A 115343-nucleotide genomic window follows, 5' to 3' on the forward strand; every position below is an offset into this window, starting at 1 on the left:
AGTCCATGAACTCCACCTGTAATTAGTGCTGTTTTACCTGTTAAATCAAAAAGGTTAATTGACATAATTTTATTTTTTATTAATTATCTTAAATCTGTTATTTTTGCTACATCCATATCGTTGTAATTTTTGCTCCTGCTTGTCCAAGACCTTTGGCCATTGCCATTCCAAGTCCATGAACTCCACCTGTAATTAGTGCTGTTTTACCTGTTAAATCAAAAAGGTTAATTGACATAATTTTATTTTTTATTAATTATCTTAAATCTGTTATTTTTGCTACATCCATATCGTTGTAATCCAAGTTTTCTCCTGCCATACCCCAAATAAAAGTATAGTTTGAAGTTCCTGATCCTGAGTGAATTGACCAAGGTGGTGAGATTACTGCCTGATCATTGTTCATCCAAATATGACGTGTTTCTTGTGGTTCTCCCATAAAATGACAAACCGCTTGATTTTCTGGAATATCCATATAAAAATAGATTTCCATTCTACGATCGTGCACGTGTGCTGGCATGGTGTTCCAAACACTACCTGTTTTTAGTTCGGTCATCCCCATTTGTAACTGACAAGTTGTTACAATACCTCCAATAATCATTTGGTTTACAGTACGGTGATTTGCAGTTTCTAAAGAACCCAATTCAATTTTATTAGCTTCTGCCTTGCTTACTTTTTTTGTAGGAAAGTTTTTATGTGCTGGCGCAGCATTTAAATAAAATTTTGCTGGATTTTTAGCATCGTTACTTTTAAAAACAACTTGTTTATTACCACTTCCAATGTACAAAGCATCTTTTAAGCCTAACTCGTAAACTTCGCCTTCTACTTCAACAGTTCCGTTTCCTCCAACATTGATAATTCCAATTTCTCTTCTTTCTAAAAAATATTCAGCTTTTAAAGGATCAATAGTTTCTAGCGTTAAAGGCTCTAATGGCACTGCCGACCCAGCAATATACCTGTCGTAATGTGAATAAGTAAGGTTAATTTTACCTACTTCCATTAAGTTGTCAATTAAAAATTCGTCTCTTAATTGCTGTGTGTCGTATAATTTTACAGCTTTTGGACTTGATGCGTAGCGTGATTCGTATGTTGTTGACATAATGTTGTTTTAATATGTAATCGATTACACAAAAGTAATATAAAAAATTTAAATGTCAAGTATTTTTAAATTAAAAACATTTTTTAGGTTAAGTATTAGATTGTTAGTAGGCTCTTTAAATTGTTTTATGAATTAACAATTTAGATGCATTATTTGATCTTTAATTCAAATAATATTACAGTTTCAATGGTAAAAAAATATTTAAAAAGAAGAGAAAATAATTGATATTATTAATGATTTAGGTAGCGTCCTACTTTTTTTGTAAATAAAACGGTAATGTATTTGTAGCAGTTAGCCTAAAATGTTACTCAATAAAAGCCAATCCGTGAGGTGACTTACCTGTTCCAATTGTGCTTACAAGTTCTAATAATTTCATGTCTATAACTTCAATTTTATTGGCATTGGAATTTGAAATAAAAGCATATAATCCATTGGGGTGGTTTAAAATATTGACTGGGTGAGGTGTGTGGTAAAGTATTTTTTCAACAAGGGTATTTTTTCCGGGTAATTTTATTTTTTTGATTTCTTTTTTTGAATGACTGTTAAAAACAGAAATATTTCCATCATTGGCATTTACTACTAAACAATAATTTCCATCAATAGAAAATTTTAAAATTAAAGGTTCATTACCTGTGTTTAAAGTATTAGTTATTTTGTAAGTATTTGTATTTATGATTGTTATGGTGTTTGTTTTGGCGTTTGTTACCCAAGCTTCAGAACCATCTTTGGTAATATCAATACCTTTAGTTCCTTTGCCACAAGGAATAATTTCAATCAATTTATCCAATTCTAAATCAATAACGCTTACAGATCCTGCATAAGAGTTGGTAATAAATGCAATTGGTTTATATGGATGGATTGCTAAAAGATGGCTTCCGTGTTGTTGAATCAAAATCTTTTTTTCAACAATACCAGTTTCTATATTTACTACCAAAAAAAAATTTCCTTCATCAGTTACTAAACCAACTTTATTTGTTGACGGAATAGCTACAACTCCATGCGGACTTAAACGGCTCTCTAGGTATATTGTTTTTTCAACTTTATTAGTTTTGGTATTGATAACAGTTACGCTATTTCCTTTAAGGGTTTTAGTGCCATAATTTGTTAAAACAACCCTGTTTTGGCTTGGTAGTGAAGCTATATCGTGCATACCAGGTTCAATAGGAAATTCGATGAGTTCTTTACCCTGAAATAAATCAAATAGTTTGATATCTTGGCTAAGTTGATCAACAATATACAATTTACCGTTGGTTTTAATAGTGTACGATGGAGCTCTTACCACAAGTACAGTAACCACTCTTGCTAAAATCAAAAAACAAATTATAATTGCTATATATTTTATTTTTTTCATTTTAATTAGAGTGGTCAATTAATGATTTATATTTTCAAATTAAAAAAAATTAAGCAGCACGTTTTGCACGTTCCCAGTTTACCGATTGTGATTTTTTCATATATCTAAAAAAACCAAGTACTACAGATAAATTCATTATAAAAAAGTAATACGGTACAAATAATATTTTTATTCGTGTAGATCTGTTTTCTAAAAACCAACCTGTTAAGGCTGCAATATAGAAAAGCATTTGTAACCAAAATAAAACTGAATACAATCCAAAATCAAAAATTCCTTCGTTATAAGCCAATACAAATGAAATAGGAATTAGTAACAGCAAACATAAAGGTGTAAGTGTCCATCTTAATACGCGATGTGAAATATATTGAAATGAAAGTGTGCCATATTTAAAAATATTAAGCAATGAACTTAACCTAACTACAGACTGAATTCCGCCTGCGGAAATTCTAATTTTACGTTTTAATTCTTCTTTTACATTTGCTGAAGCTGTTTCAATAGCATATGCTTCAGGATCATATTGAATTGTGTAACCATCTTGCGCTACTCTTAATGAAATGATAAAGTCATCTAATAAGGTATCTTTTTCAACATGGCGGTATAAATCTGTTCTAATGGCAAATAATTCACCTGCAGCACCAACTACCGAGTACAATTCAGCATCCCATTTTTTTAAGGCAGATTCGTATTTCCAATACAAGCCTTCGCCTGCGCCAGATGCAACGTCACTTTCTTTGTTAATAATTCTTTTTTCACCAGAAACACAACCTACTTTTTTATTGCCAAAAAGGTTTACAATACGTCTAACAGATTCTTTTCCAAGATTGGTGTTGGCATCGCTAAAAATAACAATAGGTGTTTTAACAAACTCCATTCCGCGATTCATAGCTCCAATTTTTCCATTTCGGGCATCTAAATGATGTACCGTTGTGTTAGGGTATCCTTTTAATAAATCTGGCGTACCATCATCAGAACCATCTGTAACCCAAACAATGTTTAGTTTTTCTTTAGGATAATCTAATTCTAAAGAGTTTTTCATTTTAGCTTCCACATAATCTTTTTCATTATAGGCCGCTATAAACAACGTAACTTCGGGTTCGTAATTAGGGTCTATTGCTACTTTTTTACCAATGTTTAAAAACCTACGGATTTTAATAATAACAAATAATAATATTCCGTATCCAACGTAGGTGTAAAAAGCTATAAATAATAATATCCAAAAAATGATTTTTAATGCTTCCATAAGGGTTGATTTTAGTTTTTTTATTTCAATAAAGATGCTTGAGATTTTTCGTTGTAAAATTTCTCTAGTATATTTCCAAACTCTACAGCTCTTCCTTCCCAAGAATTTTGTTTGGCAAAAGCAATTCTTTCTTTTATTAATGCATCGGTATCGTTGGTTAGCTCATTTAAAATATGTTCTTTAAACTGCTCTTTTGTATTGGCAACTTGAACAATGTTTGTAAAATCGGTTAAATTGGCAAAAGCAGTCATAACAACTGGAACTCCAACAGCTAGGTATTCATTAATTTTTAACGGATAAATATTTTTATTGACTTCATCCATAATATATGGAATAATACCTAAGTCGTATTTTGCTAATAATTTAGGAACTTCATTTGCTTTAATTGGATCAAAAAATGAAACATTTGGGTATTTAGATAAACGATCAACAATAGCGTTATTTAGCAAATATCCTGTAAATTCAAAGAGTACATCAGGTAGTTCTTTAACAGAATGTTCAACCATATCTATGTCAAATCGTTGGTCTAAAGTTCCTATGTAGCCTATCTTTTTTGGAGACGTACTTTTTGAAACTGATTTTTTTGCAAAAGGCACAAATAGCTTATAATCAACACCGTTTTTTACAACAAAACTATTGTTATTTAGCTTTTTCTTTTCTGAATTTAAAAAATCGGAAGTAGTAATAATCCCGTCAACTTTGCTACAAAATTCTTTTTCAATATTAAAAATACGGGATTGATGTCTTCTGGTATCCATACCATCATAACAGTAGTAAACATTCAAAAACTCTTGAAGTTGCCCAATCATAGGAAGTCCGTACATTGGGTTGTAAGCAGTCATGATTATGGTATTTGAAAGTGAATATTTTTTTATAACTTTCAATAATTGGCGTTTGTACAAATAGGTGTTAATTCCGAAAAAAAAATTAAAAGCAGCTTTGTTTTTTAGGAAATCAACAGGAAGAACAGGAGGCATTACAAGATGCTTAACAATGTCTCCGTTTTCAGTTTTTTCATCTATAATTCTACTTTTAAGGCCTAGCATTCTGCCAACTTGGGCTTTTTGTTTTCCCAATAAGCTCATAACAACATCTTTCAACGTAAATGGATACTCAACAAAAAATACGTTATTGTGTTCAGCTAAAAGAGATAACAATTGAACGGTAGATTTTGTAAATTCTCCGTGCCACGTTGTTTGAGAAATACAAATAATATTTTTATCTTTTATCATAGTAAATTATTTTTTAGAATGTTCAAGATGAATAAGTTGGTATAGTTTTAAATACTCTTTTGCCATATTTTCCCAAGAAAATAGTTTGCTTCGTTCCAAGCTTTTTTCACATAAATTTTCTGCATAGTCTTTTTCTGAAAGAATTTTAATGATACCTTCTGTAATTTCTTCAGGTTTATATGGGTCGATAATATGTGCAGCATTGCCAGAAACTTCAGGCATTGATGATGTGTTTGAAGTGATTACAGGAACGCCACATGACATTGCTTCTAACATAGGAATACCAAAACTTTCGCGCAGAGATGGATATAAGAAAATAGCGCACAACGAATAAATTGCAGGTAGATCTGTATTGATAACATAGCCAGTTAAAACAATATGATTGATAAGTTGTTTGTCGCCAATTTCATCAAGTAATTTTTCTAGTTCATTGGTGTCGTAATCTAACATCACCAATTTATAATCAGAGTTGCTTTGTTTTAAAAAATCAGAAAAAGCTTTTAAGGTTCCTTTGGTATTTTTTTTAGGATCTGTATTGCCAAGAAAAAAGAAAAAATTATCTGGTAAATGGTATTTTTCTTTGACTCTTTTTAATTCATTGTTATCAGTAATTGGTTTAAAATGGGTACTTACACCATTGTAAATTGCGGTTAAATGTTCGTCACCTTCCATACCAAAAAACTCAGCAATTCTATTTTTTTCAAAATGAGAAACGGTAACAATTTTGTCGCTGTTTTTAACTACACGAGGCACAATTAATTTGCGATAGGCATTTCCAAATTTTTGATAAGGAGTTGCGCTTCCTGTTAATATTTTATAATAGCTACTTTCCATATAAATAATGTCATGTAGTATTGTAATTAAAGGGATGTTGGTTGAAATTGGAGCCGTATTACTTGTGCAGTGCAATATATCACAACCGTATTTTTTAGCAGCTTTAGGCAATGCAAACTGCTCCCAAGTAGGGTATGGGCCACCGTCTAATTCAATAATTTTAAAATTTGAAGTTTCTTTTAAAACAGTATTATCTTCGTCGGGTTTTACAAAAATATAATATTCATTTTTTGTATCAATTACCTGAAGATTTCTTATCAACTCCAAAGCAACCATATCCATACCATGTTTTTTCTTGCGAAAAAGTCGTTGTCCTTCAATTCCTATTTTCATATCTTTTATTTTTTGAGGTATATATTTAATTAATTATTGTTTTTGGGAGCTTTACAGTTTGACCTTTTGAAGCTTTTTTTATAATTAATTTTTTATGTATTTGAACTGTGTTTGGTGTGAATAAATTTTTTGTTAGCTCCTTTTATTCTTAGTAATGAAAGCAGCATCATAAGCATTCCTTTGGGTAAGCTAGCTACAGCTTTTAGTGTTTTTTTATTATATAGTGATCTTGGTATTGAAAATAAAAAAGATAAAACACAGGCGATAGCCACAATAAGCCAACCTATTGAAAAAGCAGTTTCATTATTTAATAAATAATTGCTTACCGTAAAAAAGACTCCAAAAATAATAACGCTTCCTAACAATAAGACTCTTGGTGGTTGAATAAATTGAATTGCCTTGTCAAAATAGTCGATATTTCCTTTAAGAAAAAGATCTTTTAAAGCACTAAAAAAGTCCTTTCTAAAATAATGCAATTGAGCAGATAACCAACGTCTTCGCTGATTTCCAAAAACTTCTGCTTTTTGAATTTTTTCGTCATAAACCATAGCATCATTAAGGTATGCAATTTTATAACCATCCTTCAACATTTTTAATTCAATTTCTTTATCAAAACCACCTACAGCTTTTACGGTTGACATTAAAGATTTGAAAAAATCGTATTTAAATGCCATTCCCGACCCAATTATTGCTGAAGAAAGTCCTAATACAATATGACCCTTTCTAAAAATGTGATTGTTAATTTCTTCACTAACAGCATCTAAAATTGCCCAAGAATTGTTCATGTTTTTTGCTGTTCGGTGACCTTGCACGGCTATAAAACCTTGTTCAAAAGAGGTGTTTATTTTTTTTAAAAAATCAGCCTCCATTAAATTATCAGCATCTAAAATAACAGCAATATCGTATTTGTCAGTCAATGTAGCCATTGCTTTGTTTAAAGCTTTCGATTTTGTACTTTTTTCAAAACTAACTTCAATTAGTTTTAGAGGAAGTGTTTTTAATTCATTGAGGGTTTCTTCTAAAAATGAATCGGCAATAATTACAACGTCATAAAGATTTGAAGGGTAATTTTGCTGTAAGGCAGCATTGGCTACTTCAATAATAACTTCGTCTTCCTTATATCCAGGAATTAATACGGCAATTTTTTTCAATTCACCAGTAGATTTGTATTTTTTTTGCTTGTAAAATAATCCTGCAATTGAAAATACAAAAATATATAGGGTAGCTAAACCTATTAGAATTAGAATAATGATTTGAACTGTATTGAATATTAGCATATTTTTTAGGGTTTATTGTTGATGAAAATTTAGGCTGCTATCCGAAATAAATAGTACTTTATTTTTTCATGGATCTTAATTTATCCCGAACTTTTAAAGCATATTTTCTTAAGAAGGGAATGTGCTTACCACTTTTAAGGTTGTACATAAAAGATTCAGAATCGTAAATCATTTCAAAATTTGCGGTGCATAAAACAGGCTTTTTTGATATTTGATTTATTTGTATTGCTTGAGTGATTTCACTTTCAACAAAAAGCACATAAGGTTTAGACATGTAAGCTTTGGCTTTATGCCCTCCGTGATTGTTTGCTTTTTGTCTTGCCTTCATATCAGGCAAATCAAGCATTACAAGATCGTTGTATTTTATGTTGTTGGCTTTTAGCCAAGTTTCAGTTTCTTTACGGTATTTTTCTAGGCGAGAAGTTACAATGGTACCTATTTTACTACCCGGAATAAACAATGGCGGCGCGTTTAAAATAAAATCAATATACTTTTCACCATCATCGTTTTGTTCTGGTAAAGGATCAGGGCATAAAACACCATCAATATCAAAACAAGCTTTTTCTAAAGAAGTATGGTTTAAAATATTCCATTGAAAATATCTTGGTAACGGCACTACTTCAAAATAATAGTCTACCATTTTTTCTTTGCCAGGAATCACATAAATAGCACAATACTTTATATCGAATTTAGATTCTAAATGTTTTAAAGTTTCTTTGCATTCGATCATTGCCGAGCCAGAAGCAATACTGTCATCTACCACTAACACTTTTTTAAGTCCATCTCCTTCAAAAAATTGACTTCTTGCACCCGCTTTGTAGATATGTCCATTCAAAAATGAATGTATGTCTGTGTAGGGTTTGTTAAGGTATAATGATAATAAATTAGCAGGTAACATACCACTTCTTGGAACTCCAACAATTAAGTCAAAATCACGTGGAATTATACTAAGTTTTTTAAGTACTACATTGTTTAGTTCTCTAATATTTCGATAATTCATAACAGGAGTTTTAATATTTTATAAATTGTTTTATTTGCTTTTTAACTATTACTATTCTAATGTTTTTTGTTCTGTGTTTTCAGAAGATTTTTCAAGAACATCTGAATTTAAAACAATTGCCATAGATGCGTAAAATAACATAGCGGTTGGCATTTGACCTAAAACGGCATTTCCGTATGATGCAACCATAATACCTGCCATTCCGGCAATTAATGCAGCTATTTTATAGTTTAAATAGGTGTTTTTAATTTTAAACATCACAATAAGGCTTGCTTTAGCCATTACATAAAAAAGTATTGCTAAATGCAGTAATAAACCAACAATACCTTGCTCTACCCAAATTAATACATACCAGCTATCTGTTGCAACATTTGAAAGAAATGCATGGGGTAAATAACGTTGTGCTTTTGTACCGCCATGACCAATACCTCCTCCAAAGGGTCTTGATGCTAAATAATTTTTTAGAATTTTTTGATTATCGAGTCTTACTTGTAATGAAGCATCATTTGGGTCAAAGGCGGTTCGCATTCTTCGAATTTGAGCATTTCCTTGACCAATAGATGTGTATTTGAAGAAGATAAAAACAACAATTAAAAAAGCAAAACCTACACTAAGAACTTTTATGTTTTTACTTAGTACAAAATAAGCCATAAAACCAACAATTGGAACGGCTAATGCACCTCGCGTACCAGAAATCACCATGCCATATATTCCAAAAAGACCAACAAAAATGAAAAATAATTTATAGAGAAATTTTTTCTGAGACATGGCGTAAATTAAAAAAACAACACCTGTATATCCTTGGTTTGCTCCAAATTGACCTGCATCACTGTAAAACGAGAATACCCTTAATTTACCAAATAAAATATGAGTTTTGTAGCTACCTTCGTTTAACCATTCTTGTTCTGCAAAGTCTACTCCCATAGTCATTTGCATGATTCCTTTTAATGTGCCAAGAATTGAAAAAAAGGCCCATATATAGAAGAAATAATTTAGTTTTTTTTCAGTATTTATAAAATACAAAGTAAGCGGAACAAACAAAAAAGGATATAAACCAATACCTCTTCCTGAAACCCAAGCAGCAACACTTCTGGCTTCTGGATTTGCTAATTGAAAAATACTATACCCAAACCATATAGCTACCAGTAAGGTAACATCTTTTTTAGCTGGAGACCAATCAATACCAGTTCTAAACTTATTCATAATTAAAGCTAAATAAGTTAAAACAAGTATGCCGTCTATTCCAAAACCTAGAGGCAACCCTTTAACATATCTACCTAAACCAATCAATACAAAGTTTAAGGCAATTGCAGTGTAAAAACCAATAATAGGATACTTAAACAAATAATAAAAATAGCCTAGTCCGCCAAAAATGGCAAGAGACAATCCAACGCCAATAATTTTTAATTTGGCTATAATAATTGCAAAAAAGGCCACAGCAGCAAATAACAATAACATATTTACTGGTTTTGTTAAATTTTCTGAACCAGAATAGCTATTAAAAGGGTTTATGTTGAAGTTTTCGGCCATAGTTAATGATTCTCTTCAATTTTAACAAAGCGTTTGTATCTATTTCCTGTTGCCTTATTAAATAGTGATACATAAAATATAATTCCGCTTGTGAAAATTTCTTTGAAAGACAAGGACAATTCTTTGTTTAAAAAATACATTCCCATCCAAATTCCTATTATTGTAAATACGATGGAAGCTATTGCAACCATAATTAGCGATTTAAAAATAAATATGGCTATTAAATCTCCTATTACATTGGCAATTAACATCACAAATACTTTTATAGCATTGATATTAGGCTTGTTTACACTGTCTAATCCAATACCTGTCATACGGTCTATTGGCAATAGTAATCCGTAAATTGAAAACACGCGAACAATATCAACCACATTAAATCCGGTAACAGGATCTGTTTCTAAATATTGATTTCCTGAAAGTATGAAAACAAAAAATTCAGCAAATACAAAGGTGAATAAACTGATAAAAACAAATAAGTACGACAATGCGCCTGAATACACGTAAAACAAACTTTTAACTTCTTCAATTTTGTGTTGAACACTAGCTTTTGACATTTTAGGAAACGCTGTTGCAACAAAACTGCGTAAGGGTATTTGTTGTAATTCGGTAAGTTTTAAAGGAATGCTATAAAGTGCTACGGCAGCATTTCCTAACGGACTTAAACTTAAAATTAATGTATCTACACTGCGTAATAAATTGGTTCCTATAAGTGTAAACGTGGTGTATTTTCCAAAGTGTAATAATGTTTTGTTGGTTTCTTTAGTTGCTTTGGTAATCAATTGAATTCCATCCCAACCTAAAACAACACTCATTAAAGAAGTAACGGCATTAATAATAAGTAGTGCTATTACTAATTGTGTAAGAGTTAGATCTAACATTGTAAAATTTATTAGAATTACCAAGAAAAAGAATCCGCTATTTATTGATTTGAGTGCTAAAATTTGGGCGTATTTTCTGTCTGCTTGTAATACAACCAAAGCGTTATTCCATGGTAAGTTTAAAAAAGCCAATAAAGGATACCAGGTGAAAAATATACCATAGCCAGAGTTTTGAATGGCTTCATTAAAAATCGTATTGCAAACAATTAGAATTAGAGCGATTGCTATTGTAGCGCCTAAACCAATTAAAGCATTAGAACCTATTAATTTAATTCGAGAATCGTCATCGGCTCCAGACAGGTATCGTATTAATCCGGTATTTGTAATTCCAAACCGAAACATTTCAACAAAAGATCCTGCTGTAACAAATAAAACCCATTCGCCAAAAACGTCTAAAGACAAACTTCTTGCTAATAACGCAAAACCGCCAATGCCTAAAATTGCAATCACAACATTTCCTGTCAATGACAAGAAATTATCTTCGCGTACAATTTTTTTGAGCTTTTTCATTAATTTGGTTGTTAAATTTCGTTTTTATTAAAAAATTGAAACTTGAAAATTGTTTTAATTTTTTTTCTGAAATTGCTTCTCTTTTTTGGTAAATCTCCTAATATAGATTCAGCTTCGTTGATATTGGAACCGTTTACAATAAAGTTAATTTTAGATGCAGCAGTTTCTAATAAATTGCTTAGAGCAGTTTGGTCTGCTTCTGTCCAAACCCTGTTAGCTCTGCAAATTAGGATGTCTAAATCTGTTTGAGACATCAATTCTGCAGGGTAATTATTATAAATTAAAGCAGGTAATTCAATAATTACAAAATCTGGTGTAAAATCAAGTTTTATATTATTTTGCTCAATAATATCTGTATAGCTTTTTGCTTGATAAAACTTTTCATCAATTGGAATGGTGTGAAATTCCGCAGGTTCTAAATAGCTAGAAACTTCTGCTAAAAACGGATTGTTAATATCTACCCTAGGGTCTGAATATCCTAAAATTTTGTTGATGAAAGAAAATTTACCTTGTTGTTTTAGTGGCTCTTGTTTGCCAGAAAAATTAAGAAATAATACTTTTTTTCCTTCCGATTTTAAGGTTTTAGCAATGTTTCCTGCTAAAACAGTTTTTCCTTCTTTTTTTTGAGTGCTAAATACTGCTATGGTTTTTATTTTATTTTCTGAAGAATGCGTGCTGAAAAATTGGGTTATATTTTGCGTAATTATTTCAATTAACCTTTTTTGTACATAGGGTAATTGTATGCTTCCTGGATCTAATATCATTTTTGGCATCATTCCTAAGGCAGGTAAACCTAAAATTTTACTAGCTTTTTTAGGATTTTTTAAAGTTTCATCAAAAAATTCCATAACCAAAATAGTAGCCAAAATTAAAATACCACCTAAAAATGCTGCGGCAATAATAAGTATAGCTCTTTTAGTTGGGTTTGGAGATAATGGATAATATGGTGGGTCAATTGTTTTTAAGTTAGATGACAATTCGTTGTCTTGTAATTTTAATTTTGCAAGATTTAAACCATGAAGAATTTCTAAATACCCTTGTTCTGAAACTGAAATTTCTCGTTCAATTCTTTTAATATTTGCGCCGGCAGGTGCGTAAGTGGCATATTGTTCTTCAAATTTTTTATTCTGTTGATCCATTACATCAATCTTTGCCTTCAGATTTTCAGCTTCAACAACATTGTTTATCCAATCAGGAAGTACTTTGTTAATTGGAACTCCGTCAATTGAATTTTCGTATTTGTATTTTTTATTTATACTTTCCTTAATTTCGTTGTCTAAAGTTTCTTGTTGTTGTTTTAATTTATTTAATAATGCAAGAGTTTGCTCGTTAGTACTAGCGCTGGTTTGTGGATCTAATAAAGCAATTTGGTAATTAAGTTCTCCTAATTTTCTTTTTTTCTCAATTACTATATTGTTTTCGTGTTGAATTTGTTGACGAATTTCTAAATTTTCTTCAAGCCTTTTGGTAGCGGCTTGTGTTCCTGCAAGTTGTGCTTTTTTGTTGTTGTAATCAACTTCCATATCTTCCTTAACTACAGCAACAGCCTTACTTTGCTCGTAATAGTTGATAATTTTGTAAGACTTGTTAAACTCTAATAGTTTGTCTTCAGCTTCCTTTAGGGCAGTTCTGGCAAGTTCTAATTGTTCTTCAAAATATTTTACAACTGCATCTGACCTGTTTTCTTTTATGTTTTTATAATTTTTTATACAAACATCATTATAAATAGCAAGTGTTTGCTGGCAAATACCTGGGTCGTTAACGGTATAACTTAATTTAATTAAATCACTACTGTTAATTCTTTGTGCTTTAATACTTGATAGTACTTTAAGCGAATAATGATCGTCATCATCATAATTAAGAATCTCATACACAAAATTGTCGTTACTGCTTTTCATTAAATTTGTTAAATTTTCGACAGTTTTTTCGTAGTTGTAACGGTTTATCTCAGGAGGTAATATGAGATTTATTGATTCATTTATTAATATTGAATCAAGTATAGGTGAAGAATTATTGTAGCCAGTTTCAATGTAACTGCTTAAGTCATTTGGTATTTTTAGTTTAAACTCATCATATAATTTTTTTGAAATATATTTTGGGTTTGCTTCAGGTAGCATAAGATGAAGTGTTAATAGTCTTATTGCAACTTCTTCTTGAGTTTCTCTTGAATTGATGATGTTTATTAAATTATCAAAGGCAATATTTGTAGCAAAATAATTGAAGGTTTTATCCATTTCTATAGATGATCCTGTTGCAAGACCAGTATATAGCATAGTTTCTGATGAATATTCAAAATTGGGTTTACTTGTTAGTATTAAAACCAATAGAGCAAGTAAAAAAGGCACTAAAATTAATAGGGCCAAATTTTTTAATATCAATCTTATAAGTTCAATTATTTTCATTTTTTTAATTTGAATTGTCTAATGTGAATCCAACGGTGTTTTCAAGTAATTTTTTAGCTAAAAAATATTCTGATTTAGCTGTTTCAAATTCGGATTCTATTTTTGAAGTTATATCTGAAATACGTGTGTATTCTAAAATTGGAATTACACCATTTCTAAACTCTTTTTCTACCATTTCCATGTTCACTTTTGCATTTCCTAAGTTTTGAGATTTTATGCTTAATAATTTTTGTTTTAATATAATTTCCTGATATTGTTTAATAACCAATTGGCGTATTTCATTTTTCATGCCTTCTTCCATACTTTTAGCTTGATCTACTTCAAGTTGGGCTTGTTTAATTTGATCTTTTCTGTTTACAATATCAAAAATTGGGAACTTAAGATATACGCCAACACCATAATTAAATTGAGTTGTTGAGGTTGAAAGAAGGTTAGAATCTCCAGCCTCTACACTGTATGAGCTATTGTTAAGGTTTCCATATTCGGCATCTGCCTGCAATCCAAAATTTCGTGTCCAGTAATTTCGTTCTGATTTTACCAAAGATTCTGTCCTTTCAATGCCTAATCTTCTAAACTCAACAGTTGGATTGTGTTGAATTGCGGCCTCAATTAAATCATCAAGTGGAGGAAGAAGAATTTCTTTGGGCATATCTTTTATGTCACTTGTTTGCGCTAATGTTACAGCTGCAAAACAGCAATTAAAAATGATAAAGAAGATATTTTTTGAAATTTTTTTCATTGTTTAATAATTCAATAATATTGTATTTGGTTAAACTGAACCTGATTGAAGTAGGGCAGGTATGGTGCGTAAAATTAGTTTTATATCGTACCAAAATGAATAATTATCACCTTCAAAATGATCTGCATATTCATTGTCTAATCGCATTCTTTCTTCTTCAGACATAACGCCTCCTTTTCCTCTTAATTCTACTTGCCAAAGACCTGTAATTCCTGGAGGGGCTAAAAATCGTTTTGATAGTGTGTCTGCAGTAAGCAATTCAGCTTCGTATACAGGTAGAGGTCTGTTTCCAACAATAGACATATCTCCTTTTAATACATTAATTAGTTGTGGTAATTCATCTATACTGGTATTTCTAATAAATTTACCAACTTTGGTAACTCTAGGGTCGTCTAAAATTTTAACAAAAGTAGAGCTGTTATTAGCTGCTTCAATTTTTTGAACATTATACCAATAATCACAAATTTGATGTGTGTCTATATACATTAATGGAGAACATGTTTCGCCTTCTGGCAATGCGTTGCATCTAGGGCAAGTTGTTTCTAATGTTTCACTTTTGGTTTCTGTTTTATATTGATTTTTTTCTTTTGCTAATTTTTTTAATAATTCATCAGAACCAGTTCTCATGGAGCGAAGTTTGTAAAAATCAAATGTTTTACGTCCAACTCTTTTAGATATGTAATAAACTTTTCCTTTAGACTCTAACCTAATTGCCAAAATAATTAATAGTAAAAATGGTGAAGCTACTAAAAGTACTGAGCTGGCAACAAAAATATCAAAAAGTCTTTTTGATAAGGGCATTTTGTATACCTGTGGTTTTTTGTTGGTTACATTTTTATCTTTTAAACTATTTTTATATTTACAAAGAAAAGGAAGTCTTGTTATTAGATTTTCTGATAAAGAAGGTGAGATAACATAAAAATCATCCACTCGTTTTTTGAAAGCTAATTTGAATAGATCCTGACTAAATTCTTGAGTTAAAAGTATAAAAGGTGTAGCGTTAAATTCACCGCGCTCTCTTATCCAATCAAATAAAAACATTCCATTGCTGCCTGTAAGGTTGTAATCGCAAATAATGGCATCAGGTTTTTGGTTTGAGTTTAGATAATTTACTGCGTTAAGGTTATTGTGAACAACTGTTAATTCAAAATTTTCATCTTGTTTTAACTTTTCTGACGAATCATTTTCGTTTCCTATGTATAATATTTTTAAAGATGAATTCATATTAATTTTTGGTTTGAATAAATTGATTGATGTTGTTAGCAAATTACCATTCTATTGCATAATGAATTGGAAAAAGGTTTTTTTTAACCAGTTCTTCAAGCTCTTCAGGGTTAAAAGGTTTTGTTAAATAATCTTGTGCTCCAAGTTTGTAAGACTTAATACGCTCTTTACTTTCAGATCTTGCAGATAACATTATAATAGGTGTGTGTTTGGTAAAACCTCTTTTTCTAACGTTTACCAAAAAATCATATCCATCCATTTCAGGCATTTGAATGTCGCTAAGTATTAGGTCTGGAAGATTGCCTTCTAGCCATTCCAACGCTTCTAATCCGTTATTAATTGAAACAACTTCATAGCTTTCTGAAAGAAAATTTTCAAGTAAAAGGCAAATGCTTAATTCGTCGTCTACTACTAATATTTTTTTCTTCATAATCTTATTATTTATTTATATTAAAATCATTTTTTAATTTTTCAATAACTTCTTCAGATAGACTTATAAATTTTGTTAATTCTACCTCTAGCTCTTTTATTTCAAAATTCTGCAATAATAGCGTGTCTATTAGAAGTAATTTTTGTTGTGCTTGTGGAGCGCCAAAGTATGTTAATGTGGGTTTAATTTTATGTGTTAGTTTTTTTAAGGCTGAAAAGTCTTTTTCAGAAAAAGCAGCTTTAATTTCTTCAATAGATTGTGTTATTTCTTCCACAAAAACATTCACTATTTTAACAACCTGTTCTTGATTACCTCTACACATTTGGTTAATTAATTTAAGGTCGTATAGCTCATCTTGAGGTAGATTTGAATTTGGTGTTAAGTCCATATGTATTCTTTTTGAGGTATTAAGTTTTTTGTTTTTATCATTCCATAATTAAGGAAATATTTCATTAATTATGGAATGATATTTTAGGTCTGTTATTATTTATAAATGAGTTTTATTGAATTAAATAACTGATTTAAAAAATTCTATGGTTTTTGTTAAACCTTCTTCTAGTTGTATTTTAGGTGCCCAATTAAGTTCTTTTTTAGCTAAAGAAATATCTGGTTGTCTCATCATTGGATCGTCAGAAGGTAATGGTTTAAATATTAATTTTGATTTTGATCCAGTAAGTTTAATTACTTTTTCAGCCAATTCAAGAATGGTAAACTCATTTGGATTACCCATGTTTACAGGTCCTATAAATTGATCTGGTGAAGCCATCATTTTAATCATGCCTTCTACCAAGTCATCAACATATTGGAAACTTCTGGTTTGTTGTCCTTCTCCATAAATTGTGATATCTTGATTTTGTAAGGCTTGCACAATAAAGTTAGAAACTACCCTGCCATCATTAGGGTGCATTCGTGGGCCATAAGTATTAAATATTCTAATAATTTTAATTTTAACCTTATTTTGTTTGTGGTAATCTATAAACAAGGTTTCGGCACAACGTTTCCCTTCATCGTAACAAGAGCGTTCTCCAATAGGATTTACATGTCCCCAATAAGATTCTTGTTGAGGGTGAACCTGTGGATCACCATAAACTTCACTAGTAGAAGCTTGTAATATTTTGGCATTTATTCTTTTTGCTAATCCTAACATATTAATAGATCCCATAACTGAGGTTTTTACCGTTTTTATGGGGTTGTGTTGATAATGTATTGGTGAAGCAGGACAAGCAAGGTTGTAAATTTCGTCAGCTTCAATAAAGTACGGAGCTGTAACATCGTGTCTTATTAATTCAAAATAAGGGTTGTCTAATAAATGTACAATGTTTTGTTTTTGCCCAGTAAAAAAATTATCGAGACAATAAACTTCATTACCTTCATTTAATAAGCGTTCGCATAGGTGGGATCCAACAAATCCAGCACCTCCAGTAATAAGAATTTTTTTATGTGTCATGGTGTTTTATAATAAAGTTTGATTAATTTTTATAAGATTTCTAACTATTTTTAATTAATTGAAGTAGCGGGAATTTTGGTTTTTGCTGTGTCAACTCCAATACAGTAATAGTTAAAACCATATTGTTTCATTTCATCTTTATCATAAATATTTCTTCCATCAAATATTGTAGGGGTATTTAATAATTTATGTATTATTTTAAAGTTAGGAATTTTAAACTCTGGCCATTCTGTAAGTATCGCTAAACAATCGGCGTCAATTAATGCTTCATATTGATCTTTATAATAAGAAACGCTATCGGCAAAATGGTGTTTAGCTTCTTCCATTGCTACAGGATCGTATACTTTTACAATAGCACCAGCTTCTAATAGTTTTTTAACAATAATTAATGATGGAGCTTCGCGCATATCATCTGTTTGAGGTTTAAATGAGAGACCCCATAATGCAATTGTCTTTCCTGCTAAATCTCCTTCAAAAAATTTATTTATTTTATTAAAAATAACTAATTTTTGATCTTTATTAACTTCCTCTACAGCTTTAAGAACTCTAAGGTTGTAATTAAATTCACCGCCGGTTCTTATCAATGCTTGTACATCTTTAGGAAAACAAGATCCGCCATAACCAATACCAGGGTAAATAAATTTATTTCCAATTCTAGAGTCTGAGCCAATACCATTTCTTACCAAATTAATATCTGCGCCAACAATTTCACATAAGTTTGCAATATCGTTTATAAAACTAATTTTTGTAGCTAGCATTGCATTTGCGGCATATTTGGTCATTTCTGCAGAAACGATATCCATAAAAATAACAGGGTGGCCGTTAAGTGTAAAAGGTTTGTATAAACTTTTCATCAATTCTTCAGCTTTTGAACTATTCAATCCAATCACAATTCTGTCAGGTTTTAAAAAATCGGCAATGGCAGCACCTTCTTTTAAAAACTCAGGATTAGAAGCAACATCAAAATCAATATTTACATTTCTTTTATTTAATTCATCCTGAATGGCATTTTTTACTTTTTCAGAAGTGCCAACAGGTACAGTACTTTTAGTAACTACCAATAAATAATCATTCATGTTTTTACCACAATCACGCGCAACTGATAATACATATTTTAAGTCGGCACTTCCATCTTCATCAGGTGGTGTTCCAACTGAGATAAAAAGAACTTGACATTCTTTTATTGCTTCAGCAATATTTGTTGTAAAATTTAAACGGTCTTTTTTCATATTACGAACTATCATTTCTTCCAATCCAGGTTCGTAAATTGGTATAATTCCATTATTTAGATTGTCAATTTTTTTACTATCAATGTCAACACAAACAACATTAATACCTACTTCAGAAAAGCAAGCACCAGTTACAAGTCCAACGTATCCACTTCCAACAATTGCGATTTTCATAATATTTTATTTTTTAATGGTTAATTATTGTCTATTAAATGTACTAATATTGTTTGAAAAAACAACAATTTTAAACGCTTGAAAATCAGCTGTTTAAAAAATATTATTTTTTTCATGTTTCAGATTTACGTCAGGTATTACAAAATTTGGAATTTTTTTTAACCTAAAAATATGCTAATTGTTTGCTATTTCGTACCATTTATACTTAAAAATAGTATTTTTCCTAAAATTGTCTATATTTCGGAAATATTTTTTATATTGCAGTGTTATTTGTTTTTCAAATAACGATTTTTAAAATCAATCACATCATTTTAAACTTTTTTTATGGTTGAATACAATATATTTATAGTTGAAGATGATCCTTGGTACGGTGAAATATTACGTTACCATCTTAGTCTGAATCCAGATTATAAGGTTTCGTTGTTTCCAACAGGGAAAGAGTGTCTTTCCAAAATGTGGACTCAACCAGATTTAATTACAATCGATTTTTCGTTACCAGATATCACAGGTGATAAACTCTATCAAAAAATTAAAGAAACTGACCCAGATATACCTGTTATTATTATTAGTGGGCAAAAAGATATTGCTGTTGCGGTAAACCTTCTTAAGATGGGGGTGAAAGATTATTTGATAAAAGATGATTCAACAAAAGATTTATTGTGGAATAGTGTGTTGCGTTTGCGTGAAACTCAAATATTAAAAAAAGAAGTTGAGTTTTTGCGAGAAGAATTAGGTCAGAAATATTCATTTAATAAGTCAATTATTGGTCAAAGTAATGCCATGATGGATATTTTTAAGCTGATGGAAAAGGCTATTAAAACCAATATCAATATTTCTATAACAGGAGAAACAGGAACAGGGAAAGAATTGGTTGCAAAAGCAATTCATTATAATAGTGTTAGAAAGAAAAAGAATTTTGTGGCAGTTAATATGTCTGCAATTCCAGAAGGGTTAATAGAAAGTGATCTTTTTGGACATGAAAAGGGCGCTTTTACGGGTGCTGTTTCACGTAAAATTGGTAAGTTTGAAGAAGCCAATGGAGGAACTATTTTTTTAGATGAAATTTCTGAACTTAGTTTAGGGCTTCAATCTAAGTTGCTTCGTGTTTTACAAGAAAGAGAATTGATTAGAGTAGGTGGAAATGAAAATGTAAAATTAGATGTTCGAATTATTGTGGCGACCCATAAAAACCTTGTAGAAGAAGTGAAAAAAGGAAACTTTAGAGAAGATCTTTTTTTTAGAATTATGGGGTTGCCAATAGAGCTACCTCCTTTAAGAGATAGGGGAAATGATATTTTAATTCTTTCAAAACATTTTTTAAATGATTTTGTGACTGAAAATAATATGGGAGTAATTGGTTTTTCAAAAAAAGCAAAAGAAAAACTTTTACAATACTATTATCCTGGAAATGTAAGAGAATTGAAGGCAATGGTTGAATTGGCTGCGGTAATTTGTGAAAATAATGAAATAACTGAAAATGACATCACCTATACGTCAACAAACAATGGTGAGGCATTTTTGTTTGTTAAAAAAACACTGAGACAACATACTCGAGACATAGTAAAGTATTATTTGAATAAAAACAACAACGATGTAATTGAGACTGCCAAATCTTTAGATATTGGTAAAAGTACTATTTACAAAATGATAAAGGATGGTGAGTTGATTTAATGTTGTTTTTCCGTATTTTGGAATATTTTCTTGAAAATGGAAAAAATACGAATTAGAGATTTATTTTAAGGTGCTAAAATATAAGCGGTTACAATTTGTTTTTATTTTGGTATAATTTTAACTGTACATTTTGATTAATGAATAACCCATTAGTTAAATACTATTACTATGAATACATCACTTTATAAGTTTACTGAAAACATTTGGACAAAACATCAAAAAAGTCAATCATTGGATGACGATAAAGCTCAGTTGGTTTTATGTTTTGGTTCTAAAACAATGCTTGAAGATAAAGACATTTATTCAACTGTTAAAACCAAATTTCCTGCTGCTCAAATTTCAATTTGCAGTACGGCTGGCGAAATTTATCAAGATAATGTTTATAGTGATTCCTTAGTTGCGGTTGCTATAAGTTTTGATAAAACAAAAATGGAAGCAAAAACGATTAATATCAACGATTTTGACACTAGTTACAATGCTGGTATTGGTTTGGTAAAAAAAATACCCAAAGAAAACTTAGCTTATTTAATGGTCTTGTCTGATGGGAGTTTGGTAAATGGAAGTGAATTGGTAAAGGGTTTGTCTACACAGGTAAATGAAGATGTTTTAATAACAGGTGGGCTTGCTGGTGATGGGGCAAATTTTGAATCTACACTTTTAGGATTAAATAAACAGCCTAAAGAAGGTGAAATTATAGCTATAGGGTTTTATGGAGACAACTTAAATGTTGAACACGGTTCTCAAGGTGGTTGGGATATTTTTGGCTTGGAAAAAAGAATAACAAAATCTACAGACAATGTGTTGTTTGAATTAGAAGGGCAAAACGCTTTAGAGCTGTATAAAAAATATTTAGGCCCTGAATCTAAAAATTTACCAGGTGCAGCACTTTTATACCCGTTGTCAGTTGTTATTCCAGGAGCTAGTAAACCTATTGTTCGTACTATTTTATCTATTAATGAAGAGGAAAAGAGTATGACATTTGCTGGTGATGTTCCTGTTGGTTCACAAGTAAGATTTATGAAATCTAATTTTACTAAATTAACAAATGCGGCTTCTGAGGCGGCTTCTAAAACTTCAGTAAATCGCAAAAATCAACCCGATTTGGCAATATTGATAAGTTGTGTTGGTCGTAAACTTGTTTTGGGAGAAAAAATAGATGAAGAAGTAAAAGCAGTAAGTAATTCTTTTAATAATGAAACAATATTGGCTGGTTTTTATTCGTATGGTGAAATTTCACCTTTTAATGAAGGAGGTGACTGTCAGCTACACAATCAAACTATGACAATTACTTCTTTTTATGAGGATTAATAACAATTAAAAAAATAAACTATGTACGGTATCGTAAACAAAGCTATTCAAGACCTTATAACTGAAACTTTTGGAGAAGATAAGTGGGAGGCTGTAAAAGAAAAAAGCGCAGTTGATATAGAGTTTTTCTTAAGTAATGAACCTTATGATGATGATATAACGTACAAATTAGCCGGAGCAGCTTCAGAAGTATTAGGTATTTCTGTAGGTGAAGTTTTGCAAGCTTTTGGTGAGTGGTGGATTTTAAAAACAGGAAAGGAAAAATATGGAGGTTTGATGGAAGCGGGTGGAAATAATTTGAGAGAGTTTCTGGTAAATCTTCCGCTGTTTCATAACCGAATTATGTTAATGTATCCTAAATTAACACCGCCCGAGTTTAAAGTTAGTGATTTAGAAGAAAATGCTATTCAGGTACATTATTTTTCTAAACGAGAAGGGTTGCAAGAGTTTGTGAGAGGATTGATGCATGGGTTAGGTAAGATGTATGGAGTAGAAGTTGATGTAGTGTTAATTCAAAGCCGTAATGATGGTAGTACTCATGAGATATTTAAAGTAAGCTGGTAAATTATGGGTAATTTCTTTTCTTTTAACGAAAAACAATTAAACAGGCTTTTTCCTTTTTATATTTTGATTAACAGGGAAATGAAAGTTGTTTCTTACGGAAAATCTATAAGTAAATTGTATGATTTTAAAAATATCGAATTGTTTAATGATTTTTTTACAATCCCAAGACCTTATACTCAAATAAATTCCTTTAATGATTTAATTGCGTTAGAAGATCACTTAATTGTTTTAGAGTCTGTAACTTCAGATAAACTAAAATTACGAGGGCAATTTGAGTATATAGAATCAACTGAAAATATATTGTTTGTTGGTTCTCCTTGGTTTGGTTCTATTGAGCAATTAAAAGAAAATAATTTAATAATTAACGATTTTGCCAAGCATGACCCAATTGTTGATTTGTTAAATGTGCTTAAATCTCAGGAAATTACCAATGATGAACTTAAAGAGTTGGTTACAACAATTGTTAAACAAAAAAATGATTTAAAAAAAGCCAATAAGGAAATTTATAATATAGCTTTATTTCCAAAGCAAAATCCAGATCCAAATATTAGAATAAACTACGATGGAGATTTGATTCAAAACAATCCTGCAGCTTCTAATTTAGACTTTATTGAGTATGAAGGTGTTACGTATCGTATCGATTTGTTTTTTAAATTTATAATAGCAGATTTAGATAAAAGTATTAAACGATGGAGTTTTGAAGCAAGATCTAACGATATAGATTATTCTTTTGGCTGTGTGTCTATGCCTGAAGAGGGATATATAAACATTTATGGTAGAGATATAACCGAGCAAAAAAGAAATCAACAAGAGTTAGAGAAGTTGTCACTTATTGTTCAGGAAACTACAAACGCTGTAATAATTACAGATTCTAATGGTAAGTTAGAATGGGTAAATAAAGCTTTTGAAAGAATTACAGGTTATAAATTGGCAGAAGTGAAAGGAGAAACACCAGGTAAATTTTTACAAGGTAAAGAAACAGATCCTGAAAGTGTTGCTTACATGAGAGATCGGATTAAAAATTCCTTGCCTTTTACTTGTGAAGTTTATAATTATAAAAAGTCAGGTGAAGGTTATTGGTTAAGAATTAATGGTCAGCCAATTTTTGATAAAAAGGGTAAAGTGACTCATTTTTTCGCATTAGAGGAAGATATTACTTCAGAAAAGCAAGCTCAAGAAAAAATAAAAGCTGCTGCTACCAGAATGGCTTCGCTTATTTCTAATCTTCATGATGGGGTATTGTTAGAAAACAATGACCATACTGTTGCTTTAACAAATAAACGTTTTTGTGAGTTATTCAATATAAATATAACGCCAGATCAAATGATAGGTGTTAGTTGTTCAAATATGGCTAATCAAGCCAAACATTTGTTTAAAGATCCTGAGTTGTTTGTTTTAGGTATAGATAAAATATTAAAAAACAAAGAATTAGTTTCGGGTGAACAATTAGAATTGGTTGATGGTCGTATTTTTGAGCGTGATTTTATTCCAATTTGGAATGATGAAAATTATGATGGACATCTGTGGATGTATAATGATATTACTGAAAAAATAGCTATTGATAAAAAATTAGAAGATTTACGTGTTTTTTATGAAAGAATTCTAGATAATATCCCTTCAGATATTGCTGTATTTGATAAAAACCATCACTATTTATATGTTAATCCAAGAGGAATTAGTGATCCAAAAATCAGAAAGTGGATTATTGGTAAAAAGGATGAAGATTATATTAAAAAAAGAAAAAAACCAGCAAGTTTACTAGATAGTAGAAAGAAAATATTTGAAGATATTATCAAATCAAAGGCGCTAAAAAGTTGGGAAGAAGAATTTAAACAACCAGACGGTACAAGCAAATATATCTTACGAAACATGTATCCAGTTGTTAATAATGATAATGAGATAGATATTGTTATTGGTTATGGTGTTGATATTACACATATTAAAACAATTCAGCAACAAATAGTTGAGAGCGAAAAAAAATATAAAGATGTAATTGAAAATAGTTTAGCCTTAATTGCAACACATGATATGGATGGTAGGTTGCTAACTTCAAATCCAATGGTGAGCACACTTTATGGTTATGCAGATGATGAATTTAATGGACGTTGTTTGGTTGATTTTTTACCCGAAGAAGACAAGCCTTTATTTAATGAAAATTATTTAAGTTTAATCAAAAAAAACAAAGCTGCAACAGGTATATTTAGGGTTTTACATAAAAATGGAGATGTTGTTTATACTTTATTTAATAACTTTTTAAAAGAAGAACCAGGAAAAGAACCTTATGTAATTTGCTTTGGAGTCGATATTTCTCAGCGTATTTTGGTAGAAAAGGCATTAAAGAAAGAGAAAAAAGTTACTGAAGAATTGGCGCAGACCAAACAAAATTTTGTGGCAAATATGAGCCATGAAATTAGAACGCCTATGAATGCAATTATGGGGATGAGTCGTCAATTGCAAAAATCAACTTTAAATGATGAGCAACATAGCTATTTAAACAATATCATAAAAGCTTCTGAAAATTTATTGGTAATTATCAATGATGTTCTTGATCTTGCTAAGTTGGAAGCAGGAAAACTGTCAATTGAAAAAATAGGTTTTGAATCTAAATTAGTTGTAGGAGGAGTAATGCAAGTAATGATGCATAAAGCAGAGGAAAAAGGACTTAAAATAACAAATTCATTCTGTGATCCCAAAATGGCATCAATATTATTAGGTGATCCTTTTCGTATAAACCAAATATTATTAAATCTGGTTTCAAACGCAATAAAATTTACAAATGTTGGTAGTATAGATATTAGTTGTGAAGTTTTATCTGAAGATGAAAAAACCCAAAACGTTCAGATAAAAGTAGCAGATACTGGGATAGGTATGGAGGCTTCATTTTTGAAAAATTTATTTCAAAAATTTACTCAAGAATATGAATCTGTTGCTCGAAATTTTGGAGGAACAGGGTTAGGAATGAGTATTACCAAATCTTTAGTTGATGCTATGGGTGGAGAAATTTTTGTAGAAAGTGAAAAAAACAAAGGAACAAAGGTGTATGTTAGGTTTAATTTTGAAAAAGGAACTGTTTTAGATTTACCACAAAAAAGCAACGGATTTATCAATACAAACAATTTAAAAGGTAAAAAAATATTGGTAGTTGATGATAATAGAATGAATAGAATGGTGGCAACACTAATTTTAGAAGAATATGAAATGCTTAGTTTTGAAGTTGAAAATGGCGCAGAAGCTGTAGAATATTTAAAAAGCAACCCTTGTGATTTGGTGCTTATGGATCTTCAAATGCCTGTCTTAAATGGTTATGAAGCTACAAAAGTAATTAGAGAAGAATTAAATCTATCTATTCCAATTATTGCTTTAACAGCAAATGCAATAAAAGGTGAAAGTGAAAAGTGTATTTTAGCAGGTATGAACGACTATTTGTCTAAACCGTTTGAAGAGGAACCATTTCTTAAGATAATTACCGATTGGATAGATAGATCTAGAGATCTAAATGCTATTTATATAAAATAATATGCAAATTCCATTATATGATTTAAGGAAACTAGAGGAGATTGCAAAAGGTAATAAGCAGTTTGTAGATAAAATGATTCAATTATTTATTGATGAGACTCCTAAGTCTGTAGCAGAATTAAAATCTGCATATGAAAATGGAGATTATGAAAAAGTAAAATCAATTGCTCATAGGATAAAACCTTCTATAGAAATTCTTGGTATAGCTGTTTTAAAAGATGAGATAAATGTAATTAAAGCGCATATAGCTGAGTTAAAATCTTCAGACCATATTGGTAAATGGACATTTAAACTTGATACATTGGTTAACGATGTAGTAGCTAGTTTAAAAAATAGAGAATAATTGGTAATTTTCTATGGTAATGTCCTGTCAAGTGTGTAAAATAAAAACGGCTCTCAATTGCTTGAGAGCCGTTTAATTTTTATAAAAATATTTCTATAAATTTCCTTTTAAAACCAATAAAGGAATTCTACTATCAAAATCTTCTTTTTTAATGCTATCAGATTCTAACAATCTATTTAAAAAACCTCTTTTATTTCTAATTACACATAAAATATTTGGGTTAACTTGATTTAAATATTCTAAAACACCGTGAAATACAGTTGCATTTTCAGAGTAAATAATTTCATCACCAATGGCTTTAAAATCTTCATGAAGTACATTGTCTTCAGGGTCATTTTTAGGTGTAATAATATGAATTAAGCTAATTTTTGAATTAAATAATTTGCTAATATGTGATAAAGGATCTAAGATATTGTCATGATTTAACAAGCCAGATCTTACACCTAACATTACTCTTTCTATAGGTTCAAACTTAAATCCTTTAGGTACAATAATCATTGGGATATCAGTTTTTTTAACAAAACTCCCTGTAATTGGCCCTAAATATAAAGTCGAATCTTTAGTAACTGGTTTGGCTGAAGCAATAATTAAATCGATACTTAATTCTTTTTCTAATACAGAAATGCTGTCTAAAATGTTTCCTTTAATGGTTATTTTAGTAATGTCAACATTTTTAATGTCAACTTTTTCCATGATTTCAGCCAGTTCCATTTTTCCTTTTTTGGCTAAAACATCGTTCACATTTTTTAATGAAGCTCCTATTCTTGGAACTCCGTATGCTTGCACTACAAAAATTTTACTTCCTGAAACAGTGGCAAAATCTATAGCGTATTGCAATGTAGAAACTGCTGTTTTTCTACTCCCTAAAGGCACTAATATGTTTTTCATTAAATAGTTTATAAGTATTAATTATAAATTTTAATATCTATAATATTCTGGTTTAAAAGGACCTTCAACTTCAACACCAATATATTTTGCTTGATCTTCGCGTAAAGTTTCCAATTCAACACCAATTTTGGCTAAGTGTAAACGCGCTACTTTTTCATCTAAAATTTTTGGCAACATGTAAACTTCATTTTTATAAGCTTCATTGTTATTCCATAATTCTAATTGTGCCAATGTTTGATTTGTAAATGAGTTACTCATTACAAAACTTGGGTGCCCTGTTGCACAACCTAAATTTACCAAACGACCTTCAGCTAAAATAATAATTTCATTTTTACCTACAGTATATTTATCAACTTGAGGTTTGATTTCAACTTTTGAAGCACCATAATTTTTATTCAACCAAGCCATGTCAATTTCATTGTCAAAATGACCAATATTACAAACAATTGTTTTGTCTTTCATTGCTTGAAAATGACGAGCCTGAACAATATCTTTGTTACCTGTAGTTGTTATAATAATGTCAGCATTTCCAACAACCGTTTCTAAACGTTTTACTTCAAAACCATCCATTGCAGCTTGTAATGCACAAATAGGGTCAATTTCAGTAACAGTAACAATAGATCCAGCTCCTTTAAAAGATGCTGCAGTACCTTTACCTACATCACCATAACCGCAAACAACAACACGTTTACCTGCTAACATAATATCAGTTGCACGTCTAATTGCATCTACAGCACTTTCTCTACATCCGTACTTGTTATCAAATTTAGATTTTGTAACAGAGTCGTTTACATTTATTGCTGGCATTGGCAATGTTCCTGCTTTTACACGGTCGTATAAACGGTGAACACCTGTTGTGGTTTCTTCACTTAAACCTTTAATTCCTGCAGCTAATTCAGGATAACGATCTAATACCATATTTGTTAAATCACCACCGTCATCTAAAATTAAATTCAGCGGTTTTTTGTCTTCACCAAAAAACAAAGTTTGCTCAATACACCAGTCAAATTCTTCTTCATTCATACCTTTCCAAGCGTATACTGAAATTCCAGCAGCAGCAATTGCAGCAGCAGCCTGATCTTGAGTAGAAAATATATTACAAGAACTCCATGTAACTTCAGCACCCAAATCAACCAATGTTTCAATTAAAACAGCAGTTTGAATAGTCATGTGTAAACAACCAGCAATTCTAGCACCAGCCAAAGGTTTTTGCCCTTTAAACTCTTCTCTTAAACTCATTAAACCTGGCATCTCTGCTTCAGCTAACTCAATTTCTTTACGTCCCCAATCTGCAAGGTTTATATCTTTTACCTTATATTTTACGTAAGTTGATGTTTCTGTACTCATAATTATTAAATTTGTTTTTTAATTTTAAGCAATTAATTACTTTTGATTTTAGTCGTTGCAAAAGTACAAAATAGATTTGAGAAACTAAATGCCTTTATATAAAACCATTAAACCAAATAGTTGCACTTGTATTTATGTGTGGAAAATTGATGATTCATTTGATGAATTAGCCTCAGAAATTGCAATGACAAACAGAAGTCAGCAGCGCTTGTTTTCTATGAAAAGTGAAATACATAAACGTGGTTTTATTGGTGTACGACATTTGTTGAAAGAAGCTGGTTATACCGATTTTGATTTGTATTATAACGGAAATGGAAAACCGCACTTAACCAACGGAAAACATATTTCTATAACGCACTCTTTTACCTTTGCAGCCATTGCTATTAGTGATAATGAAGTAGGTATTGATATTGAAAAAAATAGGGAAAAGATTAAAATTATTCAGCATAAATTTGTCAATTTTGAAAGTGGATTTATTCATAAAGACGACGATTATATTCAGCAATTAACCGTTATTTGGGGTGCTAAAGAAAGTTTGTATAAAATTTATCCGCACGGTGGCCTGACTTTTAAAAATGATATTGATATCGATTCTTTTCAAATGGCAAACAAAAAAACAACAGGAATTATTAAAGTGAAAGATTGGAACAAAAAATACGATATTGGTTTTGAACAACTAGAGAATTTTACCTTAGTTTATGCTTTAGAACCTGTTAATAATGATTAAATCTGTTTTAGAATTTATACAAAACGCTTCAAAAAAAGGTGAAAAATTATTGGCGATTTTATTAGATCCCGATAAAACTTCGGTGGAAGAAATTCCAGCTATTTCAAAAAGAATAGAATCTTTAAATGCACATTTTATTTTTGTAGGTGGAAGCTTTGTAGCACCTGGAATTACAGATATTTTTGTTCAAAAATTAAAAGAAAATACACAAATTAAAGTGATTTTGTTTCCGGGAGATTACTCACAAGTCACAAACAATGCTGATGCTTTGCTTTTTTTATCACTGCTTTCGGGTAGAAATCCCGAATATTTAATAGAACAACAAATAAAAGCGGTTCCTTTTTTAAAAAATTCGACTTTAGAAATTATTCCAACAGGTTATATTTTAATTGATGGTGGTACAAATTCATCAGTTTTAAAAGTGAGTAAAACAAGACCTATTTCACAAAATAATATAGAATTGGCCGTTTCCACAGCTGTTGCTGGTATGTACAAAGGCAAACAATTGATTTATTTAGAAGCTGGTAGTGGAGCAAAAACAGTTGTTAATGCTCAATTAATTTCAGAAGTTAAAAAAAATATCACTATTCCGTTAATTGTGGGTGGTGGAATAAGATCAAAAGAACAATTAAATACTGCTTATAAAAATGGTGCCGATTTGGTGGTAATAGGCACTGCTTTTGAAAATAATATTGAAATATGAATGATGTAATTGAAGCTCTTTTTGGCCAATATAGCGGCTATGAAACAATAGATATCGCACTTGAAATAATTGCAATATTGTTTGGTTTTTTATCTGTATGGTATTCAAAAAACAACAAAATTTGGGTGTATCCAACCGGTATGGTTAGTACCTTAATTTTTGTGTATTTATTGTTGAAATGGGGATTGTTGGGCGATATGCTTATCAATGCCTACTATTTTATAATGAGTATTTATGGATGGTATATTTGGACTCGAAAAGTAGATGCTACCCATCATACACCAATTTCAAGAACCACAAAAAAAGAAAAACAAACTTCAGTAATTATATTTATATTAACCTTGGTTTTTGTTTTTATAGTGTATCAAAGTTTCGATAAATGGAATAGTTGGGTAGCTTATGTTGATACCATAACTACAGCCATATTTTTTGTGGGTATGTGGTTAATGGCAAAACGAAAAATTGAAAACTGGATTTATTGGATAGTTGGTGATATTATATCAATTCCATTGTATTTTTACAAAGGATTTACGTTTACAAGCTTTCAATATCTTATCTTTACAATTATAGCTGTTTATGGCTATTTAGAATGGAAAAAAATCTTAATCAACAATCAGTAAATATAGTACGAATTGTTTTGTTTGGGCCAGAAAGTACTGGTAAAACAACACTATCTCGTCTTTTAGCACGCCATTACAATACAGTTTGGGTGCGTGAGTTTGCTCGTGAATATTTACAGGAAAAATGGAATAATGAACGTAAAACCTGTGAAAGTTCTGATTTAATTCCCATTGCTATTGGGCAAATGAAATTAGAAAATGAATTGGTGCAAAAAGCAGATAGATTGCTAATTTGTGATACCGATTTGTTAGAAACCAAAGTGTATTCTGAAGAGTATTATGGCGGTTTTGTTGATGCTGATTTAGAAAAAGCAGCCATTGAAAATAAGTACGATTTGTATTTATTAACTTATATTGATACACCTTGGGATGAAGATGATATTAGAGACCGACCAGAGTTGCGTATTGAAATGTTTAATGCTTTTGAAAATGCACTCAAAAAATACAATCGTCCCTATATTTTATTAAAAGGTGAAAAAGATTTTAGATTAGAAACAGCTATAAATGCCATTGATGAAATTTTAAAATCAAAGCCTAATTTACAAAGATTTTCAAAAAAATGATTGCTGAAAACCTCATAAAAGAATTAAAATTTAAAACTGTTAGAAGTGGTGGTGCTGGCGGACAACATGTAAACAAAGTTTCTTCAAAAGTTGAACTAATTTTTGACCTTCAAAATTCTGTTGAATTGTCTTCCGAAGAAAAAGAATTGCTACTAAAAAACCTTCAAAATAAACTTACCAAAGAACAGGTTTTATTGTTAAATTGTGACGAAAGTCGCAGTCAGCATAAAAATAAAGAAATTGTAATTGACCGATTTTTACAAATTATTGCCAACGGATTAAAAGTTCAAAAAAAGCGAAAAGCATCAAAGCCAACCAAATCTAGCATTCAAAAGCGCTTGGATAAAAAGAAAAAACAGGCTTACAAAAAGGCTTTTCGTTCTAAACCAAAATTAGAATAAATTTTTTATTTTTTTATTAAAATCTTATTTCCTAAGTTTGCCACGTCTCAAAAGGGGTGCCTATAACGGCTGAGATCAAACCCATTGAACCTGAACAGGTAATGCTGTTAAGGGAAACGTTTTAACAAAAAGTTTGTTAAAACACAATACTAATAATTATTCAAATCATCGATTAATTACCTCTTTTTAAATCGTTTTATTTTATAAAAAAGATGAAACCATTTTTAAAATCAAAATTTAACAAAGTAACATTTTTAGTCACTTTATTTATCATTGCTTTTGCTTCAAACGCAAATGCACAAAATTTTTACACACTTTCTGGTAAAGTAGTTGACGGTGTAAATTCGGTTGAAGGTGCTTCAGTAGTTTTAAAAGGAACTAAAACTGGAGTTTCTACAGATGCAGATGGAAATTTTTCATTCAATCTAAAAAAAGGAACTTACACTTTGCAGGTAAGCTTTATGAGTGCGCCAAAAGAAGTTAAAGTACAACTAAACAAAGATGTTTTAATTAATGTTGATTTATCTGATAGTTTTGAAAGTTTAGATGAAGTTTTAGTGTCTGCAGTTCGAGTAAAATCAGGCGCTCCAGTAACTTTTAGCAACGTAAGCAAAGAAGAAATTAAAGACCGAAATTTAGGTCAGGATATTCCAATTTTATTAAACTATTTACCTTCAGTTGTAACGACTTCAGATGCTGGTGCAGGTGTTGGATACACAGGGATTAGAGTGCGTGGTAGTGATGCAACTAGAGTAAATGTAACTATCAACGGTATTCCTTACAACGATGCAGAAAGCCAAGGTACTTTTTGGGTTAATATGCCCGATTTCGCTTCTTCAACAGAGAGTTTACAATTACAACGTGGTGTAGGAACTTCAACCAATGGTTCTGGTGCATTTGGAGCTAGTTTAAACTTGTTAACCGATGCCGTTTCTGAAGATGCTTTTGGAGAATTAAGTGGTTCAGTTGGTTCTTTTAATACCACAAAAATTACGGGAAAATTTAGCACAGGTTTGTTAAATGACCATATAGAAATTTCAGGAAGAGTCTCAAAAATTGATTCTGACGGATATATTGACAGGGCTTACTCAGACCTTTCTTCTTACTTTCTACAAGCTGCTTATGTTGATGACAATACGTTAATTAAAGCCATTACTTTTGGTGGTCACGAAAAAACTTATCAGTCTTGGTACGGTGTAACCAAAGAAGAAATGGAAGAGTTTGGAAGAACTTACAATCCGTATACGTATGAAAATGAAGTTGACAATTACAATCAAGATCATTACCAATTGCATTGGAATGAAACTATTTCTGAAAACTGGTCTACAAACATTGCTTTTAACTACACCAAAGGAAAAGGGTATTTTGAGCAGTTTAAAGATGGTGAAGATTTTGCAGATTACGATCTTACTCCAATTGTTATTGGTGGAGAAACTATTGATGAAACCGACTTAATTAGAAGACGTTGGTTAGACAATGATTTTTATGTTTTTAATGCGAATGCAACTTATACTAATACCAATTACAATGTGATTTTTGGAGGATCTGTTAGTAGTTATACTGGAGATCATTTTGGTGAAATTATTTGGGCTGAGTATGCTAGTAATTCTGAAATAAGAGACAGGTATTATGAAAGTGAAACTCAAAAAACAGATTCAAATATTTTTGCGAAACTAGATTACAAATTTAGTGAAGCTTGGTCTTTATTTGTTGACTTGCAAGGTCGTTTTATTTCTTTTGAAACCAATGGATTAACGTCTGATAGAACACCAATAAATGTTGACGAAAATTATTCGTTCTTCAATCCAAAAGCAGGTGTAACTTATCAAATAAATGGATACAATGGTTTGTATTTGTCGTATGCCAAAGCAAGCAGAGAACCAAATAGAAACGATTTTGAGAATGGTATTTCTAAATCTGAAAAGCTTAACGATTTTGAATTGGGTTGGAGAATTAACAAAGAAACTTTTAAAATTAATAGTAACATTTATTATATGTTATACAAAGATCAATTGGTGTTAACAGGTGCAATTGATGATGTTGGTTCTCCTATTAGAGCTACTAGTGATAAAAGCTACCGTTTAGGATTAGAAATTGATGCTGCAGTAAAAATTTCAAATAAGTTTAGTGTATTGCCTAACGTAGCCATTAGCAGCAATAAAAACATTGATTTTCCTGCTTATTTAGATGGTGAAGAGCTTATACTTAAAAGCACAAACATTGCATTTTCTCCTAATTTTATTGCAGGAAACAACCTGGTATACCAACCAATTTCAAACCTTAAATTATCATTGTTATCTAAATTTGTTGGTGAGCAGTATATGGGAAATATTGATGCCGAAAACTCAAAGTTAGACAGCTATTTTGTAAACGATTTAAATGTTTCTTATGAAATTACACCAAATAAAATTGCAAAATCTATTCGTTTTGATTTGTTAGTAAATAACATTTTTAATGCTGAATATATTTCAAATGGATATTACTATACGTATGATGATGATTGGTCTGTACCTGGTGAAGTAACTACTTTAGATGGTGCTGGTTATTATCCACAAGCAACTATTAACTTTTTACTAGGAGCTACCGTACGTTTTTAAAACGCAATAAACACATTTTTAAACCTCATATAGTTGCTTTAAGCTACTTTATGAGGTTTTTTTTTAGACAGTTAAATAGTTAATAATTGGTAAGTGTATCTTTTAAAAAAGTGACAAACTAAATAATCACATCACACTCAAAAGTTTCATATTTTTTATCAATTACCAATTTTCTGTGTTCTCTAAACAATCGGTATTCTTTAGATTTTTCTAATTTTAGACGATCCTCTTTTGAATTCCAGTATTCAACCAAAAAAAAGCGATCCTGTTCATTCCTGTCTTTAAAAATATGAAAATGATCTAATCCTGCAGGTTTGGCTTCGGTTAATTCCTCAAAATTTTGTAATTCAACAAATGAAATACCTTCGCCTTCTTTTACTTTAAATGAGACTATATAGGTGTACATGTTGGTATGGTTTTACTCAAATTTACAATTCTATTTTTGTAAAAATGGTAACTTAAATCAGTTTTTCAGTTTTTTTTAAATAAAAGTGTAATTTTAAACAAAATAATTTATAAGATTGGCTGGAATTTATATACATATACCGTTCTGTAAACAAGCATGTTACTATTGCGATTTTCATTTTTCTACTTCTTTAAAACACAAAGAAGCACTGTTAAATGCAATTGTAAACGAATTGATTTTGCGCAAAAGCGAATTTAAGCAACAAAAAATAGAAACTATTTATTTTGGTGGTGGTACGCCATCGTTGTTAACTGTTATTGAAATTCAAACTTTATTAAATACAGTTTATCAAAATTATACGGTAGTTTCAAATCCTGAAATTACGTTGGAAGCCAATCCAGATGATTTATCTGAAGAAAAAATTATTGAACTTTCTAAAACACCAATCAACCGATTGAGTATTGGAATTCAATCTTTTTTTGAAGACGATTTAAAATTTATGAATCGCGCACACTCAGCCGAAGAGTCAAAAAAATGTTTGACAGTTGCTACGCAGTATTTCGACAATATTACCATCGATTTAATTTACGGAGTACCAAATATGTCTTCTGAAAAATGGAAAAAAAACCTGCAAATTGCATTTGAATTTGGTGTGCCGCATATTTCGAGTTACGCTTTAACGGTTGAAGAAAAAACAGCTTTGGCTAATTTTATAAAAAAAGGAAAATTACCAGCAGTTGATGAAGAACTGGCTTTAGCGCATTTTGAGATTTTGGTTGCTGAAACTGAAAAACAAGGCTTTGTACAGTACGAAATTTCTAATTTTGGCAAACCAGCTTATTTTTCAAAGCACAATATGTCTTATTGGTTGGGCAAAAAATATTTAGGTGTTGGTCCGTCAGCGCATTCGTTTAACGGTGATAAGCGCAGTTGGAATATTTCAAACAATACAAAATATACCAAATCAATTACTGAAAAAATATTGCCAAATACCGTTGAAACTTTGTCGGTTGAAAATAGATTTAACGAATATATTATGACAGGTTTACGAACCATTTGGGGCGTTTCACTTGCTAAAATAGAGCGTGAATTTGATGTTGAAATTCTGCGGCAATTTATTAAAAACACCAATCCGTTTATCAAAAAAGGGTTGCTTAAAATTGAAGAAAATACTTCAGAAAAATTTTTAATCACCACCAAAAAAGGTAAATTTTTAGCTGATGGTATTGCCAGTGATTTGTTTATAATTTAATTTTTATTGTACTATTTTATATATATATTTGTAACCAATGTGTAATGTTGTGTAATATGGTTATAAAAGATTATTATTCGCTTACTGAAGCGGCTGAGGTGTTAGGTAAAAGTAAAGAAACATTAAGAAGATGGGATAATGATGGAAAATTAAAAGCACTTCGTGAGCCAATAAGTAATTATAGAATTTATAAAAAGGAGCAATTAAATTTGTTTCTAGATATGTCAACCAATGACTTTGAAAATGAGGTTGATAATGCTGTTGTTCCAAATAAAGAGTATAGAGTCTTAGAGCTTTTTGCTGGAGCAGGAGGTTTAGCAATTGGATTGGAGAAGTCTGGAATTAAATGTGTTGCACTTAATGAAATTGATAAATATGCTTGTCAAACATTAAGAGAAAATAGGCCGAATTGGAATGTGTTAGAGGGTGATATAAGAACACTTGATTTTTCAAAATATAGAAATAAGGCAGAAATTGTAACCGGAGGATTTCCATGTCAGGCATTTAGTTATGCAGGCAAAAAACTTGGCTTACAAGACGCTAGAGGTACTTTGTTTTATGAGTTTGCAAGGGTTGTACAAGAGGTAAATCCTTTGATTTGTATAGGCGAGAATGTTAAGGGTTTATTATCTCACGAGAAAGGAAAAACAATTCAAGGGATGATCTCAATTTTAGATGAAATCGGTTATAATGTTGTCCCTGTTCAAGTATTAAAAGCTATCGACTACAAAGTCCCTCAAAAAAGGGAAAGAGTTATTTTAGTAGGAATTAGAAAAGATGTTGAAAGTTCTTTTTCGTACCCAAAACCTTATACTAAAATATATAATTTGTCAGACGCATTAAAAAAAGGAGAACTATATAATTGTGATGTGCCAAAATCTGAAGGTTCTAAGTATCCTGAACACAAGAAAAAAGTATTAAAACTTATACCTCCAAAAGGTTATTGGAGGAATTTACCATTAGATATTCAAAAGGAATATATGGGTAAAAGTTTTTATTTAGGAGGTGGTAAGACTGGTATTGCTCGTAGAATTGGTTGGGATGAGCCAAGTTTAACACTAACTTGCAGTCCAGCCCAAAAACAGACTGAAAGATGTCATCCAGAAGAGACGCGTCCTTTTACTGTTAGAGAATACGCTAGAATTCAAACGTTTCCAGATGATTGGAAGTTTATGGGTTCAATTTCGCAACAATACAAACAAATTGGTAATGCAGTACCTTGCAATTTAGGTAAAGAAATTGGCTATTCAATAGTTAATTTTTTAAATGAATATTATTTAAGTTTATCAAAACCTAAATAGTAGCTATAGTTTTCAAATGTAATTTCGTCTAAAATACTTCTTTTAGCTAATTTTGCAGTTTTAGAGATTTCATTTAAAGCAGAGTTTTTGGTTAAATCAGTATCTTTTTTATTTAATAAAAAGTCATCAATTGCTTTTGGTAGTATACTGTAAAGTTCAAAAAAAGCATTGTCATTTCCTGTAAGTAATTTATAAAATTGATCACCAGAAATTTTAAAAATGCGACTATGACTATATTCCTTTCCGTTAATTTCGCCAAACCATTTTTCATGAAAACTGTTTTTTGCTAAAATTTGAACCCAATAACAAGAAGCTTGTTTATAAGTGTCAGCATAATGTGCTAACTTTTGAAATAAACTTTCTGCAGAGCTGCTATTCATGGTATTGTGTTTATTTTTAATGTCAGCAAATAGTGTATTGTTGGTTGCTTTGATGTCAAATCCACTTAATTGTCCCATTTCATAACCAGTAATTCCACCTAATATTTGTTCATGAAATGTACCGATTGAATTGTTGATTGATTTATCAATTTGACGTTCTATTTCAAATTTTATAAGAGATTCTTCATCTAAATCGTTAAATTTAGCATCAAAAGTTAGTTTTATGGTATCAATTTTGTTATTGTAAAATTTCTTTTTACTGATATCTGCTTTTGCTTTTAAATATGAATTATGAAGATTTTCAATACAAGAGAATAAGTGTTCGTCTGTTATAAAGCTAAGATATTTATGAGCCATTTTTTTATTTATAGTTAAATCGAAGATATGAAAAAGGAGACTATATTCAAACATATTTTTTATATTAAAAAAACCGCCTTATGAACATTGAAGAATTTAGAGATTATTGCTTATCAAAAAAATATGTTACAGAATGTTTTCCTTTTGACCAAACTACTTTGGTTTTTAAAGTGGCCGATAAAATGTTTGCATTATCGGGTTTAGAGCAGCACCCATCAAAGGTCAATTTAAAATGTGATCCAGAAAAATCCATTGAATTGCGTGAGCAATATTCGACTATTATTGAGGGGTTTCATATGAGTAAAAAACATTGGAACACCGTAACTATTGAAGGCGATTTAAAAACCGATTTTATCAAAGAATTGATAGATCACTCGTACAATTTAGTTGTAAAAGGAATGACCAAAAAACAACAAAAAGAATTGGGATTTATAGAGTAGTTGTAAAGTTTAAAAGTTCTAAAAAAATATACGAAGTTAGATGTTAAATATTAGAAGTTTTAGCTGTAGTTCGAAAGTTTAAAGTCGGAAGAGCAGAGTGAACTGGTGGCTGAGCGTAGCCGAAGCCATTATAGTTTGTTTGAAAGTTTATTAGTTGTACATCGAGGTTGTCACGCTGAGCTTGTCGAAGCGCAACAATCAAATTTAATGTTTCTTCCTAAATTCCGATGGCGTTATTCCCTTCATAGCTTTAAATTTTCGATTAAAATTTGCCAAATTATTAAAGCCCGATTTGTATGAAATTTCAGTAATACTTAAGTCGTTTTTTTTGGCCAGCAATTTACAAGCATTACCAATTCTAATATCAATTAAAAAATTTACAAAAGTCTTGTTGGTACGCTGTTTAAAATACCTGCAAAAAGCATTCGGAGTCATATTGGCAATATTTGCAACATCTTCCAGACTCACTTCCTTGTGAAAATTTTCCATCGAGTATTGAAAAATATCACTCATTCTTTTACCCTCATCACCAGCATATTTTTTTAAATTTATAAGCGAAGAAAGTTTAAGCTTATCGGCTTCAGTAATTAAATTTAAAATCTCTAAAAATGATATAAATTGCTCATATTTAGGGAGTTTTTTTAATTTAGATAACAATAAAGTAATTTTATCTTTGTTAGAAAGTACTTGGTAACCTAAAATAGAATCGTTAAAAAAGTGCTGAAAATGCTCAAATTCTGGTAAATTAAAAAATTCTTCACCATAAGAATTCTTCGAAAAAAACAGCGAAACAATTTCGGTTTCTTTTTCAAAAGCAGCATCTCTTTTAAAAACGTGAGGCAAATTTTCGCCAAGCACAAAAACATCGTGTTTTTTAAAATCGCCTACACAATCGCCAATAATATAAGTGCCTTCACCGTGTAAAACAACACTAATCTGAATCTCTTTATGTTGGTGTAATTTCTCGTAAAAAGTTTCATCTTTATAGTGTTCTACATATAAAGTTACATTTTCAGGTTTAGGAATTTTAAAGGGTAATACTTTCATTTTTAATAACTATGGGCTAAAATTAATCAATTATTTTTATAAATATAGGTAAATAAGGTAAAATAATACAATGTGAAAGCAATTTAATATCAAAAACAAAAATTTAAACCAGCAACCCTACGTTTTACCTTTGCGATACTTAGATTTTAGTATTAAATTGGACAAAAATACAAAGTAAAATTTAATACCCATTTACATCAATTTTTTTTGGGTGTTTCCGCAAGCGGTCGCGCTATCCGTTAAATCTTTTTTGGGTAATTTTTGCTTTGCAAAATCACCCAAAAAAGGATACCACTGCTATCGCTAACACAAGCTAATAGTACTTAAAATTAAAAAATGATTACAGGAAAAAACTACATAGGAAATTTATTAACCTCCATAGGAAATAAAACTTTCAAAACTTTTAATCCGCAAACAAATCTTGAAAATGACACTGTTTTTTACGAAGCTTCGGCTATAGAAATTGACAAAGCAGTAACATTGGCAACAGCAGCATTTAAAACATTTCAAAAAATACCAGGAGCTAAAAAAAGTGAATTTTTAAATGAAATTGCCAACCAAATTGAAGCACTTGGAGATCAGTTAATTGAAATGTATTGTGCAGAATCTGGTTTAACAAAAGAACGTGCAATTGGCGAACGTGGAAGGACTATTTATCAGCTGCGCTCTTTTGCAAATTTAGTAAACGAAGGTTCTTGGGTAGAGGCAGTAATTGAAACTGCAGATTCAAACCGACAACCAATTCCTAAAGTTGATATTCGTAAAATGTTGGTGCCTTTGGGGCCTGTTGTGGTTTTTGGAGCAAGTAATTTTCCGTTAGCGTATGCTACTGCTGGTGGCGATACGGCTGCGGCTTTGGCAGCGGGTTGTTCGGTAATTGTAAAATCCCATCCTATGCACGCGGGTACGGGTGAGTTGGTTGCTATGGCAATTATAAACGCTGCCGAAAAAACAGGTATGCCAAATGGTGTGTTTTCAAATTTAAACAGTAGTGGTATTGAAGTTGGTGTTACTTTGGTAAAACATCCAGGTGTAAAAGCTGTTGGATTTACAGGAAGTATAAGTGGAGGAAGGGCTTTATATGATATGGCAGCACAACGACCAGAACCGATCCCTGTTTTTGCCGAAATGGGTAGTGTAAATCCTGTAATTTTATTGCCAAATGCAGCCAAATTGAAAGGAGCAGATTGGGCCAAAACTTATGCAGCTTCTATTACATTGGGATCTGGACAATTTTGTACAAATCCAGGTTTAATTTTAGGAATTAAAGGCAATGATTTATCTCATTTTATGGAGTTTTTGTGTAATGAAATTGTAAAAATTGAACCTTCGTGTATGTTGCATCCAAACATAATTGGTGCTTTTGAAAATAATAAGTCAAAAATGTTGACTCAACCAGGTTTGCAAACTGCTGTAATTTTAGAAAAAGAAGTTCCAAAAAATTATGGTCGTCAAATCATCACAACTGTTGATGGAGCAACCTTTTTAGCAAATACCAATTTACATCACGAAGTTTTTGGGCCATTTTCTATGGTCGTTCAGTGTGAAAATATGGCGCAATTAGAAGCAATTATTTCAAATCTAGAAGCTCAGTTAACAGGGACTATTTTAGCAGAAAACGAATTGGAAAATTATGGCAACATAATTGATGTACTTCAAAACAGGGTTGGGCGAATTATTTTTAATGGTGTTCCAACAGGTGTTGAGGTTTGTGCGGCAATGGTTCACGGTGGTCCTTATCCAGCTTCAACCGATAGCCGTTTTACGGCAGTTGGTGTAAATTCAATTAAGCGATGGGTTAGACCGTTTTGTTATCAAAGTTGGCCAAATGAGTTGTTGCCAAACGCATTAAAAAATGAAAATCCTTTAGGAATCACACGAGAAATAAATGGAAATAAAACAATAGTAAGTTTGTAGTGAAATACTTATACAATCCGCTCAAAGCAATAATTTTGAAATAGAAATGTGTTGTAATTTTTTAATAAAGTAAATTCCCTCCTTGAGGAGGGTCAGGGAGGTGTTTAAATAATTGTTTTATAATTTAATATGATTTTTTTAACATTTAAATCCAAGGCAATCAATTGATAAATGTGTAATATTCCCTCAAAAAATAAAATCAAAAATCAAAAAATGAAATTTTTAAAGTCACTTGTATTATTTGTAACTATAAGTTTTAGTGTTGTAGCTTGCAAAACTATAAAATTAGAGCCAGTTGTAATTTTGTCTTTTCAGCAACAATTAGAAAAATTGTTTCCAGATGCTGAAATCACAAAAATGGAGCCAAAGGATTATTTTACAGATGCTTATCAGTTGGTTTTAAATCAGCCTTTGGATCATAAAAACCCAACAGCAGGCACTTTTAAGCAATATGTTTATTTGTCGCATATAAGTGAAACTGCACCTGTGGTTTTAGTTACCGAAGGTTATAATGCCAGGCCAAGAACCTATGAGCTTTCTAAGATTTTTAAAGGAAATCAGGTGCAAGTTGAATATCGATTTTATGGAAAATCTCGTCCAGATTCTATTCCTTGGCAGTATTTAACAAACGATCAGGCGGTTGAAGATTATCATACGATTGTAACTAAATTAAAAAGATTGTACACAGGTAAATGGGCTTCAACAGGCATTAGCAAAGGCGGTGAAACGGTGTTGATTTATAAATCTAAATATCCTTGGGATGTGCGTGTGGCAGTACCTTATGTGGCTCCGTTAATTAATGCTCAGGAAGATCCACGAACGCAGGCATTGATAAATACCGTTGGAAGTGATGAGTGCAGGGCAAAAATTGTACAATTTCAGCGATTGCTTTTAAAAAATAGGGACGCTGTTTTGGTTGAAATTGACAATTATGCGAAACTTAAAAATATGACTTTTACTGAGGTGTCAACCAATGAAGCTTTAGAATATGCGGCGTTAGAATTTCCATTTTCGTTTTGGCAATGGGGAGGAAAGTGTGATGAAATTCCTGATGAAACTGCAACAGCTAAACAGTTGTTTAATTATGTTAACAGCATAGTTGGAATTGGTTTTTACAACGATGAAACGTACTACGATTTGTTGCCAAGTTATTACCAGCATATGAATGAATTGGGTTATTATGGTTTTGATTCAGCACCTCTTAAAGATTTGCTGAAAGTTGTTAAAAATCCCACCAATTTGCGTTTTACGCCAAAAGATATTCCGTTAAATTATAGTCCTGAATATATAAATGAAGTGCGTGAATTTGCTGAAAATAGAGGGACTAAGATCTTGTATATTTATGGCGAATATGATCCTTGGGGTGCTTGTGCGCCAATTTTAAAGCCACAAGTTGAAGCTTTGAAAATGGTTTTAAAAGAAGGTTCTCATAGTACCAGAATTAAGGATTTTAGTGCTGAAGATCAGCAATTAATTTATGATGCTTTGCAAAAATGGATGGGGTATAGCACAACTATTTATCCGTTAGTTGAATAGTTTTGACTAACTTTTTTTGCGTTAAGGATGGCAGTGAAAAGCCCACAGCGATAGCGAGGACTTGTAACGTACAGCCTGACCCGAAGGGGAACGCCCAAATAATTGTGATTACTGATTTTTAAATGTACTTTTGCCGAGATAAAAAATTAAAATAAAATGTCGAAAGAATTAGAACAACGTAGTGGAAACAAGTGTGAATTGTGTGGGAATACTGAAAATTTGAGTGCTTTTGAAGTGTCTCAAGCTCCTGATGGAATTGCAGAAACGAGCATTTTTGCTTGTGCTACTTGTATAGATCAAATTGAAAATCCGGACAATGTTGATGCAAATCACTGGCGTTGTTTAAATGATAGTATGTGGAGTGAAGTTGCTGCTGTACAGGTGGTTGCGTGGCGTATGTTGAGTCGTTTACGCGCTGAAGGTTGGCCGCAGGATTTGTTGGATATGTTGTATTTAGATGATGAAAATTTGGCTTGGGCAAAAGCTACAGGTGAAGGTACCGATACTGAAAATGCAGTGGTGCATAGAGATGTAAATGGTGTTATTTTACAAGCTGGAGACTCGGTTGTGTTGATTAAAGATTTGAAAGTTAAAGGGTCTAGTATGATTGCAAAACAAGGTACTGCTGTTAGAAGAATTTCTTTAGATCGTGAAAACGAAAAATATATTGAAGGTAAAGTAGGGCCTACTCAAATTGTAATTATTACAGATTACGTGAAAAAAATATAATTTTTTTAAACATATAAAAAGCCTAAAAATTTGAGATGTTTGCTTAAAATTTTAGGCTTTTTTATTACGGTATATGCTGTAACACTGCAACTGAGACTGTTTACTGTCAACTTCGACAAGCTCAGTTTGACAAAACAGATTTTTATAGCTTTTTGAATTGTCTCTTTTTATTTTATAGATACGACTGCTAACTGAGACTGTTTACTGTAAACTAATCAATAGCGTTTGCAACAATCCAGCCACTGGTCCAGGCATTTTGAAAATTAAAACCACCTGTAACGGCATCAATATTTAGTACTTCGCCAGCAAAAAACAGGTTTTTGTGTAGTTTGCTTTCAAAACGCTTAAAGTTAATTTCTTTTAAATCTACACCTCCGGCAGTTACAAATTCGTCTTTAAAAGTACTTTTGCCGTTGACTTTAAAAACAGATTGCGTGAGTTGTTTTGCTAAATTTTCTAATTGTTTGTTGTTTAATTGTGCCCATTGCGTTGTTTCAGAAATGTCTGAAGCCAATACAAATTTTTCCCACAAGCGTTTTGAAACGTCTTCAAAAACCGAACGTAAAATAATTTGTTTTTTGGTGTTTTTTTGCTTTTCGGACTTTAATATTTCTAAAACAGTTTCTTGTTTTTTAGAGAGCCAATTGACTTCAATTTCAAACTGATAATCTTTTTGATGAAATTCTAAAGCACCCCAAGCAGATAGTTTTAAAATGCCAGGACCGCTCAATCCCCAGTGTGTTATTAATAGTGGACCTTGTTCTTCTAATTTTGAATTCAATACTTTTACAGTTGCTTTTGGAGCTGAAATTCCTGGGATATCTTTTAGCCTTTCATCTTCAATATTAAATGTAAACAACGAAGGAACAGGCGCAATAATTTTATGGCCTAAATTTGAAATAATGTCCCAAACTTTAGCATTGCTTCCAGAGGCAATCAATAAATAATCAGCAATAAATGTTTCAGAAGCTGTTTTTACAATGTAGGTATCTTCACTTTTTGAAATGCTGTCAACTCGGGTGCTTGTTTTTAAAATAACACCTGCATTTTTGGCGCTTTCTAAAAAGCAATCGATGATACTTTGAGACGAATTACTTTCAGGAAAAATCCTGTTATCATCTTCAATTTTTAAAGGAACGCCTCTGTTTTCAAACCATTCCATGGTATCGCCTGTCATAAATTGATGAAAAGGACCACGCAATTCTTTTTCGCCTCTTGGGTAAAATTGTACCAAATCAGTAGGTGTAAAGCAAGCATGTGTTACATTGCATCTGCCGCCTCCACTTACTTTTACTTTTTGTAGTACTTTGTTGCTGCCTTCTAAAATTACAACTTCTAAATCGTTATTTAATTCTGCTGCATTGATTGCTGCAAAATAACCTGCCGCGCCACCACCTATTATGATTAATTTTTTTTTCATTGTTTATTTTAGTTTCAAAGGTACAAAGGTTTAAAAGTTGTATGCGTTTAAGAGGTGAATTATAAAATTAAATCTTGATAAGGAATCACAGTTTGAAAGCCTTTTTGATTAAAATATTTTGGGGAATCTTGGTTTCCTGTAGCCAATATAAAATCGCCACCCCAAGCACCAAGACTTTTTGTTTGTCCGAAATAATCTGAAAAATAGATTTCCTGCACTGTTTTAAGTTGAATGGTTTTGGCAACCAATTCTTCATGTGTAAAAAGTAATTTTTCAAAATCTGTGAAATTTGTGCAATTGACAAACTCGTTTGTTAATTGTGAAATCTGCTCAATTTCAGAACTGATATTGCCTTTTAAAGCTTTAAAATGTTGAATGCCTTCGCGGCTATTTTGTTTTTTGTTTAAATACACAAAATACAGTTGATTTTTAAAATCTGGATTGAAATTAACTTCTTCAATTGTTGGATTTACACCGTTGCGCGTGTATAAAATAGGCGAATTGTGTTGTGCGCAGGCAATGTCGTAGCCACTACCGCCAAAGGTATTTTGGAGTAGCTCGTAAGGATTTACATTTGCCCAATTTGCCAAATTATTTATCAATGTTGAAGAAGTTCCTAAGCCCCAGTTTTTTGGAAAAGTCAGGTTTGTTTTTACCAAAAATCCTTGTTCCGAATTTAAAAATGAAGGATTTAGTTTTCTAATTGCCAATAAAATATCGAATAACATTTCAGCCAAATTGCCTTTGCCACCATCTTCTTTGTCGTTGTAAGTTGCACTTGTCAATCTTAATTTAGGCAATTCAAAAGAAGCTTCCAACCAACATTCGCCAGTATTTGTAAAGCTATTCCAAATTAATTCGGGTTGATTGATTTTTTCAATTTGTAAATCTTGTCCGCAAGTAGTTGGAACTGCTAAAGATTTTGCGCCATCTAGCACAAAATATTCACCTGTAATTAGTAATTTTCCGTTGCTGTAATATTCTTTCATTATTTATCTCCCACCAAATTATTATAAGCTTCAACAACCGCATTGTGTGTAATGGTTTTGTGCTCAAAATAATCAATTAAATATGCTTTTTCTTCATCACTTGCCCCCAATTGTTTTATAATATTGGTCAAGTGCATTTTCATATGTCCTTTTTGAATACCTGTAGTTGTTAAAGCCCTTAAAGCTGCAAAATTTTGTGCCAAACCAGCAACAGCAATAATTTGCATTAATTCTTTTGCTGAAGGATTTTCTAACAATTTTAACGATAATTTAGATAGCGGATGCAATTTTGTCAATCCACCAACCGTGCCTAATGCCAAAGGAATTTCAATCCAAAATTTAAAAATACCGTTTTCAATAGAGGCATTTGTCAAGCTTTTATAACGGCCACTTTTGGCAGCATAAGCATGTGCGCCAGCTTCAATAGCTCTAAAATCGTTGCCAGTTGCAATTACAACGGCATCAATGCCATTCATAATTCCTTTGTTGTGGGTTACGGCTCTATGCGGTTCTGCGTTTGCAATTTGTACAGCTTGTATAAATTTTTGTGCAAATAACTCCGAATTTTCAGCGTACAATTCTTCAACTTTACAGCTTACTTCAGCGTGTACCAAACATTCAGGAACGTAATTGGATAAAATACTCATTACAATTTGAATATCCTCTTTTTGAAATTCTTGCGCAATGGCTTCTAAACACGAGTTTATAAAGTTTGCACCCATACTATCAGCCGTTTCAAAAGTAACATGCAACTGATAATAGTTGTCTAAATCGGCTGTTTTATCACGCAATTCAATGTTTAAAATACCACCACCACGTTTCTTCATATTTTCGGTAATGGCTTCGGTAACTTTAAAAAGATTTTCTTTTTTTGAAGTAAAATATTTTTGAAGTTCATTTTTATCGCCTTCAAACATAAAATGAACCTGACCAATTTTTACGGTTGAAATTACGTTGGCTTTAAATCCACCGCGTGTACTCCAAAATTTTGCAACCAAAGAAGCTGCTGCAACAACAGAACTTTCTTCAATAGCCATTGGGATGGTATAATCTTTTCCGTTTATCACAAAATTTGGTGCGATTCCAAATGGTAAATAATAGTTTGAAATGGTATTTTCAATAAAATCGTCGTGTAAATCTTGCAACAACGGATTGGAATTCCAGTATTGCAATAACACTTGTTTTACTTTGGTATCGGCATTAAAATAGGTAGAAATTAACCAATCAATTTTTTCGAGCTTGGTTAATTTTGAAAATCCGTTTACAATTTTTGACATTTTTAGGTCTTGAATTATGAGTGTGCAAAGGTAAATTATTAATCAATATCAATACAAAATTAACATTTCTCACTTTTTTATGATTTATTTCAGTGTTAATTTTGCGATTTTTACTTAAACTTGGCACTTATTTAACATAACCTTGGTACATGAGAAAAATATTTATAGTTTTTTTGGCAATAAGTTCGTTTGTAACAGCCCAAAAAAAGGATATTACTTTAGCAGAAATTTGGGATGGAACCTTTAGAACAGAACGTATGAATTCGCTCAATTCTATGAATGGTGATTTTTATACTTTGTTAAATTTTAATCAGCAAACCCGAAGCACAAGCGTTGATAAATATAACTATGCTACTTTAGAAAAAGTTGAAACCATAGTTGATAGCAAAGATTTAAAACAGTTAAATTATTTTGAAAGCTATGAATTTAACAACAACGAAACCAAATTAATTTTAGGGGTAAACTCAGAACCAATTTATAGACACTCAAGTTTGAGTGTTTTTTATGTTTACGATTTGGCTTCAAAAACATTGCAGTTAATTGATGAAGATAAAATTCAGGAACCTACTTTTTCGCCAGATAGTAAAAAAGTAGTCTATGCAAAAAACAACAATCTTTTTATTAAAAATTTAGAAACAAATGAAGTTACCCAAATTACTGTTGATGGATTGAAAAATCATATTATCAATGGTATTTGCGATTGGGTTTATGAAGAAGAATTTGCGTTTGTAAAAGCATTTGATTGGAGTGCTGATAGTAAAAATATTGCATTTTTACGTTTTGATGAAACCGAAGTGCCAACTTTTTCAATGGATATGACGGGTACAGATTTATACCCAACCCAACAGGTGTTTAAATACCCAAAAGCGGGTGAGAAAAATGCGGAAGTTACACTTCATGTTTTTAATTTAGAAAGCAATAAAACTTCAAAAATTAATATTGGAGAATATGAATACATTCCAAGAATAAAGTGGACAAACAATGCCAATGTTTTATGTGCAACTACTTTAAATCGCCATCAAAACAACTTAAAATTGTATTTTGTAAATGCAACAGATTTTTCTTCGGAAGTTGTGTTGAACGAAACTGATGCTGCTTATATTGATGTTCATGATAATTTAACATTTTTAAGCGACAATAGTTTTATTTGGACAAGCGAAAATGATGGATTTAACCATATTTATCACTATTCAAAAACAGGAAAGTTAATCAACCAAATAACCACTGGAGATTGGGAAGTAACAGAATTTTATGGTGTTAATGAAAAAACAAAAACAGTTTTTTATCAGTCTGTTGAAGATGGTTCAATTAACAGAAGTATTTATGCTGTTGGTTTGAATGGAAAAAATAAAAAACGACTTGTAAATAAAATTGGAACAAACGAAGCTTCCTTCAATAAAAATTTCAACTACTTTATAAATACTTTTTCAGATGCAAATACGCCAACTGTTTACACTTTGCATACTGGTGAAGGAAAGCAATTGAAAGAAATTTTAAATAACAATAAACTTGCTGAAAAGTTAAATTTGTACAATACATCAAAAAAAGAATTTTTTGTTTTAAAAACTGAAAATGGCGCATTCAATGCCTGGATGTTAAAACCTTCAAATTTTGATCCAAGTAAAAAATATCCGTTGTTTATGACACAATATTCGGGGCCAGGATCACAATCTGTTAGTAATAGTTGGAATAGTGCCAACGATTATTGGTTTCAGCATTTGGCTGAAAAAGGCTATGTTATTGTATGTGTTGATGGAAGAGGAACAGGTTTTAAAGGAGCTGATTTTAAAAAAGTAACTTACCAAGAATTAGGTAAATATGAGGTTGTAGACCAAATTGAGGCCGCTAAAAAATTAGGAGAATTATCGTATATTGACCAAAATGAAATAGGAATCTGGGGTTGGAGTTTTGGAGGTTTTATGGCAAGTAACTGTTTGTTTAAAGGTGCAGACGTTTTTAAAATGGCCATTGCTGTAGCTCCTGTTACAAGCTGGCGTTTTTACGATTCGGTTTATACCGAACGTTATATGAGAACTCCGCAAGAAAACCCAGCGGGTTATGATGATAATTCTCCAATTAATTATGCAGATAAATTGAAAGGGAAGTTTTTATTGGTGCACGGTAGTGGAGATGATAATGTACACGTTCAAAACACCATGCGTTTGTCTAATGCCTTAATTGAAGCCAATAAACCTTTTGATCAGGCCATTTATCCAGACCGAACTCACAGTATTTACAGAGGAAAAAATACACGCTTACATTTGTTCACTAAAATGACTAACTTTATCGAAGAAAATTTAGGTAAAACCGATATTGAAATTCAATCACTTAAAATTTAACTAACAATTTAAAAATTAATTTAAACCCATATTTATGACAGATATTAAAATTAAGCAAGGGCATCCAAACGGTTTAATGACACTTTTTTTCTCCGAAATGTGGGAAAGAGTTTGTTACTATGGTATGCGAGTTCTTTTAACTCTTTATTTAGTAAAATCGTTGATGAAAGGTGATGCAGATGCAGCCTTAATTTATGGTGCGTACACTGGTTTGGTTTACGCTGCTCCAATATTAGGTGGTAAAATGGCCGATAAATTTTTAGGTTATAGAGGTGCAGTACTTTTAGGTGCTGTATTAATGGCTATTGGAGAGTTTGTTATTTTAGGTGGTTCTGAAGAGTTTTTAATGATTGGTATGGGAGCCCTAATTGTTGGTAATGGTTATTTTAAAGCAAATATTTCAACCATTGTTGGAAAGTTGTATGAAGACAATGATCCAAGACGTGACTCTGGTTTTACCATTTTTTATATAGGTATTAATATTGGAGCTTTATTGGCAACAACTGTTGTTGCTTATGTAGGTGAAACATACGGTTTTAAATACGGTTTTGGTCTTGCAGGTTTTGGGATGCTTTTAGGATTGCTTATTTTTTGGTCGGGTAGAAAAAATTTCGCTGCGGCTGAAGGTTTAGACGTTACTGCTGAAGGTAAACAAAAAGTTTTAGGACCTTTAAATAAAGCACATTTGGTGGCTATCTTGTCATTGTTGTTAATTCCAGTTTGTTATTTTTTAATCAGACAAAATAGTTGGATGGATTATATTTTAATTGGTTTATTTATTTTTATTTCATTCTCATTAATAAAAGCAGGGATTGCTGCAGATACCAAAGAAAAAGTTAAAATTTGGAAAGACAGAATGATTGCTTTATTGATTTTTATGATTATCAATATTGCATTTTGGGCTTGTTTTGAACAAGCAGGTACGTCGTTAACATTGTTTGCCGACAGAAATGTTGACAGAAGTATTTTTGGATGGGAAATGCCAGCTTCTATGACTCAGTTTTTCAATCCGTTCTTTATCATTGTATTTGGTTCTATATTTTCAGTAATGTGGGTTAAACTAGCTGCAATAGGAAGAAATCCAAGCATTCCGTTAAAATTTGCTTTTGGTATTTTACAGTTGGCTTTAGGGTTTTTAGTAACAGTTGTTGGATTGCAATTTGTAAATGCTGATTTTCAAGTGCCATTAATGACATTGGTTATCTTATATTTATTACATACTACTGGTGAATTGTTTTTATCACCTATTGGATTGTCAATGGTTACAAAATTATCTCCAAAAAATATTGCTGGTACTGCAATGGGAGCTTGGTTTTTAAGTTTTGCAATTGCAAATTATGTTGGTGGTAAAATTGCAGCAATAACAGGTGGACATAGTGAAAGCGGAGAAGCGCTAACTGCAAGTGAAGGTTTGGCTAACTATATTTCTATTTTCTCTACAATTGGATTTGTTTTAATTGGAATTTCAATTTTAATTATGCTTTTTAACAAACCATTAAAAAAACTAATGCACGGTGTTGTCTAATAATTCAAACATTTTAATGATAAAATTATAATAATAAAAAGTAAAAGCTCAGGTTATTTGTAACTTGAGCTTTTTATATAAAAACAATAACTTATGAGTACAGATAAAAAAGATTTAGGTTTTATTGGGTTGTTAAAATCTTTCACCCAGCCTTTTTGGATAGCAAGTGCTATGGAATTATTTGAGCGTTGGGCTTGGTATGGCTTGTTTGCTGTGTTGGCATTGTATTTAACAGGTTCAACAGATGAAGGTGCTTTGGGTTTTAGCCATATAGAAAGAGGTGAAATAATGTCGTATGTTACCTTTATTTTATATTTATTACCAATTATTACGGGCGCAATTTCAGATAAAATTGGTTATAAACTTTCATTAATTATAGCTTATGTACTATTAGGTGTAGGCTATTATTTTATGGGAGAAGTTACGTCTTATTCTTCAGTTTTTCTTTTGTTTTTAATTGTAGCTGTTGGTGCAGCAATGTTTAAACCAGTTGCATCTGCTATTGTTACTAAATCTACAGATGAACGCAATTCATCTTTTGGATTTGGTGTGTTTTATATGATGGTAAATATTGGAGGTTTTTTTGGACCTCTTTTTTCAGCAAAATTAAGAGATCAATATGGTTGGAAAATTGTATTTATAATGGCAGCTATGGCAATTGCTATAAACTTAATAATCGTAATATTCTTTTTTAAAGAACCAAACAGAGAAAAAAACGATGATTCATTAGGCGAAACTATTGTTAAGTCGTTAAAAAATATTTTAGAAGCACTTTCAGATATGAAATTGACTTTACTTCTTTTAATAATGGTTGGTTTTTGGTTAATGTTCAATCAATTATTTTATACTTTACCTGTTTTTATTGAAGAATGGGTAAATACAACGCCTCTTTATGATGCTTTGTCAAATTATGCTCCTTCAATTGCAGAATTTTTTAAAAATAAGCATGGTGGAATCAACCCAGAAATGGTTGTAAATCTTGATGCATTTTTTATCGTTATTTTACAAATGATTGTTTCAACAATTATTTTAAAATGGAAACCAATCAATGCTATGATGACAGGTATTTTTATTGCAGTTGTTGGTATTGCCTTATCTTTTTACACATCAAATGTATTCTTTACAATATTTGGTATTTTAATTTTCGCTATTGGTGAAATGACTTCAAATCCGAAATTCTCAGACTATATTGCTAAAATTTCACCTAAAGGAAAAGAAGCATTGTATATGGGGACTTATTTTTTACCTATTGCCTTTGCTAACCTGTTAACTAAATGGATTACGGGTGATTTATATCAAAACCTTTCTGATAAAGTGAGTTTAATTAGAAAAGAACTGACTTCAAAAAATATTGAGTTGCCTGAAATTAGTGATACCTATACAAAAAATCAGTTTTATGAAGAAGCTGCTTCAAAATTACAAATGACACAAGATCAAATGACAAACCATATTTGGGATATATACCATCCAGGAAGTATTTGGTATGTAATTGCGGCTATTGGTTTATCAACAATTATTGGTTTGGTTATTTATGATTATGTTATCAAAAAACAATTAAAAAAAGCGACTACAAACTAATTTATTAAAATGAATTTAAAAAGAAACGAATTTTTTGATACCCAAGTTTTAGGGCATCCATCTGGACTATTTGTATTGTTTTTTACTGAAATGTGGGAACGTTTTTCATTTTATGGAATGCGTGCGCTTTTGGTATTATTTTTAGTTAGTGCATTGGGTATTGGCGGATGGGATTGGCCACGTGAAAATGCCTTAGCCTTATACGGAACTTATTTAGCACTACTTTATTTAACACCAATTATTGGCGGAACTTTGGCCGATAAATATTTAGGAAACAGAAAAGCAATTATTATTGGAGCAGTTATCATGACGCTGGGTCACGCTAGTATGGCTATAGAATCCAATCCTTTCTTTTTGTATTTAGGTTTGGGTTTGTTAGTTGTTGGAACTGGTTTTTTTAAACCAAATATGACTTCCTTTATATCTGTTTTATACAAAGATTTTCCAGAAAAAAAAGATGGTGCTTATACCATTTTTTATATGGGTGTAAATGCAGGTGCTTTTTTAGGGATTATGCTTTGCGGTTATTTGGGTGAAATTTTAGGTTGGAGCTGGGGATTTGGTTTGGCTGGTATTTTTATGCTTTTAGGATTGCTTCAATTTACTTTTGCACAAGGTATTTTTGGTGATGTAGGAAGTAGACCAAATAAAGAAGATAAAACCATTGAAGCTGATGATCACAAAAAAGTTGAAGACAAATTAAATCCGTTTACGGTTGTTGATAAAATTTTAATTTTATTGGTTTCTGTTTTAGGATTGACTTGGGTTATCAACGATCCGCTTTCAAAAATAGGGACGGTTAATTTTTTAGAATTTGGCGGTGTAGATTATTCGGGTAAAACCATTGTTTTAACACTTATTTTATTTGTCTATTTATTGGGTTCAAGAATTGTAAGATACAGTCCAATAACACGCGATAAAATGTTGGCAGTTGTAATTTTTGCTTTCTTTATTATCTTCTTTTGGGCTTCATTTGAGCAAGCAGGTGGTTCTATGAGTATTTTTGCAAAAGATTATACAAGTCGTATTTTATCGGGTAATGCAGCGTTTATTTTTAATATTGTCGACATTATTATTACGGTTGTTCCAATTGCAATTATTACTTATGTGTTGTTTTTACTTTTCAAACAAACCTTCAAAAGATATTTTATTTCAAACCTGATTTTAGCATTTAGTTTTGTGTTGATTTGGGGAATTGTAATTTGGAAAATTTACACAAATTTTCATACCTATTCTTATGAAATTACTTACAATACGTATCAATTATCTGAAACGGTTAATGGCGAAGAAAAAACAACTACATTTCCGGTTACAGCAGCAACTGTTTTACCCGAAAATGCTGTTTTAATTGAAAATACAACAGTTGTTTTATCGTCTAATGATTTTGTTCAAAACGATAAAATTTCGATTGTTGATGTTGATAAAAAAGGAGCGAATTTTAAATATTTAACATCAGAGCAAGCAGCTTTAATCAATACCAATATTGATGCTACTGTGCTTAGAAAAAAGGACAATGAAATTCAGATTCCGGCAACTTGGTTTTTAATATTAAACTCGTTGTTTATCATTGCTTTTGCACCGTTGTTTTCTAAATGGTGGGAGAGTAAATACAATCCAAAACCTGCAAATAAATATGCCATTGGTTTGTTTTTCTTGGCAATAGGGTTTGCGTTTTTAGCTTATGGTGCAGCAGGTATTCCACAGGGAGCCAAAACAGCTTCTGTAAGTATTGTGTGGTTAATTTTAGCCTATTTATTTCATACTTTGGGGGAATTATGTGTGTCGCCTGTCGGACTTTCATATGTTAGTAAACTGGTGCCGCCTCGTATGATTGCTTTTATGTTTGGAGTTTGGTATTTGGCCTTGGCCATTGGAAACAAAACATCGGGTAAAATGGGTTCTATGATTGATGAAATTACAGCAAAATATGATATTTCAACCTTCTTTTTAATATTTACTTTTGTGCCAATTATTATTGGGATAATTGCAATTTTATTAAATCCTGTTTTAAAAAAATTAATGCACGGCGTAAAATAATTTACGCTTGTTTATAGCTTTAATTTAATATAAAAGCACCGTTTTGCATTGTATTGTAAAACGGTGTTTTGTGTTTTACACAACTTTCGGCCCATTTTAAAGTTGTGCTTTTGTAGTTAGATCCGTCTGCAATTACCAATTTGGGATTGAGTGTAGCTAACAACCTGTCTAAATTAATTTTTGGTGAATTTATCAATAACACCACGGTTGGTTTAACTTTTTTGAAGTTGTAAATACCCAAACTATCAACAATTAAAATAGTTTCGTTTTTGTAAAAATGTAAATTTTGAATTTTTGTTGAAGAAAAAACGGAGTCAATTCCTGTTCCAACCAAATAAGTTTTTAAAGGATTTTTTGTTGAAGAAAAATTGATGTTTGAAGTTTCAATGGTTAATTTTTTACCCATTCTATTCGCAATCATGCTTTCAGCAGTTTTGTTAAAAACAATCAAATTTTGAGTCGTTTGCAATTGGTGTTTTTCAAAAATAAAAATAGTTTGAATGGCTATTATTGAAAAAAATAGCAAAACAGCTCTTTTAAAATTTTGTTTTTCTGTCCATTTTAAAATGAAAAATAACAAGGCATAAAATGAACACAACAAAGCAAACGAAAATGAAATATTTTCTATAATAAATAATTGATGACTTGAAACCCAATTTATAAAATTGTTCATTTGTTCAATAACAAAACTATAAGCAATGGCAAATGGTGTAGGCAGTATATTTAAAATGGCCAATAAAATAAGCAATATGCCAACTCCTAAAATAATTCCTAAAAAAGGAATAATTACCAAGTTAGAAACAAAAAACAAACCTGGAAATTGATGAAAGTAAAACAAACTCAGCGGTAAAACACCCAATTGTGCTGCCAATGAAACTGTAAATAATTGCCAAATTTTATCAACGACCCATATTTTTGGATGCCATAATTTATACAATTTTGGTTGTATGTAAACTATTGAAAAAACAGCCAAATAACTCAGTTGAAAGCCAACATCAAACAAATAAAATGGGTTGAACAATAGTAAAAAAAACATTGAAATAATTATGGTGTGATACACATTTGAAGCCCTGTTTGAATACATTCCAATGGCTACGGCTGTAAACATAGTTACCGCTCTCACTACCGAAGCCGATAAACCAGCCAAAATTGCAAACAGCCAAAGCAAGATAATTACGCATACTGACGCAATTGTTTTTCCGTGTTTAAAATTGTTCAACGGTTGAAATAAAAAAATAAGAATTAATAGCAAAATTCCAATATGTAATCCTGAAACAGCTAAAATATGAATGGCTCCGGCGTTTGTGTAACTTTGCAATAAATCTGAAGAGATATCCTTTCTCTGACCTAAAAGTAGCGCGTCAATAACGCCCAATTCATCACCTTTAAATCCGTTTTTTAGCAATTCATTATTGATGTGGTTTCTTGTATTTGCAGCAATACTTGTTATTGTTGTTTCTTTTTTGAGCAATAAATAATCAGATTTGTTTAAATAGATTTGAAAATGAATTTGCTGATTTTTTAAATAGTTTTTATAGTTAAATTCATACGGATTTTTAGGTTTTGAAATTTCATTAAAAATGGTTTTTACAACAATTTTATCACCTACTTGCAATATAGCTTCAAGACTGTCTTTTTTAATATTTATTAAAATTTTTCCACTTGATTTTTGAGTGTTTAATTGCAAGATTTCACCAACATATTTTTCGCTATAATTACTTTCTTTTAATGTTTTTTGAATTGAAACAATTGCAGTTTGAGGTTCGTTTTCTGAAAACGATTGTTGATTTGCATAAAAACTGTTTTTGTGTTGCTCATTTTTAAATGTAATAGAAGCAATGCCAATACAAAAAGCGAGTAAATAAGTGGTAAAAGTAAATAGGAGGTTGGTTTCAAATTTTTTGTTTGCATATAAATAAACAGCTATAAAAGCAATGCTTAAACAAACTAAAAATATGGTTAAAGTATTAGGCGATATAAAAAAATAGCAGCCAAATAAAATACCTAATACAAGGCAAATAGTGAGTTGAGTTGGTATAAATTTTAAAATCTTTAACATAGCTCGTTAAAATTAGTAAAAAAGCAATAAATATTTTTTATTTTTTTGCGTTAAATGCTTCAGTAACAAAAGTTACCGAATGACATATGTCATTAAAGTGGTTGGTTGTAAAGAGTAAATTTGATTAAATACTAACCCTTTTCTTATGAAGAATTTAATTATCAGTGCTTTAACTATTGTAATTATCAACTTAAATGCGATAGCTCAAAATTATTCACCCTATATAAAAGTTGGTGAATCCTCAAAAAGTATCCAGCAAATTTCAGATGAAGTTACGGCTGCTCTTAACAATGCCTCTTTTACCGTTTTGGGACAATACAATCCTGAAGGGAAAAGCAATTTAAAAGTGATTGTTTTTACCTATAACGAATTAAAAAATACTGTTGTTAAAGTTGCAGACAGAGGTGCTTTGGCTGCTGCTTATAAAATTGGTTTGGTAGCTAATAATGGAAAAGTTACGGTTTCATATACCAATCCAGATTATATTTTGAGAGCCTATTTGGGAGACAATTTCAATAAATATAAAACTGTTTTTGACAAATTTAGTAATGATGTTAAAACAGCTTTAATGCCTGTTGGAAATGAATTTAAACCTTTTGGCGGAAGTGTTGATGCTGAAAAATTAGGAAAGTACCATTATAAAATAATGATGCCGTATTTTACAGATCCTGTTGAATTAAATGAATACAGTTCTTTTGATGAAGGTTTGAAATTGATAGAAAAGAATTTAAAAGCAAAAAAAGGACAAACTTTTGAAGTTTATAAAATTGTTTATCCAGATAAAAAAGTAGCTGTTTTTGGCGTTGCTTTACAAAATAAAGAAAATGGTGAAGCTGCTTTTTTACCAATTATTGGCGAAGCGCATATTGCAGCAATGCCTTATGAAATAATTTTACAAGGTAATACGGTAACAATGCTTCACGGAAAATATAGAATTGCTTTGCATTGGCCAGAATTAACAATGGGAACTTTTATGAATATTATGAGCACTCCAGGTGATATTGAAGATACACTTGAATTGCTTTGTGAATAAAAAAAATCAGCTCAAATTAATTTTAATTTGAGCTGATTTTTTACTTTTTTAGGTTTGAAATTAAAGTACTTTACTTTTTCTTTTTACCAGTTGAAACACCTGTCATACCAGCTGAAACTATAAATTTCATAACTTCACTTGAATTTGCAGTTACAGGTTTTATTTGATCTTTAGGAACTATAAATAACTCCCCAGCAAATGTGTAAGACATTGGAAAATACACAGCAACCTTATCTAGTTGATCTAAAAATTTTAGATTTTCTTCAGTAATAAAACCTAATTTTTCAAGGTCGCTATTTAAATTTATTTTCACCAAAACAGGTTTGCTAAATTTTTTCTCTTTTCCAATAAAAGCAGCAAACAAATCGTTTAAAGCATTGTAAATAAATTTCAGTAAAGGTATTTTTTCAATAATTTTTCTGAAAAATAATTTCAAAGGTCGCGCAATAAATGTTTGTCCAACAAAACCAACAATAACTAAAACCAACAACAGCGCTAAAATCCCGATTCCAGGAATTGAAACATCAAAGAAAGTTTCAAGTATGTGTTTAGAAAAATCATCGATATATGTAAAAACGGCATAAATAATATATATTGTTACGCTAATAGGTGCCAAGTACAATAGTCCTTGTAAAAGATGATTTAATAGTTTTTTAATCATAATTCTAATGTTTAATTTGAAATAATAAGTTCTGCAACTTTTTTAGATGCACCTGTTCCGCCAAGTTTTTTTTCAAGTTCAAAATAGTTTAAAAATAACTCTTGACGTTTTTTGTCTTCTAAAATTTTGTGCAATTCTGTTTCTAAGGTTTTTTCATTAAAGTCGTTTTGAATTAATTCTTTTACAACTTCTTTATCCATAATTAAATTAACCAATGAAATGTATTTGATTTTTACCAATTGTTTTCCAATTTGGTACGAAATCCAACTGCCTTTATAACATACAATTTCGGGTACTTTAAACAGTGCTGTTTCTAAAGTTGCAGTGCCAGATGTTACAATAGCAGCATAAGAAACAGACAATAAATCGTAGGTTTTATTGCTTATAAATGCAACATTTTTTTGATTGATAAATTGCTGATAAAACTCGTAATCCTGACTTGGAGCGCCAGCAATTACAAATTCATAATCGGTAAATTTATCGGCCATTTTTAGCATTATGGAAAGCATTTTTTTTATTTCCTGTTTTCTGCTTCCTGGTAATAAAGCAATAATTGGCTTTTTTGTTAGTTGGTGTTTTTCTCTAAATGACTGAATGTCAGTTTGTGATCTGTTTGCAATGGCATCAATCAATGGGTGTCCAACAAAGTGAACTGGGAAATTATGTTTTTGTTCGTAAAAATCTTTTTCAAAAGGCAAAATCACATACATTTCATCAACATCACGTTTAATTTTATGGATGCGATTTTCTTTCCAAGCCCAAATTTGAGGCGAAATATAATAATGTACTTTAATGCCTTCTTTTTTAGCAAATTGGGCAATTCGCATATTAAAACCAGGGTAATCAATTAAAATCAAGGCGTCTGGCTTAAAATCTAAAATATCTTGTTTACAAAACTTTATATTTTTAAAAATGGTTTTGATATTTAGTAAAACTTCAACAAAGCCCATAAAAGCCAAGTCGCGATAATGTTTTACCAATGTAGCGCCAGATGCTTCCATTAAATCGCCTCCCCAACATCTAATTTTGGCATCAGGATCTTTTAAAATCAAGGCTTTTATTAAATTAGCACCATGTAAATCGCCCGAAGCTTCACCAGCTATAATGTAATACTTCATTTATTTTAGAAAAAAAGTTAGTAATAATACTAAAAAAGCAATAAAAAACGTCTCCATTAAAACGCCTCTTGCTCGGTAAATTTGCTTCTTTTTTAAAAAGGTAAAAAACACAAAAAAGTTAGCAAGGGCCCCTAAGACCAAAACTTCACCTTCCAAATTACCATCTTTTATCAATTCGATGCTTGTGTAAAAATCAAATTTAGAAAAGAATTCGATAAAGATAAAACAGCCAAAAGAAGTAGCAACTAAAGCTACTAAAAAACCAATTAAAATTTCTTTTTTGATATTTTTTGAATCCATTTTAGTGCGAATTTAAAGTTTCCAATTGTTTAATTTTTGGATAAAATGATGTGCAGTTAAATCGAACTGAACAGGTACAACGGATATATAATTGTTTGCCAACGCCCATTCATCGGTATCTTCACCATTATCCATGTTTTCAAACTTTCCTGTTAACCAATAGTAAACACGACCTTGCGGATTGACTCTTTTGTCAAATTCTTCAACCCAATTTGCTCTTGCTTGTCGGCATATTTTAATACCTTCAAATTGGTTATTTTTAGGGAAATTTACATTTAAAACAACACCATCAGGCAAACCATTTTCCAAAACATTTAAAGCTATTTTTTTAATATAACTTTTTAAAGGCTCAAAATCTGCATTCCAAGAGTAGTCTAACAAAGAAAAACCAATGGCTGGAATTCCTTCAACACCTGCTTCAACAGCAGCGCTCATAGTACCTGAATAAATCACATTGATAGACGAATTTGAACCGTGGTTGATACCCGAAACACATAAATCTGGTTTTCTATCCATCAGTTCACTTACTGCCAATTTAACACAATCTGCAGGTGTTCCAGAAGATTGAAACTCGCGTTGTGGACCGTTGTCAATAGTAATTTCACTGCAATACAAAGTGTCGTTTATTGTTACAGCGTGCCCCATACCACTTTGCGGACTGTCCGGAGCAACCACTACCACATCTCCAATTTCATTCATTACAGAAATCAAAATTCTTATTCCTGGTGCTGTAATACCATCATCATTGGTAACTAATATTAAAGGTCTTTTATTCATTCTAATTTTATTAAACAACAAAATTACTATATTTTATCGGGTTTATTGTAAATTTAAAAATAACATTAATACAACTATTTCATCATATTTTCATTAATATTGTGAAAACAATGGTGGGTATTTTTATGAAAAAACTGGGTTATATTTTTTGCATTTTAATGGTTTTTAATTTTCAGCAAATTGCAGCTCAGGAAACTGATAAAAATTGTGCTTGTTGCTCTGTAGAATACCAGCAGTTTGATTTTTGGTTGGGAAAATGGGAGGTTTACGACAAAGATGCTGTTTTAATTGGTGTGAATTCAATTATTAAAATGGCCGATAATTGTTTAATTCAGGAAAAATGGATTGATGATGCTAGGCGTGGTAGTAGTACTATTTTTTATAACAATGCCGATAATACTTGGAATCAAATTTGGGTTGATAATTCAGATTTTATTTTAAAATTAAAAGGAAATTTAGAGGGTGATATTATGACTCTTAAAAGCGATTTAATTACGGGCGTTCAACTAAAATATTACAACCAAATAACCTGGACAAAAAATGAAGATGGCTCCATAACCCAACTTTGGGAAATTTATGATCAAAATGAGCTTAAAATTTCAGATGTTTTCTTAGGAATTTATAAAAAAACGTTAAATTAGTCTCCATAATAAAACGATGGCATTATTATAGCTATTATTGTTTTGTTAAATAAAAAAAATTGAAAAATAAATGATTTTGAAAAGATTTAAATTTTTACTGCCAGTACTTTTTATTGCAAGCTTGTTTTTAAGTTTTCAATCAGTAGCTGATAACAATCCAAAAGACAAGGTCTTATTAACTATTTTAAGATATGTTTTAACCGAAGGACATTATCATCCTACAGAATTTAACGATGCTTTTTCTGAAAGTGTTTACAATTCTTTTATTGAAAATTTAGATCCTTCTAAACGCTATTTTATTCAAGCTGATATTGATGAATTTTCAAAATATAAATTGTTGATTGATGATCAGATTAAGAATGAAGATTTAACTTTTTTCTATTTGGTTTACAATAGATTTAAAGAGCGTGCAAATGAAACGAAAGTTTTTTATAAGGAAATTTTAGCCAATCCTTTTGATTTTAATATTGATGAAAGTTTTGATATGGATTATGAAAAATCACCATATGCATCAGACAAAGGTCAATTAATTGAATTTTGGCGCAAGCAAATAAAAATAAGTACACTTGCTATATTTTATGATAAAATGAAAGAGGAAGAAACTAAGTTTGAGAAAGATTCTACCTATCAAATTCAACCAATGGCAGTGTTGGAAAAAGATTCAAGAGATGCTGTTTCTAAAAATATGACAGAATTTTATGAGCGATTTGATGAGCTAACTTATGCTGATTGGTTTACAACTTATATAAATTGCATTACAGAGCAGTTCGATCCACATACTTCTTATTTTGACCCATCTATTAAAAAGAAATTCGACCAGTCAATGTCTGGTAAATTGGAGGGTATTGGAGCAAGACTTCAAAAGCAAAATGAATATACCAAAGTTATTGAATTGATTTCTGGTGGTCCGGCTTGGAAACAAGGTGATTTGGAAGTAGGAGATTTAATTGTAAAAGTAGCCCAGGAAAACGGTGAACCATTAGATATTGTTGGAATGCGTTTAGATGATGCTATTGAATTTATAAAAGGTCCAAAAGGAAGTAATGTAATTTTAACCGTTAAAAAAATTGATGGAACAACTCAAATAATTACAATAACTAGAGATATTGTAGAATTGGAAGAAACCTTTGTTAAGTCAAGTGTTGTTAAAAAAGACGGAAGAACTTTTGGTGTAATTGATTTGCCTAAATTTTATATAGATTTTGATGAAACCAATTTTAGAAATTCAACAACAGATATGGTTCAAGAAATTGAACGTTTAAAAAAGGAAAATGTAGAAGGATTGGTGTTAGATTTAAGAAATAATGGAGGAGGTTCTTTACAAACAGCTATAGAAATTTCTGGATTATTTATCAATAAAGGGCCTGTTGTACAGGTAAAGTACCGTGGTGTAAAACCTGAAGTTAAAAGTGATATAGATCCAAAAATTCAGTGGGATGGTCCTTTGGTAGTTTTGGTGAATGAGTTATCAGCATCTGCATCAGAAATTTTTGCTGCAGCTATGCAAGATTATAAAAGAGCCGTAATTATTGGAGGTAAACAAACCTATGGAAAAGGAACTGTGCAAAGTGTAATTGACCTAAACCAGTATCATAATTTAAATGAAGATATTGGAGCCTTGAAATTAACAATTCAAAAATTTTATAGAATTAATGGAAGTTCTAATCAATTAGAAGGTGTACATTCAGATATTATTTTACCAGACAGGTATACTTATTTAGAAATTGGTGAACGTGATGAAAAAAATGCATTGAAATTTGATAAAGTAGCTCCAGCAGATTACACTGTTTGGAATAATTACGAAAATTTTGATGCTGTAATTAACAGTAGCAAAAAGCGTATTGCTTTAAACACTACTTTTAATTTAATTGATGAAAACGCAAAATGGCTAAAAAATGCGCAAGATGATACTTTAATTTATTTAAACTATGATGCTTATAAAAAAGATATTGAAAGTCACGAAGAATTGGCATCAAAATTTAAAGCTATTAAAGATTACACAACCAATTTAACATTTACATCTCCTATATACGAGCAAACTTTGGTTTTAAACGATACAAGTTTAGCCGAAAAGCGTGAAGCTTGGCATAAAAACTTAAAAAAAGATATATATATTGAAGAGGCTTTAAATGTGTTAGACGAATTAACTATTAAGCCAAGCTATCATTTAGTTAAAAATTAATGGTTTAAAATTGTAACTTTACCTTCTAAAGTTCAACTATTGAAAACAACACATAATTCTTTATCAAGTTTAGCACTCCAGAAGTTTAAAAAAAATACTACTGGAGTGCTTAGTTTTTGGTTTGTAATGGTTTGTGGTTTTATAGCGGTTTTTGCATATATATTAGCACCTGATAATAGTAGTAACGCCAATCAAATGCATTTAGAAATTCATTCTAAAAAACCAGGATTTGAAGTTTTAATGCTCACACTTCCCAATGAAATAAAAGCGGAACAATCTTTTTTTAATAAAACTATTTTTGGCGATAAAAACGCACAAACCGAAATTCCTATTGCAGATTATTCAATTTCAGCATCAGAATTAATCATACACACCTATACAGAAAATACAGCTATTAGTTTAACCAAATCGTATCCATTAACCTTATTTAAAGGTAGAGATATTTCAAATTACATTGCCTTAAAAAAGTATTATTTAGGTACCGATAAATACGGAAGGGATTTATTAAGTAGAATGCTTATTGGAACTAGAATCTCTTTTTTTATTGGCTTTATAGCAGTACTTATTTCATTAATTATTGGTATTTCAGTTGGTGCTATTGCGGGTTATTTTGGCGGAAAAGTAGATGCTTTTATTATGTGGTTGATAAATATTACTTGGTCAATACCAACATTGTTACTAGTTATCGCTATTACCTTGGCTTTGGGTAAAGGATTTTGGCAAGTATTTATTGCTGTTGGTTTAACTATGTGGGTTGAGGTAGCTCGTGTTGTTCGCGGACAGGTGATGAGTACCAAGCAAATGCAATATGTTGAAGCTGCTAAAGCATTAGGGTTTTCTAATTTCAGAATTATTTTTAATCATATTTTACCTAATATTATGGCACCTGTAATTGTAATTTCAGCGGCAAATTTTGCTGGTGCTATTTTAATTGAGAGTGGTTTGAGTTTTTTAGGTATTGGCGCACAGCCTCCTACACCATCTTGGGGTGCTATGATTAAAGATCATTATAGTTACATTATTTTAGGAAAAGCATACTTGGCAATTATTCCAGGTGTTGCAATTATGTGTTTGGTTATGGCATTTATGCTAATTGGTAATGCTTTGCGCGACGCTTTGGATGTAAAAAACTAATTTATTCTAATTTATTATTTTAAATTTGCAAACAATAAAACCTACATTTTTATGTAGGTGCTATTAACGTATTGTTGTTATACATTGCGTGTGTGTAAAAAGGGTAATTTATAATTATTTGAATTAATTTATAAAATACTACTATCTAAATTGTTAAAAAGCCACTTGATTAAGTGGCTTTTTATATTTACAGCAATTATAATTTATTGTTTTTCTTGTTTTTTTAGATGAAGTTTAATGTCTTTTTGTTAAATATTTGTTAAGATAGAACTATGTTAAGCATAGTACTGTAACAATTTTAATTATCGATAGTCTTTTAGATATATTAACAATTTAAAACTATTTATTATGAAAAAACTAATGTTAACGGCTATAGCCATTGTAATTGCAACTTCAACTTTATTTGCAACAAATGTAAACCCAGATGATACTAATAAAAATATTAGAAGTCAAATTGTAACATTAATGGAAGCTCCTGATTTTACTGTTGCTGAAGATTTAACAGTAACAATTCAATTTACGTTTAACTCTGAAGGAGAAATAATTGTTTTAGACATAGATTCAAAAGATAGCAATGTTTTAAAATATATCAGAAAAAATTTGAATCATAAATTTATTAACAATCCAGGAGAAAAAGATAAATTGTATATTATTCCTTTAAAAGTAAAAAGACAATAAACGCTAAAAACTCAAATCAAAAGGTTTGGGTTTTTTTATAAATAAGCCTATTAAATATAAATGTTTAATAGGTTTTTTTGGTTTTATGAAAAAAAATTGCCCAATTTATGCAGTAATTGAGCAATTTTAACTAACCAAACTTTATAAATGTATTAGAACCCCTCCTAATTACACTACAAAGATAAAGCATATGTATACAGTATAGCACGACACATAATGTCGTACGGTTTTTCGAATAAAACACTAATTTAATTAGCAATTTTAGGCTAAAACTAAGTATTTTATAACTCAAATATCTCCTATTGGTTTTGGAGCTTATTTGCTAAAACAATTGATTTTTAAAGAGAATACTTATATTTGTAGTTCTAAAAATAAAGTGAAGGTTAAAAGTTTACTTTTATACTACAATTTTATTTGTAAAAATGTTATGAGTATGATATTTGAAGTCGAATTTAAAACTAAGTGGTCAGATTTTGACCCAAATCGTCATATGCGTCACACCGCTTATAACGATTATGCTTCTGAAGTTAGGGTGCGTTATTTTCAAGAACATGGTTTGTCTATAACTGAATTTTCAAAGTTAAATATTGGTCCTATTTTATTTAAAGAAGAAACTTCCTTTTTTAAAGAAATTCATATTGGAGAAAATATCACTGTGAAAATGGAACTTGAAGGTGCTTCAAAAGGAATTGAACGTTGGCGATTTAACCATCAAATTTTTAATGAAAATGGAATTCTTTCTGCTGAAATAAAAGTTTATGGTGCTTGGATTGATTTAGAAAAAAGGAAACTTACTGCACCACCACAAAGCTTTGTGTCTATTTTTGAGAGTTTGCCTAAAACTAATAATTTTGTTGAAATACCATTAAAAGAGTGCGCAGTAGAAAACTAGTTTACACTTTAATAACTTTATTGTTTGCTACGGGGTTTTATATTTACGATAATTATAATGCTAAACCAAATGAGCAAACAGTTGAGGTTGTAAATTCCAGCTTTAATTATTTGCCAACATCAACAACGGGTCAAATAATTCACCATCAAAATTATTCGCTATCGTATCACGAAAAATATGAACAAGCAGAGTGGGTAGCATATACATTAAGTGCAAATCAACTTTTAAACAATAAATTTAAAAGACCTTATTTTGAACAAGATTCAAAGGTTTTAACTAAAAGTGCCAATTACTGGAACTACAAAAATTCAGGATATAACAAAGGGCATTTGTGTCCGGCAGGAGATAGAACTTTTTCAGAAGAAGCCTATAATGAGACTTTTTTAACATCTAATATTTCGCCGCAAATTTACGAATTTAACGCAGGTATTTGGAATAGGCTAGAGCAAAAAGTACGCTATTGGGCTAAAAAATATGAAAAACTTTATATTGTTACTGGTGGTGTTTTAGAGTCTAATTTGAAAACTATTGGCGATGAAAATGTAGCTGTTCCAGATTACTTTTATAAAATTATTTTAGATATTAAAGAACCAGAAATTAAAGCAATTGCATTTCTAATACCGCATGAAGCTTCAGAGAAAGGGTTGTATCAATATGTGGTTAGTATTGATGAAATTGAAAAATTAACAGGTATTGATTTTTTTGCTGAGTTACCAGATGATTTAGAAAATAATATTGAAAAATCGAAAAGCTATGCGGCTTGGAGTTTGCGTTAGTTTTTTATACGCTAATTATTATTGATGAATTACAAGGAGGCACTAAAAGTAAGGGGCTTTCTAAAAAGCATCAAAACTCGTCATTCTAAATTTATTTACTCACATTTTATCTTATTTATAAAATAGGAATTCGTAAATCTTCGATTTCAGAATCTCATTATGCTGTAAATCAGTTGTTATAAGAACCTGAATTAAGTTCAGGTTTACGGGAGTTCACTTTTTAGACAGCCTCTTTTTTAAATCAGTTTAGCATTAATTAGCATTTAATTCAAAAGGATAAATAACTTTCCAATCTGTTTTCATATTAATAACAGTCCAACCTTTTTCATTGGCTTCATCTAAGCCTTTGTCTAATTTTCCTATATGTGAATTTTTATCATATGCCCATTCTCTAATAGAATCTGTGTGGTGCACATATAACATAAAACTTTTTAGCTTATTAGATGCTGTCCATTGCATCATTTGTAAATCACCATCAGAATTACCTGAAGAAAAAACAGGTTTTTTACCAATAATTTTTTGAATATTTAAAGGTTTTCCTTCTTTATCATCTATAAAATCTAATTCAGGTAAACGTTTAATTACAGGGTTTCCATTGTTATAATTAAATTCAGTTTTTATACGAGAACCTAAAATTTGCTCTTCAGGAATACCGTAAATCTCAGTAACAAAAGCACGCATAAAATCTACTCCACCACCTGAAACTACATAGGTTTTAAAATCATTGGCTCTTAAATATTGCAACAATTCTAACATTGGTTGATACACCAATTGATTAAACGCTACATTTTTTGTTGGATGTTTTGCTGTTGCTATCCAATTTTTTACATCAGCATCAAATTCATCAGTTGTAATGTCAGCGTGTGTAGCCATAACCAATTTAATTATACCATGTTCTCCTTGTTTAGCCAATTCAGTCATATCATTTTCTAAAACCGCTTTAAATGGTTGTTGTGTTTTCCATTCAGGATGCGCTGCAGCCATTTCTTTTACTCTATCAATAGCAAAAAACAATTGAAAATACGCAGGTTGCTCAGACCATAAATTGCCATCATTATCAAAAACTGCAATCCTATCTTTGATAGGAATAAAATTAGGACTTTCACTATTAGTAACATCATTCACATAAGTTAAAATAGCCTCTTTTGTTTTTCCTTCATTCCAAGATGGAAGTGGATCTGAATGTTCTATAACATTTTTATGCGTTGCTGTTTGAGAATTTTCGTTTTTACAACTTACTGTAAACATCACTATTCCCAATAATAAAAGTGTAAATATTTTTTTCATAATACAATAATTCAAATGAAATTAATTAAAAAAAGGCAGACCAATGGCCTGCCTTTTTTTTGATATTTTAAGCTTAATTGCTTTTGGTAACCATTCCTTCAATTTGTTTTTCTACTTTTGAAAGACTCCAATCTCCGGCTGTTTGGCTTGGTGGATAGTCTTTAAATGTACTTAAGAAATTAAAAGCATAACCTTGAATTGCTATTAAAATATATGCTCGGTCTATATACCAATCGTAGTAAGTATTAGAGCCTTGTAATGCTTTTTCAAACGGATCTCTTCTTAGGTTAAAAAGGTATGGAGCTCTTAATTCAATAAAAGGCTCTAACCAAATTTGTAATTGGTCTGCTCTATTCACTTGGAACATTGCTTTCCAATCACCATATCTTAAAGCCGCAATTTGACCAGCATCATTTACATAAATAAATCCTTCTCTTGGAGATTCTTTAGCTGTACCTTTTAAATATTCCAATTGATTGTAACCATCTATATAATTTTTATATGATCTTCCGCCCATTGTTACACCTTTTTTAGCCTTTTCAACAATGTTTGGTTCACCTGCAATTGCAGCAAAAGTTGGTAGCCAATCTTCATGAGCAACAATTCCATTTAAAGTTTTACCCGCAGGGAAATGACCAGGCCATTTTATAAATGCAGGTACACGGTAAGCACCTTCCCAAGAACTATTTTTTTCACCGTGGAATGGTGTAGTTCCAGCATCAGGCCAAGTGTTATAATGTGGTCCATTGTCTGTAGAATACATTACAACAGTATTGTCTGCAATACCTAATTCATCTAATAAATCAAGTAATTGTCCTACATGTAAATCGTGTTCAACCATACCGTCACCGTACTCATCTTGTCCAGAAATTCCTCTATGCTCTTCTTTTACATGAGTTCTAAAGTGCATACGAGTACCATTCCACCAAACAAAGAAAGGTTTGCCTGAAGCAACTGTTTTTTTGATAAAAGCTTTTGTTGCAGCTACACTTTCGTCGTCAATGGTTTCCATTCTTTTTTTGGTAAGTGCACCAGTATCTTCAATACGTTGTCCTCCTTTACCATCAGCCCAAGAATGAATAACACCTCTAGGCCCATATTTATCTTTAAAAGTAGATCCATCCTTTAAAATCATATCGGCAGGATAATCCATGTTTTCAGGTTCTTCTTCTGCATTTAAATGATATAAGTTTCCAAAAAATTCATCAAATCCGTGATTTGTTGGTAAATGTTCATCACGGTCACCTTGATGGTTTTTTCCAAACTGACCAGTAGCGTAGCCTTGATTTTTTAATACTGTAGCCATGGTAAGGTCGCTTTCTTGCCAACCTTCTTTAGCGCCTGGCATACCAACTTTAGTCATTCCAGATCTAACAGGTACACTACCACTAATAAATGCTGCACGACCGGCAGTACAACTTTGTTGGGCATAATAATCGGTAAAAGCAACACCTTCTTGGGCTATTTTATCAATATTAGGGGTTGTATAACCCATCATACCTCGGTTATTGTGACTTATGTTCCAAGTCCCAATATCATCACCCCAAATAACAAGAATATTTGGTTTTTTAGATTGTGCAAAAGTGTCAGCTACTTGATAAGTGAAGAATACACTTAAAAGTAAAAGTTTAAAAAGAGTTTTTTTTTTCTGATTCATAATAGTTTGTATTTATTGATAAAATTTATATTAATTTTTAATTACTTGATATTAGGTTATAATATTAAGTAAGATTAATAGGGTAATTGCATCTAATTTTTACTTATAAAATCAAATAAATAACTAATAATAGTAGGGGTAAAGCAATTTAATTTTATCAAATATATTATTTTTTTTATATTTTACAATATTTTTTAATTAGTTAAATTGTTAATTTTAAAATGTTTAATGTGTGATTTATCTTTATTTTGAAGTTCTTTTTAAAATTTCAAGCAATATGAATTCTTTTTTTATAAGTGTTATGATTAATAATTTTGAGATTATAAAATAAAAAAACTGCCCAGTATTTTAAGGTACTGAGCAGTTATAATTAAAATATTTTTTTTACAAAAAGTTTTTGTTTTGTGATGTAAAAAATGAATTTTATTGAATAGTTTATAGAACTGTATTTATAGTGTTAAAAAAAATCCCAACATAACTTAATATGGTGAGATTTTATATATTTTAAGAAAGATATTTATGTTTTGCTAATGAATAGCTTCAACACCTCTTACTCTTGAACTTAGTCTTATTGCTTCTTCAACATGGTAAATAAAAATTTTCCCATCACCAAGTCTTCCATCCGAAGCATTTTCAATAATAACATCAATACATTTTTCCATATTATTATCGCTTACTACGCAAACAATCATAACACGTGTATGTAAAATCATTGATTGTTCTGTACCTCTATATCTTTCTGAATAACCTTTTTGTAAACCTGTACCTTTAACTGGAATTACTGTAATACATGGAATTCCTGAAATTTTCAATGCTTTTTGAACAGCTTTTAATTTTGAAGGTCTAATTATTGCTTCTATTTTTTTCATCAGATTTAATTTTAGTGTTAATAATTATTCAAAAATGGTGTAAGCTTCAACTCCAAATGATACAGCATCAATACCTGCAGATTCTTCTTCACGAGAAACTCTTATACCAATAGTTTTTTTCATAATACTTAAAATGATATAAGTAATTGCAAACGAGAAAGCACCAATTACAACTACACCAATAGTTTGAGTTAATAGTAAAGAAAATCCTCCTCCAAAAAACAATCCACCATCTGTAGCAAATAGTCCAACAGCAATAGTACCAAACAATCCGTTTACACCATGCACGGCAATAGCACCAACCGGATCATCAATTTCTAAATTGTCAATTTCAACAACAGCAATATCAACAATGGTTCCAGCAATAAGACCAATAATAATTGCAGAGTTGGTATCTACAACATTACAACCTGCTGTAATAGCAACTAAACCAGCAAGTACTCCATTTATAACCATTGTTACGTCAATTTGACCGTATTTAAAATAGGTATAAATCATAGTTGCAATACCACCAGCAGCAGAGGCTAAAAATGTATTTACAACAACAGTTCCAATTAATTCCCAGTTTCCAACGGCAGCCAAAGTTGAGCCTGGATTAAATCCAAACCAACCAAACCATAAGATAAAACCTCCAATTGCAGCCAATGGTAAGTTGTGACCAGGAATGGCTATTAGCTCTCCGTTAACATATTTTCCAATACGAGGTCCTAAAACAATTGCAGCAGCTAAAGCGGCAAAACCACCCATAGCGTGTACAGCTGCAGATCCTGCAAAATCGTTAAATCCTCGTTGAGCAAGCCAACCATTTGGATTCCAAACCCAGTTTGCAGCTAAAGGATACATAAATGCACAAAATATAACAACAAACAATACATAAGGCCAAACTTTCATACGTTCTGCAACCGCCCCTGAAACAATAGAAATAGAAGCTATTGCAAAACCAAGCTGAATAAACCAGAATAATTTATTAGAAACGGTTAGACCTAAGCCTAAATCTCCTTCCATAATTCCATAGTCAAAAGCAAACCATCCGTTTGATGCGCCATAAGCAATTCCAAAACCTACAGTATAAAAGGCCAAACCTCCAAAAGCAATGTCAATCATTACTTTACCCATAATACTCATTGCATTTTTTGATCTTACAAAACCCGCTTCTAATAGCGCAAATCCGCCTTCCATTAAAAATATAATAGCGCCACATAAGGCAACCCAAACGGTATCAATAGATTGAATTAGTTCTTGATGATTGTCTATAGCGGCAGTAGTTATTTCTTCCATAAATTTTACTTTGGTAGTTATTTAAAATTTTTAAGGCCGAAAGTTAAGGAATTTTGTAAATAATGGATTTTAAGATCTCTTTGAATGTGGATAAGTTAAAAATCAAAATAGCAGAATATTGACCGCAATAGTGTTTTGATGAAATTAAAAAGAATGAAAATTAAATATTGATGTCATAATAATAGTCAATATGCGTAAAATAACAAAAAATATTATTCTGTTAGTTATCTGTGAATTGTTGATTCCTTAATAAGGAAGTTTTGTAAAAAAATCAATATTCATTTAAAAAAAACTGCCCAACCTTTTGAATGGTTGGGCAGTATATAATTTTAATAAGGCTATTTATGAATTTGTGTAGAAAATAATAGCTAAAAACGACTCATAGAGTAGCATTGTTTTTATTTATACTTTTTTAAATCTTTGAGAAAGTTCAAATTGCTCTTCGTATAAACAACCAGGTCTACCAAATATGTGTTTTACGCTTTTTAAGGAATTGTTATTTTTGATAGTCAATTTATCATTATTAAAAATGGTGATTTTTTTTAAATTTTTTGATTCGTCTTCAACTATAAAAAATTTTAAATTAAATTCTTTATTTTCTGATTTATCTAAAATGCCCCAAGTATACGCTTCTTTATGATCTTGAATATGAAATAATTTTTGTTCGTTGTCAATTTCAACTTTAGTGTTTCTGTAGTTTTGAAAATCTACAATATATCCATCAACATCTCTTGTTGCATTTTCTTTGAAATAATAAGTTTCAAGATTTTTATTTGAATGTTTTTTTAATATTTTCCACATAATATCTATAATTTTAAAGGTTAAACATGTTAGTATAGCAGTATTTTAATACTTTTTAGCTTTACATTGTTTAACAAATATATTTTGTAATGTTGGAAATATACACGACACACAGTGTCCTATAATTTTGTTTTTTTATTCAAAATTATAAATAAAAAAAAAGCCCTTCATTTCTGAAGAGCTTTTTGTGCGGGCGGGGAGACTCGAACTCCCACACCTTGCGGCACCAGATCCTAAGTCTGGCGTGTCTACCAATTCCACCACGCCCGCGTGGTTTATTGTGGGTGCAAATATACACAAATGTTTAAAATTGCAAAGTAGTTGGGCAATATTTTTTTTACCTATTTTAATCCAAATAAAAATGTGTATTTTTGAATGATACAAACTACGTTTAAATGGAAAATTTAAAATCATATATTGGTCTAAATAAAGACAGGTTTATAAATGAATTGATTGAATTGTTAAAAATCCCATCAATTAGTGCAGATTCAGCTTACAGTCAAGATGTTTTAAATACTGCAGATGCTGTAAAAGAAGCTTTAGAAAAAGCAGGTTGCGATTTGGTAGAAATTTGTGACACACCAGGTTATCCAATTGTTTATGGAGAAAAAATAATTGATGCAAGTTTACCAACTGTATTGGTTTACGGACATTATGATGTTCAACCTGCAGATCCAATAGAACTTTGGACTTCGCCTCCTTTTGAGCCTGTTATTAAAACAACACCAGCGCATCCTGAAGGTGCCATTTTTGCTCGTGGTGCTTGTGACGATAAAGGTCAGATGTATATGCACGTAAAAGCATTGGAATATATGACTGTTAATGGCAATTTACCTTGTAATGTGAAATTTATGTTAGAGGGTGAAGAAGAAATTGGTTCGCCTAGTTTGGCTTGGTTTGTTGAACGAAATCAAGAAAAGTTAAGTAATGATGTTATTTTAATATCTGATACTGGTATGATTTCAAATGCGCAGCCATCAATTACAACTGGTTTGCGTGGCTTAAGTTATGTTGAAGTGGAGGTTACTGGTCCAAATCGCGATTTACATTCTGGTTTATACGGAGGTGCTGTTGCAAATCCAATCAATATTTTATCAAAAATGATAGCTTCTTTGCACGATGAGAATAATCATATAACCATTCCTGGTTTTTATGATGGTGTAGAAGAATTGACCTTGGAAGAAAGAGCTGAAATGGCAAAGGCACCATTTTCATTAGAAGCCTACAAAAATGCATTGAATATAGATGATGTTTATGGTGAAAATGGTTATACCACTAACGAAAGAAATTCTATTAGACCAACATTAGATGTAAACGGAATTTGGGGAGGTTATACAGGTGAAGGTGCAAAAACTGTGATTGCAAGCAAAGCTCATGCTAAAATTTCGATGCGTTTAGTACCTAATCAAGATTGGAAAGTAATAACAGAACTTTTTACCAAACATTTTGAAAGTATTGCGCCAAAATCGGTTAAAGTAAAGGTAACTCCACATCACGGTGGGCAAGGCTATGTTACACCTATTGATAATATTGGGTATAAAGCAGCTAACAAAGCTTATACTCAAAGTTTTGGAGTTCCTGCAATTCCGCAACGATCTGGAGGAAGTATTCCTATTGTTGCCTTATTTGAACAAGAATTAAAAAGTAAAAGTATATTAATGGGCTTTGGCCTGGATAGTGACGCTATTCACTCACCAAACGAACATTTTGGAGTTTTTAACTACTTAAAAGGTATAGAAACCATTCCGCTGTTTTATAAGTATTTTACTGAAATGTTTAAATAAAAAAATCCCCTAAGAAATTTAATTCTTAGGGGATTTTTTTATTTAAATTACGAATTACGAATTACGAATTACGAATTACGAATTACGAATTACGAATTACGAATTACGAATTACGAATTACGAATTACGAATTACGAATTACGAATTACGAATTACGAATTACGAATTGCGAATTGCGAATTGCGAATTACGAATTACGAATTACGAATTACGAATTATGAATTACGAATTATGAATTACGAATTATCAATTATCAATTATCAATTATCAATTATCAATTGTAAATTATCAATTGTAAATTATCAATTGTAAATTATCAATTGTAAATTATCAATTGTAAATTATTCATTAACCACCTGTCCTCTATGAGGTTTAAGTGCATCTTTGTATGTTTTCATATCAACTTCATCAATAATTATAAAAGCAATTGTGTGCATTTCATTTATTATTGAAACTGCTATTTCGTAAAAGTGCAGTTTTTCTATTGTTGCATATTCTTTTAAATGAATGCAATGGTGTTCTGCAGTTTTTTGGGAATGAGGACCTCTAAAATCCCAAATCAGTTTTATTTTTCGTTTCAAAGCTTAGTTGTGACTGATGTACATTAATAAATTACCATCTTTAACCGAAACATGCACATCGTTTTCATTGGCTTTATTTCTTGTTCCAATGCGTTCGCCAAAAGTTAAAGTGTCATTATTTAATGGGTATAACAACCCTTTTGTGCTAATGCCGTTTGCTACTGGGATAGGGATTAACGAAATGTTTCGATCTTTTAAATTTGTACCAACAAAAAAATCTTCAACAAAAAAATAAATTCCAAAATCATCGTAAAAAGTAATATTTAAACCAATTTTCCATTGCAATGCAGTACTAATGTTTCCTAAAAAGTGATCGTGTTCTTTTCCGCTTCCACCATAAACATCAATATGATAATACCCACGATGTTTTAAAATTTGTAGTGCCTTTTCAAAATCGGTAAAATCTTGATTTGGCGTTTTAATAACTTCAACAGTTATTGGTATTTTGTGTATAGAATCAAAATCGCCAGTTACCAAATCTGGTTCAATATTGTTTTTTTTGAAATGATTGTATGCGCCGTCTATGGCACAAACAATGTCGTATTGCGATAGGTCTGGAAAAATTTTAGGTTCCGAACCGTTTAGTAAAATAAATGCTTTTTTCGTTTTCATAGACTGCAAAAATAACGAAAAGTTGAATATAAAATGTTTAGTTAAAAAAATTATCTTTGTTCAAAATTTATATTTTGACTGAAACCGATTTTATTTTATCAAATTTTGATGTAGCAAAAGCATCTTGTGGAAGTGTAACCTGGAAAACGCCAAGCAATATTGCTTTGGTAAAATACTGGGGAAAGCAAGAGCCTCAATTACCTGAAAATACTTCGATAAGTTTTACATTAAACAATTGTTGTACTATAACAACGTTGGAATATAAGCTAAAATCAGAAGTTCAGAATAGCGAAAGTGAATTCAATTTTGAGGTTTTTTTTGAAGGTAAAAAGAAAGATGATTTTAAACCTAAAATTCAAAAATTCTTTCAAAGAATTGCACAGTATGTTCCGTTTTTAAAAGATTTCGATTTTGTTATAAAATCAGAAAATTCATTTCCACATAGTAGTGGTATTGCTTCTTCAGCAAGTGGTATGAGTGCTTTGGCATTGTGCTTAATGAGTTTGGAAAAAAAGTTAAATCCAACAATTACCAATAAGTATTTTAATGAAAAAGCATCATTTTTAGCACGTTTAGGTTCTGGAAGCGCTTGCAGAAGTATTGAAGGTGAATTAATTGTTTGGGGAAAACATCCCGAAATTGAAGCTAGTTCTGATTTATATGGTGTAAAATTTCCGTATAAAGTTCATAAAAATTTCAACAATTATCAGGATACTATTTTGTTGGTTGATGAAGGTGTAAAGCAGGTTTCAAGTACAGTTGGACATAATTTAATGTACAATCATCCGTTTGCCAAACAACGTTTTAAACAGGCAAATAATCATATTTCAAAAATTAAAGAAGTGTTGCAAAATGGTGATTTAAAAGAATTTATTGCCATTGTTGAAAGTGAAGCGTTGAGTTTGCATGCAATGATGATGACCAGTAGTCCTTATTTTATTTTAATGAAACCAAATACATTGAAAATTATTCATAAAATTTGGGAATTTAGAGAAGCTACAGGATCATCTATTTGTTTTACCTTAGATGCGGGTGCAAATGTACACGTGCTATTTCCTGAGCATGAAAAAGAAAAGGCTAATAAATTTATTGTTAATGAGTTAATTCAGTTTTGTCAAGAAAAACATTATATTTGCGACAGTGTTGGAAAAGGAGCTTTTCAATTGACAATGGATAATTAATAATTGACAATGAAAAAGGAAAATGTAATTAAAACGAAAAGTTTTTTGTTTTCTGTACGAGTTGTAAATCTATATAAATTTTTATCTAAAGAGAAAAAGGAGTTTGTTATTTCAAAACAATTATTACGTTCAGGAACAAGTGTTGGCGCTTTGGTAAGAGAATCGGAACATGCTGAAAGTAATGCTGATTTTATTCATAAATTATCTATTGCCTTAAAAGAAGCTAATGAAACAGAATATTGGTTAGATTTGTTAAATGAAACCAATTACTTAAATGAAAATGAGTATATTAGTATTAGAGAAGATATAAAGGAGTTGTTACGATTATTGATAAGTATTATTAAAACATCAAAATTAAAATAATTGATAATTGACCATTATCAATTGTCAATTTTAAAAAATATGAAAGGACCACTATTTTACGCAAAAATTTTACTTTTTGGAGAGTATGGAATCATTAAAGATTCTAAAGGATTGGCGATACCGTACAATACTTATCAAGGTGCTTTAAAAAAATCAGAAGAATTGTCTGAAGCAGCTCAAAAATCTAATTTGAGTCTTCAAAAATTTTACAACTATTTATTGAATCTTGAAAAACAAGATCTAGTTCATTTTAGATTGAATGAATTTAAAGTTGATATTGAAGAAGGTATGTATTTTGATTCTAGTATTCCGCAAGGTTACGGAGTTGGAAGTTCAGGAGCTTTAGTAGCGTCTATTTACGATAAATATGCCGATGATAAAATAACTGTTTTAGAAAATTTAACAAGAGATAAATTGTTGAAATTAAAACATATTTTTTCATTAATGGAGTCTTTTTTTCATGGCAAAAGCTCAGGTTTAGACCCGTTAAATTCTTACTTAAGCCTTCCTATTTTAATCAATTCAAAAGACAATTTAGAGCCTACAGGAATTCCATCTCAAAAGGAGGGAAAAGGAGCAGTTTTCTTATTAGATTCTGAAATTATTGGTGAAACAGCTCCAATGATTAACATTTTTATGGAAAAAATGAAAAATGAAGGTTTTAGAAAAATGTTAAATGAAGATTTTGCCAAACATACTGATGCTTGTATTGAAGATTTTTTAACTGGAAATGTAAAATCTTTGTTAAGCAATGTAAAACAATTGTCTAAAGTAGTTTTGGTGAATTTTAAACCTATGATTCCAAAAACTTTTCATAAAATATGGAAAAAAGGAATTGAATCTAATGATTACTATTTGAAACTTTGCGGCTCTGGAGGTGGAGGTTATATTCTCGGTTTTACTGAAGATTTTGAGAAAACCAAAACGATTTTAAAAGATTATAAACTTGAATTGGTTTACAGATTTTAATTAAAATTGGTTGTTATTCTTAAAAATGGATTTATTAGAAATCTCTAAAAAAAACAGTAGAAAAAAATTCCCCCTTTATATTAAGGTCTTAAGTTTGTTTTCGGTTGTGAGGGGTTACAATATTTTTTTAATTGTAATTGCACAGTATTTAGCTACTATTTTTATTTTTTCACCCGAAAAATCTTTAAAGCAAGTAATTTTTGATCCTAATTTGTATTTTATTGTGCTGTCTACAATTTGTGTAATTGCAGCGGGTTATATAATTAATAACTTTTATGATGCTGAAACAGACATTATAAACCGGCCAATAAAAGCAAAAATAGATAGAATTGTTGACCAAAAAACCAAATTAAGAATATACTTTTTACTTAATTTTATAGGTGTAATGGTTGCGTTTTTAGTTTCGTGGAAAGCTGCCTTGTTTTTTGCTGTTTATATTTTTTTAATATGGCTTTATTCTCATAAGTTAAAAAAATATCCCTTAACAGGTTTATTTTCGGCCGCAACGCTCGCATTATTGCCATTTTTTGCCATTTTTGTTTATTATAAAAATTTTTCTGAAATTATTTTTACACATGCCGCATTTTTATTTTTTATTTTATTGGTAAGAGAATTGGTAAAAGATTTAAGTAAAATTAGAGGAGATTTTGCTCAAAATTATCAAACCATTGCAGTAAAATACGGTGAGCATTTTACAAAAATTTTAATAACTTTTTTGGTGTTTTTAACCTTAAATCCTATTTATTTTTTGTTGAAATACCCTGAAATTGGAGGTATGAAATATTATTTTTATGTTGCAATAGTTGTATTATTTGTGTTTGTTGTGTTGCTTTGGTTTAGCAATAGTAAACGCAATTACAGTATTTTACATTTTTTATTGAAATTATTGATACTTGCAGGTGTATTTAGCTTAGCGTTAATAGATTATTCGGTAATAATTGATAGAATTTTGTTAAAATAAAAAACGAATATGTTTTTGTAATGTAATAAGAAGTACTTTTGCAAAAAAATATTATCAAAAATGAATTCAAGTAGAAACTCGTCGAGAGGACGACAAGGTAAAAAGAAGCCATCTAGTGCTTCAAGTAAAAAGTTTGATACTAAAAGAAAGTTTTCAGATAGTTCAAAATCAAAAACTTTTAAAAGTGCTTCAGAATCGGAAGATTCAAAAAGACCTCAAAGATTTGAGACCAGTAAATATAAAAGCGATCGAAAATCTTCAATTTCTTCAAAAGAAAATTCATCACCAAAAAAAACAGCTTCAAATCCAGAAACTGATGGCATTCGCTTAAATAAATACATTGCAAATGCAGGTATTTGTTCTAGACGTGAAGCCGATGTTTATATAGCTGCAGGTAATGCAACTGTTAATGGTAAAGTAGTAACCGAAATGGGTTATAAAGTACAATTGACAGATGAAGTTAGATTTGATGGAAGTTCTATAAACCCTGAAGCAAAACGTTATGTTTTGTTAAATAAACCTAAAAACTTTATCACTACAATGGATGATGATAGGGGAAGGAAAACGGTTATGGAATTGGTTGCAAATGCTTCAAAAGAACGTATTTACCCAGTTGGTAGATTGGATAGAAATACTACGGGATTGTTGCTTTTTACCAATGATGGTGAAATGGCAAAAAAGTTAACCCATCCTAAACATCACATCCAAAAGTTGTATCATGCTAGTTTGGATAAAAAATTATCTATGAGCGATTTGACTAAAATCTCAGAAGGATTTATGTTAGACGATAAAAGAGTTATTGTTGATGAGATTTCTTACATAATGGATCAGCCAAAAAGTGAGGTGGGTATTAAAATTCACTCAGGAAGAAATCGTATTGTAAGAAGAATATTTGAGCACTTCAACTATTCGGTAGTAAAGTTAGATAGAGTGGTGTTTGCAGGACTAACAAAAAAGGATTTACCTCGTGGACATTGGAGGCACTTAACCGAAATGGAGGTTAATAATTTAAAAATGCTTTAATAAAACAGTTTAAAACCAAGATTTATCTTGGTTTTTTCTTTTAAATTAATGATTATAAAATAATTATAAATTACTTTGTAAATAGTTAAATTTTATGTCATAGTTCATATATTTTTATATATTTGGCACTCAAATTTCGCCTTTTTAAAAGGTATTCAAAATTTAAAATCTTAATTTTATAATAGTTTTTTATGAAAAATATAATTGTAGATTATAAAAAATTAACTCCAGAAATTTTAAATCTATTGGTTGAGAAATTTCCTGATGGATATGGTATAAGAGATATTGTGAAGTTTACCAATCACAAAGGGCAGTATATTGAAGCTGTTGAAGTTTCAACTGAAGATACAAAATATCTTGTAAAAATTAGCAATGAGCTAGTTGATAGTATGGAAGCTTTTGAAGATGATGATGAAGATAACTTTGATCTTGAAGTGGAAGTACCAAATATTGATTTAGATGAGGTGGATATTGATGATGATATTACTGAAGATGATGATATTGAAGATAAAAAAGAAGATATTGATGATGTAGATGAAGACGAAGATGATGAAGATTTAGGTGATGATGAAGACTTTGACGATGATGAGGATAAGTAATTGAACGATATAAATAATTGATATTAAGAGCCGTTACATTAATTTGTAACGGTTTTTTTGTACTTTAAATTTATTGATTATCTAAAAGAAAAAACCCTATAAACTCAACGTTTATAGGGTTTTTAAGTGGTACCTCCAGGAATCGAACCAGGGACACAAGGATTTTCAGTCCTTTGCTCTACCAACTGAGCTAAGGTACCATTGCCTTAGCGGTTGCAAATATATATTTATTTTTTGTACTAATCAAAACTATTTTTAAAAAATCTGTTGTATTTTTGAACTTTGTAAAAAAATACCAATGAACTTAATAATTGATGCAGGTAATACAAGAGTTAAAATTGCGGTTTATAGCAATTCAGAATTAATTCATAATGAAATATTTACACCAATAAACTTCCTTAAATCAACGCTTGAAATTATTGATAAATACAAATGTATCAATGCAATTATTTCTTCAGTAGGAACAGTAAAAAAAAATGATTTAATTCGATTAAAATCTAAAATCAACCTAATTGAGTTGAATTCTGAGACAAAAATCCCTTTTAAAAATTGTTATTTAACTCCAAAAACGCTCGGTGTAGACAGAATTGCGCTAATTGCAGAAGCTGTTTCAAAATATCCAAATAACAATGTGTTAGTAATTGATGCTGGAACTTGTGTAACTTATGATTTTGTAAATAACCAAGGTAATTATTTGGGAGGTGCAATTTCTCCAGGTATTTTAATGAGGTACAAAGCTTTAAATTATTTTACAAAAAAGTTGCCTTTACTTGAAGCTAAAACAGATGTTAGTTTGATAGGAAATTCTACAGAATCATGTATTCATTCTGGTGTGATTTATGGTCTTATAAATGAAATTGATAGTGCTATTAATAGCTATAAAGAAAAAAATAACAATTTAACAGTTGTTTTAACAGGAGGAGACGTTAATTTCTTGGCAAATAAATTAAAAAATAGCATATTTGCCAATCCTAATTTTCTATTAGAAGGATTAAACACAATTTTGACCTATAATTTAAATTAAATGATAAGAAAAATAATAGTAGTATTTATAACTCTATTTATATCTATAAGCAGTTTTGCTCAAATTAGCAGTACATCCGTTTATTCTTTTTTTGGTATTGGAGATAGAAATAATTCAGCTACTGCTGAACAATTAAGTATGGGAGGTGTTGGTGTAGCTATGGGAGAACCTCATAGACTTAACTTTTTAAATCCTGCTGCAAATGCCTCGTTAAAATTTACCAATTACACTTTGGGTATGGTAAGTAAAAATATTTGGGAAAAACAAAATGGAGTTTCTGAGAATGCTGCAGCAACCTATATTTCATATTTTGCTATGGGTTTTAACATAGGTGAAAAAGGAGGGGTTTCTTTTGGATTGATGCCAAATACAGCTGTAGGATATAATTTACTTTCAAAAGAAATTGGTACAGATCCAGATGATATAATTTCTATTTCTGCATACAAAGGTGAAGGAGGGACAAGTAAAGTATTTTTAGGATTTGGTTACGAAGTAGCAAAAGGTTTAAATTTAGGAGTTCAGGGAGATTATGTATTTGGAAAAGTAGAAAATACCATTTTGCATCAACAATTAGGCGCTTCTTTATCAACCAAATATGAAAACATTTCAAATCTTTCAGGTTTTAGTTTTGATGCTGGTTTTCAGTACAAAAAAGAGATTAAAGAAAACATAAATTTGTTAGTAGGTGCTAACTTTAACTTTGCAAATGAGGTTAAATCACTTCAAAAAGAATATTTATATTCAGTTGCTATAGGTGTTATAGCTCCAGAAAGAGATACAATTTTAAATAATTCGAGTGTAGGATTTTTAAAAAACCCATTAAAATCAACAGTTGGAATTGGTTTTGGTAGAGATCATAAATGGTATGCGGGTGTAGACTACTCTTTTCAAAATGCATTAAGCATTGAAAACAGTATTTACGATAATAGCATACTTCAGTATAATAATTATAATAAATTATCAATTGGTGGATTTTATACTCCAAAGTACAACTCTATTATAAGTTACTGGAACAGAATAACATACAGAGCGGGTGTTAAGTTTGAAAATACAGGGATAATGTTAGATGTTGATAATGATGGTATGGATTATGTTCCAATAAAGGATTTTGGCATATCTTTTGGTGTAGGTTTTCCAGTAGGTAAACAAGTCTCAAATTTAAACTTAGGATTTGAGTACGGAAAAAGAGGTAATACAAATGGAAGTGTGGTTCAAGAAAATTATTTTAATTTTAGATTGAGTCTTTCATTAAACGATAAATGGTTTGAAAAACAACAAATATTTTAATTAAAGAGTACGAGACAATGAAAAAAATGAAACAAATTTTGACTTTATTATTTTTTATTATAACTGTGCCTGTCGTGTTTTCGCAAGCAGCAGATGAGTGTAATATTAAATATAATCTATTTAAAGGTGACTATAGCGCTAAAAAGTATGGCGAAGCTTTTGATAACTGGAAATGGTGTATGGATAACTGTCCAACATTAACAGTAAATATTTACAAATACGGTGTTAAAATAGCTGAGCACGCTTTAGAAAAAGCTACTCCGCTAGAAAAAGAAGCTGCTATTAAATTGGTAGAAAGAGTTTATTTACAAAGATTGGAGCACTATCCAGATGATAAAGCAAGAGTATTAAGTGACTTAGCTTCATTTAAAATTGAGCAAGGTGCAACAGAACAAGAAATTTTCTCATGGTTAGAAAAATCTTTTAAAGCTGATCCAACAGATATGTCTGCTTCTAATATTTATAAATATTTTGACATTATTTTAAATACTTATAGAACTACAGATCCACAAAGAGTTTTTGATACATATGATGAAGTTAGTGAAGGTGTAGAGTTAAAAAGAGAAGAATATTCTAAAAAAATTGATGCAATTAACGCAAAAGATTCTCTTAGTTTAACTAGTAAAGAAAAAAAATCTAGAGAAATCTATCAACAAATTTTAACCAACTTAACAATTGTTGAAGCTGGTTTGGATGCAAAATTGTCTGAAATTTCTACTTGTGAGAATTTAATTCCTTTAAATAAAAAATATTTTGAAGAATTTAAAGGTAATGCACAATGGTTAAGAAGAGCAGTATCTAGGATGTATAATAAAGAATGTACTGATGATCCTTTTTACGATACTTTGGTTGAAGCTTATGTAAAAGCAGATCCTTCTCCACAAGCATCTTTATTCTATGCTGGTATTTTATTGAAAAATGGTGAAACTTCAAAAGCAATGGGTTATTTTAAACAAGCTGTTGAACAAGAACAAGATCTTTATAAAAAAGCAGGATATCAATTAAAAATTGCTCAAATCTTAAGATTGCAAGGTAAACTTTCAGAAGCTAGAAGTTACTGTTACCAAGCTTTAGACAATGCACCTACAATGGGTAAAGCATATTTGTTGGTAGCATCAATGTATGCTTCAAGCGCAAATTCTTGTGGTGATGATGTGGTTTCTAAAAGAATGGTTTATGTTGCAGCATTAAACAAAGCTCAAAAAGCAAGATCTGTTGATCCAAGTATTTCTGCTTTGGCAAATAAATACATAGCTAACTATAAAGAAAATTTACCTTCAACTAAAGATTTATTTGTTGCTGGTGTTGCTTCTGGTTCTACACATAAAATTGGATGTTGGATTAATGAAACTGTGATAGTTCCTTAATCTTGATTTCAAATAAGATAATTGATTATATTTGTTGAATGATAAAATCAGTTGTTAATACTATAAAAAACATTGTTATTGTACTTTCAATAGCAATGTTTTTTTCATGTACAAATAGCGCAAAAGAAGTAAAAGATTTTTTGGCTGATAAAAATTTACCTGTAGGAGAAGCCTATAATGTTGTACATAAGTATACCGATTCGGGTATGGTTACTGTTAAAATGGTAACTCCTTTAATGCTCGATTTTGGCAATAGAGAAAAGCATCCTTATTCCGAATTTCCTGAGGGGTTGAAAATTACTTCTATTGAAAAAAATGGAGATTCAACAACAGTTGAGGGAGATTATGCTTTGAATTATAAAAAAACAGAAGTATCTCAAATTAAAAATAATGTGGTAATTACCAACTATTCTGATAGAAATAGATTGGAAACCGATGAGATATTTTGGGATAAAAAAACACATTACTTTTTTACCGAATCTAAATTTACATTTTATACTCCAACTGATACTATTCGCGGTACTGGATTTGAAGCTTCTGAAGATTTAAAAATATGGTGGGTTAAAAATCAACAAGGAATTATTAACGTTAAAGAATAAAAATGAATAAAGCATCAAGAATTTTTGAAATAGGTTATTTGGTTATTTCAGTAGTTTTTTTATATGAAACTTTTTTAAATTGGAATGTAAATAGGCCTCAATCTTATTTGTATATTTTATTCTCAGTTATGGCAATTTTTATGTACTTTTTCAGAAGACGTTTTAGAAAAAAAAATCAGAACAATAATTAATAATGGAATTTCAAATTACGATCATATTAATTACCATTTTATTATCTGCTTTTTTTTCAGGAATGGAAATAGCATTTATTTCTGCTAATAAATTTCAGGTTGAATTACAAAAGAAAAAAGGAGGTTTTACTGCCAAAATTTTAAAAAAATTAACTTCAAATTCGTCCAAATTTATTACTACTATGTTGGTTGGTAATAATATATCATTGGTAATTTATAGTTTTTTTATGGGGCAATTAATTGTTGGTTTTTTGCCTATAACATTCAATGAGTTTTCCATACTATTACTTCAAACCCTCATTTCAACCCTCATAATTTTAGTAACTGCCGAGTTTTTACCAAAAGCCATATTCCGAATTTATGCAAATGAAACCCTATGGGCTTTTGCTCCGTTGGCTTATTTTTTTTACATCATATTTCACTTTATTTCCGATTTCATAACCTTTATTTCCGATTTTGTTTTAAAACTTTTTTTTAATTCTTCAAAATCTATCCAGCAAGTAATATTTAGTAAAGAAGAGTTAGGAAATTATATTACAGAACAACTCGAAAATTCAAAAGATAGTGAAGAAATTGATAGTGAAATTCAAATATTTCAAAATGCTTTAGAATTCAACAATTTGAAAGCAAGAGAAATTATGATTCCTAGAACAGAAATTAAAGCTGTTGATATTGCAGAAAGTGTTCAAAATTTAAAGCAAATTTTTATAGAATCTGGTTATTCAAAAATATTGGTTTATAGAGGTTCATTAGATGAAGTTTTAGGTTATGCGCATGCTTTTGAAATGTTTAAAAACCCACAAAATATTAAAGATATTTTAATGCCTGTTGAGTTTGTTCCAGAAAGTATGTTAATTAACAATGTGCTTAATATTTTGACGCTAAAAAAACGAAGTATTTCTGTGGTTTTAGACGAATTTGGTGGTACTTCGGGGATTATTACAATTGAAGATATTGTTGAAGAGCTTTTTGGAGAAATTATTGATGAACACGACACCATTGAACTGTTAGAGAATGAAATTAATAACAGAGAATTTGAATTTTCGGCACGTTTAGAGGTCGATTATTTGAATGAAACATATAACTTAAATATTGAAGAAAACGAGGCTTATGAAACGCTTGGTGGTTTTATAGTTTATCATAATGAAGACATTCCTAAACAAGATGAAGTTATTGAAATTAACAACTTGCATTTTAAAATGTTAAAGGTAGATTCATCAAAAATAATGGAAGTTTATTTAAAAGTTTTAGATAGGGCAGAATAATCAAATTGCTTCTTAAAAAAATACACGTTATTTGCCGTTAATATTAAACAATTCACTTTTATATTTGAATAGTTAATTGTATTTTCGCACACTGTAATTAAAAGAAATATAATAATGGCAATTTTATCAAAAATTAGAGATCGTTCAATGTTCCTAATCCTTATTGTAGGTTTAGCACTTTTTGCATTTGTACTTGATCCTAGTTCAATACAACAATTTTTTAGTTCAAGTAAAGTGAACTCAATTGGAATGGTAAATGGAGAGGAGATTGATCGCGAAGATTTTGCAGCTCAAGTTGAAGCATACAAAACTCAAGGCGGTGCAAATACAACTCAAATGCAAGCTGTAAATGCAGTTTGGAACAATTTTATTGGAGAAAAAATATTCGAAACTCAATTAAATGAAGCAGGTATTGTTGTTGGAGAGAAAGATATTTGGGACGCAATGGTTTCTTTACCTGAAATTCAAAATTCTCCAATGTTCAAAAATGAAGCAAATCTTTTTGATGAAAATAAGCTAAAAGAATATATAGCTAATTTAAAAGATGAAGCTCAAACAGGAAACAATCAGGCTTGGCTTAATTGGTTGGCTACAGAAAAAAGCATCAAACAAAATTTAGAACGTCAGGCTTATACAACTTTAGTTTCAGCAGGTTTAAGTGCCTCGTTGGAAGAAGGTAAATTAGCGTATTTATTTCAAAATACAAGTATGGACGCTGAGTTTGTATATGTGCCTTACACTACTATTGCTGACGATTTAGCAACTGTAAGTAAAGAAGATGTAAAAAATTATGTTAATAAAAATCCTAGAAAATACAAGCCAGTAGCAGCAAGATCTTTGCAATATGTGAAGTTTGATATTGTACCTTCTTTAGCTGATGAAAATGAAACAAAACAAACTGTTGAAAGTTTTATTAACGATAGAGAAGTTTATAGTAATGCTGCAAAATCAACTGTGGTTGTACCAGGATTAAAAAATGCTACAAATTATGAATTGTTTTTAAATGAAAATGGTTCAGATTTAAGTATAGATAATAGCTATAAATATCAAAATCAATTATCTCCTGTAATTGCTGAGCAAGTTTTTAATGCAATTGTAGGTGATGTGATTGGTGCTTATAAAGAAAAGGGTTATTATAAAATTTCTAAAGTTACCGAGACTGTAGTAATACCAGATTCTGTTAAAGCAAGTCATATTATTGTTCCTTATGCAGGTTCAACTCGTTCTACATCTTTAAAAACTAAAGAGGAAGCAAAAAGCACTGCAGATAGTATTTACGCTCTTGTAAAAAATAATAAAGATAAATTTACTGAAATAGCAAACGAAATAAATACTGACGGAACCAAAGGTAAAGGTGGTGATATTGGATGGATTCGTAAAGATCAGGCTTTTTCACCTAACTTCGATAAAGACTTTGCTGATTTTATTTATAAAAATAAAGCGGGTAGTGTAGAAGTTGTTGAAACTGCTTTTGGATATCATATTATTAAAATTGATGAACAAAAAGAAGCAAAAAGAGCTGTTAAATTAGCAACTTATGCTCGTGTAATTGAAGCTTCTGAAACTACAGAAAATGCTATTTTTGAACAAGCAGAGACTATGGCATCTAATTTGGCTGAGAAAAAATCAATAGATGAAGTTGCTACAGATAAAGGTTATGCAGTTCAAACGGTTCAAAACTTAAAAAATCTTGACGAAAATATACCAGGACTTTCTAATCAACGTTCGATTGTAGTTTGGTCTTTTTCTGAAGAGAGAGAATTAGGTGATTCAAAAAGATTTGATGTTGAAGTTGGTGGTAAAAGAGGGTATGTTGTTGCAGTTCTTACTGATAAAAATGATGAAACGGAAGTTGCTTTAACTTCTGAAATTATTGATGAAGTAAGACAAAAATTAATTGACGAGAAAAAAGCTGCACTTATTAAAAATACAATGAAAGGTGCTACTTTAGAAGAGATTGCTCAAAATAGTTCTACAACTGTTCGTTCAGCTTCTTCAATTAATTTAGCAAGTCCGGTTATTACGGGTGTAGGTAACGAGCCAGCTGTTGTTGGAGCTATGTCTACTATCGCAATAAATACAGTTTCTGATAAAATTGACGGTGTAAAAGGTGTTTTTGTTGTTAAAGTAACAAAAAGAGATACTCCTGTTGATTTAGAAAATTATGAAAGTTTTAAAAACACACAGTTGATTGCTTTAAAAGGAAGAACTTATCAATTATTTCAAGTGTTAAAAGAAAAGGCTGATATAAAAGACTTTAGAGCTAAATTCTTTTAAATAATAGTTTTAAAATAGCATATTAAAAAGACCGAGCATTGCTCGGTCTTTTTTTGTTTGTAGTATGTTAAAATATATATCTAAAACCATTATTTATTTAAAATAGGTACTTGATGCTGATTTTATTCAAACATAATAATGCTTAGTGAGGTTTATTTTTTTAACTTTATACTATATTTAAGACTAAATGGTATCATATAAAGTGAATATAGTCAAAGCCAAAATCAAAATTCAGAAAGCGATTATGTGTGTCTTAATATTACAATCCCCCATTTTTCTCCTTCAAAAACAATTATAAATCTAAATAAATAATGAAAAAAATTATCTCAGTTTTAGTTTTATCAATGCTGCCTTTTGTTAGTATGGCAAGTGAGGCAGATTTAGTAATTCCTTCAGCGATTAAAGAGCAGGGTATTTTGTATTGGGGTTTTTTAATTACGCTTGGTGGTTTATTTTTTGGTTTTTATCAATTTTTAAAAGTCAAAAAAATTAGAGCACACAAATCTATGTTAGATGTGGCTCAGGTTATTTTTGAAACGTCAAAAACATACCTTATTCAACAGGGAAAGTTTATTGTAATTTTATTTATTTTTATAGGTTCGGCAGTAACATTTTATTTTGGATTTTTATCTAAAAATCCAGAAACTGGAGAGAATTTATTTGGAATAGGCGGTGTTTTAATGATTCTTGGTTGGACAATCTTAGGAATTTTAGGTTCGTATGCTGTTGCTTGGTTTGGTATTAGAATGAATACTTTGGCAAATTCGCGAATGGCTTTTGCTTCATTAGAAAAAAAACCTATCAAATTATTAAATATTCCTTTAAATGCAGGTATGAGTATAGGGGTAGTTTTAATTTCATTAGAACTAATTTTAATGCTTGTAATTTTAATGTTTGTACCAGGAGAATATGCTGGTGCAAGTTTTATTGGTTTTGCAATTGGTGAGTCTCTGGGGGCTTCTGCTTTGCGTATTGCTGGTGGTATATTTACAAAAATTGCTGATATAGGCTCGGATTTAATGAAAGTGATTTTTAAAATTGGTGAAGATGATCCAAGAAATCCAGGTACTATTGCCGATTGTGTAGGAGACAATGCAGGGGATTCTGTGGGGCCAACAGCTGATGGTTTTGAAACTTATGGCGTAACAGGTGTTGCCTTGATTTCGTTTATTTTATTGGCTATTACAGATACTGCCTTGCAAACCCAATTATTGGTTTGGATTTTTGTAATGCGTATTTTAATGATTGTTACTTCAATTGTTTCATTTTGGATCAATGGTGCAATTACCAAAGAAAGATTTAGCAATGTATATGAAATGGACTTTGAAGTGCCTTTAACTACTTTAGTTTGGATAACTTCTATTTTGTCTATAGTAGTCACTTTTATTGCTAGTTATTTTTTGATTGGAGATATTGGTGAAAATTTATGGATTGTACTTTCAGTAATTATAAGTTCAGGAACCCTTGGAGCTGCACTTATTCCTGAGTTTACAAAGCTATTTACTAGTCCTAAATCTATTCATGTACAAGAAGTGGTTGAAGCTTCTAAAGAAGGGGGCGCATCGCTTAATATTCTTTCAGGATTGGTTGCAGGAAATTTCAGTGCATTTTGGCAAGGTATGGTATTTTTCTTACTGATGTTTATTGCTTACTATGCTTCAACTTACGGATTAGGCGAATTAATGATTTATCCTTCAATATTTGCTTTTGGTTTGGTTGCCTTCGGAATGTTGGGAATGGGACCCGTAACTATTGCTGTTGATAGCTACGGACCTGTTACAGACAATGCACAATCTATTTACGAATTGTCTTTAATTGAAGAAAATATTGAAGCTATTACTCCTGAAATTGAAAGAGATTTTGGTTTTACCCCTGATTTTGAAAAATCTAAATATTATCTCGAGGCTAATGATGGTGCAGGAAATACTTTTAAAGCAACAGCAAAACCTGTACTTATTGGTACTGCTGTAGTGGGAGCAACAACTATGATTTTTGCTTTAATCTTGGTAATTGAACATTCATTAGGTATTAAACCAGAACTGGTTTTAAACATATTAAATCCGTATACTATTTTTGGGTTTTTATTGGGTGGTGCTGTAATATACTGGTTTTCTGGAGCAAGTATTCAAGCGGTAACAGCTGGTGCAAGTAGGGCTGTAGCTTATATTAAGCAGCATATAAATCTAGATCCAAATGCGCCTAAAAAGGCCGATGTTGAAAAATCTAGAGAAGTTGTAAAAATATGTACGCAATATGCACAAAAAGGAATGTTGAATATATTTATTGCCGTTTTTTCTTTTGCCTTGGCTTTTGCATTTTTTTCTGCACCAATTGGCATTGTCGAAGGAATGAGTGAAGCTGATAAATTGATAGCAGCTGCACCAGTTTCTTTGTTTGTTAGTTATTTAATTTCTATTGCATTTTTTGGCTTGTATCAGGCTATTTTTATGGCAAATGCTGGTGGTGCTTGGGACAACGCAAAAAAGGTAATTGAAGTTGATATGCAAGAAAAAGGAACCGACTTACATGCCGCTTCCGTAGTTGGTGATACTGTTGGCGATCCGTTTAAAGATACTTCTTCAGTGGCATTAAATCCAATAATTAAGTTTACAACTTTGTTTGGATTGTTGGCTATGGAAATTGCTATTTCTCCTTCTTTTAGAGAATTTGCACCCTATTTTGGCTTGGTTTTCTTTGTAATTGCTTTGTATTTTGTTTACCGATCCTTTTATAAAATGCGTATTAAAAGGAAATAAGGAATTTAATTAAAAATAAAAAGGGCAATTTAAATAAATAAATTGCCCTTTTTTGCTTTATAACTGTAATTTTTAACCGTTCATAGAGATTAAAAATTCTTCATTTGAAGTTGTGTATTGAATTTTACTTTTGATAAACTCCATCGCTTCAACAGGATTCATATCAGCTAAATATTTTCTAAGTACCCACATACGTTGTACCGTTTTAGCATCTAATAATAAATCGTCTCTACGTGTACTAGATTTTACCAAGTCAATAGCAGGGTAAATTCTTCGGTTGGCAATATTTCTTTCTAATTGAAGTTCCATATTACCAGTTCCTTTAAACTCTTCAAAAATAACTTCATCCATTTTTGATCCAGTTTCAGTTAATGCTGTAGCAATAATTGATAAAGAACCTCCATTTTCTATATTACGTGCAGCTCCAAAAAATCTTTTAGGTTTGTGTAAAGCATTTGCATCAATACCACCTGATAAAATTTTACCTGATGCAGGTGCAACAGTATTGTATGCTCTTGCTAAACGTGTAATAGAATCTAATAAAATTACTACATCATGTCCACATTCAACCAAACGTTTTGCTTTTTCTAAAACAATATTTGCAACTCTTACGTGCTTTTCAGCTGGTTCGTCAAAAGTTGAAGCAACAACTTCACCTCTAACGCTACGTTGCATATCAGTTACCTCTTCTGGACGTTCATCAATTAATAAAATAATTTGATAAACTTCAGGATGGTTTGATGCAATTGAGTTTGCAATGTCTTTTAATAACATTGTTTTACCCGTTTTTGGCTGAGAAACAATCATACCTCTTTGTCCTTTTCCAATAGGAGAAAACAAATCCATAATTCTTGTAGAAAGGGTACTTCCTTTTCCTGCTAGGTTGAATTTTTCTTCTGGAAATAAAGGTGTTAAATGCTCAAAAGAAATTCTATCTCTAACAACATTTGGATTTAATCCGTTGATTTTTGAAACACGAATTAATGGAAAATATTTTTCACCTTCTTTAGGAGGTCTTACCACACCTTTAACGGTATCACCAGTTTTTAATCCAAATAATTTAATTTGAGACTGTGATAAATAAATATCGTCTGGTGATGAAAGGTAATTATAATCTGATGAACGTAAAAAACCATAACCATCAGGCATCATTTCTAAAACACCTTCGCTTTCAATAATTCCGTCAAATTCATAATCAGGATCTCTATAGCGATTGGCATTGTTAGTTCTTTGTCCTTTACTAATGTTTTCTCTAGGCTGTTTTTGCTTGTTTTGTAAAGGTTTGTTTTGTTTTTGCGGACCTTGCTGTGGTTTAGGCTGATTTGTATTGGCTTCCTCTGTAATATGAGCTGCAGCTTCTTCAGCAGGTGCTTTAGTCTCTGATGTTGGTTCAACAGGCTTTTTATCAATATCCAACGAAGTTTGTACAGGCTTTTTTTGATTTGGATCTACAGGTTTCTTTTGGTTTGGATGTACAGGTTTTTTTGCCTGTGGTTGAGGAGCAGCTATGGTAGTTTCTTCCATAACTTCAGCATTTTCAGTTGTTACTGCTTTAGGAGCAGGCGCTTTTGCTGGTGTTGGTTTTTTTACAAGTCTTTTTCGTTTAGGCTTGTTTTCTGCAGTTGGGGCTGCCTGATTTGTAACTTTTGAAGGAGCAGCTGCTTGTATATCTAAAATTAAATAAACTAAATCTAATTTTTTTAAATGGCTGTATTTTTTTGCGCCAACAGTTTTTGCAATTTCTTGCAACTCAACAAGAGTTTTCTCCTTTAACTGGGATATTTCAAACATTATGTCAATATGTAATTATGTTAATGTATAATATGTTTTTACTTAAGATAATATTAAGTTTTTAACGTGATTTTAATCTAAGAGGTAATAATTTTAACTATGGTAGTACTTGTATACTGCTATGTAGTAGTATATTGCAAATATATAAATTTATTTTGTATTACTAATTTTTATTTCTTTAAAAATAAAATGTATTTTTGCCACAATTAGTACAATTTATGATTCAAAGAATACAATCGGTATATTTATTAATAGCAACAGTACTTTCTGTAGTAGGTGTTTTTTTTGCAGACTTATGGAAAACTGTTGATGGTGATGTTTTTTTTGCCAAAAATGCCCTTTCCTCAGGTAACGGTATGTTAATAGCTATGGCACTATTGTTTTTTGTTTCTGCCTTTTTTACTTTTGTTGCAATATTTCAATATAAAAAAAGACAATTGCAATTTGTTTTAGGGCGTTTATCAATTTTGATCAATTTTATTTTATTAGGTATACTCGTATATTTTACACAAAATTTATCTGGAGAAATTAATGTTTCTGAGAAAGGTATTGGGTTGCTTATTCCTGTTTTTTGTATTGTTTTAGTCGTTTTGGCGAATAAAGCAATTAAAAAGGATGAAGAGCTTGTAAAATCTGTGGATAGATTGCGATAGACCTAACATCTTAGTATATTTAGTGCAAGGAAAACCATTTCAATTTTTATTGAAATGGTTTTTTGCATTTAGTTCAAAATCTATTTGTTTAAGGTTGATGATTAATTTTATTAACTTTGAAAGTCTTAAAACAAAATTAATTTTAAAATTAAATGCAATTTTTTAAACCATTATTATTTATCCTAACTTTATTTCTGGCTAAAGCAAATTCATTTTCATTTACTATTGAAAATAGAAGTCCTATTGACAGTATTCAATTAAAAGATATTAATAATTTACTAGCAAATGGCAATACAAAAGTTGCTCTTGAGAAATTGTATGTTTTTGTAGCAGAAGCAAAAAAAAAGAAAGATACCGCATTGGTAATTGAGTCTGTAATATTGCTGGCAAATATCTCTAGAGATAATGGAGATTATCAAAACTCAAATAAAATATTTAATGAAATATTACCTTTAATTAAAAACAATGTAGAGAAAATCCGATATGTATATTTTCTAAAAGGAGGAAATTTTCAACTAGACAATCAGCTAGATTCTGCAAAAGTAAATTATGAAAAGGCGCTAAATTTTGCTGATGAAATTAATGGCGATAAAAATTTATTGGCAAAATTACACGCAAATCTATCGGGGATATTTTATTTAGAACAAGATTACAACAAAGCAATTGAGCACTCAAAAATTGCAGCAAATTATCAAAAATTAATTGGTAATAATGATATTGAAGCTGGAATTTTAAATAATTTGGGAGGCATTTATTATATGCAAGGCAAATTTAACGAAGCGCTTTTTGCTTTTGAAGAAGCATTTAGTTTAGTAGGTTTTGGACAAAGTGATTTGCAAAAAAAGACCAGAAGTACTTCCTATATAAATTTAGCATATACATATAACGAGCTTGGTGATTATAAAAGGGCATTTGAATTTCAAGATAAATTTGTTGATTTAAACGATTCGTTGCAGCAAGAATTAAAATACAAAGAAATTACCGAAATTGAATCTAAATATCAGGTTGCTACAAAAGAAAAAGAAGCCGCAATTGAAAAATCTAAGCGACAAAGTGCTGAAATGTTATCGTATGGTTTGGGTTTGGCTATTTTGATTTTATTGGGTGGAATTTTTGGAATGTTTCAATTGTTTAAATTGAATAAAAAGAACCACAAATTGCTAATTTTTCAAGAGCAATTGATGCATCAAAATAGATTAGACAAAATTAAGAGCGAATCACAAGCTAAAATTTTGGTTGCAACTTTAGATGGTAGGGTTGAAGAGCGAAAAAAAATAGCAGATATTTTACATGGCAATGTAAGTGCAATGCTTTCGGCGGCAAATTTACAACTTTATGCTGGTGGAATGCAATTGAACGGCAGTATTCCTACTGAAATTGAAAAAGCAAAATCTATTATTTCTGAAGCTTCATTGCAGGTTAGATCTTTGTCTCATACTTTAATTTCGGCAATTTTGTTAAAACATGGCTTGGCAGAAGCGGTTAAAGATGTGTGTGAAAATTCTTCAAATACCACAGTTGTTATAAATTGTGAGTCTAAAAATATGGATCGATTTGAGAGTAATTTTGAAATAAAAATATTCAATATGATCAATGTTTTGATAGATAATTTGCTAAAACATAGCGGTGCAACTATAGGAAATGTTAAATTAGAACAATTAAACGGCATGTTGCAAATACTTGTTGTTGATAACGGTAAAGGTTTTGATGTAGATGCTGAAAATGTAACATCTGGTATTGGATTAAGTCAGGTAAGAGCCAGAGTTGAAGTTTTAAAAGGTGTTTTTAAAATTACTTCAACAGAAAATGGAACCCGAGTTTATATAGCTGTACCTATCGTTTACTAACGTTTTTCCAATTCAATAATTTCTAGATTGGAAATTTTATCTTGATTAATTTCAAAGCGTAGCATTGTTCTAACTTTATGAAACCCATGTTTTCCAGCTGCCCCAGGATTCATATGAAGTAAATTTAGTTTTTTATCAAACATTACTTTTAATATATGCGAATGACCACTTATAAATAATTTTGGTGGATTTTTAGTGATTTCATTTTTAATTTTCACATCATATCTATTTGGGTATCCACCAATATGCGTAATCCAAACATCAACATCTTCAATAGTAAATCGGTTATTTAGCGGAAATTCACTTCTTATCAAAGCATCGTCAATATTGCCATAAACAGCTCTTACAGGTTTTATTTTTTTAATTTCGTCTATAACTGCAAAATCGCCAATATCACCTGCGTGCCAAACTTCATCAGCGAGTTTTACAAACTTTAAAATTTGGTCGTCAATATAGCTATGGGTGTCAGAGAGTAATAATATTTTTTTCATGCAGCTGTAAAATTCCTAAATCACAAATATCCTGTATATTTGCAATCGTACAAAAATAACATTTCAGTTGAGATATTTTATAGAATTTGCATATAAAGGCACAAACTATCACGGTTGGCAATTACAGCCAAATGCTGTAACTGTTCAAGAATTGTTAAACAAAGCTTTTTCTGTAATTTTAAAAGAAGACATCAATGTAAGTGGAGCAGGCCGAACAGATGCGGGCGTTCATGCTTCTCAAATGTATGCGCATTTTGATATTGAAAACGAATTAGCTATAGATAAAATTGTTTACAAAGTAAATGCTTTATTGCCAAATGATATAGTTGTGTATGATTTGCTAAAAACTACTGATGATGCACATACGCGTTTTGATGCAACAAGCAGAAGTTATGAATACCGTATTTTTTTAGGTAGAAATCCGTTTGAAATTGAAACAACTTGGCAGCATACCAATAAAAAGTTAAATATTGATAAAATGAATGCAGCAGCTGAAATTTTACTAACTTTCACCAACTTTAAATGTTTTTCAAGATCAAATTCAGATGTTACAACTTATAACTGTAATGTAACAAAAGCAGTATGGGTTAAAACTGATAAACTGTTGGTTTTTCATATTTCAGCAAATAGATTTTTAAGAAATATGGTGAGAGCCATAGTAGGAACTTTGTTAGATGTTGGTACAGGAAAAACTTCATTAGAAGCATTTGAACAAATAATAAAAAGTGAAAACAGGTGTAATGCAGGACCATCTGCACCACCTCAAGGGTTGTTTTTAACAGAAATAATATACCCAAAAACAATATTTATACATGAGTAAAAAAGAGCAAGGTAATGCTTTTGACGCAGCAATATTTAAGCGCCTTTTAGGATTTGCCAAAAATTATCGTTGGCAATTTTTTATAGGAGCTTTTTCGGCTATTTTATTGTCTTTAGTATCTGTGGCAAAACCTATTTTGTTGCAAAAAATGGTGAACGACTATTTTGAAATAAAAGACAGAGAAGGACTTCTTTATTATTCAATATTAATGGTTGTTTTTTTAGTTTCCGAAGTGTTTTTACAATTCATTTTTATTTACAAAGTAAACTGGCTGGGACAAAATATTATTAAAGATATACGTGTAAAATTACAGCATCATATGTTGCAATTTAAAATGGCTTATTTTGATCAATCGTCTGTTGGTAAATTGGTAACAAGACTGGTTTCTGATACAGAAACAATTGCTCAGTTTTTTGGACAAGGTTTATTTATGATTATTAGTGATGTACTTAAAATGTTTGTTGTGGCATTGGTAATGTTATGGATGAACTGGCGTATGGCATTGATTTCATTTATAGTTTTGCCAATTTTAATTTACGCTACCAAAATATTTCAAATGGCAATAAAAGCGTCATTTCAAGAGGTGAGATTACAAGTCGCAAATTTAAATGGTTTTGTACAAGAGCGCGTAACAGGTATGAATATTGTGCAACTTTTTAACCGTGAAAAAATTGAATACAACAATTTTGTAAAAATTAACGACAAGCACAAAAAGGCACATGTTAAAACAGTTTGGTACTATTCTATTTTCTTTCCAATTGCTGAAATTTTATCGTCAATTGCAGTAGGTTTGTTGGTTTGGTATGGTGGTATGGATATTATAAAATCTGGAAATTCTGATGCCGGACAAATTATTGCGTTTATTATGATGTCGCAAATGTTGTTTAGACCATTGCGTCAAATTGCAGATAAATTCAATACCTTACAAATGGGAATGGTTGCAGGAGATCGTGTTTTTGAAATTTTAGATACCAATAGTCAGATAGCTGCAAATGGTGAAGTTGAGGCAACACATTTTAAAGGTGATATCAAATTTAAAAAAGTTCATTTTAGTTATATTCCCGATGAAGAAGTTTTAAAAGGAATTTCTTTTGAAGTAAAAGCGGGTGAAACGGTTGCAATTGTTGGTGCTACAGGCGCAGGTAAATCTACCATTATCAATTTGGTAAATCGATTTTACGAGATTGACAAAGGCGAAATATGTGTAGACAATCAAAATATTGAAAAGTACACCATTTCATCTTTACGAAAACAGATTGCAGTAGTTTTACAAGATGTTTTTTTATTTTCAGACACAATTTATAACAATATTATTTTAGGTAATGAAAACATTACTTTAGATGATGTAAAAGCGGCAGCCAAAGAAATTGGCATTCATAAATTTATTATGACTTTACCTAATAATTATTATTACAATGTAAAGGAACGTGGCGTTATGTTATCTTCAGGTCAGCGACAATTAATTGCGTTTTTACGTGCCTATGTTAGCAAACCAAGTGTGTTAATTTTAGATGAAGCCACTTCATCTATCGATTCATATTCAGAAAAATTACTTCAAAAAGCAACTGATAAAATTACCCAACACCAAACATCAATAATAATTGCACACAGGTTAACAACCATTAAAAAAGCCGATAGAATTATTGTAATGGACAAAGGTGAAATTGTTGAGCAAGGTTCACATATAGAGTTGCTTGATAAAAATGGTTATTATAAAAATCTTTACGATATGCAATTTTCGCAAGACATTGTATAGCTATTTTTAAAAGCGTAACAATATTTAGTTTTTATTAAAGTTTGTTGTTTTCAATTATTCAAAAACTTAGCATAAAATATTTCAGCAAATAAAAAAACCTTGAAATCTTACAAATAAGATTGTCAAGGTTTTTAATTGAATTAAGGTAAGTTGTTATTTTATTGGTAACAAGCCAATACGTGCAATTCCATTATTTTCTTTCATTAATGGAGATTTGGCACTTGGGATAAATAATTTAGAGTCGTCCCATTTCGGATTTTTATATATAATGTTTGATGATTTAGCTTGGTTTGTAACTTTAACAATACCAGCATTAGACATTACACAATTTTCAATGCTGTTATTAGCACCACTCAAGTTTACAGTTACGGCAGTTGGAGAACTTATTTCAAAAACACTGTTTGTAATGGCTACATCATTAATACCTTTTGTTTTTATCATATACCCTTTTTCATTGTTGTAAACATCGCTAAAAACACATTGGTCTATGCTAATTTTACCGCCGTAATTTGATGGATTTATACCATTACGAATATAATTTACAGCATATTCTTTCATGTCTTCAAATACAGTATTGTACAAAATAATCATTTCAGCATTGTATTTTCCATATAAATCTTTTTCATAAGATAAATTTAAACCGCGGTAGCTGTCTTCAATTTTCGAATTTTTAATACTAATTGTATCTGCTAAAGTACCTACATAAGCCTTAAATACAGCACCTCCATCGGTATTAGAAAAGTTTTTGATGGTACAATTGTCTATAAACAAATTGTATTTTCCAGACATATTTTCATCAGGTGAAACTACAGCGTATTTTGCAGCTGTTTTGCCATCACCATCAATGGTTAAATTTTCGAATTGTAAACGAGTACCTTCTTCAGCTCTAAACATATAAGAAAGTGGTTTTTCAATATCTTCTGCCATTTTAATAACAACATCACCATTTGCTGTATTTCCTTTGATAACAATATCACCACTTATTTTAATTGCTTTTTGCAATAAATATATTCCTGAATTTAATATCAATGTCCCTTTTTTACCTGCATTTTTAATGGCTTTATTTAAAGTTTCTACTCCAGGTTCTACATTAATTACAACATCAGCGGCTTCTGATGTTACAGGTTCTTCAATAGTAACATTCCAAAATGGACCTGATTTTGCATTGATAACACTTGGGTAATTGATGTTGTCTAAATTAAAAGCACCAGAAACATACAAATCTCTTTTAGTGCCTGTCATATCTAAATCTGGACTAGCAGTAGTTTTTTTAGCAGTTTTTAAAATTTCATTTTTTGAAGTTGGCATTGGGATACCCTTTAAAATTGCATATTCTAAAATTGCTTTTGTAAACTGATTTGGATCTACATTTGCATCTGAATCTACAATATTGCCAAAAAATGAAATTCCTGTAACCACATCTTGCTCATTTGAAATTGCATTTCCGGTATTGTTTGTAATTAAGTTATTGGCAAATACCGTATTGATAGGTGCTAAAGTACGTTCGTCATCCTTTCCTGCTCCAAATTGAACAGCGCTACAGTTTACCAGCGTATTGTTTTGAACGCTTACATTTTTAACTTGATTGTAACGATTTAATGGTGAATTTGGAACTCCGTTCATAATAACAATTGGACCTCTAAAATCATCACCAGTAACACCAACTAATAAATTGTTACGTACAATATGACCTTCATTAATAATTCTGATTCCACCAACTTTAGGTTTGTTGTTACCTATAAAAACGTTGTTTTCAACCAATGCATTGTTTCCGTGGCGAAGCGTTAAAGTACCTTCATTTTCAATAAATAAATTATTTCTAAAAATATTGTCACAAGATTTATTAGAGATAATTTCAATTTCACCATTACAATGTTTAAAAGTGTTGAATTCTACCAATGTTTTTGAAGATTTCATAGCGTTTTCGCTTGTACCAATTCTAATGGTTTCTCCTCCATTTTCACCTAAATCTGGTCTGTAACCAAAAAAGTTGTGGTCTATTTGATGGTTATTTTCAGTATGTTCTTCACCCTTTAACCAAACAACCAGTGTGGTTCCTGCGTTGATTTTTCCTGTAAAATTATTGTGGTCTACTCGGTTATTTTTCCCCCACATATCTATCCAGTGATTTTCAATACTAGCATCAATAGGATTGTAATTGGTAATTGCACAATTTGTTAAACGGCAATTGTTTGCAAATTCTTTAGAATCTTTTCTAAATTCAATTAAATATTTTGAAGTTGGCGTACCATCCTTAAACCAAAGTCCTGATACAATTATGTATTCACCTGAAATATTTAACCTAGCATCTCCAGTTATAATAACTTCACCATTGGTTTCTGCTGAAATTACAATAGGAGCTTCTTTTGTACCATTGCCAAATGCTTTAAAATGAACATCTTTCCATTCGCCATTTTTAAGTATAATTTTTGTTCCGGGAGTTGCATTTTTAATTGCAGTGTTAAATTCTTCAATATTTGAAACCTTAACTTCAGACGGAGCTGTATTTTGTGCGGTTGTTATAAACTGAAAGCATAGCAACAGTAAAATTATGATAAGCGGTTTTTTAGTCATTTTAAAATTTATTAAATTAAGTTTTGATTTTTCATTATTTTTAAACTACTTTTGGTAAACCAGTTTGGTAAACCAAATATATTCATTTATAATAAATATTGATATAAATTGTTGTTAAAATTTTAACAGTTTAATAGATAGTTTGTTACAAGTGTAATACAAACTGTATAACTTAATTTTTAATAACTTTTATTATGAAGAAAACATTACTTTTTACAACAAAAACTAAAACATTTATTACGCTATTGGTATTCTGTTTGTGTATTAATTTCGGATGGAGTCAAACTAATCTTGTACTAAATGGTACTTGTAGCAATCATACAATTGATGTTAATGACAATGCTGATTCCTTTGACATGACACCTCCTAGTACTATTGACGGTACCGTGTCTAGCCCTTATAATGCATTATGGAATAATTCGGATTTAGATAGTTGGCTAGGCACTAATTGTGGTAATACAAGTGAGCAACCAGGTTCTACGTCAGACGGTAACAAATTTGGACCAAATGCTGGTGATGGAAGAGGGGTGAAAATTAGTTCAACTTGTCGTCGTTTATACCAAGTTATAGCTGTTACTCCAGGAACTAATTATACTTTTTCTATTGATTCTCGTTCTGAGGCAGCAAACGTTTCTTCAGAAGTATTTATTTTAAATCAAGAAATTGTTACTGAGTCTGGTCTTGAGAATGGATCTGCAGATTCTCGAGTAGATGCATTCACCACTATTACAAACGACTTTAACGCTACCAAATCTTCTAGTACTGAAGATACATTCACTACTACTACATTTACATTTACAGCCTCTGCAAGTATAGCTGTTATTTATGTTAGAGCTTCGGCTGCTGTTGATAATAATAATGAAGTGTTTTACGATAATATATCACTTTCTGTAACAACAACTGCTTCAGTAAAAGACGATGAATTCTCTACTTACTTTAGTTTGTACCCAAACCCAGCATCAAGTTTTATAAACATACAATCTAAATCTGTTGATGTTACTAATGTACAAGTTTATAATTTAACTGGTCAATTGGTATTAGATCAAAAAGGATTGGTAAAAAATGGTGTAGATGTTTCGTCACTAAATAAAGGTGTATACATTTTAAAATTAAGCAGTAACAACAATCAGTATTCTACAAAAATTGTTGTTGAATAATATATAAACGTAATTTAGTTTGGTTAATTGAAATTCATAAATTCAATTGTTTTAAAAGTCCTTCTCATTTGTGAAGGACTTTTTTTAGCATAAGTGATAAGATTGTGAAGGTTTTAAAAGTAAAATCCAATCACAGGATTCCATGCTGAACCGTAAATGCTTTTATTTGAATTATAAAGTACATCATATCTTATACCAAAAGAAACATTACGTGCAACATACGAAATTCCCAGAAATAGCGCATTTGAAAAATATTCGTTTTTAAAATATCCACTATAATTTGTTTGAAGTCCCTCGTATTCAGCAGAAATTTGTATGTAATTAATAGGTCTATATGCAGCCAAAACACTTCCTCCGTAAGAGTTGGAGTGATAATTAGATACATTTGATTTGTATTCAGAGTACATATAAGTAACTCCAAAACCTGTTAAAAATTTAGGTGAAATATTATAATAAGCTTTTGGGCCAATTAAAATATCTGTACCTCCATTCCAAAAAGACAGTCCAATGTTTCCTCCAAAGTTCCAAAATTTTTTAAAATCTGGAGCTTTATAAATTACTTTGGTTTCTGTAGTTGGGTTTTGAGGTTGATATGTTTCATTTGAATCAGAAGAAACAGTTCCTTCTTCTTGAGAAAATACAGACGATACTGTAAAGATTAATAAAAGTAATAAGGTTGTTTTTTTTAGCATTTTTAAGTGTTTTGATTGTTGGTAAAATCAAATGTAATAAATTGGAGTTAATAATAGTAAGTAACTTGGTGAAAAATTAATGTAGCTATCAGCTATAAATATTTAACTTTTTTCTCTTAATGTTTTGAGAGTGTAATTAATATTTATTTGGGATCTTAATTTTTTATAACAACTAAATATACCTATTTTTGGAAAACCAAATTGGTTAACCATAAGGTATCTAGTCAAATGAAAATTAAATTATATGTATTTTTAGCAATTATATTAATCTCTCAAAATCAAGTTGCTCAAGTTTTGTTAAATGCAAATGGACCTGGAGATACCTACGAATTAATTAATGCTGTTTTAGCTCCAGGTTATAATGTTGTTGAGGCGCCAGATTGTAGTCATACTGAATTTGGAAGACATATTGATGAGGTTTTTGATAATGAATTAAATATAAATGTATTCCGTTTTTTGATACATACAATACCTAATAATGATAGATGTATCAATTTAGACCGTCAGAGAAATGAAATAAAAACTTACGACAAATCACCTGATAATTTGTTGGGTGTGAGTGGTGAAAAAGTTATTTATAAATGGAAGTTTAAACTGCCAACTGGTTTTCAATCATCTTCAAGTTTTACGCATATTCATCAGTTAAAATCAGTTGGAGGGTTGTTAGAAAGTATGCCAATGTACACCTTAACAACTCGAAAAGGAAGTCCAGATAAACTTCAGTTGCGCTATGCTGAAACATCTACTCAAATTACTTTAAAAGAGACAGATTTGACTCCTTTTATTGGAACTTGGGTAGAAGTAACCGAAACCATTGAGTATGGTTTAAATGGTACTTATAAAATAGATATTCAAAAAGTTAGTGATGGAACTTTAATGTTTAGTTATTTAAATAATTCAATTGTAAATTGGAGAGCCGATGCTAGTTTTGTTAGACCTAAATGGGGTATTTACAGAAGTTTAAATAATCCTTTAAATTTAAGAGATGAAACATTATTATTTGCTAATTTTAGTATTGAAGAGTTGGTTACTTTATCTGTGAAAGAAATTGAGCTTCTTCAAAAAAATGTTATCATATATCCAAATCCATCAAATCAAAATGTTTTTTTTACAAACAACTCTTTATATCCAATTAATTCCATCGAAATTTTCGATTATTTAGGTAGTGTTGTAAAAGTGTTACAACCAGAAAGTAACCGCATTATTGATATTTCAAATTTAACTTCAGGAATTTATTTTGTTGTGTTTAAAAACAATCAAATAAATGTTGGTGTGCAAAAATTAGTTATTAATTAAATTGGTATGATTTAAGTTAAAATATTATTGGTTTAAGTTAAAATAAAATAAATAATTAAAATTCCTTAAGTATTTAAATAAAGTTTTATATTTGGTTAACCAAATTGGTAAACCAAATTAATTAACCTTTTAAACTTAATTTATGTACAAATTTACTTTTATTAAAACCGAATTAAATTCGGTATTGTTTAAACCTTTAAAAAATTATTTTGCGCTCATTTTTTTATTCGTTTTATCTTTCAATTCAATTGCGCAAACAGTAACTCATGTTACAAGTGATAATGATTTAGAAGATGCTGTTGCTTTAGCAGCTCCAGGAGATGTAATTATTGTTGATAATGGAACTTATAATAGTTTTCAGGTAACTATAAGTGGCATTGTAAGTGTGGGAGACCCAATTACTATTAAAGCCGAAACTATTGGCGGTGTAACCTTGACAGGTAGTTCACATTTTAGACTTAAACAATCGTCTAATATAGTTATAGAGGGTTTTGTAATGGATTGCGAAGGTACCAGTAGTTTAGTGAAATTAGACGGATGTAACAACATTAGAATTTCCCGAAATGTATTTGAGTTAGTAACCACATCATCTATTAAATGGGTTTATATTGGTGGTGTATGGGATGATACTACAGAACCATATCAATATTTAAGTCACGATAATAGAATTGATCATAATATTTTTCAAAATAAAACACTTCCAGGTCATTACATAACTATTGATGGTACAAATTCTGTTGTTCAATCTCAAAATGATAGAATTGATCATAATTATTTCAAAAATAACGGCCCAAGAGCTGTAAACGAACAAGAATCTATTAGAATAGGTTGGAGTGATATGTCTATGTCTAGCGGTTTTACAACTGTTGAATATAATTTGTTTGAAAATTGCGATGGTGACCCAGAAATTTTATCGGTTAAGTCTAGTGATAATATTATTAGACACAATACTTTTATAAAAAGTTACGGAACCTTATCTCTAAGACATGGAAATAGAAATAGAGTAGAAGGAAACTATTTTTTTGGTGGAGAAAAAGAAATAGGGCTTTCTCCTGATGGGGCAACACTTTATACAGGTGGTATTAGAGTATATGGTAAAGACCATGTGATTATTAATAATTATTTTGAAGGTTTAAATGGTACAAAATGGGATGCGCCAATTACCATAACTCAAGGTGATGCGCTAGAAACCAGTACTAGTTATAGCAAACATTTTATACCACAAGATATTGTTATTGCTTATAATACGTTGGTTAATAACGATTATGGTATTGAAATTGGTTTTGATAATAACGGTAGTTATAGTAAAAAAGTTCAAAATATTTTATTTGCTAATAATTTAGTAACTGGTTCAACCAATAGTTTGGTTAATTATATCAACAATCAAGGCTCTGAAGTTATTTGGAAAAATAATTTAATGTATCCAACAGGAACTGCTACTTTAACAAATGATGGTTCTACTTTTACAGTTAATGAGGCTATAACTGAAAATCCATTTTTAGTAATGAATGATGGTGTTTATAGGTCAACAACTAATACTCCAAAATACAATGATAGCTCTTCTGGAGCAGCAAGTACAGATATTGAAGGGCAAACAAGACCAGCTTTAAGTAATCCAGGAGCAGATCATTTTAGCGCAGAGTCTGTAAGGTATGCACCCCTAACAGCAAATGATGTTGGTCCATATGTTGCTGATGATGGTACTATTTCTGAGAATTTAACTGTTACAACCGTTTCTGAATATGACGCTGCTGGTGGATCACAATCAGTTACCGTAACTTCAAATATAGCTAACTGGACTGTTTCTGAAACAAGCGATTGGATTTCAGTCTCTCCTTCAACAGGTTCAGAAAATGGTTCTTTTGATATTATTGTAAGTAAAAATGAAACTTTTGTTGAAAGAACAGCTTTGGTTAATGTTGCGGGAGGTTCAGAATCTAGAAATGTAAGTGTTACTCAAGCGGCTGCAGATCCTAAAGCAGATTTAACATTGATTAATAATTTAGGTAATGGTAATGATGGTGTTGTGGTAAATTATTTTTCTCATGAAGAAGTAACTTCAACAAAAAACAATGTTGCAGGCAATAGTTTGGATAAAAGTTTTAGCACACTTTGGTCTGGAAACGGAACCGAAGATCCAAGCGGATTAGCAATCATAATTTTTGATTTGGGAGCTTATTACGATTTAGAATTGGTTGATTTTGCTTCTACCAACGGAAAAACGTATGAATTTCAAATTTGGGTTTCTTCAACAGGAACAGCTGATGTTGATTTTTCAAACCCATTTACTGCAGATGAGAAATTATTGAGCAATTCAGATGGTTCTTTTAAAAGTTTTTTCTTGCCTTCAGTGGCTTCAAATGTAAGATTTGTTAAAATTGTTGGTTACGGTCAGCCTAAACCAAGTACTTGGACTTCAATTTCTGAGATTGAGTTTTATGGTAATTTGGTAGCTGCGCTTTCTGTTGAAGAAGATGAATTTGCTAGCCAATTAAATATTTATCCTATTCCGGCAACAGGTACTTTAAATATTATGGCAAAAAATAACAATGTAAAATCTGTTAAATTGTTTGGTGTAGATGGTCGCATGTTGATAAATAAAACGATTTCATCGATGCAATTTGAAATTCCTTTAGATGTGTCGTCAATTGCAAACGGTACTTACTTGTTAGTGCTTACAAATGATAGTAATGTTACCTATTCTAAATTAATTTATATTTCAAAATAGATAGGTTAAAATTTAAGATTTAAAAATCATAAGAAACCAAAATGGTCAATTGAGCGATGTTATTAAAATTTACAATTTTTTTATACTTCGCTCAATTTCATTTTAAATAGTACTAATAGCTGTTTAGAAGCTCTAAAGTTTATAATTATTAAAATATGAAGTTATGAATAAAAAAACAATACATTCCAGAAGAGATTTTGTTAAATATTCCTCTTTGGCAGCCTTAGGAAGCACGCCAATTTTTGGTCTTGCCAACAATTTTTTAACATTTGATAATTTAGAAAATAGCAATCTTAACGTTCATATTTTTTCTAAACATCTTCAGTTTTTAGATTATAAGGAAGTTGGAGAAATGACTGCTGAAATGGGTTTTTCAGGAGTGGATTTAACTGTAAGACCCAAAGGTCATGTGCTTCCAGAGTGCGTAAAATTAGATTTGCCAGTTGCCGTTCGAGATATTAAAAATGCAGGTTCTAATTGTATTATGATTACCACTAATATTGAATCTGTTAATAATTCTGTTGATGTGGATGTTATTCATTCAGCAGCAAAAGAAGAAATTAAATTTTACCGACCAAATTGGTATAAATATAAAGAAGATCTTTCTATGTCTGATTCTTTGGATTTTTACCAACAGGAAATTGAAAAACTGGGGAAACTTAATAAAGAATTAGGAATTATAGGATGTTATCAAAATCATGCAGGACGCAATGTTGGCTCATCATTTTGGGAAGTTGATGCCATTTTAAAAACGGTTGACCCAACAACTTTTGGTGCACAATATGATATTAGACATGCAATGGTTGAAGGTGGATATTCTTGGGGAAATGGTTTTGAATTGTTAAAGCCAAATATCAAAGTAATTGTATTAAAAGATTTTGTTTGGGCAAAAACCAATGGTATTTGGGGCGCTGTAAATGTGCCAATTGGTGAAGGGTGTGTAGATTTTACAAAGTATTTTAAATTGTTGAAAAAGTATCAATTAAAGCCACCAGTTTCTTTGCATTTAGAATACGATTTAGGTGGGGCTGAAAAGGGTAATGATACAATTACTGTTGATAAAAAAGTAGTTTTTGATGCTATGACAAAAGATTTAAACGCTATTCAGAAATTATGGAATAATGCCTAAACTTTGGTGTTTTTTGTTTTAAAAATATTGGTTTATAAATAATCCTGAATTTGATTTTTGTGAAAGGGTTTGCTTGTCTAATTTATGTAATGGTATATTAGCTTTTATTTAATTTTTTAAATTTGAATTTAAAACCTAAGGTAATATAGCATAGTTAAATGTTAAATTAACGAAGATTGTTTTGTTTTTAAATTTATTATAGCTACTTTTGGTAAACCAAACTGGTAAACCAATTTACAATGAAGCAAGGTTTTTACTTATTTTTAATTTTTTCAGTGTTATTGTCGGTCCTTTTTTCTTGTGATCATAAAACAAAAAAAGATGTTGTTAGTTTACAATCTCAATCGCAACACCCAAGTTTAATTTTAACAAAAAAAGGAGTTCAGGATATTAGAGCGCAGCTTGGTACTATTCCAATTTTTGATGCTACTTTGGCAAAAGTAAAAGAAGAGGTTGATGCTGAAATTTTGGAAGGTATTGATGTGCCAATTCCAAAAGATTTTTCGGGTGGATATACGCACGAGCGTCATAAAAAGAATTTTTTAATTATGCAAAAAGCGGGTGTTTTATATCAAATTTTAGATAATGATAAATACGCTTTGTATGTAAAAGAAATGTTATTTGCTTATGAAAAACTGTATCCAACTTTGCTAATTCACCCACAAGAAAGATCTTATGCTCGTGGTAAATTATTTTGGCAATGTTTAAACGATTCAAATTGGTTGGTGTATGTGAGTCAGGCTTATGATTGTGTATATGATTTTTTAACTGAAGAAGAACGCAACCAATTAGAAACAAATTTGTTTAGACCATTTGCCGATTATATTTCACTTGAAAATCCACAATTTTTTAACCGTGTTCACAACCATAGTACTTGGGGAAATGTAGCTGTTGGTATGATTGCTTTGGTGATGAATGACGATGATTTATTGGATCGTGCTTTGTATGGTATGAAAATGGATGTATTAGATCCAAATCAAAAAGACAACGACGGTGGGTTGATTCGTAAAGAAGGTCAAAAAGTAGGTTTTTTAGCCAATGTTGATGAACCTTTTTCGCCAGATGGTTATTATACTGAAGGGCCTTATTATCAGCGTTATGCCATGTATCCATTTTTGGTTTTTGCTGAAGCTTTACAAAATGTAAAACCTGATATCAAAATTTTTGAATATAACAATGGTGTTTTGTTAAAATCAATAAATACGTTACTGAATTTAACAGATGCTGATGGTGAATTTTTTCCGTTAAATGATGGACAAAAAGGAATGTCTTATTATTCAAGAGAATTGGTTTCGTCTGTAGATATTGGATATTATTATGGAGGTCATGATTCTTCATTGTTATCAATTTCACAATTGCAAGATGAGGTTTTATTAGATGATACTGGCTTGGCAGTTGCTATTGGTATTCGTGATGGTTTGGCGACTCCTTTCATAAAAAAATCTGTTGCATATACCGATGGTGCAAACGGAGATCAAGGTGGGTTAGGAATTGTAAGAGCGCAAGGTGCTAAAAACGAACTTGCTTTGGTTATGAAATATTCAGCTCAGGGCTTAAGTCACGGGCATTACGATAAATTGTCTTTTTCATTTTACAATAGAGGTGATGAGGTAATACAAGATTACGGATTGGCTCGTTTTGTAAATATTCAGCAAAAAGGTGGTGGCAATTATTTAAAAGAAAATACCACTTGGGCAAAACAAACCATTGCGCATAATACTGTAATACAAAATGAAACTTCTCACTTTGGTGGAGATTTTGAAACTGGAAATTTGAATCATTCAGATAAATATTTATTTGATGTTGAGAATTCCAATGTTCAAATAGTAAGTGCTACTGAAGTAAATGCGTATCCGGGAACACAATTGCACAGAACAATGGCATTGATTAAGGATGCTTATTTTGAAAATCCGATTTTGTTAGATATTGTAAATGTAAATTCTGAAACAGAAAATCAATACGACTTACCTTATTACTATTTTGGTCAAATCATATCTTCAAACTTTAAATATGCATCGGAAACTTCATTAACAACTTTAGGAACTAAAAATGGATATCAACATTTATGGAAAGAAGCTGAAGGAAAAGCAGCTTCAGGTAATTCGCAAATTACTTGGTTTAATAACAATAGTTTTTACACACTTTCTTCAGTTGTTTCAGAAAAGGATAATTTAATTTTTGCAAGTATTGGTGCAAACGATCCAAATTTCAACCTAAGAAAAGATCCTACATTTATTATTAGAAAACCTAAAAATAAAAACGCCAATTTTGTTTCAGTTTTAGAAACACATGGGCACTATAGTCCTGTAAGTGAAATTGCTACCAATGCATTTAGTAGTATAAAAAAACTAGAAATAGCTTTTAATACCGTAGCATATATTGGGATAATTATTGAAAATATGAATAAAGAGCAAAAATTATTTATATTTTCATTAAAAGATGCGTCAAAAGAAAGTAAGCACAGTATAAATATAAATAACAAGGATTACCAATGGGTAGGTCCGTATAATTACACAATTATTAATTAAAATAAAGTATAAAATTATGAAACGATTTAGTGAAAAGTACATAATTACAAAAGAAATGAAATGGGAAGAACTTGGTGGTGGAGTATCAAGAAAGTTTTTAGGTTATGATAATCAAATCATGATGGTACAAGTTAAATTTGAGAAAGGCGCATTGGGTTCTCCACATCAACATTTTCATACGCAAGCCACATATTGTGTTTCAGGTAAATTTGAATTTGAAATTGATGGTATAAAGAAAGTTATAGAAGCAGGAGATGGAGTGTATATTGAACCAAATTTATTGCATAGTGCAATTTGTTTAGAAGAAGGGATGTTAATTGACACATTTAGTCCTGTAAGAGAGGATTTTTTAAGTGGTGGTGGGGTTTCTTATTTTGGAGATAAAAAGTAGTAAAATATGCCAGTCCAATAAGAGAGTAGTTTATGAGTTAAATGCTTTGTTTGTTGGGTTTTAAAAATTGTTAGTTGTTTTTTAATAGTTAAAAAAGTAAATAATTAGGGTAATATAAAATAATTGTTAAAATATTTTTTTTTAACTCTAAATTAACATATATTTGGTTTCCCAAAGTGGTTAACCACTTTGGGAAACCAAAAACTTACTTAATAATTATTAACTAAAAGAGACTAACTGTAAATGAATTAAAAACAAAAAAAAGGATAAGTGCACACTTATCCTCTTCAGAAAAAAATACTTCTTGTAGGAGGGAAGTAAATTTAAAACATGTCAATACTTTACTAAAAACATGATACTTGCAAAGGTAATATTTTATTTTAAAATGTAAGTCATTGTATTTTTTGTAAAGAAGAGAGCTAACTAGATATTAAATCTATGTAAAACCAATACATAAAGGTATTAATAAAATTAAAAAGTATTAATCAATCAAACATTTTAATATAAAATAACTAATTATGAATTTAAAAATTAAGTTAACAATACTATTAGCGTTGTTGCTCAATCTTTCTTTAGTAGCGCAAAGTGGCTATTTAATGAAAGGGGTAGTGGTTACAGGCGCTAATAATGATCCTATTCCAGGTGCTAGTTTATTAGTTAAAGGCAGTACCAAAGGAACTACATCCGATTTTGATGGAAATTTTCAGTTAGAAGTTAAAGCTGGGGATATTTTACAAATTTCATTTGTAGGATTTGAAACAAAAGAAATTATTATTGCCAATCAAAATAACTTGTCTATCAAGCTTTCTGAAGCACAAAATCAATTAGATGAAGTTGTTGTAATTGGTTATGGTTCACAAAAGAAAAGCCATTTGACTGGGTCTATTTCTAAAGTGGTAAACGAAGAGTTGAGTCAAATAGCAGTAGCTAGGGTTGATGAAGCTTTAACAGGTCAAGTGTCTGGTGTAAGTATTTCAAATACAGATGGTTCTGTGGGTTCTGCACCAACAATTCGTATTAGAGGTACGGGATCAATTACAGGTGATTCTGGACCATTAGTAGTTGTTGATGGTTTGGTAATGGATTCAGATATTTTAGGAAACTTAGATATGAATGATATAGAATCTTTTGAAGTGTTAAAAGATGCAGCTTCTGCAGCAATTTATGGTTCAAGAGGTGGTAATGGTGTTATTATGATTACCACTAAAAATGGTAAACAAGGTGATACAAAATTTAGTTTTAGTACTTATGCAGGTATTAAAGAAGCTAAACAAAGTAAGGAATACTATTTTAGTGTTGCTGAAACTGCTGCAGCTGAATTGGCAGCTACAGGTGCAATTTCTGCTCAAACTCAATACAAGCAATTAATTGGCGTTGATCAAGATTGGCAAGATATTATTTTTGATGGTGGTACTATTACAAGTTACAATTTAAGTGCAAGAGGTGGTAGTGAAAAAACAAGATTTAGTGCTGCAATGAACTATTTACATGATGAAGGTGTTTTATTAACAGACGATTTCAAAAAATATGGTTTAAAGTTAAAGTTAGATACCAAAGTTAGTAAAAAAGTAAGTTTTGGTGTAAGTATTACGCCTTCATATACTGACACAAGAAGATTTGATGGTTCTACCCATGATATTTTAAGACAACCACCTTGGTTACCGTTATATTTAGATGAAAATACCATTCAATTTGTAAACAGAACACAAGATGGTGGTAAATGGGCAAATGCTCAAATAGGTGATTATGCACAACAAATGATGTTTGATGGTTACGACTTAACTTTAGGTATGCCAGTTGCTTCTGGTGGTACAAATATTAGCAATACTTCTAATACAAATCCGGGTGCTAAAGTTTTAGAGCGCGACCGTAACGATTACAAATTTAAAGTGTTTAGTAGTGTTTTTCTTAAATATGATATTATTGATGATTTAAGTTTTACAACTAGTTTGTCACATACATATAACAATACTGAAAGATCTAGATACCAAGGTACGTTGTCAAGTAGAAACGGTGTAGCTGCTACACAAATGGATTATCAAAATCAAGTAGACAACCGTATTGTATCAACAAGTTATTTTTCTTACGACAAAACTTTTGGTAAAAATGATCTTGGTGTTATTTTAGGATATGAGGCTGAGACTGCTCATTCAACATATTCAGCTATTAGAGGAACTGGTTATAATACTGATGATGTTAAAACTATTAACAATGCAGCTGTAATTGCAGCAGCTAATGAATTGGAATGGGAGCAAACATTACAATCTTTAATTAGTAGGGTAACTTATGCTTATGACGATAAATATTTAGCTTCATTTAGTTATAGACGAGATGGTAGTTCAATTTTTGGTAGCGATTATAAATGGGGTAACTTCCCTGCGGGTTCTATTGGTTGGAGAGTTTCTCAAGAAGATTTTTTAAGTGATAGTAGAGTAGTTAGCAATTTAAAATTCCGTGTAAGTTATGGTGTTACTGGTAACAACAATATTAACTTAAACAGTGTTAGTGTTGAAGATAGTAAGGTTTTAGGAAATTTTTATCCTTCTTTAGCATTGTTGCAAGCTGAAACATATAATGGTCAAAGCGCCTTTAACCCAATCAATATTGCAAACAACTTATTACAATGGGAGCGCTCAGTAGAGTTTAACCCAGGTGTTGATTTTGGATTTTTAAATGGAGCAATTACAGGTACTTTTGATTATTATAACAGAAAAAGTGACCATTTATTATTAGACAACCCAATTTCTAGTACTACAGGATTTAGTAGTGCATTGGTAAATCTTGGTGAGGTTGAAAACTATGGTTATGAGTTAGAGTTGAGAGGAAGAATCTTCAACAAACAAAAATTTAAATGGAGTGCTACTTGGTTATCTTCTTGGAACCAAAATAACTTGGTTGATTTTGCGGAAGCTAATGGTCAAATTCAATCTGTTGATGAGAAAAGAGCTGCTGAGTGGATTAACTTAGAAGGAAACCCAATATCTTCATTCTATGGATGGGTTGTTGATAAACAGATACCATTAGAATATCTTAAAAATCCTTATCACCCAGTTGGTGGTCAAGCACAAGACGTGTATGTAAAAGATTTAAACGGTGATGGTCTTATTGATGATGATGATAAAACAATTCTTGGGAATCCATATCCAGACTTTATTTGGAGTTTAACAAACGATTTCAAAATAGGTGATTTTGATGTAACTTTTATGTTCCAAGGTAGTCACGGTGCGCAAGTTAGAAATATGGCAGATCAATATATTTTCAATCATTTCAATAGCTCACAAGATTTTGATCCTGTGACAACACCAGATCAACAATTTATCAAAGAAAAAATTTATACCAACAGTATAGTTCAAGATGCTTCTTTTGTTGTTTTACGTAACGTAAATATTGGTTTTAATTTTCCTGATCAATTAATGGATAAATGGAAAATGGATGGTTTACGAGTTTATGCAACTGGAAACAATTTAATGTATTTGTTTGCTGATGGTTATACTGGATTTAATCCTGAATCTATTGACGATACATCTCCTACAACCTATGGTTACCAAAGAGGTGGAAATCCTATAGCTAGAACAATATCTTTAGGTATTAATTTAGACTTTTAATTTAACTGTTAAATAAAATATATTATGAAACAAATAAAATTTTTAATAATATTATTACTAGGAGTCTTCGTTTCTTCTTGTAGTGATTTTTTAAGCCCAGAGCCTATATCAGCGATATCGACTGATAATTATTATAAAAATGATATTGAAATTGAAACAGGTATTCTTAATATGTACAACGGAATACAAGGTTTAAATTCAA

The 115343-nt window shown here is 30.6% G+C and carries 95 protein-coding genes, 2 tRNA genes, 1 pseudogene and 1 riboswitch (1 of these 99 running past the window's edge); of the genes and pseudogenes, 55 read left to right on the forward strand and 43 right to left on the reverse strand.

Annotated elements, in window-relative coordinates; genetic code table 11:
• Positions 1-124: 124 nt before the first annotated feature.
• The 17 genes and pseudogenes from EC396_RS15540 to EC396_RS15620 all read right to left on the reverse strand — a co-directional run.
• Positions 125-235, reverse strand: a pseudogene (locus tag EC396_RS15540) (gluconate 5-dehydrogenase); the annotation flags it as partial.
• 18 nt (positions 236-253) lie between these two features.
• Positions 254-1093 carry a 5-dehydro-4-deoxy-D-glucuronate isomerase gene (gene kduI / locus EC396_RS15545; RefSeq protein ID WP_129367749.1) on the reverse strand — a complete coding sequence of 280 codons (840 nt, stop codon included), beginning with the start codon at positions 1091-1093 and terminating at the stop codon, positions 254-256.
• A 304-nt stretch (positions 1094-1397) separates the two neighbouring features.
• Positions 1398-2444 carry a YncE family protein gene (locus tag EC396_RS15550; protein WP_129367751.1) on the reverse strand — a complete coding sequence of 349 codons (1047 nt, stop codon included), beginning with the start codon at positions 2442-2444 and terminating at the stop codon, positions 1398-1400.
• Positions 2445-2493: 49 nt separating this feature from the next.
• Positions 2494-3684: a glycosyltransferase family 2 protein gene (locus EC396_RS15555; protein WP_129367753.1), complete on the reverse strand. Its 1191-nt coding sequence runs from the start codon at positions 3682-3684 to the stop codon at positions 2494-2496.
• 20 nt (positions 3685-3704) lie between these two features.
• On the reverse strand, positions 3705-4916 hold the full coding sequence (locus EC396_RS15560) for a glycosyltransferase (protein WP_129367755.1): 1212 nt from the start codon (positions 4914-4916) through the stop codon (positions 3705-3707).
• A gap of 6 nt (positions 4917-4922) precedes the next feature.
• Positions 4923-6083, reverse strand: coding sequence for a glycosyltransferase family 1 protein (locus EC396_RS15565; RefSeq protein WP_129367757.1), 1161 nt, complete (start codon positions 6081-6083; stop codon positions 4923-4925).
• Positions 6084-6175: 92 nt separating this feature from the next.
• The gene (locus EC396_RS15570; protein ID WP_129367759.1) at positions 6176-7360 is read right to left on the reverse strand and encodes a glycosyltransferase family 2 protein; all 1185 of its coding nucleotides are present in this window, start codon (positions 7358-7360) and stop codon (positions 6176-6178) included.
• 58 nt (positions 7361-7418) lie between these two features.
• Positions 7419-8360, reverse strand: a complete 942-nt coding sequence (locus EC396_RS15575; RefSeq protein WP_129367761.1) for a phosphoribosyltransferase — start codon at positions 8358-8360, stop codon at positions 7419-7421.
• A gap of 51 nt (positions 8361-8411) precedes the next feature.
• Entirely contained in the window at positions 8412-9890 is a 1479-nt protein-coding gene (locus EC396_RS15580) for an O-antigen ligase (RefSeq protein ID WP_129367763.1), read from the reverse strand.
• 2 nt (positions 9891-9892) lie between these two features.
• Entirely contained in the window at positions 9893-11278 is a 1386-nt protein-coding gene (locus tag EC396_RS15585; RefSeq protein ID WP_129367765.1) for a lipopolysaccharide biosynthesis protein, read from the reverse strand.
• An 11-nt stretch (positions 11279-11289) separates the two neighbouring features.
• A complete protein-coding gene (locus tag EC396_RS15590) occupies positions 11290-13680 on the reverse strand; it encodes a hypothetical protein (RefSeq protein ID WP_129367767.1) in 2391 nt (796 codons plus the stop codon).
• Positions 13681-13684: 4 nt separating this feature from the next.
• Positions 13685-14419 carry a TolC family protein gene (locus EC396_RS15595; RefSeq protein WP_129367769.1) on the reverse strand — a complete coding sequence of 245 codons (735 nt, stop codon included), beginning with the start codon at positions 14417-14419 and terminating at the stop codon, positions 13685-13687.
• Between the two features lie 30 nt (positions 14420-14449).
• Positions 14450-15643 carry a sugar transferase gene (locus tag EC396_RS18255; protein ID WP_129367771.1) on the reverse strand — a complete coding sequence of 398 codons (1194 nt, stop codon included), beginning with the start codon at positions 15641-15643 and terminating at the stop codon, positions 14450-14452.
• A gap of 43 nt (positions 15644-15686) precedes the next feature.
• Positions 15687-16073 (reverse strand): response regulator, encoded by a 387-nt coding sequence (locus EC396_RS15605; protein ID WP_129367773.1) that lies wholly within the window; start codon positions 16071-16073, stop codon positions 15687-15689.
• 7 nt (positions 16074-16080) lie between these two features.
• The gene (locus tag EC396_RS15610; RefSeq protein ID WP_129367775.1) at positions 16081-16461 is read right to left on the reverse strand and encodes an Hpt domain-containing protein; all 381 of its coding nucleotides are present in this window, start codon (positions 16459-16461) and stop codon (positions 16081-16083) included.
• 120 nt (positions 16462-16581) lie between these two features.
• Entirely contained in the window at positions 16582-17520 is a 939-nt protein-coding gene (locus EC396_RS15615; RefSeq protein WP_129367777.1) for a UDP-glucuronic acid decarboxylase family protein, read from the reverse strand.
• Positions 17521-17570: 50 nt separating this feature from the next.
• The gene (locus EC396_RS15620; RefSeq protein ID WP_129367779.1) at positions 17571-18923 is read right to left on the reverse strand and encodes a UDP-glucose/GDP-mannose dehydrogenase family protein; all 1353 of its coding nucleotides are present in this window, start codon (positions 18921-18923) and stop codon (positions 17571-17573) included.
• A gap of 324 nt (positions 18924-19247) precedes the next feature.
• Between EC396_RS15620 and EC396_RS15625 the strand changes: the two genes are divergently transcribed.
• The 5 genes from EC396_RS15625 (at position 19248) to EC396_RS15645 (ending at position 26325) form a co-directional block, all read left to right on the forward strand.
• Positions 19248-20594, forward strand: coding sequence for a sigma-54 dependent transcriptional regulator (locus EC396_RS15625; RefSeq protein ID WP_129367781.1), 1347 nt, complete (start codon positions 19248-19250; stop codon positions 20592-20594).
• Between the two features lie 168 nt (positions 20595-20762).
• On the forward strand, positions 20763-21902 hold the full coding sequence (locus tag EC396_RS15630; RefSeq protein ID WP_129367783.1) for an FIST signal transduction protein: 1140 nt from the start codon (positions 20763-20765) through the stop codon (positions 21900-21902).
• Between the two features lie 21 nt (positions 21903-21923).
• Positions 21924-22466 carry a heme NO-binding domain-containing protein gene (locus EC396_RS15635; protein ID WP_129367784.1) on the forward strand — a complete coding sequence of 181 codons (543 nt, stop codon included), beginning with the start codon at positions 21924-21926 and terminating at the stop codon, positions 22464-22466.
• A gap of 3 nt (positions 22467-22469) precedes the next feature.
• The gene (locus tag EC396_RS15640) at positions 22470-25982 is read left to right on the forward strand and encodes a PAS domain S-box protein (RefSeq protein ID WP_129367786.1); all 3513 of its coding nucleotides are present in this window, start codon (positions 22470-22472) and stop codon (positions 25980-25982) included.
• A gap of 1 nt (position 25983) precedes the next feature.
• Positions 25984-26325 carry an Hpt domain-containing protein gene (locus tag EC396_RS15645; protein WP_129367788.1) on the forward strand — a complete coding sequence of 114 codons (342 nt, stop codon included), beginning with the start codon at positions 25984-25986 and terminating at the stop codon, positions 26323-26325.
• 93 nt (positions 26326-26418) lie between these two features.
• Here the strand turns inward: EC396_RS15645 and EC396_RS15650 are convergent, their stop codons facing one another.
• Positions 26419-27213: a universal stress protein gene (locus EC396_RS15650; protein ID WP_129367790.1), complete on the reverse strand. Its 795-nt coding sequence runs from the start codon at positions 27211-27213 to the stop codon at positions 26419-26421.
• Positions 27214-27243: 30 nt separating this feature from the next.
• Positions 27244-28560: an adenosylhomocysteinase gene (gene ahcY, locus EC396_RS15655; RefSeq protein ID WP_129367792.1), complete on the reverse strand. Its 1317-nt coding sequence runs from the start codon at positions 28558-28560 to the stop codon at positions 27244-27246.
• Positions 28561-28648: 88 nt separating this feature from the next.
• Between ahcY and EC396_RS15660 the strand changes: the two genes are divergently transcribed.
• The 6 genes from EC396_RS15660 (at position 28649) to EC396_RS15685 (ending at position 34171) form a co-directional block, all read left to right on the forward strand.
• Positions 28649-29287, forward strand: coding sequence for a 4'-phosphopantetheinyl transferase superfamily protein (locus tag EC396_RS15660; RefSeq protein WP_129367794.1), 639 nt, complete (start codon positions 28649-28651; stop codon positions 29285-29287).
• The gene (locus tag EC396_RS15665) at positions 29280-29990 is read left to right on the forward strand and encodes a geranylgeranylglyceryl/heptaprenylglyceryl phosphate synthase (RefSeq protein WP_129367795.1); all 711 of its coding nucleotides are present in this window, start codon (positions 29280-29282) and stop codon (positions 29988-29990) included. The genes EC396_RS15660 and EC396_RS15665 overlap by 8 nt, the downstream gene beginning before the upstream one ends.
• A complete protein-coding gene (gene pnuC / locus EC396_RS15670) occupies positions 29987-30610 on the forward strand; it encodes a nicotinamide riboside transporter PnuC (RefSeq protein WP_129367796.1) in 624 nt (207 codons plus the stop codon). Before EC396_RS15665 ends, pnuC begins: the two co-directional genes overlap by 4 nt.
• Complete coding sequence (locus tag EC396_RS15675; protein WP_129367797.1) at positions 30580-31173, forward strand: AAA family ATPase; 594 nt, start codon at positions 30580-30582, stop codon at positions 31171-31173. The genes pnuC and EC396_RS15675 overlap by 31 nt, the downstream gene beginning before the upstream one ends.
• Positions 31170-31574 carry an alternative ribosome rescue aminoacyl-tRNA hydrolase ArfB gene (arfB, locus tag EC396_RS15680; RefSeq protein WP_129367798.1) on the forward strand — a complete coding sequence of 135 codons (405 nt, stop codon included), beginning with the start codon at positions 31170-31172 and terminating at the stop codon, positions 31572-31574. The genes EC396_RS15675 and arfB overlap by 4 nt, the downstream gene beginning before the upstream one ends.
• A gap of 42 nt (positions 31575-31616) precedes the next feature.
• Positions 31617-31706: riboswitch (TPP riboswitch) on the forward strand.
• 80 nt (positions 31707-31786) lie between these two features.
• Positions 31787-34171: a TonB-dependent receptor gene (locus EC396_RS15685; protein ID WP_129367799.1), complete on the forward strand. Its 2385-nt coding sequence runs from the start codon at positions 31787-31789 to the stop codon at positions 34169-34171.
• Between the two features lie 118 nt (positions 34172-34289).
• On the opposite strand, the gene EC396_RS15690 is transcribed toward EC396_RS15685, so the two are convergent.
• Entirely contained in the window at positions 34290-34577 is a 288-nt protein-coding gene (locus EC396_RS15690; protein ID WP_129367801.1) for an antibiotic biosynthesis monooxygenase, read from the reverse strand.
• Between the two features lie 115 nt (positions 34578-34692).
• Here EC396_RS15690 and hemW point away from each other — a divergent pair, with 115 nt between their 5' ends.
• Together hemW and dcm are read left to right on the forward strand one after the other, a co-directional pair.
• Positions 34693-35829 carry a radical SAM family heme chaperone HemW gene (hemW, locus tag EC396_RS15695; protein WP_129367803.1) on the forward strand — a complete coding sequence of 379 codons (1137 nt, stop codon included), beginning with the start codon at positions 34693-34695 and terminating at the stop codon, positions 35827-35829.
• A gap of 56 nt (positions 35830-35885) precedes the next feature.
• Positions 35886-37130, forward strand: coding sequence for a DNA (cytosine-5-)-methyltransferase (dcm, locus tag EC396_RS15700; RefSeq protein ID WP_129367805.1), 1245 nt, complete (start codon positions 35886-35888; stop codon positions 37128-37130).
• On the opposite strand, the gene EC396_RS15705 is transcribed toward dcm, so the two are convergent.
• The gene (locus tag EC396_RS15705) at positions 37103-37867 is read right to left on the reverse strand and encodes an Eco47II family restriction endonuclease (RefSeq protein ID WP_129367807.1); all 765 of its coding nucleotides are present in this window, start codon (positions 37865-37867) and stop codon (positions 37103-37105) included. The genes dcm and EC396_RS15705 overlap by 28 nt on opposite strands.
• Positions 37868-37947: 80 nt before the next feature.
• Between EC396_RS15705 and EC396_RS15710 the strand changes: the two genes are divergently transcribed.
• Positions 37948-38307 carry an MmcQ/YjbR family DNA-binding protein gene (locus EC396_RS15710; RefSeq protein WP_129367810.1) on the forward strand — a complete coding sequence of 120 codons (360 nt, stop codon included), beginning with the start codon at positions 37948-37950 and terminating at the stop codon, positions 38305-38307.
• A gap of 204 nt (positions 38308-38511) precedes the next feature.
• On the opposite strand, the gene EC396_RS15715 is transcribed toward EC396_RS15710, so the two are convergent.
• A complete protein-coding gene (locus tag EC396_RS15715; protein WP_129367812.1) occupies positions 38512-39354 on the reverse strand; it encodes an AraC family transcriptional regulator in 843 nt (280 codons plus the stop codon).
• Between the two features lie 336 nt (positions 39355-39690).
• On the opposite strand from EC396_RS15715, the gene EC396_RS15720 reads away from it, so the two are divergent.
• From EC396_RS15720 to EC396_RS15730, 3 genes are all read left to right on the forward strand, one after another.
• Positions 39691-41271, forward strand: coding sequence for an aldehyde dehydrogenase (NADP(+)) (locus EC396_RS15720; protein WP_129367814.1), 1581 nt, complete (start codon positions 39691-39693; stop codon positions 41269-41271).
• A gap of 213 nt (positions 41272-41484) precedes the next feature.
• Positions 41485-42807, forward strand: coding sequence for a S28 family serine protease (locus tag EC396_RS15725; RefSeq protein WP_129367816.1), 1323 nt, complete (start codon positions 41485-41487; stop codon positions 42805-42807).
• A 156-nt stretch (positions 42808-42963) separates the two neighbouring features.
• Positions 42964-43536, forward strand: a complete 573-nt coding sequence (locus EC396_RS15730) for an alkylphosphonate utilization protein (protein WP_129367817.1) — start codon at positions 42964-42966, stop codon at positions 43534-43536.
• A 211-nt stretch (positions 43537-43747) separates the two neighbouring features.
• Here EC396_RS15730 and EC396_RS15735 read toward each other — a convergent pair whose 3' ends face one another.
• From EC396_RS15735 to EC396_RS15745, 3 genes are read right to left on the reverse strand one after another with little or no spacing between them, the layout of a single operon-like run.
• Positions 43748-44956, reverse strand: a complete 1209-nt coding sequence (locus EC396_RS15735) for an NAD(P)/FAD-dependent oxidoreductase (RefSeq protein ID WP_129367818.1) — start codon at positions 44954-44956, stop codon at positions 43748-43750.
• Between the two features lie 59 nt (positions 44957-45015).
• Positions 45016-45945 carry a GYDIA family GHMP kinase gene (locus EC396_RS15740; protein WP_129367819.1) on the reverse strand — a complete coding sequence of 310 codons (930 nt, stop codon included), beginning with the start codon at positions 45943-45945 and terminating at the stop codon, positions 45016-45018.
• Entirely contained in the window at positions 45945-47222 is a 1278-nt protein-coding gene (locus EC396_RS15745; RefSeq protein WP_129367820.1) for a hydroxymethylglutaryl-CoA reductase, degradative, read from the reverse strand. Before EC396_RS15745 ends, EC396_RS15740 begins: the two co-directional genes overlap by 1 nt.
• A 149-nt stretch (positions 47223-47371) precedes the next feature.
• Here EC396_RS15745 and EC396_RS15750 point away from each other — a divergent pair, with 149 nt between their 5' ends.
• The 4 genes from EC396_RS15750 to EC396_RS15765 all read left to right on the forward strand — a co-directional run bounded on the left by EC396_RS15750 (position 47372) and on the right by EC396_RS15765 (position 54701).
• Positions 47372-49561, forward strand: coding sequence for a S9 family peptidase (locus EC396_RS15750; protein ID WP_129367821.1), 2190 nt, complete (start codon positions 47372-47374; stop codon positions 49559-49561).
• A gap of 34 nt (positions 49562-49595) precedes the next feature.
• Complete coding sequence (locus EC396_RS15755) at positions 49596-51086, forward strand: peptide MFS transporter (RefSeq protein WP_129367822.1); 1491 nt, start codon at positions 49596-49598, stop codon at positions 51084-51086.
• Positions 51087-51179: 93 nt separating this feature from the next.
• Positions 51180-52664, forward strand: coding sequence for an MFS transporter (locus EC396_RS15760; protein ID WP_129367823.1), 1485 nt, complete (start codon positions 51180-51182; stop codon positions 52662-52664).
• A 9-nt stretch (positions 52665-52673) separates the two neighbouring features.
• Positions 52674-54701, forward strand: a complete 2028-nt coding sequence (locus EC396_RS15765) for a peptide MFS transporter (RefSeq protein WP_129367824.1) — start codon at positions 52674-52676, stop codon at positions 54699-54701.
• Positions 54702-54720: 19 nt separating this feature from the next.
• Here EC396_RS15765 and EC396_RS15770 read toward each other — a convergent pair whose 3' ends face one another.
• Complete coding sequence (locus EC396_RS15770) at positions 54721-56760, reverse strand: ComEC/Rec2 family competence protein (protein ID WP_129367825.1); 2040 nt, start codon at positions 56758-56760, stop codon at positions 54721-54723.
• A 145-nt stretch (positions 56761-56905) separates the two neighbouring features.
• Here EC396_RS15770 and EC396_RS15775 point away from each other — a divergent pair, with 145 nt between their 5' ends.
• Positions 56906-57793: a hypothetical protein gene (locus EC396_RS15775; protein ID WP_129367826.1), complete on the forward strand. Its 888-nt coding sequence runs from the start codon at positions 56906-56908 to the stop codon at positions 57791-57793.
• 70 nt (positions 57794-57863) lie between these two features.
• Here the strand turns inward: EC396_RS15775 and EC396_RS15780 are convergent, their stop codons facing one another.
• From EC396_RS15780 to surE, 4 genes are read right to left on the reverse strand one after another with little or no spacing between them, the layout of a single operon-like run.
• Entirely contained in the window at positions 57864-58454 is a 591-nt protein-coding gene (locus EC396_RS15780) for a DUF502 domain-containing protein (RefSeq protein ID WP_129367827.1), read from the reverse strand.
• Between the two features lie 11 nt (positions 58455-58465).
• A complete protein-coding gene (gene lpxB, locus EC396_RS15785; protein ID WP_129367828.1) occupies positions 58466-59572 on the reverse strand; it encodes a lipid-A-disaccharide synthase in 1107 nt (368 codons plus the stop codon).
• Positions 59573-59872 carry a hypothetical protein gene (locus EC396_RS15790; protein WP_129367829.1) on the reverse strand — a complete coding sequence of 100 codons (300 nt, stop codon included), beginning with the start codon at positions 59870-59872 and terminating at the stop codon, positions 59573-59575.
• A gap of 12 nt (positions 59873-59884) precedes the next feature.
• On the reverse strand, positions 59885-60649 hold the full coding sequence (gene surE / locus EC396_RS15795; protein WP_129367830.1) for a 5'/3'-nucleotidase SurE: 765 nt from the start codon (positions 60647-60649) through the stop codon (positions 59885-59887).
• Between the two features lie 101 nt (positions 60650-60750).
• Between surE and EC396_RS15800 the strand changes: the two genes are divergently transcribed.
• The 6 genes from EC396_RS15800 to EC396_RS15825 all read left to right on the forward strand — a co-directional run bounded on the left by EC396_RS15800 (position 60751) and on the right by EC396_RS15825 (position 66952).
• Entirely contained in the window at positions 60751-61290 is a 540-nt protein-coding gene (locus tag EC396_RS15800) for a hypothetical protein (RefSeq protein WP_129367831.1), read from the forward strand.
• A 76-nt stretch (positions 61291-61366) separates the two neighbouring features.
• Positions 61367-63472, forward strand: coding sequence for a carboxy terminal-processing peptidase (locus EC396_RS15805; RefSeq protein WP_370276528.1), 2106 nt, complete (start codon positions 61367-61369; stop codon positions 63470-63472).
• 39 nt (positions 63473-63511) lie between these two features.
• Positions 63512-64606, forward strand: coding sequence for an ABC transporter permease (locus EC396_RS15810; protein ID WP_240665738.1), 1095 nt, complete (start codon positions 63512-63514; stop codon positions 64604-64606).
• Positions 64607-64954: 348 nt separating this feature from the next.
• Positions 64955-65284, forward strand: a complete 330-nt coding sequence (locus EC396_RS15815) for a hypothetical protein (protein ID WP_129367833.1) — start codon at positions 64955-64957, stop codon at positions 65282-65284.
• 433 nt (positions 65285-65717) lie between these two features.
• Positions 65718-66176 (forward strand): thioesterase family protein, encoded by a 459-nt coding sequence (locus tag EC396_RS15820; protein ID WP_129367834.1) that lies wholly within the window; start codon positions 65718-65720, stop codon positions 66174-66176.
• On the forward strand, positions 66158-66952 hold the full coding sequence (locus tag EC396_RS15825; RefSeq protein WP_129367835.1) for a DNA/RNA non-specific endonuclease: 795 nt from the start codon (positions 66158-66160) through the stop codon (positions 66950-66952). Before EC396_RS15820 ends, EC396_RS15825 begins: the two co-directional genes overlap by 19 nt.
• A gap of 252 nt (positions 66953-67204) precedes the next feature.
• Here EC396_RS15825 and EC396_RS15830 read toward each other — a convergent pair whose 3' ends face one another.
• From EC396_RS15830 to EC396_RS15855, 6 genes are all read right to left on the reverse strand, one after another.
• Positions 67205-68239, reverse strand: coding sequence for an HAD family phosphatase (locus EC396_RS15830; RefSeq protein WP_129367836.1), 1035 nt, complete (start codon positions 68237-68239; stop codon positions 67205-67207).
• A 73-nt stretch (positions 68240-68312) separates the two neighbouring features.
• Positions 68313-69896: an arylsulfatase gene (locus tag EC396_RS15835; RefSeq protein ID WP_129367837.1), complete on the reverse strand. Its 1584-nt coding sequence runs from the start codon at positions 69894-69896 to the stop codon at positions 68313-68315.
• Positions 69897-70423: 527 nt separating this feature from the next.
• On the reverse strand, positions 70424-70765 hold the full coding sequence (locus EC396_RS15840) for a P-II family nitrogen regulator (protein ID WP_129367838.1): 342 nt from the start codon (positions 70763-70765) through the stop codon (positions 70424-70426).
• Between the two features lie 24 nt (positions 70766-70789).
• Entirely contained in the window at positions 70790-72043 is a 1254-nt protein-coding gene (locus EC396_RS15845; protein ID WP_129367839.1) for an ammonium transporter, read from the reverse strand.
• Positions 72044-72445: 402 nt separating this feature from the next.
• Complete coding sequence (locus EC396_RS15850; RefSeq protein WP_129367840.1) at positions 72446-72844, reverse strand: hypothetical protein; 399 nt, start codon at positions 72842-72844, stop codon at positions 72446-72448.
• Positions 72845-73032: 188 nt separating this feature from the next.
• Positions 73033-73114, reverse strand: a tRNA-Leu gene (locus EC396_RS15855).
• A gap of 125 nt (positions 73115-73239) precedes the next feature.
• Here EC396_RS15855 and EC396_RS15860 point away from each other — a divergent pair.
• Positions 73240-74628: a dipeptidase gene (locus EC396_RS15860; protein WP_129367841.1), complete on the forward strand. Its 1389-nt coding sequence runs from the start codon at positions 73240-73242 to the stop codon at positions 74626-74628.
• A 341-nt stretch (positions 74629-74969) separates the two neighbouring features.
• Here EC396_RS15860 and EC396_RS15865 read toward each other — a convergent pair whose 3' ends face one another.
• Together EC396_RS15865 and EC396_RS15870 are read right to left on the reverse strand one after the other, a co-directional pair.
• On the reverse strand, positions 74970-75209 hold the full coding sequence (locus EC396_RS15865) for a hypothetical protein (protein ID WP_129367842.1): 240 nt from the start codon (positions 75207-75209) through the stop codon (positions 74970-74972).
• A 3-nt stretch (positions 75210-75212) separates the two neighbouring features.
• Positions 75213-75821, reverse strand: coding sequence for a thiamine diphosphokinase (locus tag EC396_RS15870; RefSeq protein WP_129367843.1), 609 nt, complete (start codon positions 75819-75821; stop codon positions 75213-75215).
• Positions 75822-75895: 74 nt separating this feature from the next.
• Between EC396_RS15870 and EC396_RS15875 the strand changes: the two genes are divergently transcribed.
• The 6 genes from EC396_RS15875 (at position 75896) to EC396_RS15900 (ending at position 80917) form a co-directional block, all read left to right on the forward strand.
• Positions 75896-77002: a diphosphomevalonate/mevalonate 3,5-bisphosphate decarboxylase family protein gene (locus EC396_RS15875; protein ID WP_164975332.1), complete on the forward strand. Its 1107-nt coding sequence runs from the start codon at positions 75896-75898 to the stop codon at positions 77000-77002.
• A 9-nt stretch (positions 77003-77011) separates the two neighbouring features.
• Positions 77012-77365 carry a four helix bundle protein gene (locus EC396_RS15880; RefSeq protein ID WP_129367844.1) on the forward strand — a complete coding sequence of 118 codons (354 nt, stop codon included), beginning with the start codon at positions 77012-77014 and terminating at the stop codon, positions 77363-77365.
• Positions 77366-77404: 39 nt separating this feature from the next.
• Positions 77405-78334: a mevalonate kinase gene (locus EC396_RS15885; protein WP_129367845.1), complete on the forward strand. Its 930-nt coding sequence runs from the start codon at positions 77405-77407 to the stop codon at positions 78332-78334.
• A 25-nt stretch (positions 78335-78359) separates the two neighbouring features.
• Positions 78360-79295 carry a geranylgeranylglycerol-phosphate geranylgeranyltransferase gene (locus EC396_RS15890; protein ID WP_129367846.1) on the forward strand — a complete coding sequence of 312 codons (936 nt, stop codon included), beginning with the start codon at positions 78360-78362 and terminating at the stop codon, positions 79293-79295.
• A gap of 60 nt (positions 79296-79355) precedes the next feature.
• Positions 79356-80318 (forward strand): pseudouridine synthase, encoded by a 963-nt coding sequence (locus EC396_RS15895; RefSeq protein WP_129367847.1) that lies wholly within the window; start codon positions 79356-79358, stop codon positions 80316-80318.
• 191 nt (positions 80319-80509) lie between these two features.
• The gene (locus EC396_RS15900) at positions 80510-80917 is read left to right on the forward strand and encodes a DNA primase (protein ID WP_129367848.1); all 408 of its coding nucleotides are present in this window, start codon (positions 80510-80512) and stop codon (positions 80915-80917) included.
• A gap of 127 nt (positions 80918-81044) precedes the next feature.
• Here EC396_RS15900 and EC396_RS15905 read toward each other — a convergent pair.
• Positions 81045-81117: transfer RNA gene (locus EC396_RS15905), tRNA-Phe, on the reverse strand.
• A 98-nt stretch (positions 81118-81215) separates the two neighbouring features.
• Here EC396_RS15905 and EC396_RS15910 point away from each other — a divergent pair.
• The 8 genes from EC396_RS15910 (at position 81216) to EC396_RS15945 (ending at position 91683) form a co-directional block, all read left to right on the forward strand.
• Positions 81216-81941: a type III pantothenate kinase gene (locus EC396_RS15910; RefSeq protein ID WP_129367849.1), complete on the forward strand. Its 726-nt coding sequence runs from the start codon at positions 81216-81218 to the stop codon at positions 81939-81941.
• Complete coding sequence (locus tag EC396_RS15915; protein ID WP_129367850.1) at positions 81942-83228, forward strand: hypothetical protein; 1287 nt, start codon at positions 81942-81944, stop codon at positions 83226-83228. It begins immediately after the preceding gene.
• Positions 83229-83254: 26 nt separating this feature from the next.
• Positions 83255-84595 (forward strand): hypothetical protein, encoded by a 1341-nt coding sequence (locus EC396_RS15920; protein WP_129367851.1) that lies wholly within the window; start codon positions 83255-83257, stop codon positions 84593-84595.
• A gap of 38 nt (positions 84596-84633) precedes the next feature.
• Positions 84634-85194, forward strand: a complete 561-nt coding sequence (gene lptC / locus EC396_RS15925) for an LPS export ABC transporter periplasmic protein LptC (RefSeq protein WP_129367852.1) — start codon at positions 84634-84636, stop codon at positions 85192-85194.
• A gap of 2 nt (positions 85195-85196) precedes the next feature.
• Positions 85197-85385, forward strand: coding sequence for a hypothetical protein (locus EC396_RS15930; RefSeq protein WP_129367853.1), 189 nt, complete (start codon positions 85197-85199; stop codon positions 85383-85385).
• 2 nt (positions 85386-85387) lie between these two features.
• The gene (locus EC396_RS15935; protein ID WP_129367854.1) at positions 85388-86650 is read left to right on the forward strand and encodes a hemolysin family protein; all 1263 of its coding nucleotides are present in this window, start codon (positions 85388-85390) and stop codon (positions 86648-86650) included.
• 114 nt (positions 86651-86764) lie between these two features.
• Complete coding sequence (locus tag EC396_RS15940) at positions 86765-88927, forward strand: peptidylprolyl isomerase (RefSeq protein WP_129367855.1); 2163 nt, start codon at positions 86765-86767, stop codon at positions 88925-88927.
• A gap of 311 nt (positions 88928-89238) precedes the next feature.
• Positions 89239-91683 carry a sodium-translocating pyrophosphatase gene (locus EC396_RS15945; protein WP_129367856.1) on the forward strand — a complete coding sequence of 815 codons (2445 nt, stop codon included), beginning with the start codon at positions 89239-89241 and terminating at the stop codon, positions 91681-91683.
• Positions 91684-91755: 72 nt separating this feature from the next.
• Here the strand turns inward: EC396_RS15945 and rho are convergent, their stop codons facing one another.
• On the reverse strand, positions 91756-93474 hold the full coding sequence (rho, locus tag EC396_RS15950) for a transcription termination factor Rho (protein ID WP_129367857.1): 1719 nt from the start codon (positions 93472-93474) through the stop codon (positions 91756-91758).
• Between the two features lie 218 nt (positions 93475-93692).
• Between rho and EC396_RS15955 the strand changes: the two genes are divergently transcribed.
• Together EC396_RS15955 and EC396_RS15960 are read left to right on the forward strand one after the other, a co-directional pair.
• Entirely contained in the window at positions 93693-94127 is a 435-nt protein-coding gene (locus EC396_RS15955; protein ID WP_129367858.1) for a DUF4293 domain-containing protein, read from the forward strand.
• 152 nt (positions 94128-94279) lie between these two features.
• Positions 94280-95974, forward strand: a complete 1695-nt coding sequence (locus EC396_RS15960) for a tetratricopeptide repeat protein (RefSeq protein ID WP_129367859.1) — start codon at positions 94280-94282, stop codon at positions 95972-95974.
• Here EC396_RS15960 and EC396_RS15965 read toward each other — a convergent pair.
• The gene (locus tag EC396_RS15965; RefSeq protein WP_129367860.1) at positions 95971-96465 is read right to left on the reverse strand and encodes a metallophosphoesterase; all 495 of its coding nucleotides are present in this window, start codon (positions 96463-96465) and stop codon (positions 95971-95973) included. The two genes, EC396_RS15960 and EC396_RS15965, sit on opposite strands and share 4 nt — an antisense overlap.
• 67 nt (positions 96466-96532) lie before the next feature.
• On the opposite strand from EC396_RS15965, the gene truA reads away from it, so the two are divergent.
• Positions 96533-97285, forward strand: a complete 753-nt coding sequence (gene truA, locus EC396_RS15970) for a tRNA pseudouridine(38-40) synthase TruA (protein WP_129367861.1) — start codon at positions 96533-96535, stop codon at positions 97283-97285.
• Complete coding sequence (locus tag EC396_RS15975) at positions 97278-99041, forward strand: ABC transporter ATP-binding protein (RefSeq protein WP_129367862.1); 1764 nt, start codon at positions 97278-97280, stop codon at positions 99039-99041. The genes truA and EC396_RS15975 overlap by 8 nt, the downstream gene beginning before the upstream one ends.
• Positions 99042-99194: 153 nt before the next feature.
• Here the strand turns inward: EC396_RS15975 and EC396_RS15980 are convergent, their stop codons facing one another.
• Positions 99195-101615: a polysaccharide lyase 6 family protein gene (locus EC396_RS15980; RefSeq protein WP_129367863.1), complete on the reverse strand. Its 2421-nt coding sequence runs from the start codon at positions 101613-101615 to the stop codon at positions 99195-99197.
• A gap of 194 nt (positions 101616-101809) precedes the next feature.
• Here EC396_RS15980 and EC396_RS15985 point away from each other — a divergent pair, with 194 nt between their 5' ends.
• A complete protein-coding gene (locus EC396_RS15985) occupies positions 101810-102772 on the forward strand; it encodes a T9SS type A sorting domain-containing protein (RefSeq protein WP_240665740.1) in 963 nt (320 codons plus the stop codon).
• A 113-nt stretch (positions 102773-102885) separates the two neighbouring features.
• On the opposite strand, the gene EC396_RS15990 is transcribed toward EC396_RS15985, so the two are convergent.
• Positions 102886-103464: a hypothetical protein gene (locus EC396_RS15990; RefSeq protein ID WP_129367864.1), complete on the reverse strand. Its 579-nt coding sequence runs from the start codon at positions 103462-103464 to the stop codon at positions 102886-102888.
• A gap of 228 nt (positions 103465-103692) precedes the next feature.
• On the opposite strand from EC396_RS15990, the gene EC396_RS15995 reads away from it, so the two are divergent.
• The 7 genes from EC396_RS15995 to EC396_RS16025 all read left to right on the forward strand — a co-directional run.
• Complete coding sequence (locus EC396_RS15995; protein WP_129367865.1) at positions 103693-104760, forward strand: T9SS type A sorting domain-containing protein; 1068 nt, start codon at positions 103693-103695, stop codon at positions 104758-104760.
• A gap of 142 nt (positions 104761-104902) precedes the next feature.
• Positions 104903-107488 (forward strand): chondroitinase-B domain-containing protein, encoded by a 2586-nt coding sequence (locus EC396_RS16000; protein ID WP_129367866.1) that lies wholly within the window; start codon positions 104903-104905, stop codon positions 107486-107488.
• Positions 107489-107651: 163 nt separating this feature from the next.
• Complete coding sequence (locus EC396_RS16005; RefSeq protein ID WP_129367867.1) at positions 107652-108617, forward strand: sugar phosphate isomerase/epimerase; 966 nt, start codon at positions 107652-107654, stop codon at positions 108615-108617.
• Between the two features lie 239 nt (positions 108618-108856).
• On the forward strand, positions 108857-111145 hold the full coding sequence (locus tag EC396_RS16010) for an alginate lyase family protein (protein ID WP_129367868.1): 2289 nt from the start codon (positions 108857-108859) through the stop codon (positions 111143-111145).
• A 16-nt stretch (positions 111146-111161) separates the two neighbouring features.
• Complete coding sequence (locus tag EC396_RS16015) at positions 111162-111536, forward strand: cupin domain-containing protein (protein ID WP_129367869.1); 375 nt, start codon at positions 111162-111164, stop codon at positions 111534-111536.
• A 518-nt stretch (positions 111537-112054) separates the two neighbouring features.
• The gene (locus EC396_RS16020) at positions 112055-115141 is read left to right on the forward strand and encodes a TonB-dependent receptor (protein ID WP_129367870.1); all 3087 of its coding nucleotides are present in this window, start codon (positions 112055-112057) and stop codon (positions 115139-115141) included.
• Positions 115142-115165: 24 nt separating this feature from the next.
• Positions 115166-115343 carry the beginning of a RagB/SusD family nutrient uptake outer membrane protein gene (locus tag EC396_RS16025; protein WP_129367871.1) on the forward strand. The gene runs 1235 nt beyond the window's last position, so the window shows 178 of its 1413 coding nt (coding positions 1-178); the start codon lies at positions 115166-115168; its stop codon lies beyond the right edge, outside the window.

Source organism: Lutibacter sp. HS1-25 (assembly GCF_004121075.1).
GTDB lineage: Bacteria > Bacteroidota > Bacteroidia > Flavobacteriales > Flavobacteriaceae > Lutibacter.

Bases quoted from the DNA above. Each gene is read 5' to 3' on its own strand.
- EC396_RS15565 (WP_129367757.1), bottom strand. From the start codon at position 6,083: ATGAAAATAGGAATTGAAGGACAACGACTTTTTCGCAAGAAAAAACAT.
- EC396_RS15620 (WP_129367779.1), bottom strand. From the start codon at position 18,923: ATGAAAATCGCAATTGTTGGAAGTGGATACGTTGGACTTGTAACTGGT.
- EC396_RS15750 (WP_129367821.1), top strand. From the start codon at position 47,372: ATGAGAAAAATATTTATAGTTTTTTTGGCAATAAGTTCGTTTGTAACA.
- EC396_RS15615 (WP_129367777.1), bottom strand. From the start codon at position 17,520: ATGACACATAAAAAAATTCTTATTACTGGAGGTGCTGGATTTGTTGGA.
- EC396_RS15775 (WP_129367826.1), top strand. From the start codon at position 56,906: ATGAAGAATTTAATTATCAGTGCTTTAACTATTGTAATTATCAACTTA.
- EC396_RS15755 (WP_129367822.1), top strand. From the start codon at position 49,596: ATGACAGATATTAAAATTAAGCAAGGGCATCCAAACGGTTTAATGACA.
- EC396_RS15675 (WP_129367797.1), top strand. From the start codon at position 30,580: ATGGAAAAAAATCTTAATCAACAATCAGTAAATATAGTACGAATTGTT.
- EC396_RS15815 (WP_129367833.1), top strand. From the start codon at position 64,955: ATGAAAAAACTAATGTTAACGGCTATAGCCATTGTAATTGCAACTTCA.
- EC396_RS15900 (WP_129367848.1), top strand. From the start codon at position 80,510: ATGAAAAATATAATTGTAGATTATAAAAAATTAACTCCAGAAATTTTA.
- EC396_RS15580 (WP_129367763.1), bottom strand. From the start codon at position 9,890: ATGGCCGAAAACTTCAACATAAACCCTTTTAATAGCTATTCTGGTTCA.
- EC396_RS15790 (WP_129367829.1), bottom strand. From the start codon at position 59,872: ATGGATTCAAAAAATATCAAAAAAGAAATTTTAATTGGTTTTTTAGTA.
- EC396_RS15835 (WP_129367837.1), bottom strand. From the start codon at position 69,896: ATGAATCAGAAAAAAAAAACTCTTTTTAAACTTTTACTTTTAAGTGTA.
- EC396_RS15965 (WP_129367860.1), bottom strand. From the start codon at position 96,465: ATGAAAAAAATATTATTACTCTCTGACACCCATAGCTATATTGACGAC.
- EC396_RS15715 (WP_129367812.1), bottom strand. From the start codon at position 39,354: ATGAAAGTATTACCCTTTAAAATTCCTAAACCTGAAAATGTAACTTTA.
- EC396_RS15870 (WP_129367843.1), bottom strand. From the start codon at position 75,821: ATGAAAACGAAAAAAGCATTTATTTTACTAAACGGTTCGGAACCTAAA.
- EC396_RS15845 (WP_129367839.1), bottom strand. From the start codon at position 72,043: ATGGAAGAAATAACTACTGCCGCTATAGACAATCATCAAGAACTAATT.
- EC396_RS15550 (WP_129367751.1), bottom strand. From the start codon at position 2,444: ATGAAAAAAATAAAATATATAGCAATTATAATTTGTTTTTTGATTTTA.
- EC396_RS15720 (WP_129367814.1), top strand. From the start codon at position 39,691: ATGATTACAGGAAAAAACTACATAGGAAATTTATTAACCTCCATAGGA.
- kduI (WP_129367749.1), bottom strand. From the start codon at position 1,093: ATGTCAACAACATACGAATCACGCTACGCATCAAGTCCAAAAGCTGTA.
- EC396_RS15820 (WP_129367834.1), top strand. From the start codon at position 65,718: ATGATATTTGAAGTCGAATTTAAAACTAAGTGGTCAGATTTTGACCCA.
- EC396_RS16010 (WP_129367868.1), top strand. From the start codon at position 108,857: ATGAAGCAAGGTTTTTACTTATTTTTAATTTTTTCAGTGTTATTGTCG.
- EC396_RS15980 (WP_129367863.1), bottom strand. From the start codon at position 101,615: ATGACTAAAAAACCGCTTATCATAATTTTACTGTTGCTATGCTTTCAG.
- EC396_RS15885 (WP_129367845.1), top strand. From the start codon at position 77,405: ATGAAAGGACCACTATTTTACGCAAAAATTTTACTTTTTGGAGAGTAT.
- EC396_RS15650 (WP_129367790.1), bottom strand. From the start codon at position 27,213: ATGAAAAACATATTAGTGCCTTTAGGGAGTAGAAAAACAGCAGTTTCT.
- EC396_RS15975 (WP_129367862.1), top strand. From the start codon at position 97,278: ATGAGTAAAAAAGAGCAAGGTAATGCTTTTGACGCAGCAATATTTAAG.
- EC396_RS15945 (WP_129367856.1), top strand. From the start codon at position 89,239: ATGAAAAAAATTATCTCAGTTTTAGTTTTATCAATGCTGCCTTTTGTT.
- EC396_RS15920 (WP_129367851.1), top strand. From the start codon at position 83,255: ATGAAACAAATTTTGACTTTATTATTTTTTATTATAACTGTGCCTGTC.
- EC396_RS15665 (WP_129367795.1), top strand. From the start codon at position 29,280: ATGATTAAATCTGTTTTAGAATTTATACAAAACGCTTCAAAAAAAGGT.
- EC396_RS15955 (WP_129367858.1), top strand. From the start codon at position 93,693: ATGATTCAAAGAATACAATCGGTATATTTATTAATAGCAACAGTACTT.
- EC396_RS15860 (WP_129367841.1), top strand. From the start codon at position 73,240: ATGGAAAATTTAAAATCATATATTGGTCTAAATAAAGACAGGTTTATA.
- EC396_RS15640 (WP_129367786.1), top strand. From the start codon at position 22,470: ATGGGTAATTTCTTTTCTTTTAACGAAAAACAATTAAACAGGCTTTTT.
- EC396_RS15685 (WP_129367799.1), top strand. From the start codon at position 31,787: ATGAAACCATTTTTAAAATCAAAATTTAACAAAGTAACATTTTTAGTC.
- EC396_RS16020 (WP_129367870.1), top strand. From the start codon at position 112,055: ATGAATTTAAAAATTAAGTTAACAATACTATTAGCGTTGTTGCTCAAT.
- EC396_RS15895 (WP_129367847.1), top strand. From the start codon at position 79,356: ATGAATTCAAGTAGAAACTCGTCGAGAGGACGACAAGGTAAAAAGAAG.
- EC396_RS15850 (WP_129367840.1), bottom strand. From the start codon at position 72,844: ATGTGGAAAATATTAAAAAAACATTCAAATAAAAATCTTGAAACTTAT.
- EC396_RS16000 (WP_129367866.1), top strand. From the start codon at position 104,903: ATGTACAAATTTACTTTTATTAAAACCGAATTAAATTCGGTATTGTTT.
- EC396_RS15560 (WP_129367755.1), bottom strand. From the start codon at position 4,916: ATGATAAAAGATAAAAATATTATTTGTATTTCTCAAACAACGTGGCAC.
- EC396_RS15690 (WP_129367801.1), bottom strand. From the start codon at position 34,577: ATGTACACCTATATAGTCTCATTTAAAGTAAAAGAAGGCGAAGGTATT.
- EC396_RS15995 (WP_129367865.1), top strand. From the start codon at position 103,693: ATGAAAATTAAATTATATGTATTTTTAGCAATTATATTAATCTCTCAA.
- EC396_RS15635 (WP_129367784.1), top strand. From the start codon at position 21,924: ATGTACGGTATCGTAAACAAAGCTATTCAAGACCTTATAACTGAAACT.
- surE (WP_129367830.1), bottom strand. From the start codon at position 60,649: ATGAATAAAAGACCTTTAATATTAGTTACCAATGATGATGGTATTACA.
- EC396_RS16015 (WP_129367869.1), top strand. From the start codon at position 111,162: ATGAAACGATTTAGTGAAAAGTACATAATTACAAAAGAAATGAAATGG.
- lptC (WP_129367852.1), top strand. From the start codon at position 84,634: ATGATAAAATCAGTTGTTAATACTATAAAAAACATTGTTATTGTACTT.
- EC396_RS15940 (WP_129367855.1), top strand. From the start codon at position 86,765: ATGGCAATTTTATCAAAAATTAGAGATCGTTCAATGTTCCTAATCCTT.
- EC396_RS15605 (WP_129367773.1), bottom strand. From the start codon at position 16,073: ATGAAGAAAAAAATATTAGTAGTAGACGACGAATTAAGCATTTGCCTT.
- EC396_RS15555 (WP_129367753.1), bottom strand. From the start codon at position 3,684: ATGGAAGCATTAAAAATCATTTTTTGGATATTATTATTTATAGCTTTT.
- EC396_RS15765 (WP_129367824.1), top strand. From the start codon at position 52,674: ATGAATTTAAAAAGAAACGAATTTTTTGATACCCAAGTTTTAGGGCAT.
- EC396_RS15710 (WP_129367810.1), top strand. From the start codon at position 37,948: ATGAACATTGAAGAATTTAGAGATTATTGCTTATCAAAAAAATATGTT.
- EC396_RS15930 (WP_129367853.1), top strand. From the start codon at position 85,197: ATGAATAAAGCATCAAGAATTTTTGAAATAGGTTATTTGGTTATTTCA.
- EC396_RS15595 (WP_129367769.1), bottom strand. From the start codon at position 14,419: ATGAAAAAAATTTCAAAAAATATCTTCTTTATCATTTTTAATTGCTGT.
- rho (WP_129367857.1), bottom strand. From the start codon at position 93,474: ATGTTTGAAATATCCCAGTTAAAGGAGAAAACTCTTGTTGAGTTGCAA.
- EC396_RS15740 (WP_129367819.1), bottom strand. From the start codon at position 45,945: ATGAAAGAATATTACAGCAACGGAAAATTACTAATTACAGGTGAATAT.
- EC396_RS15910 (WP_129367849.1), top strand. From the start codon at position 81,216: ATGAACTTAATAATTGATGCAGGTAATACAAGAGTTAAAATTGCGGTT.
- EC396_RS15610 (WP_129367775.1), bottom strand. From the start codon at position 16,461: ATGGACTTAACACCAAATTCAAATCTACCTCAAGATGAGCTATACGAC.
- EC396_RS15880 (WP_129367844.1), top strand. From the start codon at position 77,012: ATGAAAAAGGAAAATGTAATTAAAACGAAAAGTTTTTTGTTTTCTGTA.
- EC396_RS18255 (WP_129367771.1), bottom strand. From the start codon at position 15,643: ATGAATTCATCTTTAAAAATATTATACATAGGAAACGAAAATGATTCG.
- EC396_RS15915 (WP_129367850.1), top strand. From the start codon at position 81,942: ATGATAAGAAAAATAATAGTAGTATTTATAACTCTATTTATATCTATA.
- dcm (WP_129367805.1), top strand. From the start codon at position 35,886: ATGGTTATAAAAGATTATTATTCGCTTACTGAAGCGGCTGAGGTGTTA.
- EC396_RS15770 (WP_129367825.1), bottom strand. From the start codon at position 56,760: ATGTTAAAGATTTTAAAATTTATACCAACTCAACTCACTATTTGCCTT.
- EC396_RS15840 (WP_129367838.1), bottom strand. From the start codon at position 70,765: ATGAAAAAAATAGAAGCAATAATTAGACCTTCAAAATTAAAAGCTGTT.
- EC396_RS15705 (WP_129367807.1), bottom strand. From the start codon at position 37,867: ATGGCTCATAAATATCTTAGCTTTATAACAGACGAACACTTATTCTCT.
- EC396_RS15625 (WP_129367781.1), top strand. From the start codon at position 19,248: ATGGTTGAATACAATATATTTATAGTTGAAGATGATCCTTGGTACGGT.
- EC396_RS15985 (WP_240665740.1), top strand. From the start codon at position 101,810: ATGAAGAAAACATTACTTTTTACAACAAAAACTAAAACATTTATTACG.
- EC396_RS15745 (WP_129367820.1), bottom strand. From the start codon at position 47,222: ATGTCAAAAATTGTAAACGGATTTTCAAAATTAACCAAGCTCGAAAAA.
- EC396_RS15735 (WP_129367818.1), bottom strand. From the start codon at position 44,956: ATGAAAAAAAAATTAATCATAATAGGTGGTGGCGCGGCAGGTTATTTT.
- EC396_RS15590 (WP_129367767.1), bottom strand. From the start codon at position 13,680: ATGAAAATAATTGAACTTATAAGATTGATATTAAAAAATTTGGCCCTA.
- EC396_RS15570 (WP_129367759.1), bottom strand. From the start codon at position 7,360: ATGCTAATATTCAATACAGTTCAAATCATTATTCTAATTCTAATAGGT.
- EC396_RS15585 (WP_129367765.1), bottom strand. From the start codon at position 11,278: ATGAAAAAGCTCAAAAAAATTGTACGCGAAGATAATTTCTTGTCATTG.
- EC396_RS15660 (WP_129367794.1), top strand. From the start codon at position 28,649: ATGCCTTTATATAAAACCATTAAACCAAATAGTTGCACTTGTATTTAT.
- EC396_RS15935 (WP_129367854.1), top strand. From the start codon at position 85,388: ATGGAATTTCAAATTACGATCATATTAATTACCATTTTATTATCTGCT.
- ahcY (WP_129367792.1), bottom strand. From the start codon at position 28,560: ATGAGTACAGAAACATCAACTTACGTAAAATATAAGGTAAAAGATATA.
- EC396_RS15990 (WP_129367864.1), bottom strand. From the start codon at position 103,464: ATGCTAAAAAAAACAACCTTATTACTTTTATTAATCTTTACAGTATCG.
- EC396_RS15760 (WP_129367823.1), top strand. From the start codon at position 51,180: ATGAGTACAGATAAAAAAGATTTAGGTTTTATTGGGTTGTTAAAATCT.
- EC396_RS15630 (WP_129367783.1), top strand. From the start codon at position 20,763: ATGAATACATCACTTTATAAGTTTACTGAAAACATTTGGACAAAACAT.
- lpxB (WP_129367828.1), bottom strand. From the start codon at position 59,572: ATGAAGTATTACATTATAGCTGGTGAAGCTTCGGGCGATTTACATGGT.
- arfB (WP_129367798.1), top strand. From the start codon at position 31,170: ATGATTGCTGAAAACCTCATAAAAGAATTAAAATTTAAAACTGTTAGA.
- EC396_RS15830 (WP_129367836.1), bottom strand. From the start codon at position 68,239: ATGAAAAAAATATTTACACTTTTATTATTGGGAATAGTGATGTTTACA.
- EC396_RS15725 (WP_129367816.1), top strand. From the start codon at position 41,485: ATGAAATTTTTAAAGTCACTTGTATTATTTGTAACTATAAGTTTTAGT.
- pnuC (WP_129367796.1), top strand. From the start codon at position 29,987: ATGAATGATGTAATTGAAGCTCTTTTTGGCCAATATAGCGGCTATGAA.
- EC396_RS15645 (WP_129367788.1), top strand. From the start codon at position 25,984: ATGCAAATTCCATTATATGATTTAAGGAAACTAGAGGAGATTGCAAAA.
- EC396_RS16005 (WP_129367867.1), top strand. From the start codon at position 107,652: ATGAATAAAAAAACAATACATTCCAGAAGAGATTTTGTTAAATATTCC.
- EC396_RS15960 (WP_129367859.1), top strand. From the start codon at position 94,280: ATGCAATTTTTTAAACCATTATTATTTATCCTAACTTTATTTCTGGCT.
- EC396_RS15575 (WP_129367761.1), bottom strand. From the start codon at position 8,360: ATGAATTATCGAAATATTAGAGAACTAAACAATGTAGTACTTAAAAAA.
- EC396_RS15730 (WP_129367817.1), top strand. From the start codon at position 42,964: ATGTCGAAAGAATTAGAACAACGTAGTGGAAACAAGTGTGAATTGTGT.
- EC396_RS15780 (WP_129367827.1), bottom strand. From the start codon at position 58,454: ATGATTAAAAAACTATTAAATCATCTTTTACAAGGACTATTGTACTTG.
- EC396_RS15890 (WP_129367846.1), top strand. From the start codon at position 78,360: ATGGATTTATTAGAAATCTCTAAAAAAAACAGTAGAAAAAAATTCCCC.